This window comes from Acinetobacter sp. YH12069 (assembly GCF_013419675.1).
GTDB lineage: Bacteria > Pseudomonadota > Gammaproteobacteria > Pseudomonadales > Moraxellaceae > Acinetobacter > Acinetobacter amyesii.
The window spans coordinates 57,672-151,117 of sequence record NZ_VOZS01000011.1 but is presented as its reverse complement, the minus strand read 5'-3'; the positions used below and the strand labels follow the sequence as shown (position 1 = coordinate 151,117).

Sequence of the window (93,446 nt, the reverse complement as noted above, 5' to 3'; positions counted from 1 at the left end):
TTCGCAAGAGATGCGATGGATGTCTGATGATTTGTAGTCATAAATTTAAGTCCCCACTTGTTTCTAAGTGGGGACTAAATTAAGGCTTATAGGATGAATTCAGAAGGTGTGTTCAGCGGACGCTTACTAAGCTCTATAGTTTTGTCAGTTTCGTAAAAACGAGAAAACCTGTGATTACTATAATTTATTTTCTTTTCTAAGAAACCAAGTTCAACAAGTTTCCGAAGTATTCTGTACATTCTCTGGCGATTAAAACGAGTCCGTTCTTTATCGGATAATTTAATTTCTAGCCAAAAATGATTAAATGTCCAGTGCTTAATAGTGTTTTCTTGAATAACTGGAAGAAAAACATCAAAAAGAGGCATTTGGGAGAGGTGCATAGGCTTCAATCATAATATTTAAAAAGAGGATTATAGTCCGTGGATATATAGTCATCAATTGGTAATAGTTCTATTTTTTGAACAGTTGATTCAAAATATGTCAGAACTTACAGTTTCTTTTGGTTTGAAGGTTCGGAAACAAAGAAAACTAAAAAAAATATCGCAAGAAAGACTAGCTTTGCTTTGTAATATTGACCGTAGTTACATGGGGCGAATTGAGCGTGGTGAGGTTAATTTAACTATTGAAAAAATATACGAATTAGCAAAATGTTTGAATGTTTCACCGAAAGATTTATTGCCAGATGATGTATGATTATCGAGTAAAGAAACATTAAAAGAGGGTTCCATGAAGTTCAATGAAGATGCTCGCGTAAAAATTCCAACAATTCTTCATTTAACAAGGCTTGGTTATAAGTATCTTTCTTTAAAAGAACATACATGGGATATGGAGTCTAATATTTTCCCTGAAATATTCTTGGAATCAGTAAGCCGAATTAACCCTTCATTTGAAAAAGATGATATTCAGAGAGCGTTACAAGATTTAAAGCTAACTTTAGATAATGATGATTTAGGGAAAGTATTCTTCAGCAAGTTGGTCAATCGTTCTGGTATCAAACTCATTGATTTTGAAAATATCAATAACAATACATTCAATGTTGTTACGGAGCTTACTTGTCAAAACGGAGATGATGAATTCCGTCCTGACATTACGATCCTAGTAAATGGTATGCCTTTAGTCTTTATTGAGGTGAAGAAACCAAATAATAAAGATGGTGTCTTAGCAGAAAGAGACCGAATAAATAAGCGTTTCCAAAACTCTAAATTTAAAAGATTTATCAACATTACTCAGTTCATGATCTTCTCAAACAATATGGAATACGACGATGAGGCTATTCAGCCAATCATGGGCGCTTTTTATGCTACTCCGTCGTATCACAAGCCAAGTTTTAATTACTTCCGAGAAGAAGAAATTTTTAATCTAACTTATTTACTTAGTCCTTTAGCTGAATCAGAAGAAATTCGTATTCTTAAAGACAATAATTTTGAGGTGATTAGAAATAGCCCTGAATTTATTACCAATAAAGATCCTAATAGACCTACCAACCGAATTTGTACTTCTTTGCTAAGCCGAGAGCGTTTAGCATTTATGTTACGTTATTCAATTGCTTATGTGGAAACAGAAAATGGTGTGCAAAAACATATCATGCGCTATCCACAACTGTTTGCAACTAAGGCAATTGAAAGAAAATTAGATGAAGGTATCCGTAAAGGAATTATTTGGCATACTCAAGGTAGTGGTAAAACTGCATTAACGTACTATAACGTCAAATTTTTGACGGATTATTATCAACGGAATAATGTAATTCCTAAGTTTTATTTCATTGTGGATCGACTTGATTTACTGCAACAAGCACAGAGTGAATTTGCAAGTCGTGGGCTCGTTGTACATACGATTAACTCTAGAGATGAATTTACTAAAGATATTAAGGCAACCAAGGTCATCCACAATAACAGTGGCAAACCAGAGATTACTGTCATTAATATCCAGAAGTTTGCAGATGATCCAACGATTGTGTCTACAAAGGATTACAGTGTTGATATACAGCGTGTTTACTTCTTAGATGAGGTACATCGTAGCTATAACCCTAAAGGTAGCTTTCTTGCAAATTTAGATGTTTCTGATCGTAATGCAATCAAAATTGGTCTGACAGGGACGCCACTATTAGGAACGGACTATAATTCAAGATCGCTGTTTGGAGATTACATTCATAAGTATTACTACAATGCTTCAATTGCTGATGGCTATACATTACGTTTGATTCGAGAGGATATTCAAACCAACTATAAAATTGCTTTACAAGAGGCATTAGCACAAGCAGAGGTTAAGCAGGGAGATGTCGATAAAAAAATTATTTATGCGCATCCAACTTTTGTAGAACCAATGCTGGATTACATTGTTCAAGATTTTGAGAATAGTCGTGGAGCTTGTAATGATTCGACTATAGGTGGAATGGTCATCTGTGATAGCTCAGAGCAAGCGAAACAGATGTTTGAGATTTTTAATGCAAAATATAAAAAAGACAATGATGTCACTAAGACAGATACATCTTATACAGAGCATCTAAAAGAAAAAAACAAGGTTAAATCTGCTGCACTCATTTTACATGATGTGGGTGATAAACAAGAGCGCAAAGATTGGATTGATGCTTTTAAAGCAGGAAAAATTGATTTTCTCTTTGTGTATAACATGTTGCTAACAGGTTTTGATGCTCCTCGATTAAAGAAGCTTTATATTGGTCGTGTGATCCGAGAGCATAACTTGCTTCAGGCATTAACTCGTGTGAACCGTACTTACAAGGATTTTAGGTATGGTTACGTTGTCGACTTTGCAGATATTCGAAAAGAATTTGATGCAACAAACAAAGCTTATTTTGAGGAATTGCAGGCGGAATTAGGCGATGAGATGGATAGCTATTCTCATCTTTTCAAATCTAGAGAAGAAATTGATCAGGAAATTAATCAATTAAAAGATTTGTTATTCCGTTTTGATACGGACAACATGGAGTTATTTACTGATCAAATTAAGGAAATTGCAGATCGTAAGAAGGTTCTAGAACTTAAGAAAAGCTTAGCCGATGCAAAAAGCTTATATAACCTGATGAGGTTACAGGGAGACTATGAGCAACTTAGATCTTTAGATTTTGAAAAGATCAATATTATGTTCCGAGAGACTAGTAATCATTTAGATATGCTGAATTTAAAAGAAAGTATTGAAAGTGGTGAGGACACTACAAATTTACTTAATTTAGCTCTTGAAGATGTGATTTTTAAATTTAAGAAAATTGCCGAGGAAGAATTAGTTCTAGCAGATCAACTCAAAGATACGTTACGTAAAACGAGAGAGGCTTTAGCGAGTAATTTTGACCAGCAAGATGAGAAATTTATCAGCTTAAAAGAAGAGCTCGAACGTTTGTTCAAAAAGAAGAAATTGAGCGAAGTCACCCAGCACGAGATGGTCGCCAATATTGGTACTTTGCAACAAATTCATGAGCGAATAAAAGAATTGAATCGTGCGAATAAGCAACTCAGTGATAAATATAAAGGGGACATTAAGTTCACGCGTGTGCATAAGAGACTGCATGAGCAAGGAGATATTTCAAAATCTGAAAGACAGATTTATGAAGCTTTGATCGGACTCAAACAGGATGCAGATGAGCGTGTGCTAGACAGTGAAAATGTACTAGATAACGAAGCTTACTTTGCTCGAGTGATGATGCCGAATATTATCAAGCGCTTTAAAAATGAACAGAACATTGCATTAAATCCAATGACAACACGGTATATTAACCAGCTTGTGGTAAATGAGTACCTCAAAGAGTTTAATGGTGGTTCAGGGCAATGGTAGAAGTTCAGTTTCAACAAAAAGTAAGAGAACTTATTGATGGATTAAAAGCCATTTGTGCAAGTAATGGTTTGGGCAATGATGGAAATGAATTTAAGATCATTACTCAAGTATTTTTGTATAAATTTCTGAATGATAAATTTGCTTATGAAGCTAAAAAAGTCGAACCGAGTTTAGCCCAAGCTGAAAAATGGGAAGATGTGCTTTCTAAAATGTCGGATGATAAGTTAGAGATGCTTGCATTACAAATGCCAGCAGATACAGCAATTCTCAAACCTCAGCACTTTATTAGCTACTTATTCAGCCAACAAAATGAACCTGATTTTTCAAAACTTTTTGATGATACATTAAGAGATATCTCTATTCAGAATAATGAGATTTTTGCGGTTCAAACCGATGGTGGTGCAAAAATCAAGCTATTTGATGAGCTTAGCCAGTTTATTAGTGATCCTTCTAAGCGTGATGAATTTTGTAAAGCGATCATTAATGAATTAGTAGAGTTTAGTTTTGAACGTATTTTTGATCAGAAGTTCGATTTCTATGCTTCTATCTTTGAATATTTGGTCAAAGACTACAACTCGAATAGTGGGGGTAAGTACGCAGAATATTATACGCCACATGCAGTCGCACGTATTATGGCAGAGATCCTTGTTCCCAAGGATCAACAGGGACAAGTAAAGAATGTGACTTGCTATGACCCAGCAGCAGGTTCAGGCACTTTGCTAATGAATGTGGCTCATGTTATTGGTGAAACTCGTTGTGCTATCTACACACAAGACATTTCTCAAAAGTCATCAAATTTATTACGTTTGAACTTAATTCTGAATAATTTAGTTCACTCTATTCCGAATGTAGTACAAGGTAATACCATGCTTCATCCTTATCATAAGGATGGTAACGAGCTTAAAAAGTTTGACTATATTGTTTCAAACCCTCCTTTTAAATTGGATTTTAGTGATTTTAGAGATGATCTCGATACTAAAGCAAATAAAGAACGTTTTTTTGCTGGCATTCCTAAAATTAAAGCTCGTTCCAAAGATAAAATGGAAATTTTCCAATTATTTTTGCAACATATAATTTATTCGCTAAAACCTAATGGAAGGGCTGCCATCGTTTTACCCACAGGTTTTATCACATCACAGACGGGTATTGATGTATCGATCAGAGAATATATTGTTAAAAATAAAATTTTGGCAGGTGTAATCTCTATGCCGTCAAATATCTTTGCTACTACTGGTACGAATGTCTCTATTTTATTTTTAGATGGTAATAGTAAAGATGATGTTATTTTAATTGATGCTTCTGATCTTGGAGAAAAAATTAAAGATGGAAAAAATCAAAAAACTATTCTGAATGGTGAAGAGGAAAAACTAATTATTGATACGTTTAATAATAAATCCTTTCAAGAAGGTTTTTCTATTTGTTTGAACTATGAGCAAATCCAGAAAAAAAATTATAGTTTTAGTGCAGGACAATATTTTGAAGTGAAATTCGATAATACTGATATAGGTGTAGAAGAATTTACTAATAAAATTAATGAAATGCAAAAGAATTTATCGATTCTGTTTAGTGAATCATCCAATTTACAGAGTGCAATAAGTCAACAGTTGAATGGTCTAAAATATGAATCGTAACTATTCTACTTTAACAAGTTTATTAAGTAAGATTGTTGATAATCGAGGTAAATCTGTACCTTTAGCAGATACAGGATTCCCTTTAATTGCTACAAACTGTATAAAGCACAGTAGTATTTATCCGACCTTTGAAAATATTCGTTATATTAATGAGGAGACTAAAGCAAATTTCTTCAGAGCTCATCCTGAGCCAAATGATATAATATTTGTGAATAAGGGTACTCCTGGGCGAGTATGCTTAGTCCCTGATCCAGTAAACTTTTGTTTCGCTCAAGACATGATGAGTTTTAGATGCGATCCAACTAAAATTGATTATCAGTATTTATTTGCTGTTTTGCGTTCAGAGTATATCCAGAAAACAATTGAAAATTATCATGTGGGGCTTGTTATTCCACATTTTAAAAAAAGTGATTTGGTGAATTTAAAAATTCCAAGATTAAAGAGTCGGAAAGAAGAATTATTAATAGGAGAGTTTTTTTTAAATGTTTTAAAAAAAATTGATACTAATGTAAAAATTGTCAGCCAGCTAAGTGAATTTCTTGTCTGTATTTATAATTTTTGGTTTAAACAATTTAATTTTCCTAATGAAAATAATAAGCCATACAAAGCTTTAGGGGGGGAATTAGTATTTAATCAAACATTAAATACTATGATTCCTAATAAATGGGAAGTTAAAAAAATCGGAGATATAACAAAAACTTGCTTAGGTGGAACTCCTAATACTAAGACTGATGAATATTGGAGTGATGGCGAAATACCATGGCTCAGCTCTGCAGAAGTTTCAAATTTTCCTATAACAAGTTCTTTGCAAAAGATTAGCAAGCTAGGATTAGAAAACTCTGCTGCTCAGCTATTACCAAAAGGAACTGTAGTTGTATCGATTGTCAGATATATAAGACCTTCTATTTTGGCATTAGATGCAGCAACTAATCAATCAGTAGTAGGTATTAGAGAGAACGAAGATTTAAAATCTTCATTTTTGTACCCTTATTTTCTGTCAGAAGTTCCTAGATTAATGAGCTTGAGAACAGGAGCGCAACAGCCACATATTAATAAAGGGATAATTGATAATAGTTTAATAGTAGTTCCTCCAAATAGTTTATTAAATAAATATTATCAAATTGTCGATCCTATGATTGAACAAATCAATAATCTAGCTTTTCAAAATAATTTATTGCAAAAGTCTCTAGATTTTATAATGCCCATGCTACTTAATGAGCAAATCTCATTTAAAGAGGCTGAAGCTCATATAGTAAAAATTTTAAGTTAAATAATGAGTATCTATACGACAAATTATGTCGTAGCATACTTTTATTTAGATTGAAAAATAACCATAATCAATCTCAGTTTTTGGATGGGGGCATGGCATGAAACATATACTTCATATAGTTTTAACTGCTATTTCCATCGCATTAGCAGGATTGATTTTCCTTATTTCTCATGAGGAAAATGTCTGGTTGAAATGGGATTGGGTTAAATACCTAATCTCACTTTTACTAAACATTGAAAATTTTAAATTTAGTGAAAAATTTTTAACTGAGTCAATCACATATGTTGCTTATGTGATTTATCTGATTGCTTTGCTTTTTCTTTCATTTTTTTCAATAAAATTTAGTTTTAAGTATTTAGATCAGGATGTTATAGAGAGAAAAAAAGTAAAAGAATTTGAGCAGGCAAATGACTTTTATCTTCCAATTTATTTAGGTTATGCATTTGTTTCCATTAGTTTACCTACATTGAAGTCATTCCTACTTTTCTTTGTATTAATGCTAATCGTCCTAGCTAGGACTCGATTTTTTTACTTTAATCCAATCTTTTTAGTATTGGGATATAAATTTTATTTTATAAAACATACAGATGATTCAAAAGTTTTGGTAATTTCTAAGAAAGAAATAAAAACTATTGATGAGCTTTTTGAAGATAGTAATGGTGATATGCGAAGTTATATTGCTCTTACAAAAGTGAATGAGTATACATTTTTAATTTTAGACTAAGGGGTGGTAATGAATTTTCTGTATTCACGGAATAATGCAAAGTTTCATGTCGTTTTGTCTGGTCAAAACTGTCCTGACTTTTATGCGGGCTTACTACCGACAACTTTAAATACTATTTCTTATACACCAACAGCTATAGCCCAAAACGGGGATTGGTTTAAAGTAGATCTGAGCTCATTGGCTGATGTAACAAATCCTATTCTAGAATTAGAGAAAAAAGTAAGTACTTCATTGCCTACCATCACTGCTGCTCAGTACAAGGACATTAAGTATTTAATTTTTAAGCGTCAGAGCGATGATTTTTACTATATCCAAAAAGTTTTACCTAGTGCAAAAATTTATAGAAAGACGTTAAGTTTTTCTAATCAGCCAGAGGTGTTGGATAACCCTATTGTAGTTTTAACTGACTCTCCTGATGCAATATTTGATAAAAGTACAGGGCATCTATACTTTAAAAGCTTAAGTGCCATGAATAGTATTTTTAAAGGATTGAATACGCTTTATAGAGCGGCGACAACCGCGGAAGTAACACAATTTTTTCAATTGGGTGGTCTATTAGCTGTTGATCCTTCGTACACTGTAGATAAAGTAGGCATTCCAAATCGTAAGAACATCGCTAAAGCATTAGATACTTACAATTCATATAGCCCTCAAGTTCAAAATAGCTTACATAGCTATATTCAGACCTTGGGCTTACCTACAGATGCAAATGGTAAATACACGATTACAGACGAAGAGTCCTTGAAGAATTTTGTATATGCTATTCAAGAGCGTTTTTACACGACACAGGCATCTACAGAAAAGCGTTTAGCTCAGGCTTATGTTCCAGTTTAGTATATTTGTTTTTTCATAGCTTGCGAATTAACACTAAATTTCAGTGTAATAAAAAAGTGTAAATTTTTTAAGTATTTTTTCATTATATTTTTACAAAATACAATACATAGTATATTAAGTTTTTGAAATATATATGTTAATTATAAATTGGTGTGTATATCCGTTCTAATGAACCTTAAACACAGCGTTTAAAACGGTAGATCATCATCAAAAAAAGCCCTCAATCTTGAGGGTTTTTTTTCGCAGGTCTCATCTTGAAAGATCAGTTTCATTTTGCAATTGAGTCGATGACTTATTTTTTTGCAGAAACCCACATGGTAATCACGGCTTTAAAAACTGCTTCATTACGTGTGTTGTTCACCACGACATTCACCAAATAATCACTCCCTGCATTCCACGTAAAATTAACATCGACAGGCGTGGCAATGGCTGTTAAATCTGTATCAGCTTTTTTCAAATATTCCACAGTCATGCCTTTGGGAATCCAACGATGGCTGCTCGGAACGGTCACATCGGTCATGGTTCCGCCAGCCAATTCAGCCATATTACACATGGCAATCGCGTGGACAGTGCCAATATGATTCAGCACGCTGCGCTGTTTTTTTATATGTAGTTCACAGTATTGGGGCTTTAATTCATCAAAAACAGGCGAAATACTGCTGAAATACGGTGCTTTCAAACACAGCAATTTTGAAAAAGTCCATTTCCCTGCGGGTTTGTTTTGGAAGGTCTTCCATAATTTTAATGCTTGGCTCATGCTTAATTATCCGTCATTATTCAGAATATAATTCTAATACAGAATATTGTTCTGTTAATGGCGTAAATGACGTCACAGCTATTAAAAAAAGCCAACATTGTTTTAAAATGACCCGATCAAAGGGAAGGTATCGATGTCGTCAAATCAAGCATTATTGCAACAAATTTACAGCGGTCGCCGAGCGGAACTTAAAAGGCAGATCTTAGGAGAAGCCCTCGCGTGTTTTTTAGAGCAAGGGATTGAAACGACGACGATTGAACATGTACGAGACCGTGCAGAGACCAGTGTTGGTGCGATTTACCATCATTTTAAAAATAAAGATGGTTTAGTAGCAGCATTGTATTTTGCGGCATTGCAAGATCAATTTACGAAAAGGGCAGACGCCTTGACACAGGCCCAATCGCTGCAGGAAGGCATTCAAGCCATTTTGTGCTCGTATATAGACTGGGTCGAAGCCTATCCTGATTTTGCAGAATTCTTATATGCTGCAGGGTTTAGTATGCGTAAGGAAACGCTACAAGCCGAGTTAAAACAACTTAATCTACAACGCAATACCGCGCTGCTGGATTGGTTGACCGCACAATCCGATTGGCATTTGATCGAGCATTTACCCAAAGAATTAATGATGTCTTTGGTCTTAGGGGCAACGGAAAATTATTGTCGGGCATGGTTATCGCATAAAGTCAAAACGCCACCATCACACTATAAACAACAGTTTATACAGGCTGCTTGGCAGGCCCTCTGTATGGATATAAAGCCTTGCTCTCATTGAAATTGATTGGTTTGCTCGATGGAAAGGCAAAGATTGATTTAAATAATAAATCTAAAAATCCGATAGTTTTTATAAAAAAGTTCGGTTTTACCTATGGTTTGATATTTCGTATTCTAGCTTCAACAGATAAGCAATCCCTGAAATGAGTTAGAGGAATATCAAATGAGTTTAATTAATACTGAAGTAAAACCATTTAACGCTACCGCTTACCAAGACGGTCAATTTATTGAAGTTTCAGAAAAAGACTTCTACGGTAAATGGTCTGTGGTGTTTTTCTATCCTGCTGACTTTACTTTTGTATGTCCAACAGAATTAGGCGATCTTGCTGATCACTATGCTGAATTCAAAAAAATGGGCGTAGAAATTTATTCAGTATCTACTGATACACACTTCACGCATAAAGCTTGGCACGATTCTTCTGAAGAAATTAAGAAAATCGAATACCCAATGGTTGGCGATCCAACTTGGACACTTGCGAAAAACTTTGATGTTTTAATTGAAGCGGATGGTCTTGCTGACCGTGGTACTTTCGTGATCGACCCTGAAGGTAAAATCCAAATCGTTGAAATCAACGCAGGTGGTATCGGCCGTAATGCTTCTGAATTGATGCGTAAAGTAAAAGCTGCTCAATATGTACATGCACACCCAGGTGAAGTATGTCCTGCAAAATGGAAAGAAGGTGAAGCGACGCTTGCACCATCGATCGACCTAGTGGGTAAAATCTAATTTAGTGATCCAACCGTAGATTTAAAAAAGCCAGAACTCAGTTCTGGCTTTTTTTTTTGTGGTCTAGAACATTAAACTAAATAGCCATCATGCTCCGGAGCATAGTCACGAATTCCAGCGACTAAATAGTCAATTAATCTCTCCATGACTAGGCGCTGACCTTTACGGGAAGCATATACCAATTGTACCGTACCGACATTTGAGCACCATTCGGGGAAGAGGTGAATTAAACGACCTGCCTCTATATCTGCTTGTACCGTTAAATACGGTAAGTCTGCAATGCCTAAACCATCCAGTACTGCATAATAAGCACCGGCTAAGTCATTGCTTTTAATTCGAGGTTGTAAGGCAATTTCAATCTGCTCTTGCTGTCCGGTATGATGCAAATGCCATTGATAGCGGTTTTTCTGTGTACCTAAAACGATACTCGGAAATTCTGTTAATTCCGTAATATGCTTTAACTCGCGCCCTTGTAAAAGTTCAGGACTAATCACTAAGCAATGCACGGTTTTAATCACGTCACGTACAATAATGCTCGAGTCTTCATTCTTACTAAAATTGGTACGAATCGCTAAATCAATGTCGTCATGCAAGACATCTACACGGCGGCTAGACAGCTCGAGTTCAACCTGAACTTTGGGATGATCTTTTAAAAATTGATTTAACAAGGGGCGAATTTGATGTTCCATCATAACCGGTGGACAACTAATTTTAACCAAGCCCTCAAGTTCACTTTTTTGCTTCAGGAGCACCTGATGCGCACATTCAACTTGTTCGATCACTTTTATGCATTCTTCATACAATTCTTGGCCTAATGTCGTGACCTTAAAGTGTCGGGTAGAACGCTGAATAAGGGTGACATTATATTTGGCTTCGAGATCTAAAATGCGTCGGCTTAATTTTGATTTTGTTATATTTGATGCTTCACTTGCAGCGCTAAAACCGCCATGTTTCACCACCAAGTAAAAGTAGTAATAGTCATCAAATGAATGCATGGATCACCTTATGCAGTGAAAAATTATTTCAATTCAAATCATCATACGTCAATTTATACATGAGGTATAAAAAAAGCGGCTCGAAGCCGCTTTTTACTACTGAAGGATTATTTCTTTTCAGTATTTTGCGTATAGCTGTTGATGAGGTTGCGGTAGTCTGGAATATGGTTGCCGAAAAGCGCACCTAAACCTTCAATATCATTACGCCAGTCGCGGTGTAATTCACATGCGGTACCAAACCAGGTCATGAGCTGTGCACCTGCTTGTGTCATACGTTCCCATGCTGAGTCGCGGGTTAAATGGTTGAAAGTACCTGAAGCATCGGTCACTACAAAGACATCAAAGTCTTCTTCTAAAGCAGACAAGGTTGGGAAAGCAACACAAACCTCAGTCACCACACCCGCAATAATCAATTGTTTTTTGCCGGTTGCTTTGACGGCTTTCACAAAGTCTTCATTGTCCCAAGCATTAATTTGACCTGGGCGTGCAATATAAGGTGCGTCAGGGAACATTTCTTTGAGTTCAGGAACCAATGGACCGTTTGGACCTTGTTCAAAACTGGTGGTGAGAATTGTTGGAAGATTAAAATATTTAGCGGCTGCAGCCAGTGCGAGCACATTATTATTAAATTTATCTGGATCAATGTCGCGAACCAATGAAAGTAGACCTGTTTGATGGTCCACTAAAAGTACCGCGGCATTATCTTTGTCTAAACGAACGTAAGGTTTGCCCATTTTATTGTCCTCTTTCCTGTTTGCAAGTACGCAGGATCAGATGAAATCTGCGTGTTAACTAGATTTAGAATAGTTGTAAAAATGAGACAATGAAATGGGTTTAAATGAGAAGCTCAATCATAAAATTGGGATAATTCATCGTTATATATGACTTAAAGCTTAGAATTTCTGAATTAATGCTTGGTTTTGAGTGAGGTGCAGATTGTATGTCTGAGTATTGTTCTAAATTTGAGATATAGAATGCTATCTGGATGATGGCCATCAAGTATTTCAAAGCTTAAAATAAGCGCTATGTTCATCCTATCGTATGAATATAGGAGCTAAGAAATGAAAAAAGTAATTGGTGTTTATCGTAATCAGCAAATGCACTGGGTGGGCGATGGTTTTCCAGTCAAAAGCTTATTTTCCTATGATCGTCTAGGTCAGGCGATTAGCCCATTTTTGCTTTTGGATTATGCGGCACCTTATCAGTTCGATCCCACCACTGCACGGCATGGTGTAGGTTCACATCCACATCGTGGTTTTGAAACGGTGACTATCGCCTACAGCGGTGAAGTGACTCATAAGGACTCAAGTGGTGGTGGCGGCACAATTCAAACAGGCGATGTGCAATGGATGACCGCAGGGGCGGGTCTGGTACATGAAGAATTTCATTCGCCTGAATTTGCTCAAGCAGGTGGTCTTTTTGAGATGGTTCAATTGTGGGTGAATTTACCGGCAAAAGACAAAATGACCCAGCCTCGTTATCAAGCGATCACACGCCAAGATATTCCTCGCATAGACATGGATGAAGGTGCAGGGCATATTCGGGTGATTGCTGGTGAAATGGGTGGTCACCTTGGGCCTGCACAAACCTTTAGTCCAGTGAATGTCTGGGATGGTGAATTGAAAGCTCAATATGAAACCACCTTACATGTACCTGAAGGGCATAACACCATTTTGGTGGTCTTGAAGGGTGAGGTTGTGGTGAATGAAAGCCATAAAGTTCAAGACAGTTCGATGGTCATGTTTGCCAAAGATGATATCGCCATTCAGCTACAAGCGTTGCAGGACACACAATTTCTGTTACTTAGCGGTGAGCCACTAAATGAGCCGATTCAAGGTTATGGCCCATTTGTGATGAATAGCAAAGCTGAAATTATTCAAGCCTTTGATGATTTCAATAACGGAAAATTTGGTGAAATTGCGCTGGCGCATGAAGCTTAAGTGAAATTCATGCCGTTGAAATAGCCGAAAAAAAAGCCTCTGAACAGTCAGAGGCTTTTTTATTGAGCGCTGTAGTATTTATAGTTGTCATGATTTAAATATCATTTTACTTTTTATAAATTGTGATGAATTTATCACTTTCTTATGTGGCGCATCTTAGCGAGACTTGGCTTTAAAGTAAACCGAAAGTTATAAAAATGGTTAATTTAATTGTTTGGTTTTATAGAGTAATTAAAATTTTAAAGAAAAATATGTTTAAAAAACAAAGCTTAAATTGTGTGCTTTTTGACTGTAAATATTTGTAAATTTAACTTAAAAACGGCTGTACTGAAATCCATACAAAAAGTGCGAATCTGGTATTTTTTAATAGCTATTTTTAACTTCTGATCAGTCATACTTTTAAACTGTGTTTTATAGATGGAAAAGAAAATTGGAAATTGCAGTCATCGGTAGTGGCATGGCTGGGCTGGCTACCGCAAGAATTCTTAAAGACGCAGGGCATAACATTACAATTTTCGAAGCTCTGCCTGGTCGTGGTATGGATAGCCACAGCACTGAGTTTGAAGGCGGCTTGATCGATGCCCCTTTGCGTGTGATGAATCCACATCTTTGGAAAAATACCTTAAGTTTGGCGACCCATTTAGGGATTAAAACTTTCCCTGTCCGTACCTATATGGCATGCAGTTGGCTATTTGAAGATCGTACAGAAACGTGGTTGACCACCAGTCGTAGCCGTATTGGTAATTTCCCAATTATTAATAACCGTAAAGGCTTACAACAATATGGCTGGCGTTTAGTCAAAGGAATGTTGCAACTCAAAGCCGCGATCACTCGATTTTTTAAATCAAAAAATCAGGACATCACGCTTGCCGAGTTCATTAATAAAAATGAAATTGAAGAAGTATTTTGGCATGGTGCGGTCATGCCAGTGTTGTATACCATTTGCACCTGTAACCCGAAAACGATTGGCGAATGGCCTGCTAAACCGCTGTTGATTTTCTTGCGTCAATTGACCAATGGTGATGCCTTGTTGCGTATCCAAGGTGGTACACCTGCGTTGGTTGATAAACTGATTGAAGGTTTAAATATTCAAAGTGGTACGGCAATTACCAAAGTGCTCGAGCAAGACGATAAAGTCTTGGTGGAAACTGAGGCCGGTGCACATCATCTATTCGATCGCGTGGTTGTTGCGACACCAACCACCAAAACGGAAGAATTTTTAGATTCTACTCAGTTTGCTGACGATATTGAGCTCTTAAAGAAATTTAAATTTGAGCAAGGTCAGTTGGTGATCCACACTGATCAAACGGTGATGCCGCCGAAGCGTAAAGATTGGTCTGTACTAAGTTATATGATGGATCGTAAATTTACCCGTCAGCAATTTACCGTATGGCTCAACTCCATTGAGCCGAGCTTGGTGGGTAAAACCCCTGTGTTCCAAACCTGGCAGCCAGTGACACCGATTGATCCTAAAAAAGTGATCTCTTCGGTCAGTTTGACACGTGCAGTGGTGGATTCACATACCGTGGCGCTGAATAAAGAGTTACAGCAACGACATTTATCCCCTGAACGTAAAGTCTTCTTCTGTGGTTCATGGTCTTGTGACGGTCTGCCGATTTTAGAGTCTGCGGTAACGTCTGCTATGCATATTGCAGAAATTTTTGGTGCACCATTGCCGTTTGTGGGTTTAAAACCTAAAGTGGAGGTAGCCCCTCAACTCGGTTACTAACATGAAATGGCTTCAAGCAATTCGTCAGCACATCCCTAGCCATAAATATGCGATTAACAGTCGACTACTCGGAGATGATGCGGAACTTGCTTGGAGCAATTTGGGCTATTGGGATGATGCAAAATCATCCTATCCTGCGGCCTGTCAAAAACTCGCTTTCCATCTTGCCGAATCCATTCAATTAAAATCTACAGATCGTGTTTTAGACCTCGGTTGTGGGCAGGGTGCGAGCTTGGTTTTTTGGATGGAACATTTTCAAATTCAAAACTTATCCGCAGTCGAATTGCAAACCGAATGTGTGGAAAAAATCCAAAAAAATTTAAATTCAAAGATTAAAATTCAGCAAGATTCATTTTTGAATTTAAAAAATATTTATCCACAAAACGCTATGGATGCCGTGCTGTGTATTGATGCTGCGTATCATAGTAATTTGAATTTATTGCTTTTATCAGTCGTTGATGTTTTGAATTCAAAAGGGCGCTTTGCTTTTCACTATTTAATGTTGTCCGATACGTTTTTGAATTTAAATTCATTACAGCGACTGCAATATCAAAGTCTGTTGAAAGCAGCAGATGTGAATTTGAAAAATTTAAATTCAAAGCAAAATTTACAACACCAAGTGCAACAGGCAGGTTTCGAAAATATCCAGATTGAAGATATCAGCGAATTCGTATTTCAGGGTTTTGCCGATTATATTCAAGAACAAAAAAGTCAGATGAGCCTGAGTCATGTGGATCAATTCAAAATCAAGATGACGGCAAAATTGTGCGAAAAGTTGTATCGAGACGGGCTGATTCGTTATGTGCAGATTAGCGCGAGGAAGCCATAAAAGAGCGGCTCTAAAAACATCAAAGCCTCACTAAAAAGCGAGGCTAAGAAATGGTGCCGGCACACGGATTCGAACTGTGGACCTACTGATTACAAGTCAGTTGCTCTACCAACTGAGCTATGCCGGCGTTGTGGAATGCATTCTACAGATTTTTTGAAGCGGCGCAAGTTAAAAAAACAGCAAATCGAATGTAATTTATACGTTTGATTTATTCAGCATTCAAACGATGTTTGGCTCTAAAACCAGAGAAATAGCATTAGGCAATGTTTCGCCCACAAGATGTGGGCGGGAAAATAGGATGGATGAACGTTGAGTGCTATTTCATTCTTAAAATTTGGTCTAGATCCTGTGCGCATTCCTCAAGTGTATATGCCATCTCCAGTTGCATTTGTGGGCGGAGTTCATTGGCGAGCTTTCGCCATTCATCGATGAGACGCTGTGCTTTTTGAATTTTATGTTTATTGATGTCTTTGGCAAGGGTTGGGGTATAGCCACCACGTTTGGCGTTCTTGATCTGCTTAACATAGTTCTGGCTGTTATTCATGTTCTCTCCGGAATAGCAGTGATATATGAAAGGTGTTTTTTAAGTTTTTCGTTGATCAAGTTAAAAGTACCGCAATCGCGTTTCAGTTCTATGATGTTTAAATTAATGAATAATTTTGTGAATAGCGCCTATATTGAGAGGATGATTTATTTTTAGCATAGGCTTAAGTAATTGTCTTTAGAATATAAAATTTGTATTTGTAAATAAACGTGTCCTTATTGCTGCCAATAAAAATCCATAAGTCGTGCGTTAGGAAAGAAACGTGTGATTTAAATCCATCAATCAGGACTCAAATATTGTGATGTCATTGGCCAAACAGTTTAAAGATCAATTAGAGGGGAATATTTAATATTGAGGACAATAAAATTAAAAAAGGCCTAAATTTTATTAATTTAGACCTTCATTCTGCTTGGCATTGCAGTTTATTCTGGCGGTGAAAGAGGGATTCGAACCCTCGAAACGCTATAAACGTTTACACACTTTCCAGGCGTGCTCCTTCAGCCACTCGGACACTTCACCTTTTGCGCGGTGGATAATAGCGAAAAAAATATATTCTGCCAAGAGAAACAATTGAATTAGACAAAAACATCTTGAGCGGTGCTATGATTCGCAAAAATCCTGTCTAAATTGAAGACAATTATATGCAAAGTACTGCACAAAAAGCCGCATTGCCTGCCATCACCTTGGCAGCTTTGGGCGTAGTATTCGGAGACATTGGGACGAGCCCATTATATGCGCTGCGCCAATGTTTCCTCACAGCACATTTGGCGATTAGCGAAGCGTCTGTGCTGGGTATTCTGTCCCTGATTTTCTGGTGCATCATGCTGACGATTAGTTTTAAATACGTCAGCATCATCATGCGCGCAGATAACAATGGCGAGGGCGGTATTATGTCGCTGTTGGCCTTGAATCTACGAACCACACGAATTGCCGAAAACAAAAAAATCTACCTGATCGCCCTTGGTTTTATTGGGGCATCTTTGTTCTTTGGTGATGGGATCATTACCCCCGCAATCTCTGTGTTATCCGCGATTGAAGGCTTAAGTATTGCGACGCCGATGTTTAACCAATGGCTGCAACCCTTATCGATTGGTATTTTGGCGGGGCTATTTTTAGTGCAACGCCATGGCACAGGCACGATGGGTAAATTCTTTGGTCCATTGACGCTCATGTGGTTTTTATCCATTGGCGGATTTGGATTATGGAGTATTTCGCAAACGCCATTTGTGTTGACCATGATCAGTCCGCATTGGGCTTTCAATTTTGTGGTACAGCAGCCCTATGTTGCGTTTTTGACCATGGGTGCGGTCATATTAACGATGACAGGTGGTGAGGCAATCTATGCCGATATGGGGCATTTTGGCCGACTCCCAATCCGCTTGGCATGGTTTATTGTGGTGATGCCGTGTTTGCTGTTGAACTATGCAGGCCAAGGTGCCTTGCTACTGCGTAATCCAGAAGCTTTAGCCAATCCATTTTATATGCTGATCCCAGAATGGGCACTGTATCCAATGATTGCTTTGGCGACAGCGGCCGCGGTGATTGCCTCTCAAGCGGTGATCACAGGGGTGTTTTCTATGGTCAATCAGGCGATTCAATTGCGTTATTTGCCGCGTTTGACAGTGAAACATACCTCTGAAGTTGAACGTGGTCAGATTTATTTGCCATTTATTAACTGGGCATTGTTTATCTCGGTGCTGATCTTGATCTTGCTGTTTGAAAACAGTGCGAATTTGGCCAGTGCGTATGGCGTAGCTGTGACCATGACCATGCTCTGCGGTACGATTTTGATCTCAGTTTTAGCTTATGGTTTATGGCGTTGGCCGGTTTGGAAAGTGGCGATTTTTGCAGTGCCATTTTTATTGATTGATTTGATCTTTGTTGCATCGACATCATTAAAAATTGCAGCGGGCGGTTGGGTTCCAATCCTGATTGGTGCGGTATTGTTTACGATTTTAATGACGTGGAAAGATGGTCGGGCATTGGTGCTCAATCGACTGGGTAAAGATGCCTTGCCTATTGACCTGTTTATTCGCAGTGTCAGCATGGGTAGTGAAACCAAGTTTGTTCCAGGTGATGCCGTATTCTTGACAGGAACGCCTGAGATCGTGCCTCATGCCATGTTGCATAATATTAAGCACAACAAAGTTCTGCATGAACGCAATATTATGGTTACGGTCAACACCCGAGATGTGCCATTTGTACCCGAAAATGAGCGGGTGATCACGGAAAAACTAGATGATCGATTCTATCGAATCACAATGTTTTATGGGTTTAAAGATCAGCCGAATATTCCTGCCGCTTTGGAGCATGCGTATCGTGAATTGGGCTTTGAATTTGATCTAATGCAAATCAGTTTCTTTATTTCCAGAGACCGTATTATTCATACCTTGGGTGAAGGCATGGCACCTTGGCGAGAAAAGCTGTTTATCTCTATGCAGCGAAATACCAGTCCAGTCAGCGATTTTTATCAAATTCCAACCAACCGTGTGGTTGAGTTGGGAAGTCAGATTGAAATTTAAGACGTAGATTGAACTTTTAGGCATAGATTTAAAAGTTAGACACGAAAAAGCCAGATCAATTCTGGCTTTTTTTTATCTGTGATAATTGAACTTATTTAGTCCAAAGACATAGAGATCATTCTGTTGCTTTTTCCTGGGAGGAGTATGCGAGCAAAACAACAGAATGAAGATGTTGCGTTATTTCATCCTTGAAAATACGCTGATTAGTTGATTGTCGCGTCTACATCTGCAGAGGCTTCAGGCGCAGCTTGGATGGCTTCGTCAGCAACAGGTGCTTCTGGGTTGGCTTGAATTGATGCATCTGCAGGATTTACACTTTGAGTCTCAGGTGCTGCCATAAAAGCATCTTGTTGTCCTTGAGGAGCTTCAGGCAATGCAGCCGATGCGCTATCGGCATTCACTGGCGCTTCTGCAGAAGAGGCAATGACGGGTGCAGCGTTGTTATCCGCTGATACGGCTTCAGGTGCTTGCTGTGCTGTTTCCACAGGTGCTTCAGTTACCGCGGCTTCAGGTGTATTGGCCACTGCTGTTTGTTCAGTTGGAACGGACTGCTCTGTAGGTGCAGCAGCTACACTTTGTTGTTCATTTGCGAGTGCATTTTCCGCTTCAGTCACGGCTTGTTCAGCATTTGCAGGAACTGCAGGGGCATTCGGATCGATTTGGTTTGCCTGAGCCTGTTCAGGGTTTAAGGGCTGTTCTGTTGCAGCGGCATTGACTTGTCCGGCAGGTACTTCAAGCAATTGAACTTGACCACTTGATACCAAGTCCTGAATAGAACCGGGTTGACCATTCACAGTGGTCACAATTTTGACTTTAGACAAGCTTTCTAAAGTGTCACCGGGTTGAATCGGCGGCTCTGCAAATGCTGCTGCGCTCATTAAACCTGAAATTAAACCTAAACCTAAAATTTTAGAATGCATAATCACTCTGTATATTTTTATCGCAATTTTTCGTATTTTTACCTTGTCATAATTCTTGAGGCGAATTCAATGAAACATACGCAACTGCTTCATGACTTCCTATAAAGACCTGCACAACTGCGACATAAAGTTACATCAACTGCTGCTTTGTTAAACAATATTTGTGTGATTGTTAAGCAAATTAAAAAAGAAAAGTGTACTAAAATTTTCACCCTTGCTAAGCTGCGGAAAAATAGTCCTTTTTAGAAGTCATTGTTGTAAGTCATGGTCAAAAAGAAACGCAATTCAGCAAATCCGCTTTCACAGTTATTTGGGCAAAATGGCATAAAAGTGCTGTTAGGTCTGGTGGCAACAGGGAGCTTTGCAATTGCTTTCGGGCAAGAAAAAATTCAACAACTTGTTTCCATGAGCAGCAGTTCAAATAGCGCCTGTTTGGACCAATTTTACCGTGAAGTGCCGCCTTATTTGGTCCGTGAAAGCCTGCACAAAAATAGTTTCCCCCTGTGTTTTAATGGCTTTAATGTCATGTATTCAGGAATATCCAAGACACCGCTTTGGGTAGCAGAAGCCTTAACCCCCGCACGGCTGAGTCAAAAAATTCCGCGTGAAGATAACTTTCATGAAGAGACTCGCGTGCCGTCTGAATATCGGGCTTTGCTGTCAGACTATAAATCTTCAGGCTATGACCGTGGACACATGGCACCCAATGCCGATATGCCCAATAAAGCGGCACAGTTAGACAGTTTTTCTTTGGCCAATATGGTGCCGCAAGCCCCAAAAAATAATCAGCAAGTGTGGCGCGAGTTAGAAGAAGCCACACGGGCGATAGTGACCAAACAAAAGCAAGATGTCTATGTGGTGACGGGGCCGGTATACAGTGCGAAAAAATTAAAAACCATCGGGCAAGGGGTCATTGTGCCGACCGCCACCTATAAGGCGATCTATTTGCCGAAAAAAGGTGTTGCCGGTGTGTACTATGCGGACAATACCTTGCGTGATACCGCACCGACAGTCAAAGTGATGAGTATTTGTGCGTTAGAAGAGCTGACTGGAATTAATTTCTTTCCAGAATTAACCGAAGACCAAAAGCGTAATACTTACCGTTTGCCACTCAAAGCCACCCAAGTAAAAGCAAATCAAGACATCGCTTATTTGCATTGGGATGCTGAAAGCCAGTGTGCTGCAGATGTCGCCGAAGACAAGATTTTAAGTTTGCAAAAAGACTTTAAATCGAGTGGTGGTTCTGTGGGCGATACATCCACGGCAAGCAGTGGAAATGACAACAATCAAGATGCCTTGGTCAAACAATTGATTGAAGAAATTCTGCAATATCTGCTACAGATTTTGAAGTAATTGAGTAGATAATAGCGCTGAACTGCGAGCGATGAAGAGGATCATTGCTTGCAGTTGAAATCTTTTTCACGTATTTCTATTGCTGCATCACTACAACAAAAAAGAAGGATATCCATCATGTTCAAAGCATTTGAAAATGACACTGCGTCGCATGCAATTCATGACTTAACACTAGAAAATGGCCAAGATCGAATTAATATTTATGGCAACTTACAGGTGACGAAAGACCAAGCAGGTTTAGCTGCAGCGAAAGCTTTACAGGCATTTTTCAATGATGTGGTGACAACGCTTGAGGCGGATACCAACTTAGCTGAAAAAATAGTGCAGGGCGGTGAAGAAAACGAAGTGGAAAATCCATTTCTTTAATGTTGTTTCACCGGCTGTCGAAGGAAGCAAAACTCAATTCGGGATGAATGAAAAAAGCTCACAGATTGTGAGCTTTTTTTGTGGCGTATTTTTCTATTTATGCGTCTTTTGCCATCAGTTTATAGATGACCGCACCAATCACCGCGCCAATGATTGGGGCTACCCAAAATAGCCAAACTTGTGATAGCGCAGCAGTTTCAGCAAAGAATGCCACACCCATACTACGCGCTGGGTTGACCGAAGTATTGGTGACGGGAATGCTGATCAGATGGATCAATGTAAGCGCAAGACCAATCGCAATTGGGGCAAATCCGGCAGGAGCACGTTTATCCGTTGCTCCCATGATCACAATCAGAAAGCCAGCCGTCAGCACAATTTCAATGACTAACGCTGAGAGCATAGAGTATTTACCTGGAGATAATTCACCATAGCCATTGGTGGCAAAACCGCCGACTCCTGTAAATCCGGCCTGACCTTGTACAATGATGAATAGAATAAATGCGGCGAGGGTTGCACCCAGCAATTGAGAAATAATATAGGGTGCTAGTTCTTTGGCTTCAAAACGACCACCGGCCCACAAGCCGATACTCACGGCAGGGTTAAAATGTCCCCCTGAGATATGACCCAGCGCATAAGCAGCCGTTAACACCGTTAAACCGAAGGCCAGTGCCACGCCTGCGAAGCCAATGCCAAGTTCAGGAAAGGCCGCAGCCAAGACCGCACTACCACAACCACCAAAGACCAGCCAAAACGTACCGATCAGTTCTGCTAAATATTTATTCATTTAAAACTCTATTTGTTTTTGTCATTTGGAATAGATTTTCAATCTTTCACTCAGCATGAGTGCAATCTAGTTGTGAAGTGTTGTTTTATTCATTTATTGAATATGCATAGCTTTAATGGATTTTGCTGAAAATCACAATATATAAAATGATAACTGCGTCACATTTTAACTTACTGCTTCAATTTGCGATAAGCGCCATTGCTGTGGGGTTAAATTTCGCCATTGTTTAAAAGCACGTTGAAATGCACTCTGTTCTGAATAACCCAGCAGTAGCGCAATTTCTTGCAAACTTAAATGTGGGTCTCTTAAAAATTCTTCAGCCATCATACAGCGGACCTCCTGCATGCGTTGCTGATAGGTGCTGCCTTGTTGTTGTAAATGGCGTTGTAATTGTCGGACGGACAGATTCAGTTGAGTAGCGACATGTTCAATTTGGAACTGATTTTTTTGTAAACCCATTAAGATGGCTTGCTGTAAGCGTTGGTCGATTTGCGTGGTATTCGGCAGCTTTTCCAATAAAGACTGTGCCTGTTGCATTAACAGTTTTTGTAAGGTCTGATCGCCTTGGGAAAAGGGGCGAGACAGTTCTTGAATGGGAATAATAACCTTCGACTTTTCTTGGGAAAATCGAACTTTACAGCGAAAATATTGTTCATACTGAGCTACATTTTTCGGTGCAGGATTATGAAAATGCACTTCGTGTAAATTAATATCTTCAAAACGCATGAATAATTTTAGAAACTGCAGCATTAAGGCAATCGCAATTTCATCGGTCAATTGATTGGCCATATTCATGGGTAAATCATTCCAACCGATCGAGAAAAAATCATTTTGAATATCAATCAGCAATGGACTACCATCGAAGATTAAGCGATGAAAATCATGGTAGCGGAGCAGCGCTTCGCCCAAGTTTTCACAGGACAGGGCAATATACGCAATGATGCCAATATGTTTGGGTTTCACATGTTCTGCAATTTCTAAACCCAGCGCCGGCTTTTGGATCTTTTGATCTAAATCCATCAATAAATCACGCCAAACGGCATAATCAAAACGTTCTAAGTTTTGAACTTTATTCAGTTTTTCAGGAATAGCAATGCCTTGAGCTTGGTGATAAGCATAGAGCAAATGGCCCAGTCCTCCATAGACCGATCCTGTATAGTCCTTGAGTTGTTGCATATTTTTTTAATTCTAAATTTTGTCGTGTTTTGTCAATAATATTAAAAAAAACGGTCAATATCTAGCCCTCTTCATTACCTATAGTGGAGCTAAGAAAAGGAGATATTGGTCATGTTAAAAGGTTTTATTGCAGGGTTGGTCGTCGCCAATGCCTTTGAATGGGTCGCGCATAAATATGTTTTGCATGGGACACATCGGTCAGGCAAGCCACGTTTTAGTCCAGTACCGAAAAGCATGAAATCACATTGGGAACATCATCGTGAAGTTCGAAAAACAGATTTTCATGATCATGGCTATGTTGAAGGTGTACAGAACTGGCGCACGAAAAATGAAATATTGTCACTGGTGGCAGTTTCAGCGGTATTTGTCCCGCTGTTTTATCCCATTTCCAAAGGAATGAGTTTGTCTGTGCTGTATTGCGCAGGGAATTATTATTATATCCATCGTCGCGCACATCTTGAGCCAGAGTGGGCGATGAAAAAGATTCCATGGCACTATGACCACCATATGAACTCAAATCAGGATGCCAATTGGTGTGTGACTAAGCCGTGGTTTGATTATATTTTAGGGACTCGAGTGATCTCCTCGGCAAAATTACAGGAACAGAACCCATTGGGTGTGTTACTACCGACAGCGATTGCGAAACCATTGTCACACTGGGTCAATCGGGTATTTCCTGCAAAGTGGGTCGCTGAGCGCGAAAAGCCAGTTGCACTTCTTGAAACGGTCTAATATGAATGCGCTGTGCGTTTTGACAACGAGCGTTGCTACCCATTTGAGCTGTCGCAATTTGTCAATAAATTATGAATCTACTGTCAATCAAATACAGTGTAAATGCCCTATATTTAAATCATCAAAAGGCTTGTACACGACGAGTTGATTGATGAAGTTGCTATGTATATTTTTTCATTTGTTTTACGTATCAGACCAAGTGCTGTAGTTTTTCTTGGTTTATAGGAGCCGACAAGGCTCCTTTTTTTATGTCTATAGTAAATCAATTGCATGGGCGATGCTCTGCTGTAACTCCATGTTGTTGCATCAAAAACACCAAAGCAAAAAAAAGAGCGAATCATCGCTCTTTTAAATCTTCATTGAAAACGAATCAATTAAAGACGCATTTCAATACCTTGTTCTGCAAGATATTTTTTCGCTTCAGGAATGGTGTGTTGACCAAAGTGGAAAATAGAGGCTGCAAGCACAGCATCTGCGCCACCTTTTAAAATACCATCGGCCAAATGTTGGAGATTACCGACACCACCAGAAGCAATGGTTGGAATGGTGACACGGTCATTGATGTTACGCATCAGTTCAAGGTCATAACCCGCTTTGGTTCCATCGGCATCCATCGAGGTGATAAGTAATTCACCTGCACCGAAGTCCGCCATTTTTACAGCCCACTCAATAGCATCAATACCTGTTTCTTTACGGCCACCATGGGTAAAGATTTCCCATTTATTATCGCCGGTTTTTTTTGCATCAATAGCAACCACAATACACTGTGCGCCAAAACGCTGAGAGGCTTCTTGTACAAATTCAGGATTATAAATAGCCGCAGAGTTAATCGAAACTTTGTCCGCACCCGCATTTAATAACAGGCGGATATCTTCTACTTTACGCACGCCACCACCGACTGTTAATGGCACAAATACAGACTCAGCCATACGCTCTACCGTACGGTAAGTGGTATCACGACCATTTGAGGTTGCGGTAATGTCTAAGAAGGTAATTTCGTCCGCACCTTGTTCGTTATAACGGCGTGCAACTTCAACTGGATCGCCTGCATCACGAATATCAAGAAATTGAACACCTTTCACTACACGACCGTTGTCCACGTCGAGGCAAGGAATAATACGTTTAGCAAGCATAATTTTTTCCAAAAATAACAGCCGATTATGAAACTTCGCGACTTAGATGCTACACCTTAGTAGTCGGAGCGGTTATTCTATCAAAAATATGTAAGTTTTTTCGCAGGTTTTCTATGTCGGTTTATACCACTTTGACTTTAAAGGAAGTTCAGGATTTTGCAGCACCTTATGGACTGGAGGTGATTGACCTGATTCCAATTCAAGGCGGTATTCAAAATACCAACTATTTTATTGTTTGCGAAAATGGCACGCAGTATGTATTAACCGTTTTTGAAGAGATGGACGAGCAAGGTGCAGGGGAATTGGTGCCTGTACTCGAACACTTGGGGCAGGCTGGTCTAGCTGTGCCTGTACCATTGAATCATTCAGGTAAAGCGATTCATAGTTTAAAGGATAAACCTGCACAAATTGCGCCACGCATGCAAGGTCACCATCCCATGCCTGCGAGCTTAGCGCAAGCAGAAGCGATTGCTGTAGCCCAAGCGAAAATGCATGTGGCTTTACAAGATTTCCCTTTGGAACGTGCAGAATATCGTGATCATGCTTATTGGTTACAAGTTTCACGTGATATTCGTCCAACATTAAATGAAGCAGATACCACGTTACTTAACAATCTGTTGGGCTTATATGACATCTTAACGGCGATGTATCCAGACCGTCCTACCGGTTTTATTCATTCTGATCTGTTCCGTGACAATACTCTATTTGAAGGCGATCAACTCAACGGCATTTTAGACTTTTATGAGTTAAATAAAGACGAACTCTTGTTTGATATTGCTATTACTTTAAATGACTTTTGTACTGAATATCCGGATGTACATTTGAATGAAGACAAAGCCATTGCCTTTTTAAATGCCTATGAAAGCGTGCGTCCATTAACCGCAGATGAAAAATCATGCCTAGAGTTATATTTGGCGATGGCGGCGGGTCGCTTCTGGATGATGCGTTTACAGGTGGCACAGAAAAATGCGGCAGAAGGCCGTACAGGGGATGATATTTTGCAGAAAAACCCTGCTGAAATGCGTAATATGCTGATTGAACGATTAAAATTCGTCACAGCATAAATTTTAAAAACAACGAGAGGGAAAAGCATGCGTGATCAAGGACGCTTAGTAGAATGGTTTGATGACAAAGGCTACGGCTTCATTCAACCGAACGATAGCACCAAAGATCGCGTATTTTTGCACATCAAAGACTTTTCCCGTCCCGGCCCACGACCAATCGTGGGCTGCGCGTTGGATTATGCTGTGATCTTAGACGAACGCGGACGCTTTCGTGCGCAGCAAGTGCATTATTTAAAAGCCTCACAAACCAAAGCTACACAACGCCCCAATAAAAAAAATGTGGTGCAGATGCCGCGTCAGGCACAGCCGATGCAAATCTTGTGCATTGTGTATATCCTAGCCTTGGCGGGCTTATCTGTGGCGGGTTTACTCAGTGGCATGGTGCTGCTTTTTGTGAGTATTATTAATGTCCTGACCTATTGGTTCTATGCTCAAGATAAAGAAGCTGCGCAAATGGGGAACCGACGTGTGCCAGAAAATACACTGCATCTTTTGTCTTTTTTAGGTGGGTGGCCGGCGGCATGGCTGGCTCAGCAACGTTTGCGGCATAAAACACAAAAACAACCATTTCGAAAAATATATTTCTGTACTATAGCCTTTAACATATTACTGATTTTATGGCTAATTTCACCATTTAATATCCTACATATTTAGGGTGGAATGATCCGCAAAATCATCATGACGGAGAGCGAAATGAATTATTCCATTGATAAAGATCCAAACCGCCTGCTCACGATTATTTTGTATATTCTTTATATTGTGGCGATTTTTTCTGCCGGCTTGCTTGCGGTCCTCGCGTTGATTATCAATTACGTCAAACGCAGTGATGTGCGCGGCACGATTTTTGAAAGCCATTTCACTTGGCAGATTCGCACGTTTTGGTGGTATCTCATTTGGAACATCATTGCTTTCGTGCCTTTTATTTTTCTGTTCTTTACCGGCAATAATGCCAATGCTTTTGCAGGTGTAGCACTGGGAGCGAGTACCTTCTGCGTCACGGTAATCGGACTGTCTTGGTTATGGATTGTGTACCGCGCGATTAAAGGTTTAATCCGTGTCAATGACAACCGACCGATGTATGAGTAATGCGAGTTCAGAACTTTTTGGCATAAAAATCTTGGCATCAAAAAAGCGGCTGTATGGGCCGCTTTTTTGATTTAAGAGAGGAAGCTGAAATTAGCGTTTCTTTAACCATTTCGGCCGCCATTCACTCACAATCACACCCAGAACAACACACATTCCGCCAATGAGAGCGAGCGGTGTTAAGCGTTCACCCGCAAGTCGCCCAATGATTGCGGCCCAAACCGGTTCACCTGCATAGATGATTGCCGCCTGTGCAGGATCAACCATACGCTGCGCCCAGTTCATCACCAGTTGAATCACGGCGCTGGCCAGCCCCAATCCGCACAGTACAGCGATTAATGGCCATTCAAATTTGGGCAATGTGGTTTCACCTACCAGTGGAGCAAAGCAAAAACAGAACAGTGAGGCAAATGCCAGTTGTAGAACCGTCACTCTGCGTAGATTGACGTGGGGTGCAAAATAACTGATCAAGATAATTTCAAAGGCAATGGCAATCGACCCGAGCAGCGTAATGATTTGTCCAAAGTTGAGCTGAATGGCGCCAAAACCATTACCAGTTAAAAAGACCAAACCAACAAAAGCCAAACACACACCTAGCCATGTCATCACATGCGGTTTATGCCTAAAACACAGCCACATAAAAATCGGAACCAGTGGCACATACAATGCAGTTAAAAAAGCCGATTCACTGCTGCTGATGCTTTGCAGGCCGATTGTTTGCGTCGCATAGCCGATCGCAATCACCGCGCCGATACTTGCGCCCGCAATGACATCATATTGAGAAAAGTGTCTAAGATATTTGAGTGATAAAAGACTCACAGCCAATGTGGCTGCGGCAAAACGTAGACCGACAAACAGAACGGGACTGCTAAAATTTAAACCGTATTGCACGGTGATAAAACTGGCGCCCCAAATCATGGTAATCAGGATGAGTGCGAGCTGCGGAAACTTGGCTTTCCAAGCAGATTGGACGGTTGGCATGTGTATTTGATTGTTCGAAGAGGAGAAATAAAAAAGAGGCCCGAAGACCTCTTTTCTGCTCGGGCAAATTATAAGCTTTGTTGATCAAGCAGTAATTGAGCTTCACGAAGGTTCAATGTCCCTTCATAAATTGCACGACCAGTAATCGCACCTAAAATGCCCGGTTGGCCTTTTAAGTTACGTACGTCGTCAAGGTTAGTCACGCCACCCGATGCAATAACAGGTAAGCCTGAATACGTTGCAAGGTTAACTGTTTGTTCAACGTTCACACCTTGCATCATGCCATCACGTGCGATGTCGGTGTAGACAATGCTTGATACGCCAGCATCTGCAAAGCGTTTTGCCAAATCAGTCGCTTTCACGTCAGTGACATTTGCCCAACCATCTGTTGCTACCATGCCGTTCATGGCATCGATACCGACAATGATATGGCCTGCAAATTTTTTGCACGCTTCTTCAACAAATTCAGGCTCTTTTACCGCTTTTGTACCAATGATGACAAACGAGACGCCTGCATCAAGGTAGTGTTCAATGGTTTCAAGAGAGCGGATACCACCACCAATTTGAATTGGCAATTCAGGCTGTGCTTTAGCAATCGCTTCAACCACAGGCTTATGAATCGGTGTACCAGCGAAAGCACCGTTTAAATCTACCAAATGTAAGCGACGCGCGCCTTCATTTACCCAATGCTGTGCAGTTGCCACTGGATCGTCAGAAAATACGGTATCGTCTTCCATACGACCTTGTTTTAAACGGACACATTTGCCATCTTTCAGGTCAATTGCAGGGATGATCAGCATGCTTTCGCTCCTTGCTCAATCAAATTAAGAATGAATTTGTGCCTAATCTTATCAAATAAACGGCTATTCACTAAATGCTAATATCAGAATTGATGAATTAAAAAAGCCTGACATGTGTGAGGCCAGTGTAAATAGAGGATTGGATTTTATTCTTGGTCTATAAAAATGCGCTGTGTATTAGTGTTTTTAGTCATTAAACATAAGCGGTTGTTTGTAATAAATCGCTGTTTACGGACTGAAGTAAGCTACCGACATCGTATAAGCCTTGATTGAGGGCTGTGGTACTTTCACCGACCACTTGAACGAGATCACCGACTACAGGAAGTTCAGTGGCAATCGATGTAATCGGTGCAATGTCATCCAGTAAGGCATCTAAAGTGCCTGAAACATCTTGCACGACACTACCCACACTTGCTAAAGGATCGTTCAGGACGGATGTTAATAATTCGGTAGGATCAATACTGGCTACATAGTCGCCCGTTTCAGCCAACAAGCCTGTTAAATTACCTGTGGTTTCACCCACTGCATCCAATAGACCGCCCAGCAATGGCAGGTCAGAAAGTACATCTGTGATTGGTGCAGCCACACCACTGAGATGATCAACCAAACCTGCAACTTCAGTCACAGTTTGACCGACCACACCAGTTACGCCATTGAGAGCGGTCTGTACACCGCCGAGAAGATCACCTGTCGCTAGTTGATCGGCTACCGCATGTAAGCCATCACCTAAGGTGCCGACCAACTGATTTTCAACCGCGAGTACTTTTTCGATGGTCCCGCCAATGAGTGGTAGTTCAGTCAGTGCATCTGTTAAGGGCGCTGTTAAGCTATTCACGGTCTCTAAAACGCTGTCTACAGTATCCAAAACAGTATTTAAAACCAGTCCAACCGCTTTACTGATCCCTTGTAAAGTCAGGCTGAGTACACCGCTGATTTTTCCTGTAAATAAGTTCAACATGTCAGGTTCTCCAAGTTTTTAAATTATGATGTGTTATGTATTTGGCAGATTTGTTTTAGCAAAAGGGGACTGATGAAAACAAATTATGAAAGTATAGAAAGAATGAGATAAATCATGTAATTCTGCTAGAAAATCTAGAGAGATCAAAACCTTAGTCGAATAAAAATATAAATGTGTATTAATGTAATTAAAATGAGTTAAATCAAAGATATAAATGTACTTAAAAGGTGCGATTTTATTTTTTTAGACTGTGCAGTGACTATTTTTAAGGCAATAAGGTACTGTTCAAATCTTTAGCGCAAATAAACTGCAAATTCATTGGCACTCTTCAGCCGATCTTTGCACTTGGTCATGCCATAGATTGGGGCAATATCCAGTTACAGAGCGGTTACATCGCTGAATATAATTTAAATCATTAAAATAATTAAGGGTTTATAATTTCATGTGCGGACGAATTCTTAGTTTGAGGGAGGTATTGGGAATGGTTTTAGGTAATAAGCCACGTTGTAATAATTCTTCAAAGACCAAAACAGGGGCATAAGCATCGGCAGCGGCATAACGAATTTGCTCCGGACTTATGCGCTTTTTGGCCCAATTGGAGGTGCTGACCGATTTAGATTTTGGAAAATTCACACGAAAAAGCAGTGCCATGGCATTTTTTAAACCGACGGGTTGGCTTAAGCCAAAAGAAGCAAAGCACTTGGAGAGTTCCAATACACTATTCAGTTCGATGCCTTTTTTACGAAATAAATGCGCATCATTTTTTAAGCCAAAACCCACTTTAATTTGATCACGATTACTCAAGATCGGCTTTAAAAAATCCCAAGTGCATTCGTTCATTTGAAACAACCACGCCTGTTGCGCCGTAGCGAGTTGGATTAAATGTGGACCGGTAGAGACCTCACCTTTACGAAAAGTCGGCTTAGATTCAGAGTCGAAACCGAATAAGGCAGTCGTCTGCAATTCATCGGCCCAGTGTTGGCATTGTTCTGCATTGTGAATGACATGGATCTGCTCTGGCACTAAATTTTGGAACAATGGAAAATTTTTAATCTGTTCTTTTGTTGGCAAAATAGGTGTCGGTAGAGCATCAGTCATTGTGATTTAATTCAAAGGCTTGTTGTTGCAGCCTAGAGCGTTTAGTAGGGAAATGCAAATACCGAGATGTGGCGTTGAGCATGAGCCATTGACTCACCTGCCTGTCATAGCGCGTTGCTATGACAGTGACGAGGGCACTTAAACACAGTGACCAAGAGATTTAAAGACAGTAACTTAAAACAGAAAACGCGCAGTAAATAATACATTTACCAAGATCAGTAAGAATAAACCGATAAAGAGAAAGACGAGAACCACCTCCCATGTTTTGGATGCACGTGGCTCACCATATTGATTGGCATTTGCAGACCCGGGGATGAGCATCAGCGCAATGCACATGACGATATTGAGCAACGGAATCAGCTCTAAGAGTGCAAACCAGCCTGAGAGATTAAAGTCATGCAAACGACGCACTGAAAAAATCATCAAAGGGATCAGCATTAAAACATTTAGGATAAATCCAATCACTTGCGTCATTGGATTTTCAGCGTGAGCTATTAGGGCATTGAGAGTATTGGGCATCATGCTGACAATCAGCAGCATCAGTATGCTTAGCATGAGGCCATAGAAGACATTCCAACCGATAAATGACATGCGATTAAAGCGACCGTCACGGTTCCAGCCAGAGTTAATATTGGGTGAATTATTCATATTAAATGATCTTAAATTATCGTAAAAAGTATTGTTATCATTCATTTTTAGCCGCAAAAAATTGAGCTAAAAACGACATAAAAATGTGAAAAAGTACAGGATTTGATCCTGTACCAAAAAAGCGCGTTGATTATAAAGGTAAAGTACAAAAAAAGCCCACTTGTGTGAGCTTGTTTGAGTAGATGTATTGCTGTTTAGGACGATCTCGGCGGTATCTAATGATTTATCATTATTGTTGTTGAATCGTGGTTTGTTGAGAGCGGATCACATAGTTTTGGTAAGACGGAATCATGATCGCAGCAAGTATCCCGACTATAAACACCACGATATACAAAACAGCCAGCACGGTTTCCCAGCCTTTGGTCGGGCGTGGTTGTCCAAAGCTATTACTACCGCTATTACCCGGTGCAAATAACACATAGAGCGCAAACAATATATTCACTACAGGAACTAAGATCAGCAGTGCAAGCCATCCTGAATGGTCTCGGTCATGTAAACGACGGATTAAGAAAATGACGCTGTAATAAATGACGATGGCATACATGATAAAGAAAATAATCATGAGTGGCGTTGACATAGCACCCTCAGTCAGCGCATTTTGCGCACCGGGTATGAGCAGGCCGACCACAACAGCAATTAGCGTAAAAATAATGCCGAGAAGTAGATTCCATGCAAGATATGCGCGACGGCTAAAGCGACCACTGGCTTGGGTCGGTGAGTCAGATGTGAAGGTATTCATTATTATTCCTAGGCTTTGGTATTTTTATAAGTAGGCAAATTCTAAAATGAATATGTAGAAAATAAAAGGATGAAAAATAAACTGTACAAAAAAGCCCACAAGGAGCGGGCTTTTTTGCGGTGAAGGAATTTTAAATATCCCATTCCACAAAGTTTTTCAGCAATTGCAGACCGGCTGTATGACTTTTTTCTGGGTGAAATTGTGTTGCAAACAAGTTTTCCTTGTGAATTGCGGTACAAAATTCCAAACCATAGTCACAGGTAGCAGCGACAATGCTTGAATCTTGCGGCTCTACATAGAAGCTATGTACGAAATAGAAACGTGCATCTTGCTCAATGTTTTTCCACATCGGGTGGCTAGGGTCTGCCTGATGCACTTGGTTCCAGCCCATGTGCGGCACTTTTAATCCCTCTACATCAGGAAAACGTTTAACCGAACCTTCAAAAATACCCAATGCATCTGCACCGCCATTTTCTTCGGAATGCTGCATTAAAGCTTGCATGCCGACACAGATCGCAAGCACAGGTTTATTAAATGCCGCTTTACGGACCACATCATCAATGCCTGCATCATGCATGCCTTGCATACAGTCACGCATTGCTCCCACACCGGGGAACACAATTTTATCTGCTTGTGCAATCAGCTTAGGATCATTGGTGACATCAACAGTTGCACCCACGTGTTCGAGGGCTTTTGCTGCTGAGTGAAGATTTCCCATGCCATAGTCAAGAAGGGCAATACGGGTCATTACAATGTTCCTTTGGTAGACGCAACAGTATTTTCGGCACGCGGGTCAACTTCACACGCCATACGTAATGCACGGGCAAAGGCTTTAAATACGCTTTCAATTTGGTGGTGGCTGTTTTTACCTTTTAGGTTGTCGATGTGCAGCGTCATTAACGCATGGTTCACAAAACCTTGGAAAAATTCAGAGAAAAGATCCACATCAAAAGTCCCGATGCGCGCGCGAGTGAATGGAATATCCATCCAAAGACCCGGACGGCCAGATAAATCCACCACAACACGACTCAGTGATTCATCGAGCGGCGCATAGAAGTGACCGTAGCGACGTAAGCCTTTTTTATTGCCCAGTGCTTGAGCAAAGGCTTGGCCCAGTGTAATCCCACAGTCTTCTACGGTATGATGATCGTCAATTTCAAGATCGCCATCACAATGAATATCAATATCAAACAGACCATGTCGCTTGATTTGATCAATCATATGATCTAAAAATGGAACACCAGTGTTTAAAGTGCCTTGACCAGTACCATCAAGATTCACACGAACTCGAATTTTGGTTTCGTTGGTGTTTCTTACCACTTCACTGATACGATCTGTCATAGACACGTTCCTCAAATACGTCAAAATGATTGATGTAAAAATATTTTCGCTGTGACGAAAAGTCACCGCATATTAGATTGCTCAGGAGGGTTTATCAATGCCTATTACCGTACATGCCTATACTTCTTTAGAAAATGATGAAGTGCGTAGCCAGCTTGAGCGACTGTATGACACCAGCCCTGAGTTTAGCGACGGTTCCGATGCGATTGAACAACTTGAGCAGAACTTAGCTCAGTATACCTTAGTTTATACTGCAGAATTTAATACAAAATTGATTGGTGCGATTTGGTGTACAGGCCAAGGTGAAAGCAAAACCCTTGAATATATTGTGGTACACCCTGCAAATCGTGGGCGTGGTGTTGCAGAGCGCTTGGTCAGTGAGACCACCCGTATGGAAGAAGAAAAAGGGGTGAAAACTTTTGAACCAGGTTGTGGCGCGATCCACCGCTGTTTGGCACACATTGGAAAAATTACTGCGGCTGAATAACCTGCCCTCCAATAATAAAGCAGCCATTGAGCTGCTTTTTTGTTGGATAAATACAGTTTCGTCACTGTAATTTCAGCTGTGGAAATTTGAAATCACTCAAAAAATAAGCAAATAGTGTGAAATATTGATTTAAAAATAAACATTTGCACAAAAAAGCGCAACGGATGCTTGACGCCATGAGACTGAAATTGTTTAATACGCCCCATCGGCGTGATAGCTCAGTAGGTAGAGCAACGGATTGAAAATCCGTGTGTCCCCAGTTCGATCCTGGGTCTCGCCACCATATTCAAAACTGATTTTTCAGTTTATCAATCCCTGATCCCATCAGGGATTTTTTTTGCCTAAAAAATATGCATACGAAAAATATTTTTATAAATATGATTGACTAATTAACTGAGATGCGGCTTAATACACCGCATCGGCGTGATAGCTCAGTAGGTAGAGCAACGGATTGAAAATCCGTGTGTCCCCAGTTCGATCCTGGGTCTCGCCACCATATTAGAAAAACCTCAAACGATTGTTTGAGGTTTTTTTTCGTCTGCTGTTTTTCAGGTGTTGATATTTCGCACAGTTTAACTGCTACAATCGATGCCAGATGATGGGCCCAATTGCTATAAGAAAATTATTAAAAAATAAGGGTTAAGGTTATGAAAAAAATATTATTTCCTGTTTTGATCGGCATGATTGCCTTGCTGAGCGCATGTGGTGGCGGGGGCGGTAGTAATGTCGATTCTTCCTATTCTAAAACCATTATTCAAAATGGTGTGACCTATGAATGTAAAAGTGAAAATGCAGCAGCGCTTTGTGATAATGGCAATTGTTCTTCTTGTGAATCATCGCTCGATAAAATAATCACAGCATCATGCAGCACCAGTATTTCCGCAGGGCAAACAATTTTTGCCGTGACCAAAACGGGCTGTGTATCCAATATGAAATCGGGCAGCAGAATAACTGCAGCATGTGATAATGGTCTGCTTAAATTAAAAGTTGGATCTAACTTTAGCTTAAATCAGGTGATTAACACGGGTACGACGATGAGCTCTGGTGAATATATTGTCGGCACAGAAGTGCTCCGCTGTAGGCTTTAATCAAATGAACATAGATTCGTGGAGTGACAGTTGAAGCGACTTCAATATCCGATGCTTGGACTGCTTTGTTTTGCACTGGGCTATATTGCGGCATCGTGGAATGACCAACCAAGCTTGACGTCGTCGCCACCTGAACACTCGCTTGTAACTTTGGCGACGAGTAATCCTGTGGCACTCTTGGCTTTAGATCAAGATGCCTCGGATCAACCTCATTCTAAAGATATACAGCAACAACGCAAAAGCCAACATCGTCAGCTACAGAGCATTATTCAGCAGACTTCAGATCAACAATTGGGGCGATATTTACAGCAGGCATTTCCCAATTACAGTTTTGCAGGGATTCAAAATAAGCAACAATTTGCGCAGCAGATGTTAGACGAATTTCTACAAGCCAAAAATGATCCGCATCAGCGATTGGCAGGGCAAGCGTATGTGACAGATCAATCACAGACAGATGTAGATCAAGTTTTACCTCGTGAAATCTATGTCACACAGCCGTTGTATGCACATTTTGATACCATGGGTAAAGTTCCAAACAATATGCAAGTCATGGTGCGTTTGACGCATCGTGATAGCGGTGAAGTGCTGCTCTTTACACCACGCAAAGTTAGTGAGCAACAGCAACAAAACTGGGTGAGTTTCTATCCTATGACTGGATGGAAAACTGGTCATTATGATGTGAAATATTATCAAATGAATGATCAATTAAGCCCGATTGCGCAGACCAGTTTTTATATACAGCATGTGATTGAGTAAATATTTTGAAGCTCAAATTTTATCGCTGAAGCAATGACTTAAGTGCTAGTTTCCGCCCCTAAAAATTCGATTAAACTGATAAAAAAATAAATAATGAATTTTTACAATGAAAGACCTTTTCTCTACAGGGAGTGCGCTGTATCAACAATCACGTCCAAGTTATTCTGCTGAAGTTGTCGATAGCATCTTGCAGCATGTTGCCGTGCGTGAATTGGCATGGGACTGTGGTGCAGGTTCAGGTCAATTTACCAAAGGTTTGGCGTCCTATTTTCAACAGGTTTTAGCGACAGATCTGAGTGCCGAACAATTGGCACAAGCACCCAACTTAGATAATGTGCGTTATGAGCAAGCTAGCGCCGAACATTGTCCGCTTGCAGACCATTCAGTGGATTTAATCACAGTCGCGCAAGCGATTCATTGGTTTGATTTTGCTGCCTTTTATGCAGAAGTACGACGCGTATTGAAACCTCAAGGTCACATCGCCATTGTGGGCTATGGTCTAATTCAATTTGAACACTCGGAATTGAACCAGCTTTTACAGGATCTGTATTTTGTCACGTTAAAAGGCTATTGGGATGCTGAACGTTGTTACATCGACGAAGAATATCGTAGTATTCCGTTTCCATTTCAGGAGTTAGCAGTCCCTCAGCTATTTTTAAATTACAGGTGGAGTTCACAGCAAATTTTGGACTATTTGCAAACATGGTCTGGGTTAAAACATTATCAACAGCAACATCCGACACTTCAACCATGTGCAGCTTTGCACGACTTCTTTAGCCGTCATCCGCAGCAAGAGTTTGCTTTGTCATTTCCTGTGCTGTTAAGAATTGGAACAGTATAAAAAAGAAAAAGCAGTGGTAATGCAGATAGGTAAAGGATGATATCTCAAGTCCAGAATGAGCAACGTGAGGTTTAAACTAGCTGTGCTATCCTGCCGTTTGTCGGGGTTAAATCTAGTGAGTTGATTAATTGCTGTACAATAATAGCAGTGTAAATTTTTTCAATTTTCTATTTTTAAATCTCTCGGAATAAACATGATGAATCTCCCTAAATCTGTCTCCGTTTTGGTTTTTGTTAGTACAGCAATGACGGCTATGAATACTTTGGCTGCGGAAAAAGCCACAACAAAAGCTGCGGACACCGAACAACAAGCCATTCAGATGCCTGCTTTAACCATTATGGCAGAGCGTGAAATGCGTGCAGAGACGGGCATTGTTGAGTACCAAGAGCAGGTGGATCGCCGTAAAGCCTTACAGCAACGGGTGATGCAACTTGAGCGCGATACTCAAAACAAAGGTGTCGATGCAACAATCGTGTCAAATATTGATATCTTACCTGTCACAGCAGTGCCAGATATGTCGAATTTATCGCCTTTGATGCAACAGCATGTTTTAAATATTGCCGCAGGTTTGCAGTCTTCTGACCCACGCAATGGTTTATATATTATGTTACAACCCTTTGGGATAGACCGTAATGCGACCAATGTGCAAATCAGTCGTGATCAAATCAATCTCGGAAACATCGACCGTCAGTTAAATACCAATCCGATCAAGACCCCATAATCGAATACACCTCTACAGTACATTGAAGGCGAAAATTCATGCTTTATCCATGAATTTTCGTTTTGATGGCATGCACAATTTAAGTTTTTCTAAATTGATGTTTTCAAATAGCCTTCTTAAAAAGCATGGCTATTTTATCGTCAATCTTCAAACTTTTGGTTAAACTGAATAAAAGGGCATTCGGAGCTCATTATGCCGCGTATCTTTGTTGTCTTGGCCAGTGCTACGGTATTGGTCTTTGGATGGATGTTTTATCAATATTCAGTACAGCAAAAAGAAGCTGTGCAACTCTCGACCTATGAAACGGTTTTGCGTGAAAAAACCGAGCAAATTTTTCAGCAAGCTCAGCACTGGGAAGAGCCGATACAACTCAATGTGACAGATGCACGGCTAACGGGGGATTATAAAATCATGTCGGATTTTATTTTGAGCCAAATGCTGCAGCGTGCAGAAGCGCGGAATCAATATATTCGTGATCTTAAAGCACTGAATTGGGATAAATTTCTCGATATCGATCGCTTATTAAAAGATAAAAAAAACCAATATCAAGAGACTGAGCAAATGCTGCAGCAGGTGCATGCAGTGGTCGATGCTTATGAACAAAAAACCACACAGCAAGAGGAAAATGGTTTAGCGCAGGCCAAACAGTTGGCGGTCAAACAGGTGTTTCGTCAGCAAATTGCGCAGAGTTTAAGAGACAGTCGTGATAGTGATGAGTCGCATGCTTTATTTGAGTTAGAAAAGCAAAGCTTGGCGAAGGCTGATGAGCTCTTTGCTGTGCTGAAAGCCAATAAATGGGAAAAGAAAAATAAATTATTTATGTTCTATGAAGATGCGCCTTTAAAGCAGTTTAATCAGCTTTATACAGAGATGTTAGCGCTCAATGCACAAATGGATGAGATCCGCCAAAAGAACCGTTCAGAGTTGAAACAAAAGCTTTAACTGACTGTCATCTCTCTTTCAAAATTGCGCGATAAAGTGGCTTATAGCAAGGTTTTACATCATATAGAGGTCCATGCTCATGCGAGCTATTCAGATTTTTGATGATATTCAGCAGGTCTATATCGACTTTATCGCGAACCGCCAATATCCACGTTTGGAAAGTTTAAACAATTGGGGCAAGAACCGTTTTTTCTTCAGTCAGTATTTTCGCATGATTGAAGATTGGCATCTGACTGAACAGATTGTGATTGAATTTAATCAACAATTTTATAGTTTGGATACAGGGACGGCGCCTGACTTTATGGATCAAGATAAATACATGGCTTGGTTGATGGAACAATTACAAATATTAAAATAAGTCCTTTTCATTCAAATTATTCAGCACAACTTCGAGACATGTTATGCAAGTGAAAGCCATCCTTTAGCGGATGGCTTTTTTGTTGCTATCGAGCATCATTTTGGGAACTGAGTTCCGAACTAGCATGAATAACGCAAAATACATTGGCTTTAAAACAGTCTTCGATTGTTTAAATTGCAAATTTAATACAACTATCAATCAATAGTGTGACTTAAATCACTTAAAATACGCCGAAAATTTAAACATAAATTTTTAGCCAGAAGCCCATAACTCATAAGAAGCTGAGCTGTATTGAACTTGCAAACATTCTAACCTTAGACCGATTGGCTTTGAATGAAAGGTTTATCGCCATCTTTAGAGATGATTTTTTTAGCGTATGAAAAAATTAATACTGCTATGGCTTGCCATATGTGCGGTTTCATTGGTGTCGATAGGCTATACCTATGAATTATTCATTAGCCCTGTTTGGGTGGTAAATGCATTTGCTGCCTATGGCATGATTTTAATGCGGAAGCATTTAAGCCACGATTTACTGATCGTGCTCTATGCTTTTAGTGCGATCTTTGTGGCTTCGCTGATGGTCGATCCTGCCAAAATCTTAGAAGATAAATTTCTCCTGTGTGCGATTTCGGCATTTCAGATTTGGGTATTTATTAAAGCCTATTTGGCACTGAGCCATTTAAAAAAGCGCCGCTTTAAACGAACCTTGATGCTAACTGTTCCGAGTATCGTGAGTGCTTTTGCAGGCAGTCTGTTGTTCGTGGCATGCTTTCAGATGGACAACTAATACTTTGCCTTTGTTGATTATTTTCTAGAGCAATTTGCAACAAGTTTGGCTGTGGTGTGTTTATTATTTGGTGTTCAGCGCTGGATGAATGTACCGTGGGTGGATTATGGCTATCTGATCGTGGCATTGGCCGTGCAATATGTGATCTCAAATGATCAGATCTTCTATGCCTGCATGGTCTTGCCTTTATTGATGTGTTATTACGCGATCAAATACGACCTCAAAACCTTTTGCTGGCTGATTGGCTTAATGACGCTGATCTGTGGCTGGTATGGTGCCATGCCATTGGCTGGGGAATATTGGTCGGATGCACAAGTACATATGCTCTCGCGGATCAGTTCTTATCGTTTGGCATTGGGTATTTATCTGATCATTTTTCTATTTATTTGTGAGCTATATGCACGAAATAAACGCCTGTATTTGGCTTTGCAACGTGTAAGTTTTTGCGATGAGTTGACGGGGCTGAAAAATCGCCATGCTTTTAAAGAACAAATATTTATAGAGGGTGCGGTTGATAAAGGCTGTGTCATTTTGCTCGATGTCGATAATTTTAAAAAAATTAATGACCAATATGGACACCAAATGGGGGATAGTGTTTTGGTGCATTTGGCAAAAATCTTAAAAAATTGTAGTCCTCGCGCGAGTTTTATCAGTCGCTGGGGCGGTGAAGAATTTTTAATTTTGCTCGAAGGTGCCGATTTGGAGCAGGGTAAAATGTTGTGTGAAACAATTTTGGAACGCTGCGAACATGTACCGTTTCGAAAAGATCAATTAAGGCTAGATGTCAGCTTTAGTATGGGCTTGGCCGAATTTCAACAGTTGAGTTTATCCAATTACTCCACGACTTTACAACATGTCGATGCCTGCCTATATCAGGCGAAATCACAAGGGAAAAATCAGTTTGTTTATCAAAGATTATTCCGTTGGCAGAAAGCAGTATTGCAGTCTAAATGGGCAAAAAAAAGATGCCGTGAAGGCATCTTTTTTTTGCATTTAATCAACGATTAAGCTGCTTTTTTGAACCAAGAAAAGAAACCTTTTTTCTCAGCTTTAGCTGCTTCAGCTTTTTTCTCTGCACATTTTTTAGCGCAGTCTTTTTTCGCTTCAGCTTTTACTTCTTCAGTTTTAGTTTCAACAGCTTCTTTTGCATCAGTTGCTTTTTCTACAGCTGCATCTTTTGCTTCAACAGTTTTTGCAACGACAGCATCTTTAGTTGCTACAGTTTTTGCTACAGTCGCGTCTTTTGCTGCAACAGTGTTCGCAACAACAGCGTCTTTAGCCGCTACAGTTTTTGCTACAGTTGCATCTTTTGCTGCAACTGCAGTTTCTTTAGTTGCTGCTGCTTTTTCTACAACTGCTTTTTTCATGTCAGCAGTTTTTGCTTTAGTGGTTTCTTTCACTGTTAAAGTTTTAGTTTGAGTCGCTTTTTCTGCAACAGCCACTTGAGTTTTAGCAGCATCTTTAGTTGCTTGAGCAGCAGCTACAGTTGCAGTTTTCGCTTGTGCAGCTTGAGCTTTTACAGCTTCAACAGCAGTCGCAGGTTTTTGTTCTACAGCAGTAGTTGCCATAGCAGAAGTTGTAGCAGCAACTAAAGCAACAGCTAAAGTAGTTTTGATCGCGTTCATAGTCATCACTCTATAAAACTTAGTTAAAATAAGGCATTGTAAATTTTATGCCTTATCAACAGCGCTTAGGTTACACGGCACAGAGTGAGGGATTTGATTGCGTGAATATTCCACCAATGTTACAAACGGATAACATGGTGTTACGCAGAAAAACAAACAAGAACAGCGTGCATTGCACGGCATTCGAAATTTTCAATTCAAAGCTGATTTAAAATCACTGTTAAAGCCGTTATGGTGAATATACATTTCCGCCATTGGTATGGCATAAAAATAACGTCGCATGAGGGATAACGTCAGATGCAGCAGCTTATTTGTTATAAACAGCTCCCTGTGTGGACGCAGCAGTCGATTCCACAAGGTTTTAAACAACAGCACAATACCAAAGCAGGCACATGGGCAAAACTCACCGTGCTGCAAGGTGAAGTAAATTTTGCCATGTTAGATGCGTCTGGAAATGTCCTCTCGATGCATGTATTTAGTCCAGACCTACCACCGCCGTTTATAGAACCACAGGCGTGGCACAAGATTATCTCTGCGAGTGATGATGTGCAATGTCAGTTAAGTTTTTATTGTTTAGCACAGGATTATTTTTATAAGAAGTATCAGCTCAGCCCAACACATTCAGAGATTTTGGCTGCAACACCGTATTTGCATGGTGGACGTGCTTTGGATGTCGGCTGTGGGCAGGGGCGTAATTCGCTGTACTTAAGTCAGCTGTCTGAGCAGCGTTTTGAGGTGGATGCATGGGATGTCAATCCACACAGTTTGCACAAGCTGCAAGAGGTGATCGCTGCGGAAGGCATTGAAAATATTCATGTACAGCAGCGTGATCTAAACGCTGACCCAAGCATTACAGGTACATACGACTTTATTTGCTGTACCGTGGTGATGATGTTTTTAGAGGCCAAGACAGTAAAGCCTCTGATTCAGCAGATGCAGCAAGCCACAAATATCAATGGTTATAATCTCATCGTGTGCGCGATGGATACACCTGATCTCCCTGCGCAGCCTGACTTTCCATTTAGCTTTAAAGCAGGAGAGTTAAGTGCGTTGTATGAAGGCTGGAATATTGTGAAATACAATGAAAATGTCGGTGAGCTGCATCGGGTGGATGCTGAAGGGCAGCGGATTCAACAGCATTTTGCGACTTTGTTGGCGCAGAAAATTTAAGCCAAGAATTGTAGGATGTTGAGTTGAAGGATTGGTGTTCAACTCAACACTTACTTTACTTAAATTGGAAAAAGGGAACCATTTTTGAGCTAGTCAGGCTGTATGTGTACTTAGAAAATTCAACCAATTGAATATGATCATACTCTGATTTAAGGCTGATAAATAAAGCCTAAAGCTTTTAAAGGCAATTGAATGATGTCGATTGTGAGTGTTAAAGGCAATAGTGGTAATTCTGCCAATTTTTCCTGCCCTGACTTTTTGACATAGCCACTTTGGTCTTCGTAATGCTGGATACGGATCTTATATGGATGGCTTAAGGGCTTTAAATCTGCTGCATTCGCAACTTTTGGGTAAACCGTACCTGCAATTTCTAAGTTAAAGAGATGATCTTGCTGTTCTGCCTTTGAACAATCACATGGTGCTACGCCATATTGGTTGAATAATGCCCTTTCCGTAGGACTTAGTGTTCCATTGGGAGGCGCATAATAAAATTTAAAGCTTCCGCTAAATTTAGTGCTGTTCGGGCTCGGAGAATTAAAGTCAAGTTCTCGATGGAGACGAATATATTGTGGATTGAGTTGGCTAATCAGTTGAATAAAATCAGCACCGCCTTTATTGATCACATAGCTGTATTTATTGCCTGCGACTACGATGCTATCGATTGGTTCATTGGGTATTGCTTTAGCAGGTTTGCCAAATGCGATCACATCATCTTCAAGGATTGTTCTCCATGCATATTTTGTTTCGTATTTTTGAAACAGATCACGGGAGAGTTCACCGATTTGATTATTTGTAACGCAAGCTGTAAGAAAAATAAAAGTGCTTAGGCAGCTCATCTTTATGAGGTAGTGAAGTCGTTTATTTATCATTGTTATGCATATTTAAGTTTTGGTTCAGGCCTTACCATAATTCAAAAATCGCTGAAAATCGAGAATTAACGTTTTAAATTTTAAATATGCTAAGACGTTTTTTTAAGGGTTGTTTAGCACGGTTTATTGCTGAAGATTTTTGAACAAAATTTACTTCACAATGGACATTCCCTCTCCTTTTAAGGAGACTTGCGCAGAATACCGCTCAAGGAGAGGATTTATATGAAAAAATTCCCTCATCCTCTTGTGGCGCATGCTGCTCATCCCAGAGGGAGAAGGGGCTTCCAGTATGTATTCATGAGAGTTTAGTTAACAAATAAAAAACCCCGCACTAAGCGGGGTTTCTTTTATCTCAGTATTTAACTAAATATTAAACACGTTCGATAATGGTCGCGATACCTTGACCTAGGCCAATACACATGGTCGCAAGACCGATTTGTGTATCTTGCTGTTCCATCACGTTCAGCAAAGTCGTTGTGATACGCGCACCAGAACAACCCAATGGGTGACCCAATGCAATCGCACCACCGTTCAAGTTCACACGGTCTTGTTGGTCATAAATGCCTAAGCCTTTAAGAACAGACAAACCTTGCGCAGCGAACGCTTCGTTCAATTCAAACGTTTGGATGTCTGCGATAGACAAGCCAGCACGTTTAAGCGCTTTTTGAGTTGCTGGTACAGGACCATAACCCATGATCGCAGCATCACAGCCTGCAACTGCCATAGAGCGAATCACAGCACGTGGCTTAAGACCTAAAGCTTGAGCACGTTCAGCAGACATCAGCAACATTGCAGAAGCACCGTCAGACAAAGCTGAAGATGTTGCAGCAGTTACCGTACCGCCTTTCGGATCGAATACTGGACGTAAAGATTGGAATGCTTCAAGGTTTGCATCAGGACGAATCACTTCATCGATATCGCACAGGATTTTGAAACCATTTGCATCGTGACCTTCAATGCCCACGATTTCATTTTTGAAACGGCCTTCTTGTGTTGCAGCCCAAGCACGGCGGTGTGATTCAACACCAAACGCATCTTGTTCTTCACGAGAAATACCGTTCATACGACCTAACATTTCAGCCGTTAAGCCCATCATGTTAGACGCTTTTGCATAGTGCTTAGACGCTTCTGGGTTGATGTCGATGCCGTGCATCATGCCAACGTGACCCATGTGCTCTACACCACCAATGATGAAGATATCACCTTGGTTGGTTGCAATTTGCGCAGCCGCTGTGTGGATTGCTTGCATAGAAGAACCACAAAGACGGTTAACCGTTTGACCTGCAACAGTACGTGGTAGGTCTGCTAACAATGCAATGTTACGACCAATGTTCATACCTTGCTCTAGGGTTTGGTTTACACAGCCCCAGATTACGTCTTCAACTTCATTGGTATCAAACTGGTTACGAGCAACAAGCGCGCGTACTAATTCAGCAGATAAGCTGTCAGCACGTACGTTACGGAACATACCATTTTTGGTTTTACCCATTGCTGAACGTACGCCATCAACGATGACAACGTCACGTGGATTTAAAGTAGCCATTCACGTTGCTCCTTAACCGTAGAATTTTTTGTTGTTAGCAGCCATGTCACGCAACATTTGTGGCGCTTCATAAGCCTTACCTAAATACGCATATTTGTCGCAAAGCGCTACGTATTCAGCGACACCTGTTTGGTCGATGTAACGGCATGGACCACCACGGAATGGAGGGAAACCTACACCCATGATCATCGCCATATCTGCTTCAGCAGCAGTCGCTACGATGTTGTCTTCTAGGCAACGAACAGTTTCGTTACAGAACGTCAGCATCATACGGTCAATGATTTCTTGAGCGTCAAATTCACGTTTTTCCGCAGTTGCAACAGAAGCCACAAGTTCGTAAGCCACTGGATCAACCACTTTGGCTTTCTTACCTTTACGGTCAAGTTCGTATTTGTAGAAACCAACGTCATTCTTTTGACCAAGACGTTTGTTTTCGTACATGGTTAAAGTTGCGCCTTTGTAGTCTGGCTTCATGCGGTCAGGGAAGCCTTCTGCCATTACTTCCGCACCGTGTACGCCTGTGTCAATACCCACAACGTCGATGAGGTAAGCAGGACCCATTGGCCAGCCGAATTTTTCCATCACTTTATCAACTTGCTGGAAGTCAGCTCCGTCTTTCAGTAGAAGGTCAAATGCACCGAAGTAAGGGAACAATACGCGGTTTACCAAGAAGCCCGGGCAGTCATTGACAACGATTGGTGTTTTACCCATTTTCTGAGCAAGAACTACAGTGGTTGCAATCGCTTCAGCAGACGTCTTTTCACCACGGATCACTTCAACCAATGGCATCATGTGAACTGGGTTAAAGAAGTGCATACCAACAAAGTTTTCAGGACGTTGTAGGTTTTCAGCCAAACGTGTGATTGAAATTGTTGACGTGTTCGAAGCAATGATCGTGTTGTCACGAACATTTTTCTCAGTTTCAGCCAGTACAATACCTTTTACTTTCGGGTTCTCTGTTACTGCTTCAATCACGATGTCCACTTCTTTAAACTCGTCATAGCTTAAAGTCGGACGGATGCGCGCAAGAGTTTCACCCATTTGTGCAGGTTTCATTTTCTTACGTTCAACTTGTTTGGTCAGTAAGCCATTGGCTTCTTTCATACCTAAAGCAAGTTGTGGGTTACCAATGTCTTTCATGATGATTGGTGTGCCTTTGCTTGCCGCTTGGTAAGCAATACCACCACCCATGATACCTGCGCCTAGTACAGCAGCTTGGTTGACAGGGTGAGCACCTTTTTCATATTTCTTCGAGGTTTTCTTCACAATTTGGTCGTTAAGGAATAAACCAATTAACGCACCTGCTTGTGGAGTCACAGCCGCTTTAGCAAAACCTTGCGCTTCGATTTTCAATGCTTCATCACGTGGAAGGCTAGCACCTGCTTGTAATGAGTCTAGAAGAAGTTTTGGCGCTGGGTATTGAGCAGGGTTTGCTTTTGCAAGCACTGCACCTTTCGCTGTATTGAATGCCATCATTTGTTCAAGCATGTTCAATTTAACAGGATCTAATTTTTCTTGGCGTTTTGCTTTCCAGTCTACACGGCCAGCAATCGCTTGTTTCACAAGGTCAATTGCAGCGTCTTGTAGTTTGTCTACAGCAACAACTGCATCAACAGCACCGTCTTTGAGCGCAGCAGCTGGCTTTTTCGGCGCAGCCATTGCCATCCATTCAACCGCATTGTCGATACCAATCACACGGCTTAAACGAACCGTACCACCAAAACCAGGGTAGATACCCAGTTTGATTTCTGGAAGGCCAACTTGTGCAGCTTCTGACATCACACGATAGTCACACACTAAGCACATTTCAAAACCGCCGCCCAATGCCATACCATTGATTGCAGCAACTTTAGGAACGTTTAGATCTTCAAACGCATTGAAGATGTCGTGAACAGGCAATGCCCAATCCACAATCGCTTGTTCGCCTTGAGCGAAGTTTTCACCGAATTCAGTGATATCTGCACCCACGATAAATGTAGATTTACCTGAAGTAACGATTAAACCTTTGATGTCACCGTTTGCTTTAACAGCGTCAATTGCAGCTTTAAAATCTTCAATTGTTGCGCGGTTAAATTTGTTGACCGACTCACCTTGTAAGTCAAAGCGGAATTCTGCAATTCCGTCCGAAAGCATTTGGACGGTAATGGCATTGCCAGCGTGGATCATGCCTGATCTCCTTTATTTTGGAGGACTTCTAAGTTGATGTTGTGAAGCGAGTACGCGGTTCCTGCGTACACTTTATGCCTCGCTAATCTTACGATAACTATATCTAAAAAGAACATAACAAGTTGTATCAAGCCGTGACGCTAGGGTCATCAAAATTTCTTTTGGAAATAGCCTTCGGATCTGCCTTTAAACGCTATCGTTCTGATTAAATATGTTGAAGCTTATGTTTCAGTTCACATTTTTTTATAAATGTAAGCTATAGATTGAGATGCGAAAGAAAAATTCAAGAAAAAAGCAAGTGTATTTTTCGGCAGAATAGTCAATTCACTTTTAACATTGTCATCCATCTTTGCTGAGACACAGTGTTCTATGCTGCTTATTTAGGCATCACTGAGCACTATGCTATACTCGCCGCGTTCTCAAAAAAGTTAATTTTTCATTAAGCACAATGCTTATTAGCACCAGGTCCTCATATGATTAAGTGGATTATCCTGGCGGTCTTTGTCATTTCTGCGTTTTATATCCAGCAACGCGGTAAAGTCCGTCATTCATTTTATCGTCAGTTTTTTGATCATTCGACATTGCTCGCACCGATCAATTTTCTCATGTACATGTTTTCAAAAGTGCCGAGTCAACCCTATATCGACACGCAGCATTTTAAAGATTTAAAAGTCTTAGATGAAAACTGGGAAATGATTCGTGATGAAGCCAAGGCCTTGTATGAAAAAGGGGGCATTAAAGCATCGAGTACTTATGATGACCTTGGATTTAACTCGTTCTTTAAAACAGGTTGGAAACGCTTTTATTTAAAATGGTATGACTCAGCTCATCCTTCGGCTGCTGAACTTTGCCCAAAAACTACGGCCTTGTTAAAAAATTTACCCATTATTAAAGCCGCGATGTTTACTGAGTTGGCGCCCGACAGTCGTTTAGTTCGTCATCGTGACCCCTATGCAGGTTCATTGCGTTATCACTTGGGCTTACTGACGCCCAATGATGACCGTTGTTTTATTGATGTCGATGGTCAGCGGTACTCATGGCGTGACGGCGAGAGTGTGGTGTTTGATGAAACTTATATTCACTATGCTGAAAATAAAACGGATCAGAACCGGATCATTTTCTTTGCAGATGTTGAACGGCCATTAAAGTCAAAGTGGATGGAAGCTTTTAACCATTGGTTTGGTAAAAATGTCATGACTGCTGCAAGTTCACCGAATGAAAGCGGTGATAAAACAGGTGGTTTAAATAAAGTGTTTGGCTATGTCTATCAAATTCGCATAAAAGCCAAAGCCTTGAAAAAAACCAATCGTTCACTGTATTACTTTTTAAAGTGGTTCCTGATGTTGGGGCTGTTCTTCCTGATTTTTGTACGTCCATATTTATTTTAAAAGTAGAATAAATATTGAAAAAATGCGCCCTTAGGGGCGTTTTTTTATGCTGACAGTCAGCGAAATATCAGTTATCGTGCAAGCAGAATAAAAATAATCATGCAGAGCAAATCAGCAAAAGCAGAAAGAGTGTTAGCCAGAATAAGCCAGAACCAGAATAAGCCAGAAAAAGTGAGCCAATAGACGAGGAATATGATGTTGACGTCCGAACTTAAGCCCATGCAAAACCGTTGAGCTGAAAGAAAAGCGTCATCATCAATGATAGCCAAAACCCAAAGGTGAAAACGGTGGAAACATTGCAGACCTACTGCATAGAAACCCTGTGTAAACGCCTGAAGGAAAGGATTTGGCGGGAAGGGGATCCGATTCATGAAAGCAACCAACCAAACATTGATGCATCAAATGCATATTTCGATGCAAGATATAGAACGACGTAAACAGTTGCTTGGCTTGACTGATTTAGAGCTGGCGGAACTGGCTTCGATTGGTGGGATTGTGGCGCCTATACTCGACAGTATGGTCGAGGAATTTTATGAAAATCAGACCTCAATTCCAGAAATTGCCACCTTGATTGGTGACCTTGATACCTTGAAGCGTTTGCAACGCGCGCAGCATCAGTATTTATTGGACTTATTTTCTGGGCGCTATGACAGCGCTTATGTGAATAACCGTTTACGGATTGGTTTGGTTCATAAGCGCATAGGTGTAGAGCCGAAATTGTATCTCTCTGCGGTGCATACCCTAAAGACCATGTTGTTTCGCTTAATTCAGCGTACCTTTAATGATACCGAACAATATCAGCGGATTATTAACACCTTGGAAAAACTCTTTATGTTCGATACAACATTGGTGGTGGAAACCTATGTGTGGAGTTTGATTAATGAGGTGAAGATCTCCCGTGAAAAAATGGAACAGTATGCGCATGCGCTAGAGTTTCGTGCACAAGAAATGGAAGAACTTTCACAGCGCGATCCATTAACAGGACTGTTAAATGTCCGGCATTTATCGACCTTATTGACCAGTATTTTATATACAGCACAGCGTAATCATGAACCTGTGACAGTAGTGTTTATTGATATCAATGATTTTAAAAAGATCAATGATGAACAAGGTCATCCACGTGGAGATCAGGTACTACAAACGGTTGCTGCGGCCATAAAGTCGGTTGCACGTTTAGATGATCATTGCTTCCGTTATGGCGGAGACGAATTTTGTTTGGTCTTGCCTGGTTGCAGTGAAAAGCATGTGGAAGGGAGTTTTATCCCGCGTTTATTAGAAGCGGTGGCTGAAATGGAAGCAGGCTTAAGTTTAAGTATTGGGCTGTGCCAAACAGACCATCAGCAAGGCTATGTAGACGCCATGAGCTTGGTACAACAAGCCGATGCCAAAATGTATCAAGAGAAAAAGAATTATAAACGTTTGCAGGAACAACCCATGTCGAAAGAAGCGTGATCCGAGCGTAAAGAACGCCAAAAATAACAATAGATGAATAGCGAAACTTGAGCTAGATAGATCTCCATATTCTTGAAAATAATGTGATAAATACGCTTATTTCCTGCAAAAATAAAGCTGAAATAGCAGATGCATCCTGCAAAATCTTGTATAGAATAAAAGCAGTTGATGGGGGATAAGATGCAAGTTTTTCGTTCAAAAAAAGATTGGTGGGTGGTGGCGTTTATTGTTTGTATGAGCGGTTTACTCATTCAATTATTACTCACCATGCAAGCCAAAGGCACGATGCAACAATACCCTCTTCATACCGCGGTGTATATTTTGACGGTATTACTGCTGTGGTGGCCAATACTCAATACACGTTATCAAATTTCCGCAACAGAATTAAATATCCGTAGCATGTTTCTACGTTGGCAAATTCCTTTGCAGGATATCCAACGCATCAGTGCAAGTCAGGATTTGTCTGCGGCACCTGCGTTTTCCATTAAACGGTTAAAAATCGAATATCTTCGAGATGGCAAAACCAAATTTGTCATGGTTTCACCGAAAGATCCGCAAGCTTTTGCTAAAGCGATTGGTGTTCCAATCCAATAAATATAAGAATGCTGAATAAAGGTATTTGAGCATGCCTTTTAAAGACCAGTGAATTATTTAATAATAACCAATTGTCCAAGTTGTGCATCTAGGTGTATTTTAGTTTGTTCGGGATGATTCAAAAAATACACCGCCAAAATAGGCTCAAGCTCGACCCGCATTTTTCGTGCTAAATGTCGTGCGCCATAACGAATATCATGGTTCTGATAAAAATGTGCTTTGGCTGCATCTGTGAGTTTGATACTGCGTTTTTGATGTTGTAGGCGTTGATTAAGCTTTTCCAGTTCAATCTCCACCAAACGGGGCAAGGCATCATCTTGAACGGGTTGATATTGCAGTACACGGTCAATACGGTTAATAAATTCAGGGTCGAATTTACGTTGCATGACTTTTTCAATAATGCTGCTGACCGGCACGCGTTTGAGACAAATCTTCTGTATTTTTTCGGGTAAAAAATTTAACTTATCTAGATATTGCTGTGCCGCTTGTGCACCTACATTGCTGGTCATAAAGATCATACAATTACGAAAGTCGATTGTTTTTGTACCCGAGGTTAGGGTTAATTTTCCGCTATCTAGCACATTCATTAAGCCGCGAAGCACTTCGGTTGACGCTTTTTCCAGTTCATCAAAAAGCACGATGCCCGGTCGGGTATGACTACCTGCAATGGCAACTTCATCAAATAAACTATGGCCTTCTTTAGAACCGACATAGCCCGGAGGCGCACCAGTAATGGCAGCCGCATAATGTTCCTGTGCGAGCGTGTTCATATCAATACGGCAAAAGGCATCAGGTCGGCCATAAATCACTTCACTGATTAAACGCACAGTTTCGGTTTTACCAACACCTGTCGGTCCAAGCATTAATGTTACGGAGAGCGGTCGTTCAGGACTGGAAAAATCAGCCTTGACCACATGCAGCATTTTTTCAATTTCGTCTAATGCTGCTTCTTGTCCAATGATCCGTTGCTTTAAGCGTTGCATAACGTCATGCGGTTCAAAATGAAAACGCGGCTTACCCATCAAACGGTTTTTTTCAGCAGTGCTCTGCGTCGAAGTTGTCGGGTGTACGACATGGATGGCGGGATTGGCGTTCGTCATGCATCATGTTCCTAAAGCGGGATGTTTTGAGCATAGCAAATTTAGAATTTTGCATTAATAGCTTTTAGCAATCAGATCATTGCTATGAGCAACAATAAATTTGCGGGATTGCTTGAAAATGCAGGTAAAAGCATCACATCATGTCAAAGAGCAATATCGATGATGGAACAAGGCAAAAGTGAACGAAAACGCACGCGAACATATTGAAAAAATTCTTGCCAATATGACGACTCTACCCGGTGTTTACCGCATGTTGGGTAAAGACGGTGAGTTGCTGTATGTGGGTAAAGCAAAGAATTTAAAAAATCGTGTGTCGAGTTATTTTGTCAAAACCATTGAGCATCCCAAGACGCAAGCCTTGGTCGCCCGTATTTATGACATTGAAAGCTTGGTGGTGCGTTCTGAAACGGAAGCCCTATTGCTCGAACAAAACCTGATTAAGCTCCATCGTCCGCCGTATAACATCATGCTGCGAGACGACAAATCTTATGTCTATATTTTTATTTCAGCCGATAAACCCTATCCACGAATTGCTGCAGGGCGAGGCAAAGCGAAGCATCAGGCCGGTAAGTTTTTCGGGCCTTATCCGAGTGCTTATAACGCGCGTGATACTTTGGTGGTGCTGCAAAAACTGTTTAATGTGCGTCAGTGTGAAAATAGCTATTTTTCACAGCGCAAACGACCATGCCTGCAATACCAAATTAAACGTTGTTCCGCGCCTTGTGTGGGGTTGATCTCACCCGAAGATTATAAAGAAGATGTCAATAACTCGATTCGTTTCTTACAAGGCGACACTAAAGAGCTTAATCAAGAGCTGATTGGGAAAATGGAAGCTGCGGCCGAAGCACTCGAGTTTGAAAAAGCGGTGTTTTATCGTGATCGTATGGCGCTGCTGCGTGATGTGCAAACTCAGCAAGCGATTTATAAAGTCAAAGGTGAGGCTGATATCATTGCCATTGCTTATCAAGCCGGTGTGACCTGTGTGCAAATCATGCATGTGCGCAATGGCAAAATGCTCGGCGGAAAGAGTTATTTCCCTGATATGCAGGGTGATGATCTAGGTCAAATGCTCTCGGACTTCATTGCCAATTTCTACTTTCAAGTTGCAGATGAGATTCCAACTGAACTCATCATCAATGTCGATATTCCAGATCGTAAAGACATGGAAGATGCGTTGTACCAACACTTTGAAAAGCGGATTCAAATCAAACATAAAGTGCGTGAAACCCGTGCAGAGTGGCAAGAATTGGCACAGATGAATGTACAACATGCGATTAAAGGTAAACTGGCTGATCATTTTGAATTGAATGAGCGCTTTCATCAGTTAGAGCAAGTCGTTGGGCGGCCGATTGACAGTATTGAGTGTTTTGATATTTCTCATACCATGGGTGAAGCAACCATCGCGTCTTGTGTGGTCTTTGATGCGGGTGGCGCAAGAAAGCGCGACTATCGCCAATTTTCCATCAATGACATTACCGAAGGCGATGATTATGCTGCCATGCGTCAAGCGCTGACCCGCCGCTATAAAAAGCATATGTTGCCCGATTTGTTGTTAATCGATGGGGGTAAAGGTCAATTACACATGGCGATGGAAGTCATGCAAGAACTCGAGCTCGATGCCTTTATGGTCGGGGTGTCCAAAGGTGAGGGGCGTAAACCGGGTCTGGAAACCTTGCACTTTACCGATGGTGAAAAAATCCAATTGCCCGAAGACCATAAAGCCCTGCATTTGATTCAACAGGTTCGTGATGAAGCCCACCGATTTGCCATTACCAAACACCGAGCGAAACGAGATAAAAAGCGTGGCTCATCGGTACTTGAGGTGATTCCGGGCTTAGGGCCAAAACGTCGTCGGGATCTGTTGACCCATTTTGGTGGCATTCAGGGGGTACTCAAAGCTTCGGAAAATGATTTAAAACTTGTACCGGGATTAGGCGATGTGATGGCGCGCACCATTTATAAAATCCTGCATGAATAGCGCGAACTAAGCCCAATCGATGACGCATCAAGTCTGAATTTGCCAAAATGCTCATTGACGCATGAGTCACTGATCATTCACATCATTTGATTTTTATACAATGATATAAAAATCAAAAATATGATCAGGGATGATGATGTCACTCGCACAGTTGTATCAACATATTGAACACAATGAATGGGTTGAGATTCCAGAAGGATGGTTGCAAGGACGTACGATCTATGGCGGCTTAGTGGCAGGCATGATGATGCACAAAGCCGTTGCTACCATTGCCGATCCGCAGCGACGTTTACTCAGTTGTAATGTGACCTTTGTTGGGCCAGTACAATTGGCGCCCATGCGTTTAAGTACTGAAATTTTAAGACAGGGCAAATCCGTCACCACCATCGAAGTTCGACTTTGGCAAGATGATGCAGTACAAAGCATTTTATTGGCGAGTTTTGGTGTTCCACGTGAATCAACTATTGCCGTCAATCAGGAACGTCAAGCACCCGATTTCCCTGAAGTGAGCAGTTTAAAGATCGCCGAACATCATCCACTTGCACCACAGTGTTTTCAGCAAATGGATTTGGCCTGGGTAGATGGGCAGTATCCGTGTACTGCAAGCAAAAAGCCTGACTTTAGTGGTTGGATGCGTTTTAATCCAGAACGCCATGATAACCGTAAGATGACCGTCGCTGATTTACTGGTCTCGATGGATATGTGGCCGCCCGGCGTGCTGCCTATGTACAAAACCATGGCACCTGCGAGTTCTTTAACGTGGACATTAACCTACGTGCATCCTTTGCAATCAAGCTTGCATAATTGGTTTAAATATAAAGTATTTACCGACTATGCAGCGGATGGCTACGCCACGGAATATGCGCATTTATGGGATGAAAATGACCAGTTGATTGCGATTGCGCGACAGACTGTTACGGTGTTTGCCTAGTGACACTGCGGGGCATTTCGTATAAAGTGAGTGCAACTAACGATGGATAAATCCTCAAATTATTCTGCATTTTCATCGTGCATGAGGGGAAAACTGGGGTGTCTATGACAACAGGTCGAATCCTGAATATTCCTAATATTTTAACATTGGCACGAATTGCTTTAATTCCTGTGTTTTTGTTGGTGGCGTATTGGCCACCTGCAATGGGGGTGGGTGAGCATGCTGCAAGCATGTCACGTCATATATTGCTGACCGCTATTTTTGTGATCGCAGCTGTCACTGACTGGTTTGATGGCTATCTTGCGAGAAGTTTAAATCAGACTTCAGCATTTGGACGTTTTCTCGATCCTGTTGCAGATAAACTGATGGTCGCAACAGCCTTGATCGTCTTGGTGCAATGGCAACCAACCATTTCGATGGCCTTTGCAGCGATTGTGATTATTTCACGTGAAATCACGGTGTCTGCGCTACGTGAGTGGATGGCTGAATTAGGCGCACGTACCAGTGTTGCGGTTTCAACCGTTGGTAAATATAAAACAGCATTTCAGATGATTGCGATTTCAGTGTTCTTGCTGAATTGGCAGCCCCTAGAAATGTTGGCCTATGGATTGCTCTATACAGCTGTTGTTTTAACGTTATGGTCGATGTTTATATATTTGAAAGCCGCATGGCCGTATTTAAAACAACCTTGATTTAAAAGTAAGTTATGAAAAGCTCCGTTATCGGGGCTTTTTTATTGCCGAGCTTTTAAAAAAATTGAGGGTTTGACTAGTTTGAACAGCGCTTCATTTGATTAGAGCTTGACGTTAAATGTGAGACGTTGGCGCAAATTTTGGATAAAAAAATTCCCAGATTTTGGGGGAAATCTGGGAAGGAAAATCGGGGTTACTTATCGCTATTATGGAAGATGTTTCCATCTCCTTGATTGCTATTATAGGAAAGCCATTTTAGAAATACATGGAGTTTCTTGTAGTGTAATGTTGTGTTTTATTGAGAAATGTATCACAAATTTACATTAAGAATTTTTGATACAAATTGGCCGATAACTTTGGTAGGTTTTGTTTGGATTTAAACGATAAAAATCGATATATGTGATGATAAAAATACAATTAACATTATTTAAATAATAGATTCATCTATTTAAGTTTAAATAAAATTGATCAATGGATAAAAGATTTTTCAGCAATGATAAAGATCATTTCTCAATGAAAGCTTACACAGACGTCATCTTTGTTTTGTGAAAATAACAGTGCTTCTAAATTTATAAAAGGAGCCCCTTTGGACTCTTTTATGACATTTGAAACTACGCGCTTCGCTTGTCTTGCGTAATTTTTAGAGCAATAAAAAAGAATCCACAAGATTAGAGATTCTTTTCAATTAAAGCCTACGTGCAGCATAACTGCTTGTCTTGCGGCGTGGCGGAGTATAAAAATAGGAGCCCCTTTGGGACTCCTTCATGACATTTGAAACTACGCGCTTCGCTTGTCTTGCGTAAAACTTAAAGCAACGCTTTAAGTTTTACTCAGGCTTTAGGCCTTCGGCTTTTTCTAAAGATTCATCATTGCTGAAGAATTTTTCACGTTGCTCTTCAAGGAACTTTTTCGCGTCAGCTTCAAACACGTTTAAACGTTTTTCATTGATCAACGTCGTTTGGTGTTTTAGCCATTCTTGCCAAGCTTGTTTAGATACAGTATCAAACAATTCTTGTCCCTTCGCACCCGGGAATGGTGCAAAGTCTAAACCTTCCATTTCAGCCTGATATTTACGGCAAAACACTTGTCGAGACATATCAATACTCCATTTAACTTGAAAAAGTTATGCGTAAAGTTTTTCTAAACGTGCGTGTGCGCGTTCAATTGCTGCTTCAACTTGAGCAGGTGCAGTACCACCAATGTGGTTACGTGCATTGACAGATGCTTCAAGTGTTAATGCTTTTTCGAAGACATCGGCCTGAATCAAGTCAGAGAACTGTTGAAGTTGCTCAAGGGTTAATTCTGAAAGATCTTTGCCTTCTTGAACACCGAGAGCAACTGCTTTACCCACAATCTCATGTGCATCACGGAATGCCACGCCATTTTTAACGAGGTAGTCGGCAAGGTCAGTTGCAGTTGAGAAGCCACGCAGCGCTGCTTCACGCATGATGTCAATGTTTGGCACTAGTGCAGGGATCATATCGGCAAATGCCATGAGTGAGCCACGAACAGTATCAATTGCATCGAATAGTGGTTCTTTATCTTCTTGGTTGTCTTTGTTGTATGCCAAAGGTTGACCTTTCATTAGGGTCAATAGGCTCATCAAGTCACCATATACACGACCAGTTTTACCACGAATCAACTCAGGAACGTCTGGGTTTTTCTTTTGCGGCATGATTGAAGAGCCAGTGCAGAAACGGTCAGGAATGTTCACAAATTTGAACTGAGCCGATGTCCAAAGAATCATTTCTTCTGACATGCGTGATAAATGCATCATGATGAGTGATGCTGCCGCATTGAATTCAATACCAAAATCACGGTCAGATACGGCGTCTAAAGAGTTTTCAGCGACAGCTTCAAAACCTAGTAATTCTGCAGTGAATGCGCGGTCGATCGGGTAAGTTGTTCCTGCAAGTGCAGCAGAACCTAAAGGCATACGGTTGGTACGTTTACGGCAGTCAATTAAACGCTCTGAATCACGTACTAACATTTCAAACCATGCCATTAAATGGTGACCAAAAGTCACTGGTTGTGCAGTTTGTAAATGCGTGAAGCCCGGCATGATGGTATTGGTATTTTTCGCCGCTAAGCCTAGGATGCCTTTTTGTAATTTTTTCAATAATTCTAAAATCGCATCGATTTCGTCGCGAACATACAGACGGATATCGGTTGCAACTTGGTCATTACGACTACGACCGGTGTGTAGTTTTTTACCTGTAATACCGATACGTTGAGTCAAGCGTGACTCAATATTCATGTGCACATCTTCTAGGTCAATGCGCCATTCGAAGTTACCCGCTTCAATTTCTGCTTTAATGGTGTTTAAGCCATTAATAATATCGTCACGCTCTTGTTCAGTTAGAACGCCAACTTTTGCAAGCATGGTTGCATGTGCAATTGAACCTGCAATATCTTGTTTATAAAAGCGTTGGTCAAACTGTACAGATGCTGTAAATTCAGCAACAAAAGCGTCAGTAGCTTCGGAAAAACGACCGCCCCACATGCCTGAAGTTTGGGCTTGTGACGGATTTGAGGAATTAGAAGATGTGGTCATGTCGGCTCAATAAGATAAAAAGCATAGAACTGAGCAAGAGTATAGCAAATTCGAACCCAGTTGCCGAAGGGCAAGTTGATCAAACTTTTAGACAGGGTTTAGGTCTATGACAATTTCTGTATTTTCAGGAAAAATGGGCCGTTGGCACTATCTGTGGGAGCTTTTTCTTGCGGGCAATATCGTGGCGTTGGTCTTGGCTTTGGCACAAGCTCATTCGTGGCAAGCCTTAAGTGTTTCCAGTGTCATGCAGCATGTGTTGTTTATTAACTGGATTTTATTGGCATTTGCTGCATTTTCAGAGCTATTGCAGAGTAAGACGCGTGGTTTGAGCATGAAAATGCTCATGTTTAGCGGGTTTGTTTTATTGCAAGCTTTGGTGTTGTTCACCACCTTAATTTTAAATGTTTTGATCTATTTGGGTGAAAATTTCAGTTTAGCTGGTTTGAATGCAGACATTTTAACTGCTGGTGTGGTTTTAAATCTGAGCTATGGGGTGTTGCTTGGGGCATTTTGTTTTCGATATTTATATTTAAGAGAACAGTGGGGGCGACAACATCATAGTGAATTAAACTCACGTATTCAGGCGATGCAAGCTCGGATTCATCCGCATTTTTTATTTAATAGCTTAAACAATGTGATTAGCTTGATTGCGATTGACCCAGATAAAGCGGAGCAAATGCTGCTGAATTTATCGCGTTTGTTCCGTGCGAGTTTTCAAGAATTGAAGTTGGTGAGTCTTAAAGATGAGATTGATCTGTGTCAGCGTTATTTGGCCATCGAACAAATGCGATTGGGTGATCGGCTCAATGTGGAGTGGAAACTGGCTGACATTGACCAATACGCGCAAGTACAAATTCCACTATTAACTTTACAACCTTTGTTAGAAAATAGTATTTTTCATGGAGTTGAAAAGATTTTGACAAAGAGTACGATAAATATATTGATTGAAATATTACAAAATCAAATTAATATCGTTATTACAAATCCTTATACACAGGATACAATTAAATTACGTCAGGGGAATGGTATTGCCATCGAAAACGTGAAACAGCGACTTGAGGCATATTATGGTCAGCATGTCACTTTTCAAACCTACGCAGGCGAGGGAATGTATACGACTGTGGTGCAATATCAATATAAATAGAAATCTCAGTTGACCAATAAAAATAAATGACGTTAACGAGATAAGGAGGAGAAATGGACATCCTAATCTGTGATGATGAGCCTCTAGCAGTAGAGCGATTGTCACGTTTAGTCACTCAACTTGGACATCAGGTGGTTGCGAAAGCTTCACATGGTCAACAAGCGATTGACTTGGCTCAAAGCCTCGAGCCTGATGTCATCTTACTAGATATACAAATGCCTGAAATGGATGGGTTGACTTGCGCGAAATTGTTGCGTGAATTAGACCCCATGCCCGCTATTATTTTTTGCACTGCATATGATCATCATGCACTTGATGCATTTAAATCGAATGCAGAGGGATATTTACTAAAACCAGTTATGCAACAGGAATTGCAGCAGGTTTTAGATCATTTAACTAAATTAACCCAAGCTCAATTGAGCACGATAAAACAAAAAGAAAATATGGACGAAATTAAAATTAGCCGCCATCAAATCGCGGCAAAGACCTATCGTGGTGTAGAGTTGGTACCTGTGGAAAATATTTACTATTTTCTTGCAGATCAGAAATATGTCACTGTTCGGCACAAAAATGGCAGCGTACTCATTGATGAAACGCTGAAAGATTTAGAGCATGAATTTGGTGATCGTTTTATACGCATTCATCGCAATGCCTTGGTGTCTGTGAGCTTTTTAGATGGTTTAGAGGTTGTAAGCTCAGGGCAATATCAAGTGCGTTGTCGAGATTTAGACGAGCGCTTGGCGGTCAGCCGTCGGCATTTACCGAATTTACGCGAGCGAATACAAAAATTATAGGGCAAGGGTTAAAGCACATTGCGAATTAAGCTTGCATTTTCAACTGAGCAAGTTAAGTTTAGAATAATAGCCCTATAGACTGTATTTTAAAATTTATGAATATCCTTAAGATCGCAACTCGACAAAGCCCGCTTGCACTTTGGCAGGCGGAACATATTCGTGCACGCTTAGAAGCACTTCATGCAAATTTGAAAGTTGAGTTGGTGACTTTTGTGACCCAAGGTGACAAGATTCTAGATACCCCTTTAGCCAAAATTGGGGGGAAAGGATTATTTGTGAAAGAATTAGAAGCGGCGTTGTTGGATGGTCGTGCAGACTTGGCAGTTCATTCGATGAAAGATGTGCCGATGGCATTGCCTGAAGGTTTAAGCTTGGCCGTGATTTGTGAGCGTGAAGATCCATTAGATGCTTTCGTTTCAAATACCTATAACAGTTTTGATGATTTACCACAAGGTGCGAAGGTAGGGACATCGAGCTTGCGCCGCAAATGCCAAATTTTAAAACAACGTCCTGATCTTGAGATTATTGATCTGCGTGGCAATGTGGGTACGCGTTTATCTAAACTTGATGCAGGCAACTATGATGCGATTATTTTGGCGAGTGCAGGGCTGAAGCGTCTGGGCTTAGCAGGGCGTATTCGTCATACTCTTGAGCCTGTTGTGAGTTTACCTGCAGTTGGACAAGGTGCATTGGGCATAGAATGTCGTAGCCAAGATCAAGCTGTATTGGATTTAATTTTGCCCTTAATGCACGCAGAGACCAATGCTTGTGTACGCGCAGAACGTGCTTTTAATGCATATCTAGAAGGTGGCTGCCAAGTGCCGATTGCTGGGTATGCAACCTTAGAAAATGGTCAGATTCATTTGGAAGGTCGTGTCGGTAGTGTTGATGGTCAAACCTTGTTGAAAGCACAGCAAGTAGGCCTTCCCGAACAGGCTGAACAGTTGGGCGTTAAATTGGCACAAGACTTGTTAGCCCAAGGTGCAGGTGAAATTTTAAAGGCACTGTATTAATACATGCTTTTTATCAATACACGTCCGACAGATCGTGCAGCGCGGCTTAGTTTGACGCTGCAATCTGCGGGTGTCGCTGTGGTCGAGCTTCCATTACTTGAGCTCAAGCCACGGGCATGGTCAGAAGCATTAGTGGGGTGCTATGCCCAGTTGAGTGCTGCGGATGTATTGGTTGTGGTCAGCCCCTCTGCGGTCACCTTTGGTATGCAAGGTTTGCGTAAGGCAGGCATTTCACTTGATCAGCTCGAACATATGCAATGGGTTGCAGTCGGTGACGCAACCGCAGCAAAGTTAGCTGATTATGGTATTCGCAGTGTCGTACCGCAGGTGGAAACTTCGGAGGGAATGCTCACTTTAAGCCATTTAGAACAATTGGAGGCCGGGGCTTGCGTTGCATTTTGGCGCGGTGAAGGTGGTCGTCAATTTATGATGCAGCAGTTGCTAGCACGTGGCATTCAGATTCTTAATTTTGTGCTATACGAACGCCATCTACCGGAAGAGACCACTCAAAAAGTAAAAACACTCATTTCTGAACATCAGTTGTCATCTCCGTATTGTATGTTGATCACCAGTGAGGCCAGTTGGCTCAATTGGCTTGACTTGATTCAGTCGCATTTATCAGTGCTGAGTCATGCACATTTTTTAGTTTTAGGTGTAAGGTTGTTCGAGCTACTTGAGCAAAGTCGTATAACACTGAACAAAGATTTTAAAATTATTCAACTCGAAGATTTAAACGCGACACACATATTGCAGCATGTGCAGGTCGTGCAGGGAAATACATGAAGAAGTTGTTTGTCGTCGTGGTCATTGTCGCCGTACTTTGGTTGGCTAAACTCAGTTTTGACCTATTTCAAGTCAATGCTCAACAAACCGAACTGATGCAACAACAAACTTTATTGCAACAGCGCAATGCAGGTTTGAATGATCAGGTCGTGGCTTTGAAACGCCGGTTGAATGGCACAACGACCGAGATGTCGGCTGCAACGACATCGAATGCTTCGATTGCTGCTGAGGCGACCCATAGTATTGAGCCAATGATGGTTGTGGGCCAGCAACTTGATTTGGTTGAATTTGCCATGCAGCAACAACAATTTGCTGTCGCTTTAGAAAAATTAAACCAATTAGACCAACAATTAGATCAGTTGAGCTTGGCACCTGCACTGCGTATGAGTTTGCATCAGGTGATTCAAAAAGACCGTGAGACCTTAAAGCAATATGTGACAGAGCGTCAGTTGCAATCTGATAAAGTGAAAAATACCCTGCAATCCATCGATCAATTGTTAGAAAAAGAAATATTAAAGCCCTATAGTTCAAAAGAGCAGCAAAAAGGTCTTTCTTTTTGGCAAAAATGGATTCAAGTCGAATCAGTCGAACAACCGAGTCCCGTATTAATGCAGCGTAGCTTGGTATTAAAAGAAATGCAGTTACGTTTAATTTTGGCTCAGCAAGTTTTAAATCAAGGACAATATCCTCAATTTCAACAAGAAATCACTGAAATTATGCAAATTATGCAGCAATTGCCAGATGCTTCATTAAAACCGATACGCCAACGTCTAGAACAATTAAAGGACATTCCGGTTATTTCTGTACCGCTATTAAATACTCGGGCACTCATAGGATAATCGACTATGAAACATATTTTATTGGCCTATTTATTTATTAGTTTATTGGTTGTCGCCATTATTAGTTTGCTGAGTTTTGGACATGGTGCAGGTTATGTGTATTTATACTGGCGTGAATGGCAAGTTCAATCCAATATTTGGTTTTTAGCATTATTGCTAGCATTACTGAGTTTAGTCGTGCAAATGCTTTGGTATGCGGTTAAACGCTATTTAAGTCGAGAACAACGTAAATCTGAAACGGTCTTTAGTTTTAATAAACTACATCCCTATGAGCAATTGGCTGTCATTTGGCTTTTAAATGCTGCGCAAGATCAAAAAAACTTTATTCAGCAAGCTTTTACTGAGTCTGGATTATTAAAAGGGGTGATCGATGCGCGTTTATATTGGATTCAGCAACAATATGAAACAGCATTAAATGCATTAACTCAGACCAACCCAATGGCTTTTGAGCTTGCAGAATTGCAACGGATTGAAATTTATTTGTCTCAACAACAGGGTGAAAAGGCTTTAACGCATCTCGAATTTTTGAATCAACATGAATTATCGCCATGGTTGCAAAAAGTCAGCACGGCCTATGAGCAGCGTTTAACCACGCTATGGGGCATGTTTGCGTTGCAGTTTCCTTGGTTGTATTTGCGTTCGACACGTTATGGGCACTTAGATGAGCTGACAAAACAAGCTTGGTTGGAGCAACTATTATCTGCATTTGATCAAGCAGATGTCGATGACTTACAGCACCTAAAGCAGCGTTATTTGGATTTGCAAAATCAAATCACAGAGCGTAAATATGTGGTCAAAGTGCTTTGGTTAAAAGTCTTGTCTCGTGTGCCAGAGATGAGTCAGGAACATGAGCAATTGGCTATTCATTTACTGGAACAGCAATTTAACAAAGAAGTGTTCTTTTTGTGGTTCCAGCAAAAAATGCTGAAGCAAAACCCTGACTATGTGGCTGTAGAACAGCAGATTCAACGTTGGGAAGAAAAGTATCCTGCGCTGCCTGTTTTTAGTTTTGCAAAATGGAATATTTACCAAGCGACAGAACGCCAAGCTGAGGCGGATGCATTATTAGAATTATATCCAGATGATGTATTAATGAGTTATTTACGTATCAAGTCAGCTTTAAATCAGCAGGAATATTTGACCAAACAATTAAATTTAATATTTGAAAATAATGCTAATTTTATGGAAATTCGAATATAAGGACATAATATGCAAGAAAATTTAGCTCAATATTCATTGATTCATACTCAACACGTAGCTTGGGGGGATATGGATGCTTTTGGTCATGTAAATAACGTGCATTATTATCGTTATATGGAAAGTGCGCGGATTGGTTATTTAGATCAGTTGGATATATTTAATCAGTCTGTGGTTACGGTTGTTGCTTCAAGCCAGTGTAAATATTTAAGCCCCGTGGTTTATCCTGATATTTTAAAAGTGGCAACGCGCGTTGAAGAATTAAGAAATAGTGCATTTCGTATGGGTTATATATTATGGAGTGAACAGCAACAAAAAATCGTTGCAACAGGCGATGCGGTTATTGTGTGCGTGGATAAAATGACCCTGCAAAAAACCTCTATTCCAGAAAATATTAAAACCAAAATAAAAGCCTTAGAAAATTCAGTGGGAAATAATATTTAAATACAATTTAACTTTATATATTTTAAGGAGTCGTGTTAAAATATTGTAGTAAAATGAAAATTATTTATTGAATAAAAATTTTATTATAATATTATGAGCGAGTTTTCATAAGCATTATTAAAATGAAATTTCGGAGTTAAAGATTATGCCTGATATTAGTAATTTATCAGTTGAAGAGTTAAAGAAGCTTCAAGTAGAAGCTGAAGCACTGATTGCATCTAAAAAAGATCAAGCGATTGAAGATGCGTATAACCGTATTGTTGAAATTGCAGAAAATTTAGATTTAAGCGTTGAACAAATTCTTGAATTTGGTTTAAGCAAACGTAAAAAATCAACGCGTAAAGCGGTTGAGCCACGTTACCGTAGCAAAACCAATGCAGATGACACGTGGACTGGTCGTGGTAAACAACCACGTTGGTTAGTGGCTGAGTTAGAAAAAGGCGCGAAACTAGAAGACTTCTTAATTTAAGAACAATTCATGAAATCGTCATATCCTGAGTTCAGGATAATTAAACCAGGCAAATGCCTGGTTTTTTTATCTCTTTGAATTGGCTATGCAGAAAAAGTATGCATAATGTGTCTATAAAGAAAAATGTTTAAATGATGGAAAAAAATTGATGGATCGGTTGTGGTGGGATGATCAATAAAACTAATAATATTCGGTGGCTCATTTTTGCTGCGATCAGTTTTTTAATTTTCGTTATGCTGCAAGTGCCAGCAGCGTGGCTCATTACAAAGTTTTATAAAAATAACCAAATGCTACATAACGTCAGTGGCAATATTTGGCATGGGCAAGCAGATTGGACACGAGGAAATTTGAAAGGCTCGTTAAACTGGAACACACGCCCGTGGGATTTGATTTTATTACGCTTGGGTGCAAATGTTGAAATTCATAGTGGCAATACCAAACTACAAGGTGTGATGGGGTATGGTTTTGGTAAAAGTATTAGTATTAAAAACTTAGAGGGTCAAATTGCTCCTGAAACCTTAAAAAGTTTTGCCGATTGGCAATGGCCAATGAATGCCATTCAATTAAAAGATGTGCAGTTTAAATATAAGCCACAACAGGGATTTAGTCGTTCATCAGGCGAGATACAGTGGGCAGGTGGGGATTTATCATTTAGCTTTGCACAGCGTCAAGAGTCAATGAATGTGCCTGCCATGTTGGCTCAATTAAAAGACGATAATGGCAAATTGTCGATTGATGTTCGAGATCAACGCGAACAAAAGATGATGAATTTATCACTTGAGCCAGACCTCATGTTGGATGTGCAATTAACCCAGCGCTTTTTGATGAATGTTGCTTCCTATGAAGGTAAGGCAGGATTAGATACGTATGTGATTAGTTCGCGTCAACCTCTATTGAGTGGGGTGAACTGATGGCTGACTATTTCGAAAAAATCCGCGAGATCAATTGGAAGCAAACAGATCGACTTGCACCTGTGGTCTTGGCTTTAATAATTTTGTACCTGTGCTGGAAGTTAGCCGCTTTATTTTGGTTATTGATTGCACCGCCACAAGCCATGCAGTTAGACCGAGTTGAATTGGGTTCACAGCAAACGCAAGTTCCTAATATTAGCTCTTTTGCCTTGTTTCAGGAAAACCGCAGTTCAGCAGCTGACGCGCAGTTAAATATGGTGTTACAAGGTGTGGTGGTTGGACAGCCAAGTCGCTACTCGTCGGCAGTGATTAAGGTCAATGAGAGTTCAGATCGCTACTTGGTTGGAGAAACCATTCAAGGTTCATCATATCAACTGGCTGAAGTTTATTGGGATAAGGTGATTTTAACGCAGGGTAATGGTGCACGGCGTGAATTAGCGTTCCAAGGTATTGAAAACGGATTAGATCAACCGATTGTCCCTACAGCCAATGCAACATCAGGCGGATCTTTGCAAAATAACAGCATGCAAAATGCAGCTAATCCTGCAAATTCAGGGCAAGGCACGACGCAGTCCGCGATTGGTCAGGCCGTACAACGCATGACAGAAAATCGTGAGCAATATCTGCAGGAAATGGGGGTGAATCCATCAGGTAATGGTGGGTTTGAGATTTCAAATCGAACACCTGCTGCCTTGAGAAATAAATTGGGTTTGCAACCGGGTGACCGCATCATGTCTTTAAATGGGCAGGCAGTCGGTGCAGGACAATCTGAGGCGCAATTATTAGAACAAGCCCGCCGTGAAGGGCAGGTGAAACTTGAAGTCAAACGTGGTGATCAAGTGATGACCATACAACAGGATTTTTAGTGATGTTTCATCACTTTATAGGGTTAGGAAACACAGGCGTATATGGCTTTATTTAATAATAACCGTTCAACTTTAGCTGCCTATGCCATGGTGCCCTTGGTTGCTATGGTCAGCACAGCAAGTTATGCACAAACATGGAAAATCAATTTACGTGATGCAGATCTTACGGCATTCATTAATGAAGTCGCAGATATCACGGGGAAAAATTTTGCAGTTGATCCACGGGTACGAGGAAATGTAACGGTTATTTCCAATAAGCCTTTAAATAAAAATGAAGTCTATGACCTGTTTCTCGGTGTATTGAATGTCAATGGCGTGGTGGCGATTCCATCGGGCAACACCATTAAACTGGTTCCAGACAGTAATGTAAAAAGCTCGGGCATTGCTTATGATGCGCGCCACCGTGCGTCTGGAGACCAAATTGTCACCCGAGTAATTTGGCTTGATAACACCAATGCCAACGACTTAATTCCAGCCCTACGTCCACTGATGCCGCAATTTGCACATTTGTCAGCAGTGGCGGGGACCAATGCGCTGATCGTCTCAGACCGTGCTAGTAATATTTACCAGCTCGAAACGATTATTCGTAATTTAGATGGAACGGGTCAAAATGATATCGAAGCCGTGACGCTGCAATCGAGTCAGGCCGAAGAAATGATTGGGCTGTTAGAGTCGATGAGTTCGACCGGCGCATCAAAAGACCCGAAAGGTTCACGAATTCGTATTATTGCGGACAATCGAACCAATCGTATTATCATTAAAGGTGATACAGCGACACGTAAGCGTATTCGTAAGATTATTGAGACCTTAGATGTGCCTGCGGCAGATCGATTGGGTGGATTGAAAGTTTTTCGTCTAAAGTATGCAAGTGCAAAAAACTTGTCGGAAATCTTACAAGGCTTGGTCACGGGGCAGGCCGTTTCGAGTACGAATTCATCGAATAGCTCAAATAGCAGCACGATGAACAGTTTAATGAATGATAGTAACAGTTCAAATTCACAGTCATTCAGTTCACAAAACAACACCAGTTCTGGCATTAACCTCAACAGCAATAACTCTTCCAATAATACGCAAAACGGTATCTCAAGTTTTAACGCCAATGGCGTGAGTATTATTGCTGATGCAACACAAAATGCACTGATTGTAAAAGCAGATCCGCAGCTCATGCGAGAAATTGAATCTGCGATTCAGCAGCTCGATATTCGTCGTCAGCAAGTGCTGATCGAAGCGGCGATTATTGAAGTTGAAGGCACGGATACCGATCAGCTCGGTGTGCAATGGGCGTTGGGAGATATCAGTAGTGGTATCGGCTTAATTAACTTTGATAACTTTGGTTCTAGTTTAAAAAATATTGCCGCAGGATATTTAACTGGCGGCGCTGCGGGTGCAGGTAGCGCGGTGAGTGCCGGTACTTCTTTAGTTCTTGGTGATTATCGTGAAGGCAGTGATGGTTCGCGCAAACTCTATGGTGCGATGATTCAGGCCTTAAAAGAAAAAACCAAATCCAATTTATTATCTACACCGTCGATAGTGACGATGGACAACGAAGAAGCCTATATTGTGGTGGGTGAAAACGTTCCATTTGTGACAGGTTCTGTCACCACCAATGGTGGTACAGCCAATCCGTATACATCGATTGAGCGTAAAGATGTCGGTGTTACTTTGAAAGTTGTGCCGCATATTGGTGATGGCGGCTCGGTGCGTTTAGAGGTCGAGCAAGAAGTTTCTGATGTAAAAGACAATAAAGGTCAAGCGTCGGACTTAGTTACGACTAAACGTGCGATTAAAACCTCGATCTTGGCAGAGCATGGTCAAACGATTGTGTTGGGTGGTTTGATCTCGGACAATACATTGCATGGACGTCAATCGGTTCCGGGGTTGGGGGCTATTCCTGTACTCGGCAAACTCTTTAGCTCGGAAGGAAAATCCAACAGTAAACGTAATTTGCTGATCTTTATTCATCCGACTATTGTTGGAAATTCTGCCGATGTGAAGAAAATGTCTCAGCAGCGCTACAGTCAGCTCTATAGTCTGCAACTGGCACTGGATAATGACGGTAATTTTGCGAAATTACCTGAAAATGTTGATGATGTGTATCAGCAGCGCATACCTGTTTCAAAGGGTATAGCACCAGCCCCTGTGTATAAGACGGTACCCACAGCACCACAAACGACACAGCCAGCGGCAGTGGTCTCCACGCCAGTCGCCATTGAGCCTGCAGTAAAGCGCCAAACCATTACTGTACCAAATGGCAAAGTAGTGGGCACGCCTTAGGTGAGACAGCAGGGTGGTTTAGCTTTAAAACCACAGCATGCTATGATGAAAAAAACGAGCAATAGAGAATTAACTTCATGACTTGGAAAATTCAAGCAATTTCTGGTGATTTAACAGGACAAGAAATTAGTATTGAGCGAGATATGTTGGTGGGTCGTCATCAACAAGCAGATATTGTTTTGCAAGAATCTGATGTATCGCGTAAACATGCTGCCTTTGTACTGAAAGATCAGGCACTCTGGTTACAAGATCTTAATTCATCCAATGGGACGTTTATTAATGATGTTCGTTTGACTGGTGAATCACTTTTAAAAGAAGGTGATATTGTACAGTTTGCCAGTGTGAAGTTTAGTGTATTGGCTCCAGCTAAAGCTGTTCAGATTCCAGCGGATATCGAACAAAGCATTGAAGCATTGCAAACAGAAGAAATTACACCTGTTCAGCAGCCGTCTGAAGCTGTTGCAGTTTCTGAAACTGTGGCACAAGAGTCTGTAGCAAACACGTCTGAGACTAAGGCACAAGAGCCTGTCGTTAAAACCGCAGCACAACAAATGAATGATCAAGGTATGCCAGAGTTGAAAGAGCGCGATGGCTCGGTTCAATTGACTCGTGATGGTATGCCGACTAATGTAGGTGTGCCTAAACCTGCACCAATTCCTGAGGGAATTGACGTAACTGCTGTTCCGAAAAATGAAGAATGTGATGTAAAAATTCCAGCGACATGTGTAGAGCAAGAGCGTGAAGCGCAAAAAAATGCCTCTGTGGGCTTAATCTCAGTCATTGTTTTAATCATTCTTGCAATTATTGCATGGGTCTTGTTTAAATAAACCGAGACATTCCTCAAAAGGCATGCATGGGCATGCCTTTTTTATGGGGAAAATTTACAAAAAAATAGAGGGACATTATGTTTGAAATTCGTTTAGCAGAACGCCAAATGATTTTATTTGATCTGGATGGAACGCTAGTCGATTCAGCATCTGACTTACATCGTGCGATGAATATGAGTCTAAATGCGTTGCAATTACCGTTGGTCACAGAAGCGCAGGTGCGAAACTGGATTGGGAAAGGAACTTCATTGTTTTGTCATAGCGTACTTGAATACTTGACCGGAAAGGTTGATGCCGCACAGCACCACCTTTTACTGGAAACTTTTCTAAAGATTTACAATGCAGATCCTTGTGTTTTGACGCAGCCCTTTGACGGCATTCTAGAGTTCTTGGATTGGGCAAAAGCAGAAGAGAAAATTCTGATTTGTGTGACCAATAAACCAGAGCAACCGGCACGCAGTATTGTGCAGGCACTAGGTATGCATGATTACTTTGATGATGTGATAGGTGGAGATCGTTTTGAAGAGCGTAAACCACATCCCAAGCAGCTAGAGTATTGTGCGGAGCATTATGCCTTGCCGAAACAGCAAATTTTGATGGTGGGTGATTCTGTCAATGATGTAGAGGCAGCACGTCGTGCGGGTATTGATTGTATTGTGGTCAGCTATGGCTATAATCATGGTGAAAATATTCGAGAGTGTCAGCCGCAGCACGTGGTTGATAACTTAAAAGAATTATTGGGTTGAAATAAGTAGGGTTAAGGAAGTGAAAATGAGCAAGTGTGTAGTATTTCGATGGCGTCACTCAATCAGCATGAGAAGAAATTAACTGAAATTGACCACGCGAAATATAGAGAAACCCAAATGACTACACAAACTCAATTTGAACAACTGAAAACTGCTGGATATAACTTGATTCCGGTATATCGTCAGCGCTTGGCAGATACAGAAACTCCGCTGTCTGTCTTTGCGCGATTAAAACAACATAAACAAGCCTATTTATTTGAATCTGTAGAGGGTGGCGAAAACTGGGCGCGTTACTCCATTATTGGCTTGGGCGAGTCCACCGTATTTTCGTGTAATGAAGGGCAGTTGACCGTTCAACATGCTGATGGCTCGGTTGAAAAACAACAATGTGCTGACCCATTTCAATACATTCGTGACTTCCAAGCACAATATAAAGTGCCTACACAGCAAGATTTGCCAGCGTTGCCGAGCTTTACCGGTGGATTGGTTGGATACTTTGGTTATGATGCTGTACGTTATATCGAACCAAAGCTCAATAACGTTCCAGAAGCTGACCCGGTCGGGATTCCGGATATTTGGATGATGCTATCAAAAACCGTCATCGTCTTTGATAACCTTAAGGATACCTTATTCTTAATTGTGCATGCCGATGTAAATGATGCTGAGGCCTATACCAAGGCGCAGCAACAATTGGATGAGCTAGAAGAACTTTTGGCAACCCCAATTGCACTCAAAGCAAATAAGCATACTGCACCACAGTTTGAATCCATCACTGGACATGACAATTTTATTGATTCTATTGCGAAAGTAAAAGAGTACATTAAGGCCGGTGATGTGATGCAGGTTGTGCCGGGCCATCGTATGGTATCCGATTTTGATGGTGAGCCTTTGCAGGTCTATCGTGCACTACGTCACCTCAATCCATCGCCATATTTGTTCTTGGTGCAAGGGCAGACACTAGAAAATGACATTCCTTTTCATATCGTCGGTTCATCACCTGAAATTTTGTCCCGTTTAGAAAATGGTGTGGCAACAGTTCGTCCTTTGGCGGGAACGCGACCACGGGGTAAAACAAAAGAAGAAGATTTAGCGCTAGAAAAAGATTTGCTATCTGATGAAAAAGAAATTGCAGAGCATTTGATGTTGATCGATTTGGGGCGAAATGATGTTGGACGCGTTTCTAAAATCGGTAAAGTTCACGTGACTGATCAAATGGTGATCGAACGTTATTCGCATGTCATGCACATTGTGTCAAATGTGCAAGGTGAAGTACGTGATGATGTCGATGCTTTGGATGTTTTTAAGGCAACATTCCCTGCGGGTACGCTTTCAGGCGCACCAAAAATCCGTGCTATGGAAATTATTGACGAAGTTGAACCAGTAAAACGTGGAATTTTTGGTGGTGCTGTTGGTTATTTAGGCTGGCATGGCGAAATGGACATGTCGATTGCGATTCGTACCTGTGTAATTCGTGAAAATAAGGTCTATGTTCAAGCTGGAGCAGGGGTGGTGTACGACTCAAATCCTGAATCAGAGTGGAATGAAACCCAAATAAAAGCTCGCGCAGTGATCAAAGCGGTTGAATTATCATCAAATGGATTGATTTTATGAGTTTTTCACGTTTTTTTTAGAAAAAACACTTGCAAGGATTTCAAGATTTGCTAAACTGCACACCGTTCCGATACGAAACGTACGAAACACTAAGAAACGCCGGCATAGCTCAGTTGGTAGAGCAACTGACTTGTAATCAGTAGGTCCACAGTTCGAATCCGTGTGCCGGCACCATCTTAGAAAGTTTGAGAGTGAGTAGAAAGAACGACACTGAAGTAAGTGTAAAATGGTGAGGTTCCCGAGCGGTCAAAGGGGGCGGACTGTAACTCCGCTACGAAAGTTTCGAAGGTTCGAATCCTTCCCTCACCACCAATTTTAAGACTTCAATAAGTGGTTTGTACCAACATCGTGCGGGAGTAGCTCAGTTGGTAGAGCGGTAGCCTTCCAAGCTACATGTCGCGAGTTCGACCCTCGTCTCCCGCTCCATATCTATTGAAGTGCTTATATTTGCTCTTATAGCTCAGTGGTAGAGCACTCCCTTGGTAAGGGAGAGGTCTCGAGTTCAAATCTCGATAAGAGCTCCAGATTTTACAGTTTAGCAACTTTAAATGTTGCACAAGATTCCAGAAGCAGGCTTTTTAGTCTGCTTTTCAAGTATTGGGTGTTTATTTTTTTAGGCGATATGTCGGAGCTGGGTTTTACTCAGAATTGTGTTCGACGTAAACGAGGAAGAAAAGCATGGCTAAGGCTAAGTTTGAACGTAATAAGCCACACGTTAACGTGGGCACAATCGGTCACGTTGACCATGGTAAAACGACTTTAACAGCTGCAATTGCAACTGTATGTGCAAAAAAATTCGGCGGTGAAGCGAAAGATTACGCTGCAATCGACTCTGCACCAGAAGAAAAAGCACGTGGTATTACAATTAATACTTCACACGTAGAATACGATTCTCCAATCCGTCACTACGCTCACGTAGACTGCCCAGGTCACGCCGATTATGTTAAAAACATGATTACTGGTGCTGCGCAAATGGATGGTGCGATCCTTGTATGTGCTGCGACTGATGGTCCAATGCCACAAACTCGTGAACACATCCTTCTTTCTCGTCAGGTAGGTGTACCTTACATCGTTGTATTCTTAAACAAATGCGACCTTGTTGACGACGAAGAACTTCTTGAATTAGTAGAAATGGAAGTTCGTGAACTTCTTTCTACTTATGACTTCCCAGGCGACGACACTCCAGTAATCCGTGGTTCTGCTCTTGCAGCGCTTAACGGTGAAGCTGGTCAATACGGCGAAGACGCTGTAGTTGCTCTTGTTGAAGCTCTTGACTCTTACATCCCAGAGCCAGAACGTGCTATCGACCTTGCATTCCTTATGCCAATCGAAGACGTATTCTCAATTTCAGGTCGTGGTACAGTAGTAACTGGCCGTGTTGAAACTGGTATCGTGAAAGTAGGCGAAGAAGTTGAAATCGTTGGTATTAAAGATACAGTTAAAACAACTGTAACTGGCGTAGAAATGTTCCGTAAACTTCTTGACGAAGGTCGTGCGGGCGAGAACTGTGGTGTTCTTCTACGTGGTACTAAACGTGAAGACGTTCAACGTGGTCAAGTACTTGCTAAACCAGGTACAATCAAACCGCATACTAAATTCGACGCAGAAGTATACGTACTTTCTAAAGACGAAGGTGGTCGTCATACTCCATTCCTTAACGGTTACCGTCCACAGTTCTACTTCCGTACAACTGACGTAACTGGTGCAATCGCGCTTAAAGAAGGCGTTGAAATGGTTATGCCTGGTGACAACGTAGAAATGTCAGTAGAATTAATCCACCCAATCGCAATGGACGCTGGCTTACGCTTCGCGATCCGTGAAGGTGGCCGTACAGTTGGTGCGGGTGTTGTTTCTAAAGTAACTGCATAATATAATACAGTTATCTTTGTACAGATCGAGAGTTTCGACTCTCGATTTGCTCTGCAGGTCAGTAGTTCAATTGGTAGAGCGTCGGTCTCCAAAACCGAATGTTGGGGGTTCGAGTCCCTCCTGGCCTGCCAAATTTTTTTAAAAAGAAGCTTGATGCTGGCTCAACTGGTCATATAATAAGTCGCGAATCCTACGACGAGTACAAAAATGTCGAATGATAAATCGCGTGACGCATTAAGCGACGCGCCAATTCCTCAAAGAAATAATCCTGCTGAAGTTGTTAATTCTGGTTCCCCTTTAGACTATGTTCTGTGGGTTATCGCGTTGATTTTACTCGGTAGTTCTATGATGGTGAATCAACATTTGCCAGCATACTGGGCACCAGCGAATGATGTCTGGGTCCGTGTTGGGGTAATTTTGGCTTGTATCATCGTGGCTTTAGGTTTATTATACGCCACCCATCAAGGCAAAGGCTTTGTTCGATTGTTGAAAGATGCTCGAATTGAGTTACGTCGAGTGACTTGGCCAACCAAGCAAGAGACCATGACCACATCTTGGCAGGTACTTGCGGTAGTCTTAGTGGCATCTATTTTATTATGGTGCTTTGACTATGCTTTGAGCTGGTTAATGAAGTTTATTATCGGGTAAGAGAGCTATGAAACGTTGGTACATTATTCATGCCTATTCAGGCTATGAAAAACAAGTGTTACGCTCACTTAATGATCGAATCCAGCGTAGCGCTGTAGCCGATAGCTTTGGTGAAGTCCTTGTCCCTACTGAAGAAGTAGTGGAAATGAAGGATGGTAAGAAACGTAAATCTGAGCGTAAATTCTTTCCAGGCTATGTGTTAGTCGAAATGGAAATGAATGATGAAACTTGGCACATTGTTAAAGAATGTCCAAAAGTATTAGGTTTCATTGGTGGTACTGCAGAAAAACCTGCACCAATTACGCAAAAAGAAGCTGATGCGATTCTTGCACGTGTACGCAATACTGGCGAAGCACCTCGTCCTAAGACGATGTTTGAACCAGGTGAAGAATTACTCGTAATTGACGGTCCATTCACCGACTTTAAAGGCGTGGTGGAAGAAGTTCTATACGATAAGTCACGTTTAACGTTGACGATTAATGTATTTAATCGACCAACTCAAGTTGAACTGGAATTTCGCCAAGTCGAAAAATCAGTTTAATTTAACTTGGTTGATAAACGCCCGATTTGTTATGAGTCGGGCATTGTTGTTGTAACGGTATCGTTACTTAAATGTATGGGGAGCCTAGCGGCGTTAGTACCCAGAGGTAATTGAAATGGCTAAGAAGATTGACGGCTATATCAAGCTGCAAGTTCCAGCTGGTAAAGCAAATCCATCTCCACCGATTGGTCCTGCACTAGGTCAACGTGGTGTTAACATCATGGCATTCTGTAAAGAATTCAATGCTGCGACACAAAAAGTTGAAGCTGGTCTTCCAATTCCAGTAGTGATCACTGTGTACAACGACAAGTCGTTCACATTCATCATGAAAACTCCTCCTGCTGCGATTCTTCTTAAGAAAGCTGCGGGCATCCAAAAGGGTTCAGCTGTACCTAACAAGACTAAAGTTGGTAAGTTGACTCGCGCTCAATTAGAAGAAATTGCGACTACTAAAGAACCAGATCTTACTGGTGCTGATTTAGACGCACGTGTACGTACCATTGCTGGTTCTGCGCGTTCTATGGGCTTGGAAGTGGAGCTATAAGACATGGCTAAATTAACTAAACGTCAAAAAGCCATTGTTGCTGCTGTTGAAGCTAACAAAGTTTACACTTTGGAAGAAGCAGTTGCAGTTCTTAACGGCCTTCCAGCAGTAAAATTCAAAGAATCTTTGGATGTTGCTGTAAACCTAGGTGTTGATCCTCGTAAATCTGACCAAGTTGTTCGTGGCGCGACTACACTTCCTGCAGGTACTGGTAAAACTGTACGTGTAGCTGTGTTTGCTCAAGGCGCTGCTGCTGAAGCTGCTAAAGCTGAAGGCGCGGACGTTGTTGGTTTTGATGATCTTGCTGAAAGCATCCAAGCGGGTAACCTTGACTTTGACGTAGTAATTGCAGCTCCGGATGCAATGCGCGTTGTTGGTAAGTTGGGTACGATTCTTGGTCCACGTGGCTTAATGCCAAACCCTAAAGTGGGTACTGTAACTCCTGACGTAGCTTCTGCTGTTAAAAACGCGAAAGCTGGTCAAGCACGTTACCGTGTAGACAAAGCTGGTATTATCCACGCTGCGATCGGTCAAGTAGGTTTCACTGCTGAAGCTGTTCGTTCAAACGTTGAAGCTCTTGTAGCTGACCTTAAGAAAGCAAAACCTGCTACTTCTAAAGGTGTTTACATCCAAAAGATCACTTTAAGCTCAACTATGGGTCCTGGTCTTGTTGTTGATGTAGCAAACGTTTCTAAATAAGTTTCGACTTATTACAGAATTTTAAAGCCCTGAGTAATATTTAAAGCGCTGCTTTAAATATTACGCAAGATAGAAATTAAGCTTCATTCGAAGCACAGCTTCTCATCTTGCGGGTCGGCAAAGCATGCTTTGCTGATCGCCCCTCAGGCAAACTTTGAATTGATAAATTTAGATTTATCAGCGTCAAAGACCTCAGGCGAGGGGAGTTTTATGCTTTCTTCTTAATAGCCCAGCCTGAGTAGACGCGGTGGTGTGATTTGTTCCTCCTCCGCGTGTTGGTTCAGTGATGAGCTAACGAATTGGGAGTGCATCTGTATAGGTGCATAAATCACCGTTAGGAGGTTTTACAATGGCTCTTCTTATCGAAGGCAAAAAACAGATCGTAGCTGAAGTAACTGAAGTTGCTTCTACTGCGTATGCTGCTGTTGTTGCTGACTATCAAGGTTTAACTGTTGAGCAATTAACTGCTCTACGTGTTGAAGCTCGTAAACTAGGTGTTGCTACTCGCGTAGTTCGTAACACTTTGGCTAAACGTGCTCTTCAAGATACTCAATTCAATATCTTGAGCGACAACCTTGTTGGCCCAACAATCTTAGCTTTCTCAACTTCTGAAGACGACATGGGCGCAGCTGCTCGTTTGTTCGAAGAATTTGCTAAAACTAATAAAGCATTTGAACTTAAAGCTGCTGCATTTGACGGTAAAGTTTATCAAGGTGCTGAAGTTAGCGTTATCGCGAACCTTCCAAACCAAGAGAAAGCGCTTACTATGCTTGCAAGCGTTCTTCAAGCTCCTATTTCGAAATTGGGTCGCCTTATTACAGCGCTCAAAGAGAAAAACGAGTCAGAAGCTGCTTAAGCTTAAATCAATTTACACACCATTCAATACCCATTTGGAGTTACTCTCATGGCTTTAACAAACGAAGAAATCTTAAACGCAGTTGCTGAAAAAACTGTTCTTGAACTTGTTGAACTTATTTCTGCTTTCGAAGAAAAATTCAACGTATCTGCTGCTGCTGTAGCAGTTGCTGCTGCTCCTGGCGCTGCTGGTGCTGCTGCTGAAGAACAATCAGAATTCAACGTTGAGTTGACTTCTTTCGGTGCTAACAAAGTTGCTGTAATTAAAGCAGTTCGTGAAGCTACTGGCCTTGGTCTTAAAGAAGCTAAAGATCTTGTTGAAAGCGCTCCTTCAGTTCTTAAAGAAGGCGTTTCTAAAGAAGAAGGCGAAGAACTTAAGAAAAAACTTGAAGAAGCTGGTGCTACAGTTACACTTAAGTAATCTTAAGGGGAGTCGATTTTTTTATAATCGGCTCCAAAAAATGGCTGGTGGCCCTTGGGTCATCAGCCTTTTTGCGTTACAATAATCGGCTCGATTTTTGTTTGCATGATATAAAAATCATACAAATTAAAAATAATTTATAAAACCAAACGCTTACCAATATTTTTCAGTAAAAAAATATTGTTAAGCGTTTTAATACCACTAAAAATTGCAGCATTTGTGAAAGTGGTGGCCATATCGGCCTGCGTAATTCCTTCTAAGTTCGTTCTGCAGGCGGACTTAGTTTACTTTCCGAGGACTCCAGATGGCATACTCATATACCGAAAAGAAACGGATCCGTAAGAATTTTGGTAAATTGCCCAAGGTAATGGATGTTCCGTACTTGCTCGCGATTCAAGTCGACTCGTACCGAACTTTCCTTCAAGACGGCAAAACTCCAAAAAACCGCGAAGATATCGGTCTCCAAGCCGCATTTCGTTCAGTTTTTCCTATTGAAAGTTATTCTGGCAATGCTGCTTTAGAATTTGTTGAGTATAGTCTTGGTAAGCCTGAATTTGATGTGCGCGAATGTATTCTTCGTGGCTCAACTTATGCGGCGCCAATGCGTGTAAAAATTCGTCTGATCATTAAAGATCGCGAAACTAAAACAATCAAAGATGTGCGTGAGCAAGAAGTCTACATGGGTGAAATGCCACTTATGACAGACAACGGTACCTTTGTGATCAATGGTACTGAGCGTGTAATCGTATCTCAATTACACCGTTCACCAGGTGTATTCTTTGACCACGATAAAGGCAAAACTCACTCTAGCGGTAAAGTTCTTTACTCTGCTCGTATCATTCCTTACCGTGGTTCATGGTTAGACTTTGAATTCGATGCAAAAGATCTTGTATATGTTCGTATTGACCGTCGTCGTAAATTACTTGCGACTGTTGTGCTTCGTGCCTTGGGTTATAACAACGAACAAATCCTAGACATGTTCTACGAAAAAGTACCTGTATATCTTGATATGGGTAGCTATCAAATTGACTTGGTTCCAGAACGTCTACGTGGCGAAATGGCACAGTTTGATATCGTGGGTACAGACGGTAAGACAATTGTTGAACAAGGTAAACGTATTAACGCGCGCCATGTTCGTCAAATGGAAGCAGCAGGTCTTGAAAAACTTTCTGTTCCTGATGAATACCTATATGAACGTATTGTTGCTGAAGATGTAACGTTACGTGATGGCGAAGTAATTGCTGCAAATACAGTACTAAGCCATGAAATTATGGTGAAATTGGCTGAAGGCGGCGTTAAACAATTCAACGTACTTTATACCAATGACATCGACCGTGGCCCATTCATTGCGGACTCTTTACGTGCAGATACTACAACTGGTCGTGAAGAAGCACTTGTAGAAATCTACAAAGTGATGCGTCCGGGTGAGCCACCAACAAAAGAAGCTGCTGAAAACTTATTCAACAATTTATTCTTCTCTTCTGAACGTTATGACTTATCACCAGTAGGTCGTATGAAGTTCAACCGTCGTTTGGGTCGTCCTTACGAAGTGGGTACGGATCAGAAGTCTCGTGAAGTTGAAGGTATTCTTTCGAACGAAGACATCACTGATGTATTGAAAACATTAGTTGAAATCCGTAACGGTAAAGGTGAAGTCGATGATATCGATCACTTGGGTAACCGTCGTGTTCGTTCTGTTGGTGAAATGACAGAAAACCAATTCCGTGTTGGTCTAGTTCGTGTTGAACGTGCTGTTAAAGAACGTTTATCTCAAGCTGAAACTGATAACTTGTCTCCGCAAGATTTAATCAATGCGAAACCAGTTGCTGCTGCAATCAAAGAATTCTTTGGTTCAAGCCAGTTGTCTCAGTTCATGGACCAAAACAACCCGTTGTCTGAAATTACACACAAACGTCGTGTATCAGCATTGGGCCCAGGTGGTTTGACTCGTGAGCGTGCGGGCTTCGAAGTACGTGACGTACATCAAACTCATTATGGTCGTGTATGTCCAATCGAGACTCCTGAAGGTCCAAACATTGGTTTGATCAACTCACTTTCTGTTTATGCGAAATGTAATAACTTCGGTTTCTTGGAAACTCCATACCGTAAAGTTGTTGATGGTCGTGTAACGGATGACGTTGAATACCTTTCTGCGATTGAAGAAGTAGGTACTGTGATTGCACAGGCCGATTCTGGTATCGATAAAGACGGTAACTTAACTGAAGAATTCGTATCTGTACGTCACCAAGGTGAATTCGTACGTATTCCACCAGAAAAAGTAACGCATATGGATGTATCTGCTCAGCAGGTTGTATCTGTAGCGGCATCACTTATTCCGTTCCTTGAACACGATGATGCCAACCGTGCATTGATGGGTTCAAACATGCAGCGTCAGGCTGTTCCTACATTACGTGCTGACAAACCGCTTGTTGGTACAGGTATGGAAGCAAACGTAGCGCATGACTCGGGTGTGTGTGTACTTGCGAAACGTGGTGGTCGTATTGAATTCGTTGATGCTTCTCGTGTCGTTATTCGTGTAAACGAAGAAGAGATGGTGGCAGGCGAAGCAGGTGTAGATATCTACAACCTGATCAAATACACACGTTCGAACCAAAATACATGTATCAACCAAAACGTTGTTGTACGTTTAGGTGATAAAGTTGCACGTGGTGACGTTCTTGCTGATGGTCCATCAACAGATGGCGGTGAATTGGCATTGGGTCAAAACATGCGTGTAGCGTTCATGACTTGGAACGGTTACAACTACGAAGACTCGATCTTACTATCAGAGCGTGTACTTCAAGAAGATCGTTTAACGTCTATCCACATCCAAGAGCTTTCATGTGTTGCACGTGATACCAAATTGGGTGCTGAAGAAATTACAGCGGATATCCCGAACGTGGGTGAAGCTGCACTTTCTAAATTGGATGAATCAGGTATCGTTTATATCGGTGCTGAAGTAACTGCTGGTGACATTCTTGTAGGTAAAGTAACGCCTAAAGGTGAAACTCAGTTAACTCCGGAAGAAAAATTGCTTCGCGCAATCTTCGGTGAAAAAGCGGCTGACGTAAAAGACTCTTCATTACGTGTATCTTCATCTGTGAAAGGTACTGTAATTGACGTTCAAGTATTTACACGTGACGGTCTTGAAAAAGACGAACGTGCTCAAGCAATTGAGAAAGCACAACTTGATGCTTACCGTAAAGACTTGAAAGAAGAATACAAAATCTTCGAAGAAGCGGCTCGTGAACGTATTGTTCGTCTATTGAAAGGTCAAGAATCTAACGGTGGCGGTACAACTAAACGCGGTGACAAATTAACTGAAGAGTTATTGTCTGGTCTTGAGTTGGTTGATCTTATTGAAATCCAACCAGTCGACGAAGCGATTGCTGAACGTTTAACTCAAATTCAAGTGTTCTTGAAAGAGAAGAGCCTTGAAATTGACGAGAAATTTGCAGAGAAAAAACGCAAACTTTCTACAGGCGATGAACTGACAACTGGCGTATTGAAAGTTGTTAAAGTTTACTTGGCTGTAAAACGTCGCATCCAACCGGGTGATAAAATGGCGGGTCGTCACGGTAACAAAGGTGTTGTATCTAACATCTTACCTGTAGAAGACATGCCACACGATGCAAACGGTGTTCCAGTTGATGTTGTACTTAACCCACTGGGTGTGCCATCACGTATGAACGTGGGTCAGATTCTTGAAACTCACTTGGGTATGGCGGCTAAAGGTCTTGGCGATCAAATCGACAAGATGATGAAAGAGCAGCGTACTGTACTTGAGCTTCGTGATTTCTTAGACAAGATTTATAACAAAGTTGGTGGCGAACAAGAAGATCTTGATAGCTTGACTGATGAAGAAATCTTGGTGCTTTCAGGTAACTTGCGTAAAGGTGTTCCTTTAGCAACACCAGTATTTGATGGTGCTGAAGAATCACAAATCAAAGAATTGTTAGAACTTGGTGGCATTTCACGTACTGGTCAAACAGTATTGTATGATGGTCGTACAGGTGAACGTTTTGACCGTCCTGTAACTGTAGGTTACATGTACATGTTGAAACTGAACCACTTGGTAGACGACAAGATGCATGCGCGTTCTACTGGTTCTTACTCTCTAGTAACTCAACAGCCGCTTGGTGGTAAAGCACAATTCGGTGGTCAGCGTTTCGGTGAGATGGAAGTATGGGCACTCGAAGCTTACGGTGCAGCATACACACTTCAAGAAATGCTTACTGTGAAGTCGGATGACGTTGAAGGTCGTACCCGTATCTATAAGAACATTGTAGATGGTAACCATTACATGGACCCAGGTATGCCTGAATCGTTCAACGTATTGACCAAAGAGATCCGTTCTTTAGGTATCAACATTGAACTGAAAAATGGTGACTAATTAGCTCCATTGAATCTCCCTTGCGAAGCAGTGCTTCTCACCTCTTTAATCAAGAGGGGCAAGGGGGATTTCTCAGTTAAAAAACAATATTTGTGACCCAGTTGTGAAGTGAAAATCTCCACAACACACGGAGAAAAAAATTGAAAGACTTGCTCGATATCATGCGCAAAAAGACGGATTCAGACGGTCATGCTCCTGTAGAGTTTGATCGCATCCGTATTGGTCTTGCGTCACCAGAAATGATTAAGTCGTGGTCTCATGGTGAAGTTAAAAAGCCTGAAACCATTAACTACCGTACGTTCAAACCTGAACGTGATGGTTTATTCTGTGCCAAAATCTTTGGTCCAGTAAAAGATTACGAATGCTTGTGTGGTAAATACAAGCGTATGAAATACAAGGGCGTCATTTGTGAAAAATGTGGCGTTGAAGTAACAACTGCAAAAGTACGTCGTGAGCGTATGGGTCATATTGACCTTGCTTCTCCAGTTGCGCATATTTGGTTCTTAAAATCACTTCCTAGCCGTATTGGTCTGCTTTTAGACATGACTTTACGTGATATCGAACGTGTATTGTATTTCGAATCATACGTTGTAACTGACCCAGGTATGACTCCACTTGAGAAATACCAACTTCTAAACGATGAAGAATACTTCACGGCTTTAGAAGAACACGGTGATGAATTCACTGCGAAAATGGGTGCAGAAGCAGTTCAAGATTTGTTGAAAGACATCGATCTTGAAGCTGAAATTTCACGTCTTCGTGAAGAAATTCCAAATACAACTTCAGAAACGAAGCTTAAAAAAGCCTCTAAACGTCTGAAATTGATGGAAGCGTTCAAAGAGTCGAACAACAAGCCAGAATGGATGGTGATGAATGTACTTCCAGTACTTCCACCTGATCTTCGTCCGTTGGTTCCTCTAGAAGGTGGTCGTTTTGCGACTTCTGACTTGAACGATCTTTACCGTCGTGTAATCAACCGTAACAACCGTTTAAAACGTCTTCTAGACCTTGCAGCACCAGACATTATCGTACGTAACGAAAAACGTATGTTACAAGAGTCTGTAGATGCATTGCTTGATAACGGTCGTCGTGGTCGCGCAATTACCGGTTCGAACAAACGTCCTCTTAAATCTTTGGCAGACATGATCAAAGGTAAACAAGGTCGTTTCCGTCAAAACTTATTGGGTAAACGTGTCGATTACTCTGGTCGTTCGGTAATTACTGTAGGTCCAACTTTACGTCTGCACCAATGTGGTCTTCCGAAAAAAATGGCGCTTGAATTATTCAAACCATTCATTTTCGCGAAACTACAAGCGTCTGGCCAAGCGACAACCATTAAAGCTGCGAAAAAAATGGTTGAGCGTGAAACTCCAGAAGTTTGGGATGTACTTGCTCACGTAATTCGTCAACATCCAGTGATGTTGAACCGTGCGCCTACACTTCACCGTTTGGGTCTTCAAGCATTTGAACCAACCCTGATTGAAGGTAAAGCAATCCGTCTTCATCCGTTAGTTTGTGCGGCATTTAACGCCGACTTCGACGGTGACCAAATGGCGGTACACGTACCATTAACACTTGAAGCTCAGTTAGAAGCTCGTGCGTTAATGATGTCAACAAACAACATTCTTTCTCCTGCGAACGGTGAGCCAATCATCGTACCTTCTCAGGACGTTGTCTTAGGCTTGTACTACATCACTCGTGATGCGATCAATGCCAAAGGTGAAGGCATGGTGTTTGCGGATACTGACGAAGTAAACCGTGCACTTGCAACAGGTCAAGTTGATTTACACGCTCGCGTAAAAGCACGTGTACACCAAACTGTCATTGACGAAAATGGTAACCGTGAACAACAAACCATTGTTGTAGACACAACTCCAGGTCGTTGTTTACTTTGGGAAGTTGTACCTGAAGGTATGGATTTCCAACAAATCAACGTTGAGATGACTAAAAAGAACATCTCTAAATTGATCAACTCTTGCTACCGTAAATTAGGTCTAAAAGATACTGTTATCTTCGCTGACCAATTGATGTACTTGGGCTTCCGTCAAGCGACTCACTCAGGTGTGTCTGTAGGTATGGAAGACATGTTGATTCCGCCACAAAAACAAGCAATTATCGAAAAAGCTGAAGTTGAAGTTCGCGAAATTGAACAACAATTTGAACAAGGTTTCGTAACTGCCGGCGAACGTTATAACAAAGTTGTCGATATTTGGGCGCGTACAAACGACCAAGTAGCGAAAGCGATGATGGACAACTTGTCTTTCACTACTGTTAAAAACAAACAGGGTGAAGACGAGAAACAAAAATCATTCAACTCGATCTATATGATGTCTGACTCAGGTGCCCGTGGTTCGGCAGCTCAGATTCGTCAGTTAGCGGGTATGCGTGGTTTGATGGCGAAACCAGATGGTTCGATCATTGAAACACCAATTAAAGCAAACTTCCGTGAAGGTTTGACTGTACTTCAGTACTTCATTTCAACACACGGTGCACGTAAAGGTTTGGCCGATACTGCATTGAAAACTGCGAACTCAGGTTACTTGACTCGTCGTTTGGTTGACGTTGCACAAGACTTGGTAATTACTGAGCCAGATTGTGGTACTTTCGACGGTCTTGTAATGACTCCGTTCATTCAAGGTGGCGATGTCATCGAGAACTTAGGTACTCGAGTATTGGGTCGTGTACTTGCTGAAGATGCGAAGAAACCAGGTTCGGATGATGTGATTCTTCCACGTAATACTTTAATCGACGAAAAACTTGCAAACTACTTAGAAGAGCAAGGTGTCGATGAAGTGAAAGTACGTTCAGTTGTAAACTGTGAATCTACTTTCGGTGTATGTGCGAAATGTTACGGTCGTGACCTTGCTCGCGGTCACTTGGTGAATCCAGGTGAATCTGTGGGTGTAATGGCTGCTCAATCAATTGGTGAGCCAGGTACACAGTTAACAATGCGTACGTTCCACGTAGGTGGTGCTGCGAGCCGAACTTCTGCTGCTAACAGCGTACAAGTTCGTAACAAAGGTACAGTACGTTTCCACAATGTGAAAACAGTACAACACGCTAAAGGTCACTTGGTATCAACTTCACGTTCAGGTGAAATCGGTATCGCAGATGACATCGGTCGTGAACGCGAACGTTACAAAATTCCATACGGTGCTTCAATCATCATTAAAGATGGAGAAGCTGTGGAAGCTGGCGGTATCGTAGCGACTTGGGATCCGCATACACATCCACTTGTTACCGAAGTTGCAGGTAAAGTGCGTTTCAGCCAAATCGCTGATGGCGTAACTGTGACATCGAAAACTGATGATGCAACAGGTATGACTACAATCGAAATCTTACCAGTGACTTCACGTCCTGCGTCAGGTAAAGATATGCGTCCAGCGGTTGTATTGGATACAACTGATGGTGGCGAACAGTTCTACTTCTTGCCACAAAATACGATTCTGACTGTTCGTGATGGCGAAACAATTGGTGTCGGTGACGTAATTGGTCGTGTACCACAAGAATCTTCACGTACTCGTGATATTACCGGTGGTCTTCCACGCGTAGCTGACTTGTTCGAAGCACGTAAACCGAAAGAACACGCGATCCTTGCTGAAATTTCAGGTATCGTAAGCTTCGGTAAAGAGACCAAAGGTAAGAACCGTCTTGTGATTACTCCGGATGATGGCTCTGAGATTTACGAAGAGCTAATTCCGAAATGGCGTACGATTAACGTGTTCGAAGGCGAGCATGTGAACCGTGGTGAAACCATTTCTGATGGTCCGCAAAACCCACACGACATCTTACGTTTGAAAGGCGAAGTTGCACTGACAAACTACATCGTGAACGAAGTTCAGGACGTATACCGTCTGCAAGGTGTAAAAATCAACGACAAGCATATTGAAGTGATCGTACGTCAAATGCTTCGTAAAGTTGAAATCACTGACGGTGGTGATACAAGCTTCATCAAAGGCGAGCAAGTGGAATACATCCGCGTTGTTCAAGAAAACCAAGCTGTGGCAGCTCAGAACAAGTTTCCAGCGAAGTTTGAACGTCAATTGATGGGTATTACCAAAGCGTCGCTTTCTACTGACTCGTTCATTTCTGCTGCATCGTTCCAGGAAACAACTCGTGTGTTAACTGAAGCTGCTGTAACAGGTAAAGAAGATGAATTACGTGGTCTGAAAGAAAACGTAGTTGTAGGTCGTCTGATCCCAGCGGGTACAGGTTTGGCTTACCACTTAGAACGTCGTCGTCAGGAGTCTGAAGCTGCAGAGCTTGAGCTTCACAATGATTTCTCTGATGTAGATCAAGCATTAAGCCAAGCATTTAGCGATGAATTTAACGGTCTTTAATTAGCCCTTAAATTATTCAAAAAAGCCACCTTTGGGTGGCTTTTTTTATGCGGATGAATTGAAAATTAAAGCTTTCCTAATGTTGATTTATTTCCTATAGTAAAAATAGAACATAACAAATCTCTTGATTTTTAAACTTAAACATAACGGGGTCTTTTGATGAAATTCGCACAGCAATTATTCGCAGTTTCTGCATTATTCAGCTCATTGACAGCGATTGCTGCACCTATGCCCAATTCGATTGTGGTAGAAGATAAAGCTGTAGTTCCAGTACTAAAAACAGAAGTGATTCGCCGTGTTGCAGGTCAAGAACCTGTACGCCAAGTGACTGCAACAGTGTTAGAAATGACCAATAAAGGTCAGGATATCGTGGCACGTGAAATTGAACTTTCTGATCACCAAGGTGATTTTTCTGAAAAGAAATTATCGATTCCTGTACTACAGCGTGGTGGTGTCATCGTCCCGACCTCTAAAATTGAAACCAAGACTACGGTGAAGCAGGACGGTCAGATTATTCGTCAAAACACCAATATTGATGCAGAAGGTGTAGAGTTTAAGAAAGGGCAAGACCCGATTAAACGCACGCTAAAACTAGATCAGGCAACAGATCCAGAAAGCAAAGCCAAACTCTCTCATGCTGTGCTGACTGAAAATGGTGAAACCACAAAAGATTTGATGATTTTGGATGAAAATCCTGAGTGATTTGTGAGCGATTAGGCGTCGTTTTTTACAAAATGCAGCATTTATGCTCCAAGCCGTAACAAGCTATATTTAATTGTTTCATACAATGGTTTTAGAATCATAGGTATTGAAGAAGACAAGGAACATCACAATGAAAAAAGTAATGAGCGTATGCGCAGTCGCGATGATGTCGACCCTAATGCTTGCTGGTTGTGAAAGTATGTCGCCCAATGAACAGCGTATTGGTGCTGCAGCTTTAGGTGGTGCCATTGGTGGTGGTGTGGGTAATAATGTCGGTGGTGGTGTAGGTGCAGCCGTTGGTGGTGGCGCTGGTGCAGCTGTTGGTAGTAAAACTCAAAACGGTTCAAACCGAAATGCTACATATAGTGGTGTAGGTGGTGCGATTGGTTCTGCAGTCGGTAAAAGTATCTTTGGTGGTAATACCGGTGCTGCGATTGGTGGTGCAATCGGTGGTGGCGCAGGTGCTGCAATTGAGCAAAATCGCTAGTCCAATCCGATAAATTTGAATGAAAAGGCGCTTAAAGATAAGCGCCTTTTTTATTTGCGTGGACGGGGTTGCTTGCGACGAATGTATAGGGTTTTTTGAACTTCAGCGATACGTAAGCCTGCTTCATCAAAAATATTTAAGCTATAGTTCCGTAGTACAGGTGCGTGGTTATCTGCTAAGTTTTTAATATGATTGATTTCATTTGGGTCGAGCTGGATGTCAGCGTATACCGTTCCACGCCCGGGAGATAAAAATTGGATATTTGCCGCTTTGTCCCACACGATATAACGTGAGCCAAGGTGATGCATCAAAATCAACATATAAAATGGGTCAACCATTGAATATAGACTACCGCCAAAATGTACACCGACAATATTTTGATTTTTTCGAGTTAATGGCATTTTGACGCGAATGTGATAATTGGCGAGATCAATTTTATCAATCGAAATGCCAGCACCTTTATAAGGGGCATAATGATTGAGTAAGAATTTAGAGACAATAGGCATTGTCATTATTTTCTGGATTATGCTCATACTGGGTCAATTTTTTTTTATGCTGAACTTTGCATACTAAATGAGTTTCAAAACTGTGGCATTGATCACATTGCCCATGTTCACAAATAAAACGTCAATTCGATGGAATCGATAAAAGGACAAGAAGAATGCAACCACTAAATACGCAATGGGTGAATACCACAGATCAACAACGGCTCTATGTGAAGACATGGGGTGATGAAACTAAGCCGGCATTGGTTTTGGTTCATGGTTATCCTGATAATCAGGAAGTATGGGAACCGGTTATTGAACATCTTATTAATGAATTTTATATCGTCACCTATGACGTGCGAGGTGCAGGGCAGTCCTCTGTGCCCCGTAAAGTACGAGATTACCGTTTAGAACAACTTTCACTTGATTTAGATAGTGTGACGCAAGCGGTATTAGGCGAGCGTAGTTTTCATTTGGCCGCGCATGATTGGGGCTCTATCCAATCTTGGGAATCGGTAACTGAGCCAAAATTTCGCTCACGTATTTTGTCTTATTCAACTATTTCTGGGCCATGTTTGGATCATGCGGCATTTTTGCTCAGAAATAGCTTTAAGCATCAGCAGAAAAAATTACTCAAATTATTAAGTAAGTCATGGTACATCGGGGTATTCCAATTACCATTTTTGGCACCGACGGCGTGGCATTTTTTGAATGCTGAACGTTGGGGAAAAATTGTGAATGATTTAGAACGTACTCAAGAATTGCCTTTGAATCATAATATTCAGCATGATGGTAAACACGGTATTGCGCTTTACCGTGCTAATTTTATTCCCCGCTTAACTCAGCCTAGACAACGTTATGCCGTCTGTCCTGTACAAGCGATTGTGTTGAAACATGATAATTTTGTCAGTCCAGATTACATTAAAGAATTACCTAATTGGGTTGAAGATTTATCTGTAGTTGAAGTCAATGCCAATCATTGGGCCGTGCTGAGCCAACCCGAAAAAATTGCAAGTTACATCGCTCAATTTGCGCAATCACAGCAGCTTTAAGTAAATCGTTCAACAGTGGCAGTTTCATCGATAGGGGGCTAAATAGCGAGCAAATTCTGATAAAATACGGTTTTTTGTCAGACTCCCTTTTTTCTTATGTTTGCTATTCTTGCCGCAATTACAGTCATGTTTGGACTGTCGCTGGCACGCGTGCCTGTTGTATTTGCGCTGATCATTGGTGCAGTAACAGGTGGCTTGTTAGCTGGTCTTGGTATTCATGGCACCATCGAAGCGTTTAATAGTGGCTTAGGCAACGGTGCTCAAATCGCACTTGCTTATGGCGTGTTGGGGGCATTTGCTTTGGCACTTGCGCGTTCAGGTTTGCCAGATTTACTGGCTTATCAACTCATTACTAAACTCAAAGGTAACAGTAATGTGAAAGCCCAGAATCGCGTGAAATACGTAATTTTCGCTACTATCGCTTTAGCCGCCGTATGTTCACAAAACGTGATTCCAGTGCACATTGCGTTTATTCCAGTATTAATTCCACCATTACTCAGTGTATTTAATCATTTAAAACTTGACCGTCGTTTGATTGCTTGTGTTCTGACTTTTGGTCTTGTGGCGACTTATATGCTGGTACCTTTTGGTTTTGGTGCTATTTTCCTTAATGATATTTTAGGTCAAAACATCAATACCTTTGGTAAGCCATACGGTTTCAACATCAGCTATGATCAAATTCCAACTGCTATGGCAATTCCAGTATTTGGGATGTTTGTTGGCTTATTAATTGCTGTTTTTTATAGCTACCGTAAACCACGAGAGTATGCTGACGTTCAGGTTAAGGAATCACAGCACACCATCTCATCTGATGTAAAAGCAGATGAAAATGGTAAACCACAAGTCGCTAAATTTACTTTGATCATGGCTGCGGTAGCAGTAGTTGCTACGCTTTCTGTTCAAGTCATATCTGAGTCGATGATTTTGGCGGGTCTGGTTGGTGTTGCGATCTTAAGCTGTGCAGGTATTTTTAAGTGGAAAGAAGCCGATGATGTCATTATCAGTGGTATGCGCATGATGGCACTGGTTGGTTTCATTATGATTTCTGCGCAGGGCTTTGCATCTGTGATTGAGGCTACGAATCAAGTACCAATACTGGTACAAGCTTCGGTTGAATGGATTGGAAACAGCCGAGGTTTAGCTGCATTTTGGATGCTATTGATAGGGCTATTAATTACCTTAGGTATTGGTTCTTCATTCTCAACAATCCCAATTTTGGCCATTATTTATGTACCACTTTGTATTCAATTTGGTTTTAGCCCAGCGGCAACGATTGCCATTATTGGTACAGCAGCAGCTTTAGGAGATGCAGGTTCTCCGGCATCAGACTCAACTTTAGGCCCAACATCAGGCCTTAATATGGATGGTCAGCATGACCACATGAAAGACAGTGTGGTCCCGACCTTCATTCACTACAATATTCCATTAATGATCTTTGGTTGGATTGCCGCAATGGTACTCTAAAAAATTTTCAAAGATAAATAAAAAAGGCGATTATATAATCGCCTTTTTTGTTATTTAATCCTGAGGATTTTGGTTGGATTAAAATAATTCATTTTATTAATTCTGATTAAAAAGGTTGGTATATTATGAATAATAAATTAATTATAACGGTGAAAATATAAAACCAAGCATTGCACTATGATTAAAATAAATATATATAATTAATAATGATTTATATAATAATGTAAAAATTTATAAAATAATAATGTTGCATAATTTTAATACTAATGTTTAATATTAATTATTCATTCTAGAAGGTTGCTTTAAAATGTTAAAACAAGCTGCTCTTATTGCATTATTGGGTATGTCTGCTTCAGCGATGGCTGGTCAATGGCAAGTGAAAGTTGGTGGTTCTGTGGTAGCCCCTACTTCTGACACAAGTATTTTAAACGGCGCAGTAAATGTTGAAGCAGATCATGAATATGCATTTACACCATCAATTGAATATTTCTTTAATGACAACATTTCAGCTGAATTACTTTTGGCAACGCCAATAAGTCATGATGTAAATGTTACAGGTGCTGTAGATGCTGGTGTGAAGGTCAAACATTTGCCACCTACAATTACTGCAAAATATAACTTTAAAAATTCAACACGTTTCACACCGTATATTGGTGTAGGTGGTACAGCATTTGTTGCGTGGGATGAAAAAGCAAGTGGTGATTTAGCTGGTGCTAAAGTAAAAGTAAAAGAAGACTTTGGTTTTGCAGGTCAAGTCGGTTTTAACTACCAGCCAGCTGATGCAAAAAACTGGGGTGTTTTCTTTGATGCGCGTTATGCACAGATCAGCCCAGAAGTTGAAATTAAAGATGTTACAACTTTTGATTTAGATATCGATCCAATGGTGTATACAATTGGTTATAGCTACAAATTCTAAGCTGTAGCTAATTTTAAAACCCTGTCGAATGGCAGGGTTTTTTTATGCAGCATATTCCATCCATCAGTTGATCGAATTGAACAAATAGGCAATAGAAAATTTAGGTGGAACTGTTAGAGTCGAAATAAATCAGCAAGTTGGAAGAAGAGAAAAGACGATGAAAAAAATTATTCAGGGTATGCTGGTCTTGGGCAGTGCTTATTTTATTTCGACAAGTTATGCCGCAAGTTTTGATTGTAAAAAGGCGAAAACCATTACCGAACATGCGGTTTGTGATAACCGGAGTATTAATGATGCCGATGTCAAAATGGCCACGACCTATACGATTATTCGTCATTTAGTTCCCATGGGGACACGTGGTGCAATTCAAGATCAACAAATAAAATGGCTACAACTACGCGATCAGTGCCGTGACAATGTCAGTTGTTTAAGTGATGTATATAAAATGCGGCAGCAAAAACTGGATCTCTACATGGACCGCGTTTATAAACAAGGACCTTTTTAAACCTTAAAATTTAGTGCGATAGAATAAAAATTTTCCATTCACACTATTGAAAAATAGTGAAGTCCCTCCATTCATATAGGCAATTGATAATTTTACTCAGTATGAACGGAGAGACTGATGAGCGAACAACAATCTCAAAAACACAGCTTCCAAGCGGAAGTGGCTCAGTTACTGCATTTAGTAACACATTCTTTATATTCAAATCCTGAAATTTTCCTTCGTGAGTTAGTATCAAACGCATCTGATGCCTGTGATAAATTACGTTTTGAAGGGATTAACCATCCTGAATATTATGAAAATGATCCAGATTTACATGTGCGTATTCATTTAAATAAAGAGCAGAAGACAATTACCATTTCGGATAATGGTATTGGTATGACACAACAAGAAGCGATTGATCATTTGGGTACGATTGCTAAGTCTGGCACTAAAGATTTTATGTCGAAGCTTACGGGTGATCAAAAGTCAGATGCACAATTGATTGGTCAATTTGGTGTGGGCTTCTATTCAGGTTTTATTGTTGCTGAAAAAATTACAGTGGAATCACGTCGTGCTGGGGTAAATGCCGCTGAAGGGGTACGTTGGGTTAGTAATGGTACAGGTGAGTTTGATGTAGAGCCAATTGATAAGGCTTCACGTGGAACCGACATCATTTTGCATTTACGCGAGGATGCTCTAGATTATTTAGATCGTTACAAAGTTAAGCAGATTATTAATAAATACTCTGATCATATTAGTTTGCCAATTGAGATGCAGAAAGAAGTTTGGCAACAAGAGGAAGCTGCCGAAGGCGAAGACGCAAAACCTGGTCAATATGTACTGACGGATGAATGGGAAGCGATTAACTCAGCAAGTGCATTATGGACGCGTAATAAAAATGAGATCAGTGAAGAACAATATACTGAGTTTTATAAAAACCTGAGCCATGATTTTGAAGCCCCGCTTGCGTGGACACACAACCGTGTAGAGGGAAGTACGGAATATACACAGTTACTTTATATTCCATCTCGCGCACCAAGCAATATTTTCACACGTGAAGCTAAAGCAGGAATTAAGCTGTATGTGAAACGTGTATTTATCATGGATGATGCGGATAATTTGATTCCAAATTATTTACGTTTTGTTCAAGGTGTGGTGGATAGCGCAGACTTACCACTTAATGTAAGCCGTGAATTATTACAAGAAAGTCGCGACGTTAAAACGATTCGTGAAGGTAACGCCCGCCGTATTTTAACGGTGCTAGATGGTTTGGCGAAATCTGAAGATGTTGCTGATCAAGAGAAGTTTGCAAAATTCTACGCTGAGTTTGGTTCAGTCTTAAAAGAAGGCT

The 93,446-nt window shown here is 41.0% G+C and carries 88 protein-coding genes, 9 tRNA genes and 1 pseudogene (1 of these 98 only partly in view); 71 read left to right on the top strand and 27 right to left on the bottom strand.

The genetic code is table 11. The features are described from left to right. Positions 1-477: 477 nt before the first annotated feature. The 6 genes from FTU16_RS10295 (at position 478) to FTU16_RS10270 (ending at position 8,245) form a co-directional block, all read left to right on the top strand. Complete coding sequence (locus FTU16_RS10295) at positions 478-693, top strand: helix-turn-helix domain-containing protein (protein WP_180163197.1); 216 nt, start codon at positions 478-480, stop codon at positions 691-693. A 33-nt stretch (positions 694-726) separates the two neighbouring features. Continuing rightward, positions 727-3,786, top strand: a complete 3,060-nt coding sequence (locus FTU16_RS10290; protein ID WP_180163196.1) for a type I restriction endonuclease subunit R — start codon at positions 727-729, stop codon at positions 3,784-3,786. Then, on the top strand, positions 3,780-5,417 hold the full coding sequence (locus tag FTU16_RS10285) for a class I SAM-dependent DNA methyltransferase (RefSeq protein WP_180163195.1): 1,638 nt from the start codon (positions 3,780-3,782) through the stop codon (positions 5,415-5,417). Before FTU16_RS10290 ends, FTU16_RS10285 begins: the two co-directional genes overlap by 7 nt. Then, the gene (locus FTU16_RS10280) at positions 5,407-6,687 is read left to right on the top strand and encodes a restriction endonuclease subunit S (RefSeq protein ID WP_180163194.1); all 1,281 of its coding nucleotides are present in this window, start codon (positions 5,407-5,409) and stop codon (positions 6,685-6,687) included. The genes FTU16_RS10285 and FTU16_RS10280 overlap by 11 nt, the downstream gene beginning before the upstream one ends. A gap of 97 nt (positions 6,688-6,784) precedes the next feature. Further along, positions 6,785-7,411, top strand: coding sequence for a hypothetical protein (locus tag FTU16_RS10275; RefSeq protein WP_180163193.1), 627 nt, complete (start codon positions 6,785-6,787; stop codon positions 7,409-7,411). Between the two features lie 9 nt (positions 7,412-7,420). Next, a complete protein-coding gene (locus tag FTU16_RS10270; RefSeq protein WP_180163192.1) occupies positions 7,421-8,245 on the top strand; it encodes a hypothetical protein in 825 nt (274 codons plus the stop codon). 292 nt (positions 8,246-8,537) lie between these two features. On the opposite strand, the gene FTU16_RS10265 is transcribed toward FTU16_RS10270, so the two are convergent. Then, on the bottom strand, positions 8,538-9,002 hold the full coding sequence (locus FTU16_RS10265; protein ID WP_180050626.1) for a hotdog fold domain-containing protein: 465 nt from the start codon (positions 9,000-9,002) through the stop codon (positions 8,538-8,540). 133 nt (positions 9,003-9,135) lie between these two features. Here FTU16_RS10265 and FTU16_RS10260 point away from each other — a divergent pair, with 133 nt between their 5' ends. Together FTU16_RS10260 and ahpC are read left to right on the top strand one after the other, a co-directional pair. After that, the gene (locus tag FTU16_RS10260; RefSeq protein ID WP_180163191.1) at positions 9,136-9,774 is read left to right on the top strand and encodes a TetR/AcrR family transcriptional regulator; all 639 of its coding nucleotides are present in this window, start codon (positions 9,136-9,138) and stop codon (positions 9,772-9,774) included. Positions 9,775-9,936: 162 nt separating this feature from the next. Then, complete coding sequence (gene ahpC, locus FTU16_RS10255) at positions 9,937-10,500, top strand: alkyl hydroperoxide reductase subunit C (RefSeq protein ID WP_180025913.1); 564 nt, start codon at positions 9,937-9,939, stop codon at positions 10,498-10,500. Between the two features lie 71 nt (positions 10,501-10,571). On the opposite strand, the gene FTU16_RS10250 is transcribed toward ahpC, so the two are convergent. Beyond that, positions 10,572-11,495, bottom strand: a complete 924-nt coding sequence (locus tag FTU16_RS10250) for a LysR substrate-binding domain-containing protein (protein WP_180022377.1) — start codon at positions 11,493-11,495, stop codon at positions 10,572-10,574. Between the two features lie 107 nt (positions 11,496-11,602). Then, the gene (ycaC, locus tag FTU16_RS10245; protein WP_180163190.1) at positions 11,603-12,229 is read right to left on the bottom strand and encodes an isochorismate family cysteine hydrolase YcaC; all 627 of its coding nucleotides are present in this window, start codon (positions 12,227-12,229) and stop codon (positions 11,603-11,605) included. A 327-nt stretch (positions 12,230-12,556) separates the two neighbouring features. On the opposite strand from ycaC, the gene FTU16_RS10240 reads away from it, so the two are divergent. The 3 genes from FTU16_RS10240 to FTU16_RS10230 all read left to right on the top strand — a co-directional run bounded on the left by FTU16_RS10240 (position 12,557) and on the right by FTU16_RS10230 (position 15,993). Continuing rightward, complete coding sequence (locus tag FTU16_RS10240; RefSeq protein WP_180163189.1) at positions 12,557-13,435, top strand: pirin family protein; 879 nt, start codon at positions 12,557-12,559, stop codon at positions 13,433-13,435. 430 nt (positions 13,436-13,865) lie between these two features. Continuing rightward, positions 13,866-15,164, top strand: coding sequence for an FAD-dependent oxidoreductase (locus FTU16_RS10235; RefSeq protein WP_180002759.1), 1,299 nt, complete (start codon positions 13,866-13,868; stop codon positions 15,162-15,164). 1 nt (position 15,165) lies between these two features. Further along, positions 15,166-15,993, top strand: a complete 828-nt coding sequence (locus FTU16_RS10230) for a cyclopropane-fatty-acyl-phospholipid synthase family protein (protein WP_180163188.1) — start codon at positions 15,166-15,168, stop codon at positions 15,991-15,993. A 51-nt stretch (positions 15,994-16,044) separates the two neighbouring features. Here FTU16_RS10230 and FTU16_RS10225 read toward each other — a convergent pair. From FTU16_RS10225 to FTU16_RS10215, 3 genes are all read right to left on the bottom strand, one after another. Continuing rightward, positions 16,045-16,120, bottom strand: a tRNA-Thr gene (locus FTU16_RS10225). A gap of 189 nt (positions 16,121-16,309) precedes the next feature. Continuing rightward, positions 16,310-16,537, bottom strand: coding sequence for a hypothetical protein (locus FTU16_RS10220; protein WP_078190515.1), 228 nt, complete (start codon positions 16,535-16,537; stop codon positions 16,310-16,312). 428 nt (positions 16,538-16,965) lie between these two features. Further along, positions 16,966-17,056, bottom strand: a tRNA-Ser gene (locus FTU16_RS10215). Between the two features lie 122 nt (positions 17,057-17,178). On the opposite strand from FTU16_RS10215, the gene FTU16_RS10210 reads away from it, so the two are divergent. Then, entirely contained in the window at positions 17,179-19,059 is a 1,881-nt protein-coding gene (locus tag FTU16_RS10210; RefSeq protein WP_078193161.1) for a potassium transporter Kup, read from the top strand. A gap of 203 nt (positions 19,060-19,262) precedes the next feature. On the opposite strand, the gene FTU16_RS16690 is transcribed toward FTU16_RS10210, so the two are convergent. Next, positions 19,263-19,979: a hypothetical protein gene (locus FTU16_RS16690; RefSeq protein ID WP_180105508.1), complete on the bottom strand. Its 717-nt coding sequence runs from the start codon at positions 19,977-19,979 to the stop codon at positions 19,263-19,265. A 264-nt stretch (positions 19,980-20,243) separates the two neighbouring features. Between FTU16_RS16690 and FTU16_RS10200 the strand changes: the two genes are divergently transcribed. Together FTU16_RS10200 and FTU16_RS10195 are read left to right on the top strand one after the other, a co-directional pair. Then, on the top strand, positions 20,244-21,332 hold the full coding sequence (locus FTU16_RS10200; RefSeq protein WP_180163187.1) for a DNA/RNA non-specific endonuclease: 1,089 nt from the start codon (positions 20,244-20,246) through the stop codon (positions 21,330-21,332). Positions 21,333-21,449: 117 nt separating this feature from the next. Then, positions 21,450-21,698 carry a hypothetical protein gene (locus FTU16_RS10195; RefSeq protein ID WP_180110436.1) on the top strand — a complete coding sequence of 83 codons (249 nt, stop codon included), beginning with the start codon at positions 21,450-21,452 and terminating at the stop codon, positions 21,696-21,698. Positions 21,699-21,795: 97 nt separating this feature from the next. Here FTU16_RS10195 and aqpZ read toward each other — a convergent pair whose 3' ends face one another. Next, positions 21,796-22,482, bottom strand: a complete 687-nt coding sequence (aqpZ, locus tag FTU16_RS10190; protein WP_180063003.1) for an aquaporin Z — start codon at positions 22,480-22,482, stop codon at positions 21,796-21,798. Positions 22,483-22,647: 165 nt separating this feature from the next. Continuing rightward, positions 22,648-23,658 (bottom strand): AraC family transcriptional regulator, encoded by a 1,011-nt coding sequence (locus FTU16_RS10185; RefSeq protein ID WP_180163186.1) that lies wholly within the window; start codon positions 23,656-23,658, stop codon positions 22,648-22,650. A gap of 111 nt (positions 23,659-23,769) precedes the next feature. Here FTU16_RS10185 and FTU16_RS10180 point away from each other — a divergent pair, with 111 nt between their 5' ends. After that, entirely contained in the window at positions 23,770-24,390 is a 621-nt protein-coding gene (locus FTU16_RS10180; RefSeq protein ID WP_180025920.1) for a hypothetical protein, read from the top strand. Positions 24,391-24,764: 374 nt separating this feature from the next. Here the strand turns inward: FTU16_RS10180 and hisF are convergent, their stop codons facing one another. Next, positions 24,765-25,526, bottom strand: a complete 762-nt coding sequence (gene hisF, locus FTU16_RS10175; RefSeq protein ID WP_306674445.1) for an imidazole glycerol phosphate synthase subunit HisF — start codon at positions 25,524-25,526, stop codon at positions 24,765-24,767. A 110-nt stretch (positions 25,527-25,636) separates the two neighbouring features. Here hisF and FTU16_RS10170 point away from each other — a divergent pair, with 110 nt between their 5' ends. From FTU16_RS10170 to FTU16_RS10160, 3 genes are read left to right on the top strand one after another with little or no spacing between them, the layout of a single operon-like run. Continuing rightward, positions 25,637-26,587, top strand: a complete 951-nt coding sequence (locus tag FTU16_RS10170; protein ID WP_180077976.1) for a homoserine kinase — start codon at positions 25,637-25,639, stop codon at positions 26,585-26,587. 27 nt (positions 26,588-26,614) lie between these two features. Further along, positions 26,615-27,241, top strand: a complete 627-nt coding sequence (locus tag FTU16_RS10165; RefSeq protein WP_180010574.1) for a DUF1294 domain-containing protein — start codon at positions 26,615-26,617, stop codon at positions 27,239-27,241. A gap of 39 nt (positions 27,242-27,280) precedes the next feature. Beyond that, the gene (locus tag FTU16_RS10160; RefSeq protein ID WP_168378990.1) at positions 27,281-27,673 is read left to right on the top strand and encodes a hypothetical protein; all 393 of its coding nucleotides are present in this window, start codon (positions 27,281-27,283) and stop codon (positions 27,671-27,673) included. A 90-nt stretch (positions 27,674-27,763) separates the two neighbouring features. Here FTU16_RS10160 and FTU16_RS10155 read toward each other — a convergent pair whose 3' ends face one another. The 8 genes from FTU16_RS10155 to hisB form a co-directional block, all read right to left on the bottom strand. Beyond that, positions 27,764-28,651, bottom strand: coding sequence for a DMT family transporter (locus FTU16_RS10155; protein WP_180163185.1), 888 nt, complete (start codon positions 28,649-28,651; stop codon positions 27,764-27,766). Between the two features lie 68 nt (positions 28,652-28,719). Next, entirely contained in the window at positions 28,720-29,451 is a 732-nt protein-coding gene (hisA, locus tag FTU16_RS10150) for a 1-(5-phosphoribosyl)-5-[(5-phosphoribosylamino)methylideneamino]imidazole-4-carboxamide isomerase (protein WP_078190493.1), read from the bottom strand. Between the two features lie 193 nt (positions 29,452-29,644). Next, the gene (locus FTU16_RS10145; RefSeq protein WP_180163184.1) at positions 29,645-30,409 is read right to left on the bottom strand and encodes a hypothetical protein; all 765 of its coding nucleotides are present in this window, start codon (positions 30,407-30,409) and stop codon (positions 29,645-29,647) included. Positions 30,410-30,841: 432 nt separating this feature from the next. Then, complete coding sequence (locus FTU16_RS10140; protein ID WP_180050689.1) at positions 30,842-31,507, bottom strand: 3'-5' exonuclease; 666 nt, start codon at positions 31,505-31,507, stop codon at positions 30,842-30,844. A 174-nt stretch (positions 31,508-31,681) separates the two neighbouring features. Next, positions 31,682-32,155 (bottom strand): DUF805 domain-containing protein, encoded by a 474-nt coding sequence (locus FTU16_RS10135; RefSeq protein WP_180163183.1) that lies wholly within the window; start codon positions 32,153-32,155, stop codon positions 31,682-31,684. A 229-nt stretch (positions 32,156-32,384) separates the two neighbouring features. Continuing rightward, on the bottom strand, positions 32,385-32,894 hold the full coding sequence (locus FTU16_RS10130; RefSeq protein WP_180009276.1) for a DUF805 domain-containing protein: 510 nt from the start codon (positions 32,892-32,894) through the stop codon (positions 32,385-32,387). Positions 32,895-33,024: 130 nt separating this feature from the next. Beyond that, complete coding sequence (gene hisH, locus FTU16_RS10125; RefSeq protein WP_180002797.1) at positions 33,025-33,642, bottom strand: imidazole glycerol phosphate synthase subunit HisH; 618 nt, start codon at positions 33,640-33,642, stop codon at positions 33,025-33,027. After that, a complete protein-coding gene (gene hisB, locus FTU16_RS10120; protein ID WP_078190487.1) occupies positions 33,642-34,235 on the bottom strand; it encodes an imidazoleglycerol-phosphate dehydratase HisB in 594 nt (197 codons plus the stop codon). The genes hisH and hisB overlap by 1 nt, the downstream gene beginning before the upstream one ends. A gap of 97 nt (positions 34,236-34,332) precedes the next feature. Between hisB and FTU16_RS10115 the strand changes: the two genes are divergently transcribed. From FTU16_RS10115 to FTU16_RS10065, 11 genes are all read left to right on the top strand, one after another. Further along, entirely contained in the window at positions 34,333-34,722 is a 390-nt protein-coding gene (locus tag FTU16_RS10115; RefSeq protein ID WP_180002798.1) for a GNAT family N-acetyltransferase, read from the top strand. 207 nt (positions 34,723-34,929) lie between these two features. Then, positions 34,930-35,005: transfer RNA gene (locus tag FTU16_RS10110), tRNA-Phe, on the top strand. A 137-nt stretch (positions 35,006-35,142) separates the two neighbouring features. After that, positions 35,143-35,218: transfer RNA gene (locus FTU16_RS10105), tRNA-Phe, on the top strand. 151 nt (positions 35,219-35,369) lie between these two features. Continuing rightward, entirely contained in the window at positions 35,370-35,810 is a 441-nt protein-coding gene (locus FTU16_RS10100) for a hypothetical protein (protein WP_180009280.1), read from the top strand. 30 nt (positions 35,811-35,840) lie between these two features. Continuing rightward, the gene (locus FTU16_RS10095; RefSeq protein WP_257220959.1) at positions 35,841-36,566 is read left to right on the top strand and encodes a hypothetical protein; all 726 of its coding nucleotides are present in this window, start codon (positions 35,841-35,843) and stop codon (positions 36,564-36,566) included. A 106-nt stretch (positions 36,567-36,672) separates the two neighbouring features. Further along, positions 36,673-37,407 carry a class I SAM-dependent methyltransferase gene (locus FTU16_RS10090; protein WP_180163182.1) on the top strand — a complete coding sequence of 245 codons (735 nt, stop codon included), beginning with the start codon at positions 36,673-36,675 and terminating at the stop codon, positions 37,405-37,407. Positions 37,408-37,600: 193 nt separating this feature from the next. Beyond that, positions 37,601-38,128: a hypothetical protein gene (locus FTU16_RS10085; protein WP_257227109.1), complete on the top strand. Its 528-nt coding sequence runs from the start codon at positions 37,601-37,603 to the stop codon at positions 38,126-38,128. A gap of 192 nt (positions 38,129-38,320) precedes the next feature. Then, entirely contained in the window at positions 38,321-39,070 is a 750-nt protein-coding gene (locus FTU16_RS10080; protein WP_111885958.1) for a hypothetical protein, read from the top strand. Between the two features lie 79 nt (positions 39,071-39,149). Further along, positions 39,150-39,428 carry a hypothetical protein gene (locus FTU16_RS10075; RefSeq protein ID WP_078190480.1) on the top strand — a complete coding sequence of 93 codons (279 nt, stop codon included), beginning with the start codon at positions 39,150-39,152 and terminating at the stop codon, positions 39,426-39,428. 376 nt (positions 39,429-39,804) lie between these two features. Next, on the top strand, positions 39,805-40,215 hold the full coding sequence (locus tag FTU16_RS10070) for a hypothetical protein (RefSeq protein WP_180050692.1): 411 nt from the start codon (positions 39,805-39,807) through the stop codon (positions 40,213-40,215). 51 nt (positions 40,216-40,266) lie between these two features. Beyond that, positions 40,267-41,223: a diguanylate cyclase domain-containing protein gene (locus tag FTU16_RS10065; RefSeq protein WP_180163181.1), complete on the top strand. Its 957-nt coding sequence runs from the start codon at positions 40,267-40,269 to the stop codon at positions 41,221-41,223. On the opposite strand, the gene FTU16_RS10060 is transcribed toward FTU16_RS10065, so the two are convergent. After that, positions 41,220-41,840 carry a hypothetical protein gene (locus tag FTU16_RS10060; protein WP_180010565.1) on the bottom strand — a complete coding sequence of 207 codons (621 nt, stop codon included), beginning with the start codon at positions 41,838-41,840 and terminating at the stop codon, positions 41,220-41,222. The genes FTU16_RS10065 and FTU16_RS10060 overlap by 4 nt on opposite strands. A 297-nt stretch (positions 41,841-42,137) precedes the next feature. Between FTU16_RS10060 and tehB the strand changes: the two genes are divergently transcribed. Next, entirely contained in the window at positions 42,138-43,010 is an 873-nt protein-coding gene (gene tehB, locus FTU16_RS10055) for an SAM-dependent methyltransferase TehB (protein ID WP_180163180.1), read from the top strand. A gap of 149 nt (positions 43,011-43,159) precedes the next feature. Here tehB and FTU16_RS10050 read toward each other — a convergent pair whose 3' ends face one another. The 3 genes from FTU16_RS10050 to fadB all read right to left on the bottom strand — a co-directional run bounded on the left by FTU16_RS10050 (position 43,160) and on the right by fadB (position 47,588). Then, positions 43,160-43,879 carry a hypothetical protein gene (locus tag FTU16_RS10050; RefSeq protein ID WP_180066934.1) on the bottom strand — a complete coding sequence of 240 codons (720 nt, stop codon included), beginning with the start codon at positions 43,877-43,879 and terminating at the stop codon, positions 43,160-43,162. A 370-nt stretch (positions 43,880-44,249) separates the two neighbouring features. Beyond that, the gene (fadA, locus tag FTU16_RS10045; protein ID WP_180163179.1) at positions 44,250-45,422 is read right to left on the bottom strand and encodes an acetyl-CoA C-acyltransferase FadA; all 1,173 of its coding nucleotides are present in this window, start codon (positions 45,420-45,422) and stop codon (positions 44,250-44,252) included. 12 nt (positions 45,423-45,434) lie between these two features. Further along, positions 45,435-47,588, bottom strand: coding sequence for a fatty acid oxidation complex subunit alpha FadB (gene fadB / locus FTU16_RS10040; protein WP_180163178.1), 2,154 nt, complete (start codon positions 47,586-47,588; stop codon positions 45,435-45,437). Between the two features lie 473 nt (positions 47,589-48,061). On the opposite strand from fadB, the gene lpxO reads away from it, so the two are divergent. After that, positions 48,062-48,976 carry a lipid A hydroxylase LpxO gene (gene lpxO / locus FTU16_RS10035; protein WP_180163177.1) on the top strand — a complete coding sequence of 305 codons (915 nt, stop codon included), beginning with the start codon at positions 48,062-48,064 and terminating at the stop codon, positions 48,974-48,976. Between the two features lie 71 nt (positions 48,977-49,047). On the opposite strand, the gene FTU16_RS10030 is transcribed toward lpxO, so the two are convergent. Continuing rightward, positions 49,048-49,347, bottom strand: a complete 300-nt coding sequence (locus FTU16_RS10030) for a hypothetical protein (protein ID WP_180163176.1) — start codon at positions 49,345-49,347, stop codon at positions 49,048-49,050. Here FTU16_RS10030 and FTU16_RS10025 point away from each other — a divergent pair. Both FTU16_RS10025 and FTU16_RS10020 read left to right on the top strand, forming a co-directional pair. Then, on the top strand, positions 49,346-50,428 hold the full coding sequence (locus FTU16_RS10025; RefSeq protein ID WP_078190471.1) for a diguanylate cyclase domain-containing protein: 1,083 nt from the start codon (positions 49,346-49,348) through the stop codon (positions 50,426-50,428). The genes FTU16_RS10030 and FTU16_RS10025 overlap by 2 nt on opposite strands. Positions 50,429-50,608: 180 nt before the next feature. Further along, positions 50,609-51,022, top strand: coding sequence for a PH domain-containing protein (locus FTU16_RS10020; RefSeq protein WP_180163175.1), 414 nt, complete (start codon positions 50,609-50,611; stop codon positions 51,020-51,022). Between the two features lie 53 nt (positions 51,023-51,075). Here the strand turns inward: FTU16_RS10020 and FTU16_RS10015 are convergent, their stop codons facing one another. Then, complete coding sequence (locus FTU16_RS10015) at positions 51,076-52,122, bottom strand: AAA family ATPase (RefSeq protein ID WP_180163174.1); 1,047 nt, start codon at positions 52,120-52,122, stop codon at positions 51,076-51,078. A gap of 178 nt (positions 52,123-52,300) precedes the next feature. Between FTU16_RS10015 and uvrC the strand changes: the two genes are divergently transcribed. From uvrC to pgsA, 3 genes are all read left to right on the top strand, one after another. Then, positions 52,301-54,100, top strand: a complete 1,800-nt coding sequence (uvrC, locus tag FTU16_RS10010) for an excinuclease ABC subunit UvrC (RefSeq protein ID WP_180163173.1) — start codon at positions 52,301-52,303, stop codon at positions 54,098-54,100. Between the two features lie 136 nt (positions 54,101-54,236). Further along, positions 54,237-55,031, top strand: coding sequence for a thioesterase family protein (locus FTU16_RS10005; RefSeq protein WP_180022389.1), 795 nt, complete (start codon positions 54,237-54,239; stop codon positions 55,029-55,031). 104 nt (positions 55,032-55,135) lie between these two features. Continuing rightward, complete coding sequence (gene pgsA / locus FTU16_RS10000) at positions 55,136-55,723, top strand: CDP-diacylglycerol--glycerol-3-phosphate 3-phosphatidyltransferase (protein WP_078190467.1); 588 nt, start codon at positions 55,136-55,138, stop codon at positions 55,721-55,723. 826 nt (positions 55,724-56,549) lie between these two features. Here the strand turns inward: pgsA and FTU16_RS09995 are convergent. Both FTU16_RS09995 and argH read right to left on the bottom strand, forming a co-directional pair. Further along, positions 56,550-56,819, bottom strand: coding sequence for an oxidative damage protection protein (locus FTU16_RS09995; RefSeq protein ID WP_078190466.1), 270 nt, complete (start codon positions 56,817-56,819; stop codon positions 56,550-56,552). A 27-nt stretch (positions 56,820-56,846) separates the two neighbouring features. After that, a complete protein-coding gene (gene argH / locus FTU16_RS09990) occupies positions 56,847-58,277 on the bottom strand; it encodes an argininosuccinate lyase (protein WP_171319324.1) in 1,431 nt (476 codons plus the stop codon). On the opposite strand from argH, the pseudogene FTU16_RS09985 reads away from it, so the two are divergent. The 30 genes and pseudogenes from FTU16_RS09985 (at position 58,268) to FTU16_RS09840 (ending at position 87,694) form a co-directional block, all read left to right on the top strand. Next, positions 58,268-59,421 (top strand): annotated as a pseudogene (locus FTU16_RS09985) (sensor histidine kinase). The gene argH and the pseudogene FTU16_RS09985 overlap by 10 nt on opposite strands. 53 nt (positions 59,422-59,474) lie before the next feature. After that, positions 59,475-60,215: a LytTR family DNA-binding domain-containing protein gene (locus FTU16_RS09980; protein WP_111886003.1), complete on the top strand. Its 741-nt coding sequence runs from the start codon at positions 59,475-59,477 to the stop codon at positions 60,213-60,215. Between the two features lie 95 nt (positions 60,216-60,310). Further along, positions 60,311-61,228 carry a hydroxymethylbilane synthase gene (hemC, locus tag FTU16_RS09975; protein ID WP_218955636.1) on the top strand — a complete coding sequence of 306 codons (918 nt, stop codon included), beginning with the start codon at positions 60,311-60,313 and terminating at the stop codon, positions 61,226-61,228. Between the two features lie 3 nt (positions 61,229-61,231). Beyond that, positions 61,232-62,011: a uroporphyrinogen-III synthase gene (locus FTU16_RS09970; protein ID WP_180163171.1), complete on the top strand. Its 780-nt coding sequence runs from the start codon at positions 61,232-61,234 to the stop codon at positions 62,009-62,011. After that, entirely contained in the window at positions 62,008-62,850 is an 843-nt protein-coding gene (locus FTU16_RS09965) for a hypothetical protein (protein WP_180163170.1), read from the top strand. The genes FTU16_RS09970 and FTU16_RS09965 overlap by 4 nt, the downstream gene beginning before the upstream one ends. Before the next feature lie 6 nt (positions 62,851-62,856). Continuing rightward, positions 62,857-64,050 (top strand): heme biosynthesis protein HemY, encoded by a 1,194-nt coding sequence (locus tag FTU16_RS09960; protein WP_180163169.1) that lies wholly within the window; start codon positions 62,857-62,859, stop codon positions 64,048-64,050. Positions 64,051-64,059: 9 nt separating this feature from the next. Next, on the top strand, positions 64,060-64,491 hold the full coding sequence (locus tag FTU16_RS09955; RefSeq protein WP_180025942.1) for a thioesterase family protein: 432 nt from the start codon (positions 64,060-64,062) through the stop codon (positions 64,489-64,491). Positions 64,492-64,633: 142 nt separating this feature from the next. Beyond that, positions 64,634-64,960, top strand: coding sequence for an H-NS family nucleoid-associated regulatory protein (locus FTU16_RS09950; protein ID WP_180007248.1), 327 nt, complete (start codon positions 64,634-64,636; stop codon positions 64,958-64,960). A 167-nt stretch (positions 64,961-65,127) separates the two neighbouring features. Continuing rightward, positions 65,128-65,871 (top strand): type II secretion system protein N, encoded by a 744-nt coding sequence (gspN, locus tag FTU16_RS09945; protein WP_180065795.1) that lies wholly within the window; start codon positions 65,128-65,130, stop codon positions 65,869-65,871. Continuing rightward, the gene (locus FTU16_RS09940) at positions 65,871-66,737 is read left to right on the top strand and encodes a type II secretion system protein N (protein ID WP_180012118.1); all 867 of its coding nucleotides are present in this window, start codon (positions 65,871-65,873) and stop codon (positions 66,735-66,737) included. The genes gspN and FTU16_RS09940 overlap by 1 nt, the downstream gene beginning before the upstream one ends. A gap of 42 nt (positions 66,738-66,779) precedes the next feature. Then, positions 66,780-69,011 (top strand): type II secretion system secretin GspD, encoded by a 2,232-nt coding sequence (gspD, locus tag FTU16_RS09935; RefSeq protein WP_180163168.1) that lies wholly within the window; start codon positions 66,780-66,782, stop codon positions 69,009-69,011. 77 nt (positions 69,012-69,088) lie between these two features. Continuing rightward, positions 69,089-69,838 (top strand): FHA domain-containing protein, encoded by a 750-nt coding sequence (locus tag FTU16_RS09930; RefSeq protein ID WP_180163167.1) that lies wholly within the window; start codon positions 69,089-69,091, stop codon positions 69,836-69,838. Positions 69,839-69,915: 77 nt separating this feature from the next. Next, positions 69,916-70,584, top strand: coding sequence for a phosphoglycolate phosphatase (locus tag FTU16_RS09925; protein ID WP_180163166.1), 669 nt, complete (start codon positions 69,916-69,918; stop codon positions 70,582-70,584). A 117-nt stretch (positions 70,585-70,701) separates the two neighbouring features. Then, entirely contained in the window at positions 70,702-72,195 is a 1,494-nt protein-coding gene (trpE, locus tag FTU16_RS09920) for an anthranilate synthase component I (RefSeq protein WP_078193306.1), read from the top strand. Between the two features lie 98 nt (positions 72,196-72,293). Beyond that, positions 72,294-72,369, top strand: a tRNA-Thr gene (locus tag FTU16_RS09915). A 54-nt stretch (positions 72,370-72,423) separates the two neighbouring features. Continuing rightward, positions 72,424-72,507, top strand: a tRNA-Tyr gene (locus tag FTU16_RS09910). A gap of 38 nt (positions 72,508-72,545) precedes the next feature. After that, positions 72,546-72,621: transfer RNA gene (locus FTU16_RS09905), tRNA-Gly, on the top strand. A gap of 23 nt (positions 72,622-72,644) precedes the next feature. Beyond that, a tRNA-Thr gene (locus FTU16_RS09900) sits at positions 72,645-72,719 on the top strand. A 154-nt stretch (positions 72,720-72,873) separates the two neighbouring features. Continuing rightward, a complete protein-coding gene (gene tuf / locus FTU16_RS09895; protein ID WP_078190047.1) occupies positions 72,874-74,064 on the top strand; it encodes an elongation factor Tu in 1,191 nt (396 codons plus the stop codon). A gap of 55 nt (positions 74,065-74,119) precedes the next feature. Further along, positions 74,120-74,195 (top strand) — tRNA-Trp (locus FTU16_RS09890). Positions 74,196-74,271: 76 nt separating this feature from the next. After that, on the top strand, positions 74,272-74,712 hold the full coding sequence (gene secE / locus FTU16_RS09885; protein ID WP_078189832.1) for a preprotein translocase subunit SecE: 441 nt from the start codon (positions 74,272-74,274) through the stop codon (positions 74,710-74,712). A gap of 7 nt (positions 74,713-74,719) precedes the next feature. Continuing rightward, positions 74,720-75,253 carry a transcription termination/antitermination protein NusG gene (gene nusG, locus FTU16_RS09880; RefSeq protein ID WP_078189831.1) on the top strand — a complete coding sequence of 178 codons (534 nt, stop codon included), beginning with the start codon at positions 74,720-74,722 and terminating at the stop codon, positions 75,251-75,253. A gap of 115 nt (positions 75,254-75,368) precedes the next feature. Beyond that, positions 75,369-75,797 carry a 50S ribosomal protein L11 gene (rplK, locus tag FTU16_RS09875; protein WP_004868049.1) on the top strand — a complete coding sequence of 143 codons (429 nt, stop codon included), beginning with the start codon at positions 75,369-75,371 and terminating at the stop codon, positions 75,795-75,797. A gap of 3 nt (positions 75,798-75,800) precedes the next feature. After that, entirely contained in the window at positions 75,801-76,496 is a 696-nt protein-coding gene (gene rplA / locus FTU16_RS09870; RefSeq protein ID WP_078189830.1) for a 50S ribosomal protein L1, read from the top strand. A 349-nt stretch (positions 76,497-76,845) separates the two neighbouring features. Further along, on the top strand, positions 76,846-77,352 hold the full coding sequence (gene rplJ, locus FTU16_RS09865; protein WP_078189829.1) for a 50S ribosomal protein L10: 507 nt from the start codon (positions 76,846-76,848) through the stop codon (positions 77,350-77,352). A 48-nt stretch (positions 77,353-77,400) separates the two neighbouring features. Next, on the top strand, positions 77,401-77,772 hold the full coding sequence (gene rplL / locus FTU16_RS09860; protein ID WP_078189828.1) for a 50S ribosomal protein L7/L12: 372 nt from the start codon (positions 77,401-77,403) through the stop codon (positions 77,770-77,772). A gap of 304 nt (positions 77,773-78,076) precedes the next feature. Continuing rightward, complete coding sequence (gene rpoB, locus FTU16_RS09855) at positions 78,077-82,165, top strand: DNA-directed RNA polymerase subunit beta (RefSeq protein WP_180063747.1); 4,089 nt, start codon at positions 78,077-78,079, stop codon at positions 82,163-82,165. 140 nt (positions 82,166-82,305) lie between these two features. Further along, positions 82,306-86,505: a DNA-directed RNA polymerase subunit beta' gene (gene rpoC / locus FTU16_RS09850; protein ID WP_180007037.1), complete on the top strand. Its 4,200-nt coding sequence runs from the start codon at positions 82,306-82,308 to the stop codon at positions 86,503-86,505. 159 nt (positions 86,506-86,664) lie between these two features. Further along, positions 86,665-87,207, top strand: coding sequence for a hypothetical protein (locus FTU16_RS09845; RefSeq protein WP_180007039.1), 543 nt, complete (start codon positions 86,665-86,667; stop codon positions 87,205-87,207). Between the two features lie 130 nt (positions 87,208-87,337). Then, positions 87,338-87,694, top strand: coding sequence for a DNA transfer protein p32 (locus FTU16_RS09840; RefSeq protein WP_078192840.1), 357 nt, complete (start codon positions 87,338-87,340; stop codon positions 87,692-87,694). Between the two features lie 50 nt (positions 87,695-87,744). Here the strand turns inward: FTU16_RS09840 and FTU16_RS09835 are convergent, their stop codons facing one another. Continuing rightward, positions 87,745-88,227 (bottom strand): DUF4442 domain-containing protein, encoded by a 483-nt coding sequence (locus FTU16_RS09835; protein ID WP_078189823.1) that lies wholly within the window; start codon positions 88,225-88,227, stop codon positions 87,745-87,747. A gap of 128 nt (positions 88,228-88,355) precedes the next feature. Here FTU16_RS09835 and FTU16_RS09830 point away from each other — a divergent pair, with 128 nt between their 5' ends. The 5 genes from FTU16_RS09830 to htpG form a co-directional block, all read left to right on the top strand. After that, positions 88,356-89,231 (top strand): alpha/beta fold hydrolase, encoded by an 876-nt coding sequence (locus FTU16_RS09830; protein WP_180113616.1) that lies wholly within the window; start codon positions 88,356-88,358, stop codon positions 89,229-89,231. Positions 89,232-89,327: 96 nt separating this feature from the next. Further along, positions 89,328-90,695 carry a Na+/H+ antiporter family protein gene (locus tag FTU16_RS09825; protein ID WP_180007047.1) on the top strand — a complete coding sequence of 456 codons (1,368 nt, stop codon included), beginning with the start codon at positions 89,328-89,330 and terminating at the stop codon, positions 90,693-90,695. A 307-nt stretch (positions 90,696-91,002) separates the two neighbouring features. Beyond that, complete coding sequence (locus FTU16_RS09820; RefSeq protein WP_180035020.1) at positions 91,003-91,611, top strand: OmpW family protein; 609 nt, start codon at positions 91,003-91,005, stop codon at positions 91,609-91,611. Between the two features lie 157 nt (positions 91,612-91,768). After that, positions 91,769-92,116: a lysozyme inhibitor LprI family protein gene (locus FTU16_RS09815; RefSeq protein ID WP_078189819.1), complete on the top strand. Its 348-nt coding sequence runs from the start codon at positions 91,769-91,771 to the stop codon at positions 92,114-92,116. Positions 92,117-92,233: 117 nt separating this feature from the next. Continuing rightward, positions 92,234-93,446, top strand: the 5' portion of a protein-coding gene (gene htpG, locus FTU16_RS09810; protein WP_180163165.1) for a molecular chaperone HtpG. It continues 707 nt past the right edge of the window; only the first 1,213 of its 1,920 coding nucleotides appear in the window; it begins with the start codon at positions 92,234-92,236; its stop codon lies off the right edge, out of view.

What these genes read in the sequence shown, in the direction of transcription:
- FTU16_RS09970 (WP_180163171.1), top strand. Translation starts at nt 61,232, where the DNA reads ATGCTTTTTATCAATACACGTCCGACAGATCGTGCAGCGCGGCTTAGT.
- FTU16_RS10135 (WP_180163183.1), bottom strand. Translation starts at nt 32,155, where the DNA reads ATGAATAATTCACCCAATATTAACTCTGGCTGGAACCGTGACGGTCGC.
- FTU16_RS09820 (WP_180035020.1), top strand. Translation starts at nt 91,003, where the DNA reads ATGTTAAAACAAGCTGCTCTTATTGCATTATTGGGTATGTCTGCTTCA.
- FTU16_RS10185 (WP_180163186.1), bottom strand. Translation starts at nt 23,658, where the DNA reads ATGCAACAACTCAAGGACTATACAGGATCGGTCTATGGAGGACTGGGC.
- trpE (WP_078193306.1), top strand. Translation starts at nt 70,702, where the DNA reads ATGACTACACAAACTCAATTTGAACAACTGAAAACTGCTGGATATAAC.
- FTU16_RS09845 (WP_180007039.1), top strand. Translation starts at nt 86,665, where the DNA reads ATGAAATTCGCACAGCAATTATTCGCAGTTTCTGCATTATTCAGCTCA.
- fadA (WP_180163179.1), bottom strand. Translation starts at nt 45,422, where the DNA reads ATGGCTACTTTAAATCCACGTGACGTTGTCATCGTTGATGGCGTACGT.
- rplJ (WP_078189829.1), top strand. Translation starts at nt 76,846, where the DNA reads ATGGCTCTTCTTATCGAAGGCAAAAAACAGATCGTAGCTGAAGTAACT.
- FTU16_RS10115 (WP_180002798.1), top strand. Translation starts at nt 34,333, where the DNA reads ATGCCTATTACCGTACATGCCTATACTTCTTTAGAAAATGATGAAGTG.
- FTU16_RS09980 (WP_111886003.1), top strand. Translation starts at nt 59,475, where the DNA reads ATGGACATCCTAATCTGTGATGATGAGCCTCTAGCAGTAGAGCGATTG.
- rplK (WP_004868049.1), top strand. Translation starts at nt 75,369, where the DNA reads ATGGCTAAGAAGATTGACGGCTATATCAAGCTGCAAGTTCCAGCTGGT.
- FTU16_RS10100 (WP_180009280.1), top strand. Translation starts at nt 35,370, where the DNA reads ATGAAAAAAATATTATTTCCTGTTTTGATCGGCATGATTGCCTTGCTG.
- FTU16_RS10020 (WP_180163175.1), top strand. Translation starts at nt 50,609, where the DNA reads ATGCAAGTTTTTCGTTCAAAAAAAGATTGGTGGGTGGTGGCGTTTATT.
- FTU16_RS09825 (WP_180007047.1), top strand. Translation starts at nt 89,328, where the DNA reads ATGTTTGCTATTCTTGCCGCAATTACAGTCATGTTTGGACTGTCGCTG.
- secE (WP_078189832.1), top strand. Translation starts at nt 74,272, where the DNA reads ATGTCGAATGATAAATCGCGTGACGCATTAAGCGACGCGCCAATTCCT.
- FTU16_RS10250 (WP_180022377.1), bottom strand. Translation starts at nt 11,495, where the DNA reads ATGCATTCATTTGATGACTATTACTACTTTTACTTGGTGGTGAAACAT.
- FTU16_RS10015 (WP_180163174.1), bottom strand. Translation starts at nt 52,122, where the DNA reads ATGACGAACGCCAATCCCGCCATCCATGTCGTACACCCGACAACTTCG.
- FTU16_RS16690 (WP_180105508.1), bottom strand. Translation starts at nt 19,979, where the DNA reads ATGCATTCTAAAATTTTAGGTTTAGGTTTAATTTCAGGTTTAATGAGC.
- FTU16_RS09995 (WP_078190466.1), bottom strand. Translation starts at nt 56,819, where the DNA reads ATGTCTCGACAAGTGTTTTGCCGTAAATATCAGGCTGAAATGGAAGGT.
- FTU16_RS10050 (WP_180066934.1), bottom strand. Translation starts at nt 43,879, where the DNA reads ATGATAAATAAACGACTTCACTACCTCATAAAGATGAGCTGCCTAAGC.
- FTU16_RS10090 (WP_180163182.1), top strand. Translation starts at nt 36,673, where the DNA reads ATGAAAGACCTTTTCTCTACAGGGAGTGCGCTGTATCAACAATCACGT.
- FTU16_RS10030 (WP_180163176.1), bottom strand. Translation starts at nt 49,347, where the DNA reads ATGAATCGGATCCCCTTCCCGCCAAATCCTTTCCTTCAGGCGTTTACA.
- rpoB (WP_180063747.1), top strand. Translation starts at nt 78,077, where the DNA reads ATGGCATACTCATATACCGAAAAGAAACGGATCCGTAAGAATTTTGGT.
- FTU16_RS10240 (WP_180163189.1), top strand. Translation starts at nt 12,557, where the DNA reads ATGAAAAAAGTAATTGGTGTTTATCGTAATCAGCAAATGCACTGGGTG.
- rplL (WP_078189828.1), top strand. Translation starts at nt 77,401, where the DNA reads ATGGCTTTAACAAACGAAGAAATCTTAAACGCAGTTGCTGAAAAAACT.
- FTU16_RS10140 (WP_180050689.1), bottom strand. Translation starts at nt 31,507, where the DNA reads ATGACTGATGCTCTACCGACACCTATTTTGCCAACAAAAGAACAGATT.
- hisA (WP_078190493.1), bottom strand. Translation starts at nt 29,451, where the DNA reads ATGCTGATCATCCCTGCAATTGACCTGAAAGATGGCAAATGTGTCCGT.
- FTU16_RS09815 (WP_078189819.1), top strand. Translation starts at nt 91,769, where the DNA reads ATGAAAAAAATTATTCAGGGTATGCTGGTCTTGGGCAGTGCTTATTTT.
- tuf (WP_078190047.1), top strand. Translation starts at nt 72,874, where the DNA reads ATGGCTAAGGCTAAGTTTGAACGTAATAAGCCACACGTTAACGTGGGC.
- nusG (WP_078189831.1), top strand. Translation starts at nt 74,720, where the DNA reads ATGAAACGTTGGTACATTATTCATGCCTATTCAGGCTATGAAAAACAA.
- FTU16_RS09960 (WP_180163169.1), top strand. Translation starts at nt 62,857, where the DNA reads ATGAAACATATTTTATTGGCCTATTTATTTATTAGTTTATTGGTTGTC.
- FTU16_RS10130 (WP_180009276.1), bottom strand. Translation starts at nt 32,894, where the DNA reads ATGAATACCTTCACATCTGACTCACCGACCCAAGCCAGTGGTCGCTTT.
- argH (WP_171319324.1), bottom strand. Translation starts at nt 58,277, where the DNA reads ATGACCACATCTTCTAATTCCTCAAATCCGTCACAAGCCCAAACTTCA.
- ycaC (WP_180163190.1), bottom strand. Translation starts at nt 12,229, where the DNA reads ATGGGCAAACCTTACGTTCGTTTAGACAAAGATAATGCCGCGGTACTT.
- fadB (WP_180163178.1), bottom strand. Translation starts at nt 47,588, where the DNA reads ATGATCCACGCTGGCAATGCCATTACCGTCCAAATGCTTTCGGACGGA.
- FTU16_RS10160 (WP_168378990.1), top strand. Translation starts at nt 27,281, where the DNA reads ATGAATTATTCCATTGATAAAGATCCAAACCGCCTGCTCACGATTATT.
- FTU16_RS10275 (WP_180163193.1), top strand. Translation starts at nt 6,785, where the DNA reads ATGAAACATATACTTCATATAGTTTTAACTGCTATTTCCATCGCATTA.
- FTU16_RS10220 (WP_078190515.1), bottom strand. Translation starts at nt 16,537, where the DNA reads ATGAATAACAGCCAGAACTATGTTAAGCAGATCAAGAACGCCAAACGT.
- gspD (WP_180163168.1), top strand. Translation starts at nt 66,780, where the DNA reads ATGGCTTTATTTAATAATAACCGTTCAACTTTAGCTGCCTATGCCATG.
- FTU16_RS10230 (WP_180163188.1), top strand. Translation starts at nt 15,166, where the DNA reads ATGAAATGGCTTCAAGCAATTCGTCAGCACATCCCTAGCCATAAATAT.
- FTU16_RS10290 (WP_180163196.1), top strand. Translation starts at nt 727, where the DNA reads ATGAAGTTCAATGAAGATGCTCGCGTAAAAATTCCAACAATTCTTCAT.
- FTU16_RS10070 (WP_180050692.1), top strand. Translation starts at nt 39,805, where the DNA reads ATGAAAAAATTAATACTGCTATGGCTTGCCATATGTGCGGTTTCATTG.
- FTU16_RS10210 (WP_078193161.1), top strand. Translation starts at nt 17,179, where the DNA reads ATGCAAAGTACTGCACAAAAAGCCGCATTGCCTGCCATCACCTTGGCA.
- FTU16_RS10195 (WP_180110436.1), top strand. Translation starts at nt 21,450, where the DNA reads ATGTTCAAAGCATTTGAAAATGACACTGCGTCGCATGCAATTCATGAC.
- FTU16_RS10080 (WP_111885958.1), top strand. Translation starts at nt 38,321, where the DNA reads ATGCCGCGTATCTTTGTTGTCTTGGCCAGTGCTACGGTATTGGTCTTT.
- rplA (WP_078189830.1), top strand. Translation starts at nt 75,801, where the DNA reads ATGGCTAAATTAACTAAACGTCAAAAAGCCATTGTTGCTGCTGTTGAA.
- FTU16_RS10180 (WP_180025920.1), top strand. Translation starts at nt 23,770, where the DNA reads ATGTTAAAAGGTTTTATTGCAGGGTTGGTCGTCGCCAATGCCTTTGAA.
- FTU16_RS10200 (WP_180163187.1), top strand. Translation starts at nt 20,244, where the DNA reads ATGGTCAAAAAGAAACGCAATTCAGCAAATCCGCTTTCACAGTTATTT.
- FTU16_RS10085 (WP_257227109.1), top strand. Translation starts at nt 37,601, where the DNA reads ATGATGAATCTCCCTAAATCTGTCTCCGTTTTGGTTTTTGTTAGTACA.
- FTU16_RS10060 (WP_180010565.1), bottom strand. Translation starts at nt 41,840, where the DNA reads ATGAACGCGATCAAAACTACTTTAGCTGTTGCTTTAGTTGCTGCTACA.
- FTU16_RS10270 (WP_180163192.1), top strand. Translation starts at nt 7,421, where the DNA reads ATGAATTTTCTGTATTCACGGAATAATGCAAAGTTTCATGTCGTTTTG.
- hisB (WP_078190487.1), bottom strand. Translation starts at nt 34,235, where the DNA reads ATGACAGATCGTATCAGTGAAGTGGTAAGAAACACCAACGAAACCAAA.
- FTU16_RS09925 (WP_180163166.1), top strand. Translation starts at nt 69,916, where the DNA reads ATGTTTGAAATTCGTTTAGCAGAACGCCAAATGATTTTATTTGATCTG.
- FTU16_RS10145 (WP_180163184.1), bottom strand. Translation starts at nt 30,409, where the DNA reads ATGTTGAACTTATTTACAGGAAAAATCAGCGGTGTACTCAGCCTGACT.
- FTU16_RS10260 (WP_180163191.1), top strand. Translation starts at nt 9,136, where the DNA reads ATGTCGTCAAATCAAGCATTATTGCAACAAATTTACAGCGGTCGCCGA.
- FTU16_RS10005 (WP_180022389.1), top strand. Translation starts at nt 54,237, where the DNA reads ATGTCACTCGCACAGTTGTATCAACATATTGAACACAATGAATGGGTT.
- hemC (WP_218955636.1), top strand. Translation starts at nt 60,311, where the DNA reads ATGAATATCCTTAAGATCGCAACTCGACAAAGCCCGCTTGCACTTTGG.
- FTU16_RS09835 (WP_078189823.1), bottom strand. Translation starts at nt 88,227, where the DNA reads ATGAGCATAATCCAGAAAATAATGACAATGCCTATTGTCTCTAAATTC.
- FTU16_RS09930 (WP_180163167.1), top strand. Translation starts at nt 69,089, where the DNA reads ATGACTTGGAAAATTCAAGCAATTTCTGGTGATTTAACAGGACAAGAA.
- gspN (WP_180065795.1), top strand. Translation starts at nt 65,128, where the DNA reads ATGATCAATAAAACTAATAATATTCGGTGGCTCATTTTTGCTGCGATC.
- aqpZ (WP_180063003.1), bottom strand. Translation starts at nt 22,482, where the DNA reads ATGAATAAATATTTAGCAGAACTGATCGGTACGTTTTGGCTGGTCTTT.
- FTU16_RS10295 (WP_180163197.1), top strand. Translation starts at nt 478, where the DNA reads ATGTCAGAACTTACAGTTTCTTTTGGTTTGAAGGTTCGGAAACAAAGA.
- tehB (WP_180163180.1), top strand. Translation starts at nt 42,138, where the DNA reads ATGCAGCAGCTTATTTGTTATAAACAGCTCCCTGTGTGGACGCAGCAG.
- FTU16_RS09840 (WP_078192840.1), top strand. Translation starts at nt 87,338, where the DNA reads ATGAAAAAAGTAATGAGCGTATGCGCAGTCGCGATGATGTCGACCCTA.
- FTU16_RS10165 (WP_180010574.1), top strand. Translation starts at nt 26,615, where the DNA reads ATGCGTGATCAAGGACGCTTAGTAGAATGGTTTGATGACAAAGGCTAC.
- FTU16_RS10025 (WP_078190471.1), top strand. Translation starts at nt 49,346, where the DNA reads ATGAAAGCAACCAACCAAACATTGATGCATCAAATGCATATTTCGATG.
- pgsA (WP_078190467.1), top strand. Translation starts at nt 55,136, where the DNA reads ATGACAACAGGTCGAATCCTGAATATTCCTAATATTTTAACATTGGCA.
- FTU16_RS09830 (WP_180113616.1), top strand. Translation starts at nt 88,356, where the DNA reads ATGCAACCACTAAATACGCAATGGGTGAATACCACAGATCAACAACGG.
- FTU16_RS10265 (WP_180050626.1), bottom strand. Translation starts at nt 9,002, where the DNA reads ATGAGCCAAGCATTAAAATTATGGAAGACCTTCCAAAACAAACCCGCA.
- hisH (WP_180002797.1), bottom strand. Translation starts at nt 33,642, where the DNA reads ATGACCCGTATTGCCCTTCTTGACTATGGCATGGGAAATCTTCACTCA.
- FTU16_RS10075 (WP_078190480.1), top strand. Translation starts at nt 39,150, where the DNA reads ATGCGAGCTATTCAGATTTTTGATGATATTCAGCAGGTCTATATCGAC.
- lpxO (WP_180163177.1), top strand. Translation starts at nt 48,062, where the DNA reads ATGATTAAGTGGATTATCCTGGCGGTCTTTGTCATTTCTGCGTTTTAT.
- FTU16_RS10155 (WP_180163185.1), bottom strand. Translation starts at nt 28,651, where the DNA reads ATGCCAACCGTCCAATCTGCTTGGAAAGCCAAGTTTCCGCAGCTCGCA.
- FTU16_RS10280 (WP_180163194.1), top strand. Translation starts at nt 5,407, where the DNA reads ATGAATCGTAACTATTCTACTTTAACAAGTTTATTAAGTAAGATTGTT.
- ahpC (WP_180025913.1), top strand. Translation starts at nt 9,937, where the DNA reads ATGAGTTTAATTAATACTGAAGTAAAACCATTTAACGCTACCGCTTAC.
- FTU16_RS09940 (WP_180012118.1), top strand. Translation starts at nt 65,871, where the DNA reads ATGGCTGACTATTTCGAAAAAATCCGCGAGATCAATTGGAAGCAAACA.
- FTU16_RS09965 (WP_180163170.1), top strand. Translation starts at nt 62,008, where the DNA reads ATGAAGAAGTTGTTTGTCGTCGTGGTCATTGTCGCCGTACTTTGGTTG.
- FTU16_RS10285 (WP_180163195.1), top strand. Translation starts at nt 3,780, where the DNA reads ATGGTAGAAGTTCAGTTTCAACAAAAAGTAAGAGAACTTATTGATGGA.
- FTU16_RS09955 (WP_180025942.1), top strand. Translation starts at nt 64,060, where the DNA reads ATGCAAGAAAATTTAGCTCAATATTCATTGATTCATACTCAACACGTA.
- FTU16_RS10170 (WP_180077976.1), top strand. Translation starts at nt 25,637, where the DNA reads ATGTCGGTTTATACCACTTTGACTTTAAAGGAAGTTCAGGATTTTGCA.